This is a genomic window from Pseudomonas sp. G7(2022), from assembly GCF_052660475.1.
This window is the reverse complement of the sequence record NZ_CP109659.1, coordinates 3734646-3844617: the sequence shown is the minus strand read 5'-3', so window position 1 is coordinate 3844617 and position 109972 is coordinate 3734646. Positions and strand designations below refer to the sequence as shown.

The 109972-nt window shown below is 61.1% G+C and carries 116 protein-coding genes (2 of these 116 only partly in view); 57 read left to right on the top strand and 59 right to left on the bottom strand.

The genetic code is table 11. The annotated features are described in order from the left end of the window. Positions 1-882, top strand: partial view of a lysozyme inhibitor LprI family protein gene (locus NE357_RS17410; protein WP_169430916.1) — the 3' portion only. 138 nt of this gene lie to the left of the window's left edge; only the last 882 of its 1020 coding nucleotides appear in the window; its start codon lies beyond the left edge, outside the window; its stop codon occupies positions 880-882. A 4-nt stretch (positions 883-886) separates the two neighbouring features. Here NE357_RS17410 and NE357_RS17405 read toward each other — a convergent pair whose 3' ends face one another. Further along, a complete protein-coding gene (locus NE357_RS17405) occupies positions 887-1528 on the bottom strand; it encodes a TetR/AcrR family transcriptional regulator (protein ID WP_169430915.1) in 642 nt (213 codons plus the stop codon). Between the two features lie 124 nt (positions 1529-1652). Between NE357_RS17405 and NE357_RS17400 the strand changes: the two genes are divergently transcribed. Then, a complete protein-coding gene (locus NE357_RS17400) occupies positions 1653-2111 on the top strand; it encodes a GNAT family N-acetyltransferase (RefSeq protein ID WP_169430914.1) in 459 nt (152 codons plus the stop codon). 5 nt (positions 2112-2116) lie between these two features. Here NE357_RS17400 and NE357_RS17395 read toward each other — a convergent pair whose 3' ends face one another. Continuing rightward, positions 2117-2416: a DUF7693 family protein gene (locus NE357_RS17395; RefSeq protein WP_169430913.1), complete on the bottom strand. Its 300-nt coding sequence runs from the start codon at positions 2414-2416 to the stop codon at positions 2117-2119. 158 nt (positions 2417-2574) lie between these two features. On the opposite strand from NE357_RS17395, the gene NE357_RS17390 reads away from it, so the two are divergent. After that, positions 2575-4020, top strand: coding sequence for a SulP family inorganic anion transporter (locus tag NE357_RS17390; protein ID WP_169430912.1), 1446 nt, complete (start codon positions 2575-2577; stop codon positions 4018-4020). Between the two features lie 19 nt (positions 4021-4039). Here the strand turns inward: NE357_RS17390 and NE357_RS17385 are convergent, their stop codons facing one another. Next, positions 4040-4558, bottom strand: a complete 519-nt coding sequence (locus NE357_RS17385) for a carboxymuconolactone decarboxylase family protein (RefSeq protein WP_169430911.1) — start codon at positions 4556-4558, stop codon at positions 4040-4042. Positions 4559-4693: 135 nt separating this feature from the next. Here NE357_RS17385 and NE357_RS17380 point away from each other — a divergent pair, with 135 nt between their 5' ends. Further along, positions 4694-5515, top strand: coding sequence for a cupin domain-containing protein (locus tag NE357_RS17380; protein WP_169430910.1), 822 nt, complete (start codon positions 4694-4696; stop codon positions 5513-5515). 3 nt (positions 5516-5518) lie between these two features. Here NE357_RS17380 and NE357_RS17375 read toward each other — a convergent pair whose 3' ends face one another. Further along, a complete protein-coding gene (locus tag NE357_RS17375) occupies positions 5519-6412 on the bottom strand; it encodes a DMT family transporter (protein WP_169430909.1) in 894 nt (297 codons plus the stop codon). 91 nt (positions 6413-6503) lie between these two features. Here NE357_RS17375 and NE357_RS17370 point away from each other — a divergent pair, with 91 nt between their 5' ends. The 3 genes from NE357_RS17370 to NE357_RS17360 all read left to right on the top strand — a co-directional run bounded on the left by NE357_RS17370 (position 6504) and on the right by NE357_RS17360 (position 8868). Continuing rightward, complete coding sequence (locus NE357_RS17370; protein WP_169430908.1) at positions 6504-7835, top strand: aminotransferase-like domain-containing protein; 1332 nt, start codon at positions 6504-6506, stop codon at positions 7833-7835. A 55-nt stretch (positions 7836-7890) separates the two neighbouring features. Then, positions 7891-8280, top strand: a complete 390-nt coding sequence (locus NE357_RS17365) for a c-type cytochrome (RefSeq protein WP_169430907.1) — start codon at positions 7891-7893, stop codon at positions 8278-8280. A gap of 252 nt (positions 8281-8532) precedes the next feature. Next, positions 8533-8868, top strand: coding sequence for a hypothetical protein (locus tag NE357_RS17360; RefSeq protein ID WP_169430906.1), 336 nt, complete (start codon positions 8533-8535; stop codon positions 8866-8868). Positions 8869-8940: 72 nt separating this feature from the next. Here NE357_RS17360 and NE357_RS17355 read toward each other — a convergent pair whose 3' ends face one another. Both NE357_RS17355 and NE357_RS17350 read right to left on the bottom strand, forming a co-directional pair. Then, entirely contained in the window at positions 8941-9381 is a 441-nt protein-coding gene (locus tag NE357_RS17355; protein ID WP_169430905.1) for a phage infection protein, read from the bottom strand. Positions 9382-9505: 124 nt separating this feature from the next. Next, positions 9506-10075 (bottom strand): chorismate mutase, encoded by a 570-nt coding sequence (locus tag NE357_RS17350; protein ID WP_169430904.1) that lies wholly within the window; start codon positions 10073-10075, stop codon positions 9506-9508. A gap of 159 nt (positions 10076-10234) precedes the next feature. Here NE357_RS17350 and NE357_RS17345 point away from each other — a divergent pair, with 159 nt between their 5' ends. The 3 genes from NE357_RS17345 (at position 10235) to NE357_RS17335 (ending at position 13167) form a co-directional block, all read left to right on the top strand. After that, on the top strand, positions 10235-11008 hold the full coding sequence (locus tag NE357_RS17345; protein WP_169430903.1) for a hypothetical protein: 774 nt from the start codon (positions 10235-10237) through the stop codon (positions 11006-11008). A 162-nt stretch (positions 11009-11170) separates the two neighbouring features. Further along, complete coding sequence (locus NE357_RS17340; RefSeq protein WP_169432668.1) at positions 11171-12526, top strand: MATE family efflux transporter; 1356 nt, start codon at positions 11171-11173, stop codon at positions 12524-12526. 83 nt (positions 12527-12609) lie between these two features. Then, positions 12610-13167: a YceI family protein gene (locus tag NE357_RS17335; RefSeq protein ID WP_169430902.1), complete on the top strand. Its 558-nt coding sequence runs from the start codon at positions 12610-12612 to the stop codon at positions 13165-13167. Positions 13168-13173: 6 nt separating this feature from the next. Here NE357_RS17335 and NE357_RS17330 read toward each other — a convergent pair whose 3' ends face one another. Then, positions 13174-13386 (bottom strand): YXWGXW repeat-containing protein, encoded by a 213-nt coding sequence (locus tag NE357_RS17330; RefSeq protein WP_169430901.1) that lies wholly within the window; start codon positions 13384-13386, stop codon positions 13174-13176. A 42-nt stretch (positions 13387-13428) separates the two neighbouring features. Continuing rightward, positions 13429-13755 carry a YXWGXW repeat-containing protein gene (locus tag NE357_RS17325; RefSeq protein WP_169430900.1) on the bottom strand — a complete coding sequence of 109 codons (327 nt, stop codon included), beginning with the start codon at positions 13753-13755 and terminating at the stop codon, positions 13429-13431. A 183-nt stretch (positions 13756-13938) separates the two neighbouring features. Here NE357_RS17325 and NE357_RS17320 point away from each other — a divergent pair, with 183 nt between their 5' ends. Then, complete coding sequence (locus NE357_RS17320) at positions 13939-14625, top strand: GNAT family N-acetyltransferase (RefSeq protein ID WP_169430899.1); 687 nt, start codon at positions 13939-13941, stop codon at positions 14623-14625. 65 nt (positions 14626-14690) lie between these two features. On the opposite strand, the gene NE357_RS17315 is transcribed toward NE357_RS17320, so the two are convergent. Then, positions 14691-15131: a hotdog fold domain-containing protein gene (locus NE357_RS17315; protein ID WP_169430898.1), complete on the bottom strand. Its 441-nt coding sequence runs from the start codon at positions 15129-15131 to the stop codon at positions 14691-14693. A 164-nt stretch (positions 15132-15295) separates the two neighbouring features. Between NE357_RS17315 and NE357_RS17310 the strand changes: the two genes are divergently transcribed. Next, positions 15296-15922 (top strand): TetR/AcrR family transcriptional regulator, encoded by a 627-nt coding sequence (locus NE357_RS17310; protein WP_169430897.1) that lies wholly within the window; start codon positions 15296-15298, stop codon positions 15920-15922. Positions 15923-16114: 192 nt separating this feature from the next. Here the strand turns inward: NE357_RS17310 and NE357_RS17305 are convergent, their stop codons facing one another. Next, positions 16115-16747, bottom strand: a complete 633-nt coding sequence (locus NE357_RS17305; protein WP_169430896.1) for a TetR/AcrR family transcriptional regulator — start codon at positions 16745-16747, stop codon at positions 16115-16117. Between the two features lie 115 nt (positions 16748-16862). Here NE357_RS17305 and NE357_RS17300 point away from each other — a divergent pair, with 115 nt between their 5' ends. Continuing rightward, positions 16863-17447 (top strand): NAD(P)H-dependent oxidoreductase, encoded by a 585-nt coding sequence (locus tag NE357_RS17300; RefSeq protein ID WP_169430895.1) that lies wholly within the window; start codon positions 16863-16865, stop codon positions 17445-17447. A gap of 18 nt (positions 17448-17465) precedes the next feature. Here the strand turns inward: NE357_RS17300 and NE357_RS17295 are convergent, their stop codons facing one another. Next, positions 17466-18584 (bottom strand): DmpA family aminopeptidase, encoded by a 1119-nt coding sequence (locus tag NE357_RS17295; RefSeq protein WP_169430894.1) that lies wholly within the window; start codon positions 18582-18584, stop codon positions 17466-17468. Between the two features lie 27 nt (positions 18585-18611). After that, a complete protein-coding gene (locus tag NE357_RS17290; RefSeq protein WP_169430893.1) occupies positions 18612-19715 on the bottom strand; it encodes a polyamine ABC transporter substrate-binding protein in 1104 nt (367 codons plus the stop codon). 112 nt (positions 19716-19827) lie between these two features. Here NE357_RS17290 and NE357_RS17285 point away from each other — a divergent pair, with 112 nt between their 5' ends. Next, the gene (locus NE357_RS17285; RefSeq protein WP_169430892.1) at positions 19828-20601 is read left to right on the top strand and encodes a helix-turn-helix transcriptional regulator; all 774 of its coding nucleotides are present in this window, start codon (positions 19828-19830) and stop codon (positions 20599-20601) included. A gap of 5 nt (positions 20602-20606) precedes the next feature. Here NE357_RS17285 and NE357_RS17280 read toward each other — a convergent pair whose 3' ends face one another. Next, the gene (locus tag NE357_RS17280; RefSeq protein WP_169430891.1) at positions 20607-21548 is read right to left on the bottom strand and encodes a class I SAM-dependent methyltransferase; all 942 of its coding nucleotides are present in this window, start codon (positions 21546-21548) and stop codon (positions 20607-20609) included. A 187-nt stretch (positions 21549-21735) separates the two neighbouring features. Between NE357_RS17280 and NE357_RS17275 the strand changes: the two genes are divergently transcribed. Together NE357_RS17275 and NE357_RS17270 are read left to right on the top strand one after the other, a co-directional pair. After that, on the top strand, positions 21736-22149 hold the full coding sequence (locus tag NE357_RS17275) for a response regulator (protein WP_169430890.1): 414 nt from the start codon (positions 21736-21738) through the stop codon (positions 22147-22149). A gap of 63 nt (positions 22150-22212) precedes the next feature. Then, positions 22213-22881, top strand: a complete 669-nt coding sequence (locus NE357_RS17270; protein ID WP_169430889.1) for an HAD family hydrolase — start codon at positions 22213-22215, stop codon at positions 22879-22881. Here NE357_RS17270 and NE357_RS17265 read toward each other — a convergent pair. Next, positions 22875-23534 carry a methyltransferase family protein gene (locus NE357_RS17265; protein WP_169430888.1) on the bottom strand — a complete coding sequence of 220 codons (660 nt, stop codon included), beginning with the start codon at positions 23532-23534 and terminating at the stop codon, positions 22875-22877. The genes NE357_RS17270 and NE357_RS17265 overlap by 7 nt on opposite strands. 162 nt (positions 23535-23696) lie before the next feature. Here NE357_RS17265 and NE357_RS17260 point away from each other — a divergent pair, with 162 nt between their 5' ends. After that, positions 23697-24614, top strand: a complete 918-nt coding sequence (locus tag NE357_RS17260) for a pyridoxal-phosphate dependent enzyme (RefSeq protein WP_169430887.1) — start codon at positions 23697-23699, stop codon at positions 24612-24614. A gap of 215 nt (positions 24615-24829) precedes the next feature. Here the strand turns inward: NE357_RS17260 and NE357_RS17255 are convergent, their stop codons facing one another. Together NE357_RS17255 and NE357_RS17250 are read right to left on the bottom strand one after the other, a co-directional pair. Beyond that, the gene (locus tag NE357_RS17255) at positions 24830-25201 is read right to left on the bottom strand and encodes an endonuclease domain-containing protein (RefSeq protein ID WP_169430886.1); all 372 of its coding nucleotides are present in this window, start codon (positions 25199-25201) and stop codon (positions 24830-24832) included. A gap of 176 nt (positions 25202-25377) precedes the next feature. Then, a complete protein-coding gene (locus NE357_RS17250; RefSeq protein WP_169430885.1) occupies positions 25378-26277 on the bottom strand; it encodes a LysR substrate-binding domain-containing protein in 900 nt (299 codons plus the stop codon). Positions 26278-26391: 114 nt separating this feature from the next. Between NE357_RS17250 and NE357_RS17245 the strand changes: the two genes are divergently transcribed. Genes NE357_RS17245 through NE357_RS17235 form a run of 3 tightly spaced genes read left to right on the top strand, consistent with a single transcriptional unit; the run spans position 26392 to position 28644 of the window. Further along, positions 26392-27414 carry an aldo/keto reductase gene (locus tag NE357_RS17245; RefSeq protein WP_169430884.1) on the top strand — a complete coding sequence of 341 codons (1023 nt, stop codon included), beginning with the start codon at positions 26392-26394 and terminating at the stop codon, positions 27412-27414. Further along, positions 27411-28208 carry an SDR family NAD(P)-dependent oxidoreductase gene (locus NE357_RS17240; RefSeq protein ID WP_169430883.1) on the top strand — a complete coding sequence of 266 codons (798 nt, stop codon included), beginning with the start codon at positions 27411-27413 and terminating at the stop codon, positions 28206-28208. The genes NE357_RS17245 and NE357_RS17240 overlap by 4 nt, the downstream gene beginning before the upstream one ends. A 25-nt stretch (positions 28209-28233) precedes the next feature. After that, positions 28234-28644 (top strand): SRPBCC family protein, encoded by a 411-nt coding sequence (locus NE357_RS17235; RefSeq protein WP_169430882.1) that lies wholly within the window; start codon positions 28234-28236, stop codon positions 28642-28644. Positions 28645-28690: 46 nt separating this feature from the next. Here the strand turns inward: NE357_RS17235 and NE357_RS17230 are convergent, their stop codons facing one another. Next, positions 28691-30085 carry a sensor histidine kinase gene (locus NE357_RS17230; RefSeq protein ID WP_169430881.1) on the bottom strand — a complete coding sequence of 465 codons (1395 nt, stop codon included), beginning with the start codon at positions 30083-30085 and terminating at the stop codon, positions 28691-28693. Further along, a complete protein-coding gene (locus NE357_RS17225) occupies positions 30063-30746 on the bottom strand; it encodes a response regulator transcription factor (RefSeq protein ID WP_169430880.1) in 684 nt (227 codons plus the stop codon). Before NE357_RS17225 ends, NE357_RS17230 begins: the two co-directional genes overlap by 23 nt. Positions 30747-30950: 204 nt before the next feature. Here NE357_RS17225 and NE357_RS17220 point away from each other — a divergent pair, with 204 nt between their 5' ends. Both NE357_RS17220 and NE357_RS17215 read left to right on the top strand, forming a co-directional pair. Continuing rightward, entirely contained in the window at positions 30951-31244 is a 294-nt protein-coding gene (locus NE357_RS17220) for a YdcA family protein (RefSeq protein WP_169432667.1), read from the top strand. Positions 31245-31436: 192 nt separating this feature from the next. Further along, positions 31437-32375: a hypothetical protein gene (locus NE357_RS17215; protein WP_169430879.1), complete on the top strand. Its 939-nt coding sequence runs from the start codon at positions 31437-31439 to the stop codon at positions 32373-32375. A 21-nt stretch (positions 32376-32396) separates the two neighbouring features. Here the strand turns inward: NE357_RS17215 and NE357_RS17210 are convergent, their stop codons facing one another. Further along, positions 32397-32606, bottom strand: a complete 210-nt coding sequence (locus tag NE357_RS17210; protein WP_169430878.1) for a hypothetical protein — start codon at positions 32604-32606, stop codon at positions 32397-32399. Here NE357_RS17210 and NE357_RS17205 point away from each other — a divergent pair. From NE357_RS17205 to hcnC, 4 genes are all read left to right on the top strand, one after another. Further along, positions 32599-33138: a hypothetical protein gene (locus NE357_RS17205; RefSeq protein WP_085732264.1), complete on the top strand. Its 540-nt coding sequence runs from the start codon at positions 32599-32601 to the stop codon at positions 33136-33138. The two genes, NE357_RS17210 and NE357_RS17205, sit on opposite strands and share 8 nt — an antisense overlap. A 243-nt stretch (positions 33139-33381) precedes the next feature. Next, entirely contained in the window at positions 33382-33696 is a 315-nt protein-coding gene (gene hcnA, locus NE357_RS17200) for a cyanide-forming glycine dehydrogenase subunit HcnA (protein WP_169430877.1), read from the top strand. Beyond that, entirely contained in the window at positions 33693-35102 is a 1410-nt protein-coding gene (hcnB, locus tag NE357_RS17195) for a cyanide-forming glycine dehydrogenase subunit HcnB (RefSeq protein WP_169430876.1), read from the top strand. Before hcnA ends, hcnB begins: the two co-directional genes overlap by 4 nt. Continuing rightward, positions 35095-36354, top strand: coding sequence for a cyanide-forming glycine dehydrogenase subunit HcnC (hcnC, locus tag NE357_RS17190; RefSeq protein ID WP_169430875.1), 1260 nt, complete (start codon positions 35095-35097; stop codon positions 36352-36354). The genes hcnB and hcnC overlap by 8 nt, the downstream gene beginning before the upstream one ends. Positions 36355-36465: 111 nt before the next feature. Here hcnC and NE357_RS17185 read toward each other — a convergent pair whose 3' ends face one another. Continuing rightward, positions 36466-38274 (bottom strand): monovalent cation:proton antiporter-2 (CPA2) family protein, encoded by a 1809-nt coding sequence (locus NE357_RS17185; RefSeq protein WP_169430874.1) that lies wholly within the window; start codon positions 38272-38274, stop codon positions 36466-36468. Between the two features lie 164 nt (positions 38275-38438). Between NE357_RS17185 and NE357_RS17180 the strand changes: the two genes are divergently transcribed. Next, positions 38439-39353 (top strand): LysR family transcriptional regulator, encoded by a 915-nt coding sequence (locus NE357_RS17180; protein WP_169430873.1) that lies wholly within the window; start codon positions 38439-38441, stop codon positions 39351-39353. Here NE357_RS17180 and NE357_RS17175 read toward each other — a convergent pair. Then, positions 39343-40113 (bottom strand): substrate-binding domain-containing protein, encoded by a 771-nt coding sequence (locus NE357_RS17175; protein ID WP_169430872.1) that lies wholly within the window; start codon positions 40111-40113, stop codon positions 39343-39345. The two genes, NE357_RS17180 and NE357_RS17175, sit on opposite strands and share 11 nt — an antisense overlap. A gap of 10 nt (positions 40114-40123) precedes the next feature. After that, a complete protein-coding gene (locus NE357_RS17170; protein WP_169430871.1) occupies positions 40124-41416 on the bottom strand; it encodes an MFS transporter in 1293 nt (430 codons plus the stop codon). 248 nt (positions 41417-41664) lie between these two features. Between NE357_RS17170 and NE357_RS17165 the strand changes: the two genes are divergently transcribed. Together NE357_RS17165 and NE357_RS17160 are read left to right on the top strand one after the other, a co-directional pair. Continuing rightward, positions 41665-41973, top strand: a complete 309-nt coding sequence (locus NE357_RS17165) for an RcnB family protein (RefSeq protein ID WP_169430870.1) — start codon at positions 41665-41667, stop codon at positions 41971-41973. A gap of 100 nt (positions 41974-42073) precedes the next feature. Then, complete coding sequence (locus NE357_RS17160; RefSeq protein WP_169430869.1) at positions 42074-42538, top strand: hypothetical protein; 465 nt, start codon at positions 42074-42076, stop codon at positions 42536-42538. A gap of 3 nt (positions 42539-42541) precedes the next feature. Here the strand turns inward: NE357_RS17160 and NE357_RS17155 are convergent, their stop codons facing one another. After that, positions 42542-43618, bottom strand: coding sequence for a sensor domain-containing diguanylate cyclase (locus NE357_RS17155; protein WP_169430868.1), 1077 nt, complete (start codon positions 43616-43618; stop codon positions 42542-42544). A 141-nt stretch (positions 43619-43759) separates the two neighbouring features. Here NE357_RS17155 and NE357_RS17150 point away from each other — a divergent pair, with 141 nt between their 5' ends. After that, positions 43760-44098 (top strand): FKBP-type peptidyl-prolyl cis-trans isomerase, encoded by a 339-nt coding sequence (locus NE357_RS17150; protein WP_007952931.1) that lies wholly within the window; start codon positions 43760-43762, stop codon positions 44096-44098. Between the two features lie 73 nt (positions 44099-44171). Here the strand turns inward: NE357_RS17150 and NE357_RS17145 are convergent, their stop codons facing one another. The 5 genes from NE357_RS17145 to NE357_RS17125 all read right to left on the bottom strand — a co-directional run bounded on the left by NE357_RS17145 (position 44172) and on the right by NE357_RS17125 (position 46859). Continuing rightward, on the bottom strand, positions 44172-44480 hold the full coding sequence (locus NE357_RS17145) for a hypothetical protein (protein WP_249314308.1): 309 nt from the start codon (positions 44478-44480) through the stop codon (positions 44172-44174). A gap of 27 nt (positions 44481-44507) precedes the next feature. Beyond that, positions 44508-44747, bottom strand: a complete 240-nt coding sequence (locus NE357_RS17140; protein ID WP_169430866.1) for a pyocin S6 family toxin immunity protein — start codon at positions 44745-44747, stop codon at positions 44508-44510. A gap of 15 nt (positions 44748-44762) precedes the next feature. Beyond that, a complete protein-coding gene (locus NE357_RS17135; RefSeq protein ID WP_169430865.1) occupies positions 44763-45986 on the bottom strand; it encodes a colicin E3/pyocin S6 family cytotoxin in 1224 nt (407 codons plus the stop codon). A 209-nt stretch (positions 45987-46195) separates the two neighbouring features. Then, positions 46196-46477: a hypothetical protein gene (locus NE357_RS17130; RefSeq protein WP_169430864.1), complete on the bottom strand. Its 282-nt coding sequence runs from the start codon at positions 46475-46477 to the stop codon at positions 46196-46198. Positions 46478-46487: 10 nt separating this feature from the next. Continuing rightward, positions 46488-46859 carry a DUF6124 family protein gene (locus NE357_RS17125; RefSeq protein ID WP_169430863.1) on the bottom strand — a complete coding sequence of 124 codons (372 nt, stop codon included), beginning with the start codon at positions 46857-46859 and terminating at the stop codon, positions 46488-46490. A gap of 527 nt (positions 46860-47386) precedes the next feature. Here NE357_RS17125 and NE357_RS17120 point away from each other — a divergent pair. The 3 genes from NE357_RS17120 (at position 47387) to dmeF (ending at position 49080) form a co-directional block, all read left to right on the top strand. Then, the gene (locus NE357_RS17120) at positions 47387-47698 is read left to right on the top strand and encodes a helix-turn-helix domain-containing protein (protein WP_169430862.1); all 312 of its coding nucleotides are present in this window, start codon (positions 47387-47389) and stop codon (positions 47696-47698) included. 174 nt (positions 47699-47872) lie between these two features. Beyond that, a complete protein-coding gene (locus NE357_RS17115) occupies positions 47873-48148 on the top strand; it encodes a metal/formaldehyde-sensitive transcriptional repressor (RefSeq protein ID WP_065258432.1) in 276 nt (91 codons plus the stop codon). 11 nt (positions 48149-48159) lie between these two features. After that, on the top strand, positions 48160-49080 hold the full coding sequence (gene dmeF, locus NE357_RS17110; RefSeq protein ID WP_169430861.1) for a CDF family Co(II)/Ni(II) efflux transporter DmeF: 921 nt from the start codon (positions 48160-48162) through the stop codon (positions 49078-49080). On the opposite strand, the gene NE357_RS17105 is transcribed toward dmeF, so the two are convergent. Beyond that, positions 49077-50177: a cytochrome P450 gene (locus tag NE357_RS17105; protein WP_169430860.1), complete on the bottom strand. Its 1101-nt coding sequence runs from the start codon at positions 50175-50177 to the stop codon at positions 49077-49079. The two genes, dmeF and NE357_RS17105, sit on opposite strands and share 4 nt — an antisense overlap. 79 nt (positions 50178-50256) lie before the next feature. Between NE357_RS17105 and NE357_RS17100 the strand changes: the two genes are divergently transcribed. From NE357_RS17100 to NE357_RS17090, 3 genes are all read left to right on the top strand, one after another. After that, a complete protein-coding gene (locus NE357_RS17100; protein WP_169430859.1) occupies positions 50257-51012 on the top strand; it encodes an ArsR/SmtB family transcription factor in 756 nt (251 codons plus the stop codon). 88 nt (positions 51013-51100) lie between these two features. Then, a complete protein-coding gene (locus NE357_RS17095; RefSeq protein ID WP_169430858.1) occupies positions 51101-52321 on the top strand; it encodes a putative DNA modification/repair radical SAM protein in 1221 nt (406 codons plus the stop codon). Then, on the top strand, positions 52318-53157 hold the full coding sequence (locus NE357_RS17090) for a TIGR03915 family putative DNA repair protein (protein ID WP_169430857.1): 840 nt from the start codon (positions 52318-52320) through the stop codon (positions 53155-53157). Before NE357_RS17095 ends, NE357_RS17090 begins: the two co-directional genes overlap by 4 nt. A 52-nt stretch (positions 53158-53209) precedes the next feature. Here NE357_RS17090 and NE357_RS17085 read toward each other — a convergent pair whose 3' ends face one another. The 5 genes from NE357_RS17085 to NE357_RS17065 all read right to left on the bottom strand — a co-directional run bounded on the left by NE357_RS17085 (position 53210) and on the right by NE357_RS17065 (position 59340). Then, on the bottom strand, positions 53210-54229 hold the full coding sequence (locus tag NE357_RS17085; RefSeq protein ID WP_085698139.1) for a branched-chain amino acid aminotransferase: 1020 nt from the start codon (positions 54227-54229) through the stop codon (positions 53210-53212). A 165-nt stretch (positions 54230-54394) separates the two neighbouring features. After that, the gene (gene lpdA, locus NE357_RS17080) at positions 54395-55768 is read right to left on the bottom strand and encodes a dihydrolipoyl dehydrogenase (protein ID WP_169430856.1); all 1374 of its coding nucleotides are present in this window, start codon (positions 55766-55768) and stop codon (positions 54395-54397) included. A 4-nt stretch (positions 55769-55772) separates the two neighbouring features. Beyond that, positions 55773-57044, bottom strand: a complete 1272-nt coding sequence (locus tag NE357_RS17075) for a dihydrolipoamide acetyltransferase family protein (protein WP_169430855.1) — start codon at positions 57042-57044, stop codon at positions 55773-55775. Further along, positions 57045-58103 (bottom strand): alpha-ketoacid dehydrogenase subunit beta, encoded by a 1059-nt coding sequence (locus tag NE357_RS17070; RefSeq protein ID WP_085698142.1) that lies wholly within the window; start codon positions 58101-58103, stop codon positions 57045-57047. Between the two features lies 1 nt (position 58104). Beyond that, positions 58105-59340, bottom strand: a complete 1236-nt coding sequence (locus NE357_RS17065) for a 3-methyl-2-oxobutanoate dehydrogenase (2-methylpropanoyl-transferring) subunit alpha (protein ID WP_169430854.1) — start codon at positions 59338-59340, stop codon at positions 58105-58107. Between the two features lie 185 nt (positions 59341-59525). Between NE357_RS17065 and bkdR the strand changes: the two genes are divergently transcribed. Beyond that, positions 59526-60014: a Bkd operon transcriptional regulator BkdR gene (gene bkdR, locus NE357_RS17060; protein ID WP_007915088.1), complete on the top strand. Its 489-nt coding sequence runs from the start codon at positions 59526-59528 to the stop codon at positions 60012-60014. Positions 60015-60026: 12 nt separating this feature from the next. Here the strand turns inward: bkdR and NE357_RS17055 are convergent, their stop codons facing one another. Continuing rightward, positions 60027-60887 (bottom strand): tyrosinase family protein, encoded by an 861-nt coding sequence (locus NE357_RS17055; protein WP_169430853.1) that lies wholly within the window; start codon positions 60885-60887, stop codon positions 60027-60029. 126 nt (positions 60888-61013) lie between these two features. Further along, entirely contained in the window at positions 61014-61877 is an 864-nt protein-coding gene (locus tag NE357_RS17050; RefSeq protein WP_169430852.1) for an MBL fold metallo-hydrolase, read from the bottom strand. A 99-nt stretch (positions 61878-61976) separates the two neighbouring features. Between NE357_RS17050 and NE357_RS17045 the strand changes: the two genes are divergently transcribed. Genes NE357_RS17045 through NE357_RS17035 form a run of 3 tightly spaced genes read left to right on the top strand, consistent with a single transcriptional unit; the run spans position 61977 to position 64408 of the window. Next, entirely contained in the window at positions 61977-62315 is a 339-nt protein-coding gene (locus NE357_RS17045) for an ArsR/SmtB family transcription factor (RefSeq protein ID WP_007952897.1), read from the top strand. A gap of 38 nt (positions 62316-62353) precedes the next feature. Further along, on the top strand, positions 62354-63598 hold the full coding sequence (locus NE357_RS17040; protein ID WP_169430851.1) for an NAD(P)/FAD-dependent oxidoreductase: 1245 nt from the start codon (positions 62354-62356) through the stop codon (positions 63596-63598). 9 nt (positions 63599-63607) lie between these two features. Next, entirely contained in the window at positions 63608-64408 is an 801-nt protein-coding gene (locus tag NE357_RS17035) for a sulfite exporter TauE/SafE family protein (protein ID WP_169430850.1), read from the top strand. Positions 64409-64450: 42 nt separating this feature from the next. Here the strand turns inward: NE357_RS17035 and NE357_RS17030 are convergent, their stop codons facing one another. After that, positions 64451-65401 (bottom strand): polysaccharide deacetylase family protein, encoded by a 951-nt coding sequence (locus NE357_RS17030; RefSeq protein ID WP_169430849.1) that lies wholly within the window; start codon positions 65399-65401, stop codon positions 64451-64453. A gap of 196 nt (positions 65402-65597) precedes the next feature. Here NE357_RS17030 and NE357_RS17025 point away from each other — a divergent pair, with 196 nt between their 5' ends. Next, entirely contained in the window at positions 65598-67253 is a 1656-nt protein-coding gene (locus NE357_RS17025) for an MFS transporter (RefSeq protein WP_169430848.1), read from the top strand. Then, the gene (locus NE357_RS17020; RefSeq protein ID WP_169430847.1) at positions 67250-68392 is read left to right on the top strand and encodes an HlyD family secretion protein; all 1143 of its coding nucleotides are present in this window, start codon (positions 67250-67252) and stop codon (positions 68390-68392) included. Before NE357_RS17025 ends, NE357_RS17020 begins: the two co-directional genes overlap by 4 nt. Before the next feature lie 2 nt (positions 68393-68394). Here NE357_RS17020 and copD read toward each other — a convergent pair whose 3' ends face one another. Genes copD through NE357_RS17005 form a run of 3 tightly spaced genes read right to left on the bottom strand, consistent with a single transcriptional unit; the run spans position 68395 to position 70100 of the window. Next, a complete protein-coding gene (copD, locus tag NE357_RS17015; protein WP_169430846.1) occupies positions 68395-69252 on the bottom strand; it encodes a copper homeostasis membrane protein CopD in 858 nt (285 codons plus the stop codon). A gap of 3 nt (positions 69253-69255) precedes the next feature. Further along, positions 69256-69618, bottom strand: coding sequence for a copper homeostasis periplasmic binding protein CopC (gene copC / locus NE357_RS17010; protein WP_169430845.1), 363 nt, complete (start codon positions 69616-69618; stop codon positions 69256-69258). Positions 69619-69665: 47 nt separating this feature from the next. Next, positions 69666-70100: a GNAT family N-acetyltransferase gene (locus tag NE357_RS17005; RefSeq protein ID WP_169430844.1), complete on the bottom strand. Its 435-nt coding sequence runs from the start codon at positions 70098-70100 to the stop codon at positions 69666-69668. 147 nt (positions 70101-70247) lie between these two features. On the opposite strand from NE357_RS17005, the gene NE357_RS17000 reads away from it, so the two are divergent. Beyond that, the gene (locus NE357_RS17000) at positions 70248-70868 is read left to right on the top strand and encodes a TetR/AcrR family transcriptional regulator (protein WP_038365564.1); all 621 of its coding nucleotides are present in this window, start codon (positions 70248-70250) and stop codon (positions 70866-70868) included. A gap of 115 nt (positions 70869-70983) precedes the next feature. On the opposite strand, the gene preA is transcribed toward NE357_RS17000, so the two are convergent. The 3 genes from preA to hydA form a co-directional block, all read right to left on the bottom strand. Continuing rightward, entirely contained in the window at positions 70984-72258 is a 1275-nt protein-coding gene (gene preA / locus NE357_RS16995) for an NAD-dependent dihydropyrimidine dehydrogenase subunit PreA (protein ID WP_169430843.1), read from the bottom strand. Continuing rightward, complete coding sequence (locus tag NE357_RS16990) at positions 72259-73626, bottom strand: NAD(P)-dependent oxidoreductase (protein ID WP_169430842.1); 1368 nt, start codon at positions 73624-73626, stop codon at positions 72259-72261. A 157-nt stretch (positions 73627-73783) separates the two neighbouring features. Then, positions 73784-75223 carry a dihydropyrimidinase gene (gene hydA, locus NE357_RS16985; protein ID WP_169430841.1) on the bottom strand — a complete coding sequence of 480 codons (1440 nt, stop codon included), beginning with the start codon at positions 75221-75223 and terminating at the stop codon, positions 73784-73786. Positions 75224-75845: 622 nt separating this feature from the next. Here hydA and NE357_RS16980 point away from each other — a divergent pair. The 3 genes from NE357_RS16980 to NE357_RS16970 all read left to right on the top strand — a co-directional run bounded on the left by NE357_RS16980 (position 75846) and on the right by NE357_RS16970 (position 79617). Further along, a complete protein-coding gene (locus tag NE357_RS16980; RefSeq protein ID WP_169430840.1) occupies positions 75846-77330 on the top strand; it encodes an NCS1 family nucleobase:cation symporter-1 in 1485 nt (494 codons plus the stop codon). A 30-nt stretch (positions 77331-77360) separates the two neighbouring features. Further along, positions 77361-78644, top strand: coding sequence for a Zn-dependent hydrolase (locus NE357_RS16975; RefSeq protein WP_007952875.1), 1284 nt, complete (start codon positions 77361-77363; stop codon positions 78642-78644). A gap of 70 nt (positions 78645-78714) precedes the next feature. Continuing rightward, positions 78715-79617 (top strand): DHH family phosphoesterase, encoded by a 903-nt coding sequence (locus NE357_RS16970; protein ID WP_169432666.1) that lies wholly within the window; start codon positions 78715-78717, stop codon positions 79615-79617. A gap of 160 nt (positions 79618-79777) precedes the next feature. On the opposite strand, the gene NE357_RS16965 is transcribed toward NE357_RS16970, so the two are convergent. Continuing rightward, positions 79778-79975 carry a hypothetical protein gene (locus tag NE357_RS16965; RefSeq protein WP_169430839.1) on the bottom strand — a complete coding sequence of 66 codons (198 nt, stop codon included), beginning with the start codon at positions 79973-79975 and terminating at the stop codon, positions 79778-79780. A gap of 201 nt (positions 79976-80176) precedes the next feature. On the opposite strand from NE357_RS16965, the gene NE357_RS16960 reads away from it, so the two are divergent. From NE357_RS16960 to NE357_RS16950, 3 genes are all read left to right on the top strand, one after another. Beyond that, entirely contained in the window at positions 80177-81667 is a 1491-nt protein-coding gene (locus NE357_RS16960; RefSeq protein WP_169430838.1) for a helix-turn-helix transcriptional regulator, read from the top strand. 190 nt (positions 81668-81857) lie between these two features. After that, on the top strand, positions 81858-82100 hold the full coding sequence (locus tag NE357_RS16955) for a DUF1652 domain-containing protein (RefSeq protein ID WP_169430837.1): 243 nt from the start codon (positions 81858-81860) through the stop codon (positions 82098-82100). A gap of 923 nt (positions 82101-83023) precedes the next feature. Then, positions 83024-83677 (top strand): trimeric intracellular cation channel family protein, encoded by a 654-nt coding sequence (locus NE357_RS16950; protein ID WP_249314306.1) that lies wholly within the window; start codon positions 83024-83026, stop codon positions 83675-83677. A gap of 45 nt (positions 83678-83722) precedes the next feature. Here NE357_RS16950 and NE357_RS16945 read toward each other — a convergent pair whose 3' ends face one another. Both NE357_RS16945 and NE357_RS16940 read right to left on the bottom strand, forming a co-directional pair. Beyond that, on the bottom strand, positions 83723-84490 hold the full coding sequence (locus NE357_RS16945) for an SDR family oxidoreductase (protein ID WP_085687598.1): 768 nt from the start codon (positions 84488-84490) through the stop codon (positions 83723-83725). A 38-nt stretch (positions 84491-84528) separates the two neighbouring features. Then, complete coding sequence (locus tag NE357_RS16940) at positions 84529-85596, bottom strand: phosphotransferase family protein (protein WP_102622091.1); 1068 nt, start codon at positions 85594-85596, stop codon at positions 84529-84531. A 190-nt stretch (positions 85597-85786) separates the two neighbouring features. Between NE357_RS16940 and NE357_RS16935 the strand changes: the two genes are divergently transcribed. Further along, the gene (locus NE357_RS16935) at positions 85787-86182 is read left to right on the top strand and encodes a DUF4280 domain-containing protein (protein ID WP_169430836.1); all 396 of its coding nucleotides are present in this window, start codon (positions 85787-85789) and stop codon (positions 86180-86182) included. Between the two features lie 209 nt (positions 86183-86391). On the opposite strand, the gene NE357_RS16930 is transcribed toward NE357_RS16935, so the two are convergent. The 11 genes from NE357_RS16930 to tssB all read right to left on the bottom strand — a co-directional run bounded on the left by NE357_RS16930 (position 86392) and on the right by tssB (position 98727). Further along, entirely contained in the window at positions 86392-86934 is a 543-nt protein-coding gene (locus NE357_RS16930) for a toxin-antitoxin system YwqK family antitoxin (protein ID WP_169430835.1), read from the bottom strand. 12 nt (positions 86935-86946) lie between these two features. Beyond that, the gene (tssI, locus tag NE357_RS16925; RefSeq protein ID WP_169430834.1) at positions 86947-88956 is read right to left on the bottom strand and encodes a type VI secretion system Vgr family protein; all 2010 of its coding nucleotides are present in this window, start codon (positions 88954-88956) and stop codon (positions 86947-86949) included. Positions 88957-88988: 32 nt separating this feature from the next. Continuing rightward, positions 88989-89570 (bottom strand): hypothetical protein, encoded by a 582-nt coding sequence (locus NE357_RS16920; protein ID WP_169430833.1) that lies wholly within the window; start codon positions 89568-89570, stop codon positions 88989-88991. 82 nt (positions 89571-89652) lie between these two features. After that, on the bottom strand, positions 89653-90291 hold the full coding sequence (locus NE357_RS16915) for a YopT-type cysteine protease domain-containing protein (RefSeq protein ID WP_169430832.1): 639 nt from the start codon (positions 90289-90291) through the stop codon (positions 89653-89655). A gap of 37 nt (positions 90292-90328) precedes the next feature. Continuing rightward, positions 90329-92869: a type VI secretion system ATPase TssH gene (gene tssH / locus NE357_RS16910; protein ID WP_169430831.1), complete on the bottom strand. Its 2541-nt coding sequence runs from the start codon at positions 92867-92869 to the stop codon at positions 90329-90331. A gap of 1 nt (position 92870) precedes the next feature. Then, positions 92871-93896 carry a type VI secretion system baseplate subunit TssG gene (tssG, locus tag NE357_RS16905; RefSeq protein ID WP_169430830.1) on the bottom strand — a complete coding sequence of 342 codons (1026 nt, stop codon included), beginning with the start codon at positions 93894-93896 and terminating at the stop codon, positions 92871-92873. Beyond that, entirely contained in the window at positions 93860-95653 is a 1794-nt protein-coding gene (gene tssF / locus NE357_RS16900; protein ID WP_169430829.1) for a type VI secretion system baseplate subunit TssF, read from the bottom strand. Before tssF ends, tssG begins: the two co-directional genes overlap by 37 nt. Beyond that, on the bottom strand, positions 95637-96080 hold the full coding sequence (gene tssE, locus NE357_RS16895) for a type VI secretion system baseplate subunit TssE (RefSeq protein WP_169430828.1): 444 nt from the start codon (positions 96078-96080) through the stop codon (positions 95637-95639). The genes tssF and tssE overlap by 17 nt, the downstream gene beginning before the upstream one ends. Before the next feature lie 15 nt (positions 96081-96095). After that, complete coding sequence (locus NE357_RS16890) at positions 96096-96593, bottom strand: Hcp family type VI secretion system effector (protein ID WP_169430827.1); 498 nt, start codon at positions 96591-96593, stop codon at positions 96096-96098. Between the two features lie 77 nt (positions 96594-96670). Then, positions 96671-98155: a type VI secretion system contractile sheath large subunit gene (gene tssC, locus NE357_RS16885; protein ID WP_169430826.1), complete on the bottom strand. Its 1485-nt coding sequence runs from the start codon at positions 98153-98155 to the stop codon at positions 96671-96673. A 29-nt stretch (positions 98156-98184) separates the two neighbouring features. After that, entirely contained in the window at positions 98185-98727 is a 543-nt protein-coding gene (gene tssB / locus NE357_RS16880; protein ID WP_169430825.1) for a type VI secretion system contractile sheath small subunit, read from the bottom strand. Between the two features lie 228 nt (positions 98728-98955). Between tssB and NE357_RS16875 the strand changes: the two genes are divergently transcribed. From NE357_RS16875 to tssA, 5 genes are read left to right on the top strand one after another with little or no spacing between them, the layout of a single operon-like run. Continuing rightward, on the top strand, positions 98956-99402 hold the full coding sequence (locus tag NE357_RS16875) for a type VI secretion protein (protein WP_085732262.1): 447 nt from the start codon (positions 98956-98958) through the stop codon (positions 99400-99402). Between the two features lie 46 nt (positions 99403-99448). Next, entirely contained in the window at positions 99449-100780 is a 1332-nt protein-coding gene (gene tssK, locus NE357_RS16870; RefSeq protein WP_169430824.1) for a type VI secretion system baseplate subunit TssK, read from the top strand. 18 nt (positions 100781-100798) lie between these two features. Further along, the gene (locus NE357_RS16865; protein ID WP_169430823.1) at positions 100799-101563 is read left to right on the top strand and encodes a DotU family type IV/VI secretion system protein; all 765 of its coding nucleotides are present in this window, start codon (positions 100799-100801) and stop codon (positions 101561-101563) included. After that, on the top strand, positions 101560-105381 hold the full coding sequence (locus NE357_RS16860) for a type VI secretion system protein (RefSeq protein ID WP_169430822.1): 3822 nt from the start codon (positions 101560-101562) through the stop codon (positions 105379-105381). Before NE357_RS16865 ends, NE357_RS16860 begins: the two co-directional genes overlap by 4 nt. Next, entirely contained in the window at positions 105378-106460 is a 1083-nt protein-coding gene (gene tssA / locus NE357_RS16855; protein WP_169430821.1) for a type VI secretion system protein TssA, read from the top strand. Before NE357_RS16860 ends, tssA begins: the two co-directional genes overlap by 4 nt. On the opposite strand, the gene NE357_RS16850 is transcribed toward tssA, so the two are convergent. Both NE357_RS16850 and NE357_RS16845 read right to left on the bottom strand, forming a co-directional pair. Next, complete coding sequence (locus NE357_RS16850) at positions 106457-107425, bottom strand: 2-hydroxyacid dehydrogenase (protein WP_169430820.1); 969 nt, start codon at positions 107423-107425, stop codon at positions 106457-106459. The two genes, tssA and NE357_RS16850, sit on opposite strands and share 4 nt — an antisense overlap. A gap of 172 nt (positions 107426-107597) precedes the next feature. Further along, positions 107598-107981, bottom strand: coding sequence for a tautomerase family protein (locus NE357_RS16845; RefSeq protein WP_169430819.1), 384 nt, complete (start codon positions 107979-107981; stop codon positions 107598-107600). A 499-nt stretch (positions 107982-108480) separates the two neighbouring features. Between NE357_RS16845 and NE357_RS16840 the strand changes: the two genes are divergently transcribed. Together NE357_RS16840 and NE357_RS16835 are read left to right on the top strand one after the other, a co-directional pair. Then, positions 108481-109761 carry an HAAAP family serine/threonine permease gene (locus NE357_RS16840; RefSeq protein WP_169430818.1) on the top strand — a complete coding sequence of 427 codons (1281 nt, stop codon included), beginning with the start codon at positions 108481-108483 and terminating at the stop codon, positions 109759-109761. A 138-nt stretch (positions 109762-109899) separates the two neighbouring features. Next, positions 109900-109972 carry the 5' portion of a ParB/Srx family N-terminal domain-containing protein gene (locus NE357_RS16835; RefSeq protein WP_249314304.1) on the top strand. It continues 323 nt past the right edge of the window, so only the first 73 of its 396 coding nucleotides appear in the window; it begins with the start codon at positions 109900-109902; the stop codon falls past the right edge of the window.

Genomic DNA, 109972 nt, shown 5'->3' with positions numbered 1-109972 from the left:
AGTCTTGATGAGAAACTTGGGGTGCTTTGGCGGACAACGTTGGCGCAGGTGGCTGACCCGCAAGCGCTCAAGGCCGATCAAAGAGCATGGTTGAAGAACCGCAGCCTTTGTGGCGCTGAACTGGCGTGCTTGAGTCGTGAATATCTGATGCGCCTGACTGAGCTGAAATATGCGACCAGAACGTTCTCATGGGATGCCACATGGCAGTTGATTCCTCACGGGGTGAACTCGGGATCTGAAGTGATCATCAAGCGTCAGGACGCCACACACATCCGCTTTGAGGTTTCAGCACAAGACGGCGCCAATTCTGGTGATCTGGAAGGTATTGCTGTGTTGAACGGTGGTGAAGCCCGTTTCGAGGAGGGTAGTTGCACGCTTGTTTTTCGAGCGATCAATGGTGTACTGGACGTCACACAGAATGGCGATGACGTTGATTGCGGTGCCGGGATGGGTGTCTTTTACTCAGGTCGTTATGTGGCGTCTGATAAACCAGTTTCGATGAATTACAACTTGCTCAGCGTTGGACTTGCTCGTACGCAGCAAGAGGATCAGGCGTTGCATAAACTGCTCAAGGGTGATTATCAGAAGCTGGTGGACCGTACGAGTACCATGACTGTCGGCGACCCGGCGGTTGACGTGCCTGATGCAGAGGTCATCGAGATGTGGGTGCGCGGACTGGGCAATGTGAACGCGGCCATTCTGATGCGTGCGGCCAGTAATCGTTTCTGGGTGCTGATGTTGGTGCCTGATAAAGAGGGCCATACGCGAGCCCGTTACTACACCAATGTACCGGAATGGAAAAAGCGCCTGCCTGCTCAGTTCCAGGCATGGTACGAGCGGATGGAAGGCGACCGCGCGCTACCGCTGGATTTCATGCCCTGAACCTTCAGGTCGCAAACAGCACGCCACGGATTTCCCCCGTTCGTGGCGCCACCACGCCCTCCAGCACCAATCGCGTAATCGTCTCCGCCGCCAGCGCATAGTCCTCATCCTGCGGCACTTCCCGACCGGTGATGCGCCCCATCTGCCATCCAATGTTGGTGTAGGTGCGCGTCGCCGACCAGATAAACAGCATCAAATGCTCGGGATCCACCGGGGCCAGCAAGCCGCGCCCGATCCAGCTGCGCAGGCACTCGACGTTGCGCCGGGCTTCAGCGTGCAGCAGGTCGCGGCATTCGTCCGGCAACTGGCGACCGCCCAGCAGCAGTTCACCACTGAACACCTTGGCAATCGCCGGATGTTCGCGGGCGATGCGGATGCGTGCCGCGACGTAGGCGCGCAGACCGATCAGCGGGTCGTCGCTTTCGCGCAGCACCGCCGAGGCTTCGAGCAGCGGTTCGACAAAACCGAGCAACACTTTACCGTAGAGGTTTTCCTTGCTCTGGAAGTAGTAATAGAGATTGGCCTTGGGCACACCGGCCCGGGCGGCAATGTCGCGGGTCTGGGTCGCGTCGAAGCCGTTGGCGGCAAACTCTTCGCTGGCGGCGGCCAGGATCAGTTGCTGGTTGCGTTCGCGGATGCTGCTCATGGAAGGCGTTGAACGTCTGGCGATTTCGGATTCGAAATATACAAAACTATATAGCGAATAGGCCAGCGAACTCGCTTCTCAACGCTATGCTGGTTTCAATTTCGATAACCTCAGGAATATGACAATGACCCTTCAGGCACTGCGCGCCACGACGATTCACCTCGACGCGGTGGCGAAGCTGTTCGACGCTTATCGCGGTTTTTACGGCCAGCCGTCGAATCTCGAGCAATCGCGGGCCTTCATCGCCGAGCGCATGGCCGGCAATGAATCGGCGATTTTTCTGGTTGAGGATGAAAGCGGGGAGGTGCTGGGATTCGTGCAGCTTTACCCGACGTTCTCTTCGATAGACGCCCACCGGACCTGGCTGCTCAGCGACCTGTTCACCACGCCGGCCGCCCGTGGCCGTGGAGTGGGGCGACTATTGATGAACACCGCCCGCGACTTCGCCGTCGAAACCGGTGCCAAGGGGCTGATGCTGGAAACCGCCACCGACAATTTCACCGCCCAGGGTTTGTACGAGTCGCTCGGTTGGGTTCGTGACACCGGTTATTACACCTACCTGCTGGATCTGCGACAGGGCTGATCCGCTCATTCGGTCCGCGCCAGCAACCGTTCGATCTGCGCCAGTTCCCAGGTGCTGAGCAAGCTGACCGGGTCGGTGCCGAAACGTTGAGTCGTGTCGAGTCGCCACTCACGATCTTCCGGGCACCGGCATTGCAGGCAGTGGTGCAGGCGTTGACCGTCAAAATCGAGCGACAGGTGCCAGCCGTCGATCTCGATCGAGATCTGGCCGGTCTCGGATTCCTGTGCAATACGCCGTAATGCGCAAACGCCCAATGCCGCCTCACGCAAGCGCTGGCAGACTTCGCGGGTGGATAGCGGTGACATGTTCAGACCCGTCGATCAACGAAGTGCGCAAGCATAGAGCGTCGGGCCGCCCCTGTCAGTGATCGCTGGCCCGCTCCCCGGCATTTGCGTAACATCCGCAACCCTCTTTTCCCGTCGATATCAGCAGCCGCGTCCGCCGCCGCTCTGTCAGGTAAGCCATGAAACCTATTCGTCTGCGCGCCGATGTCCTGGCCGGACTCACCACCTCGTTCGCCCTGTTGCCCGAATGCATTGCGTTTGCGCTGGTGGCTCATCTCAATCCGCTGATGGGCCTGTACGGCGCTTTCATTATTTGCACGTTGACCGCGCTGTTCGGCGGCCGGCCGGGCATGGTCTCCGGAGCGGCCGGTTCGATGGCGGTGGTGATCGTCGCGCTGGTAGTCCAGCACGGCGTGCAGTACCTGCTAGCGACGGTGTTGCTCGGCGGTTTGATCATGATGGCGTTCGGGCTGTTGCGCTTGGGCAAGCTGGTGCGCATGGTGCCGCATCCGGTGATGCTCGGGTTCGTCAACGGTCTGGCGATCATCATTGCGCTGGCGCAACTGGAGCATTTCAAGAGCGGCGAGCAGTGGCTCAGCGGCACGCCGTTGTACCTGATGACCGGGCTGGTGCTGCTGACCATGGCCATCGTCTACATTCTGCCGCGTCTGACTCGCGCCGTGCCGCCGGCGCTGGTGGCGATCCTCGGCGTCGGCTTGCTGGTTTATCTGCTCGGTCTGCCAACTCGCACCCTCGGTGACATGGCGCACATCGCCGGTGGTCTTCCGAAGTTCGCGTTGCCGGACATCCCGTGGACGCTGGACACCCTGCGCATCATCGCGCCTTACGCCATCCTGATGGCGCTGGTCGGCCTGCTGGAAACCCTGCTGACCCTCAACCTCACCGATGAAATCACCGAAAGCCGTGGTTATCCGGATCGCGAGTGTGTGGCGCTGGGGGCGGCGAACATGGTCTCCGGTGCGTTGGGCGGCATGGGCGGTTGCGCGATGATCGGCCAGACTGTGATCAACCTCAGTTCCGGCGGGCGCGGACGGTTGTCCGGGGTGGTGGCGGGGGTGTTGATCCTGCTGTTCATTCTGTTTCTGTCGCCGCTGATCGAGCGAATTCCGCTGGCGGCGCTGGTGGGGGTGATGTTTGTGGTGTCGCAGCAGACGTTTGCCTGGGCCTCGTTGCGGGTGCTGAACAAAGTGCCGCTCAACGATGTGCTGGTGATCATCGCGGTGACCATCATCACGGTATTTACCGATCTGGCCACGGCAGTGTTGTGCGGGATCATCATCGCGGCGCTGAATTTTGCCTGGCAGCAGGCACGCGAGCTGTACGCTGATGAGCATCTGGAAGCGGACGGCAGCAAACTCTATCGCCTGCATGGCACGCTGTTTTTTGCCTCGACCACGCCGTTCCTCAATCAGTTCGACCCGGCCAATGACCCGCAACGCGTGACGCTGGACTGTCGGCACCTGAGTTTTGTCGATTACTCGGCCATCGCCGCACTGAAAACCCTGCGCGAACGCTACGCCAAGGCCGGCAAGCAGTTGCAGGTGTTTCACCTGTCCGAACGTTGCAAGAAATTGCTGAAACGTGCCGGGGTCGATCACGACTGAGATCGACCCCGGTCACTGATCAGGCGTCGATGGCCGGGAAATCGATGTCGGTCAGCGCCACGTTGTTGAGGTAGTTGGTCAGGGTTTGCGCGGCGACGATGGCGATCACTTCGATGATCTTCTTGTCGTCGATGCCGGCAGCGCGGGCGGCGCCGATCTGTTCATCATTCAGGTGACCACGGGTTTGCGTCAGTTGATGGGCGAGGGTGGCGAAGGCATTCAGCCGACCATGACGCGCCTCGATGATTTCCTCTGCGGCCAGCCCGGCCTTGCCGGCAAACAAAGTGTGCGCCGCCAGGCAGTAATCGCAGCCGTTGACCTGCGACGTGGCGAGGTACACCGCTTCTTTTTCCTTGGCGCTCAGGGACGTTTTGCCCAGCGTCGCGGAGATTTGCACGTAGGCATCCAGCGCAACCGGCGCGACGGCCAGGGTCTTGAACAGGTTCGGCAGGAAACCGATTTTTTTCTGCACGCCTTCCAGTGTCGGGCGAGTGGCGTCGGTGGCGTTTTCAATGCTGATCGGGGCGATACGGCTCATGGTGATTCTCCGAAGTTCCGGTGCGAAGTGCGCCGGGGATGGAGGTCATGTTATTCAGCGCGACTGGTGCTTTGGATGCAAATCGTCGAGGATATGCGACAGATCGTCCAAACCTGTTGCCCCGGAGTTGCTCTCATGGATCGCTTGTCCACGTTGCTCAGTCACTTCGGCGTGAATGCCGGCACCTTCCACAGCGGTACTTTCTGCGGCATCAGCGCGTACGGCGGCGATCAGATCTGTGGCCATGTGCATCTGTTGCAGGCCGGGCAAGTGCTGCTCAAACCGGGAAATGAACCGGAACTCACCCTCAATGAACCGACGCTGATTTTCTTCCCTCGACCGTTTGCCCACCGATTGTTCGCCGACGAGGCGATGAACACGCAATTGGTGTGCGCCTCGCTGACATTTGACGGCGGCGCGGGCAACGCACTGGCGGCGGCGCTGCCGGATTATCTGGTGCTGAAACTTGCCGACCTTCCGGAAATGGCCAGTACCCTGGAGTGGCTGTTCAAGGAAGCATTCGACGGTCATTGCGGGCGCGAGGCCGTGATGGACCGGCTGTTCGAATTGCTGGTGATTCTGCTGCTGCGCCACCTCATCAGCAGTCACAACCAGCAGCCGGGCATGATGGCTGGGTTGGCGGATTCGAAGATTGCCCGCGCATTGAGCCTGATGCACGACCAACCGGCCAAGGCCTGGAGCGTCGCCGAATTGGCCGCGACCGCACATTTGTCCCGTGCCGGGTTTGCCGAGCATTTTCGGCGAGTGGTGGGGCAGACGCCGATGGATTATCTGGTGAGCTGGCGGATCAGCCTCGCGCAGAAACGCCTTCGCGAGGGGCGGCCGATTGCCTTGATTGCCGAAGAGGTTGGCTATGAAAGTCCTTCGGCGCTGGCCCGGGCGTTTCGGCGCAAGACCGGGCTCAGTCCGCGGGAGTGGAAAGCGGGAGTGAGCTGAAGATTATCTGGCGAATTTTTTCGCCCCGGCCACGCACAGGATCACCCCCAACGTGACCACCAACATGCCGACACTGACCTGCTCATGCAGCAACGTCGCCGCCAGTGCCAGTCCGAAGAATGGCTGCAACAACTGCAACTGTCCGACCGCCGCAATCCCGCCCTGGGCCAGGCCGCGATACCAGAACACAAAACCGATCAGCATGCTGAACAGCGAAACGTAAGCCAGGCACACCCACGCCGAGACGCTGAAACCGCTGAACGAGGCGGGCGCCCGCCATACGCTGAGCACGGCCATCACCGGCAACGACAACACCAGCGCCCAGCAGATCACCTGCCAGCCGCCGAGGGTGCGCGACAGTTTTGCGCCCTCGGCATAGCCGAGTCCGCAGGCAAGAATCGCCGCCAGCATCAACAGATCCCCGGTGGGCGAGGCGGTCAGTCCCTGGGAAACCGCAAAACCGACCACCAGCGAACTGCCCATCACCGAAAAAAACCAAAACACTGGGCGCGGCCGTTCGCCTCCGCGCAGCACGCCAAAAATCGCCGTTGCCAGCGGCAGCAGTCCTACAAACACGATGGAATGCGCCGACGTCACGTATTGCAGCGCGAGGGCGGTCAACAGCGGGAACCCCACGACAACGCCCAGCGCGACAATCAACAGCGACGTCCACTGATTCCGCGCCGGGCGACGTTCGCGAAACAGCCACAACAGGCACAGCGCCAGCACCCCGGCGAGGGTGGCGCGGATGACGGTGAGAAATACCGGGTCGAATTCCAGCACCGCCAGCCGCGTGGCCGGCAGCGAGCCGCTGAAAATCACGACGCCGATGAAACCGTTGATCCAGCCACTGGTTTTTTCCAGGGTTGGCGCGGGCAGATCCGTGGTTCGTTCCATGTTGGGTCATGCTCAAGGGTGGGGTTGCCTGGGGTTCATCCTAGGGTTGAGAATCAGCACAATCAAAGAATTGTCATGGATACATCCCGACATGCCGCGCTCCCGTTACAAGACGCTCGTTGATACCTACGCCGCCGATATTCGCAGCGGTCGCCTTTTACCCGGCACGCGTTTGCCGACCCACCGGCAACTGGCGGCGAGTGAAGGGCTGGCGCTGGTCACGGCCTCGCGGGTGTACGCCGAGCTTGAGGCCATGGGCCTGGTCAGCGGCGAAACCGGGCGGGGCACGTTTGTCCGGGAAACCTCGTTATTGCCGGGGCAGGGGATCGACCAGAAAGACATTGCCGTTGGCATGATCGACCTTAACTTCAACTACCCGTCGCTGCCGGGGCAGGCCGATCTGCTGCGCACTGCTTTGCGGCAATTGGCGTTGTCCGGCGATCTCGAAGCGCTGCTGCGTTATCAACCTCACGCCGGGCGCCAGCATGAAAGGGCCTCGGTTGCCCGGCACTTGCAAGCCCGAGGCCTGAGTGTCGACGCCGAGCAGGTGTTGATCGTCAACGGCGCCCAGCAAGGTCTGGCGGTGACGTTGATGGCACAACTCAATCCCGGCGATGTGATCGCGGCCGATGCGCTGACCTATTCCGGCTTCAAGGTGCTCGCCGAAGCGCTGCACCTTGAAGTGGTCGCGCTCCCCGTGACCGAGCACGGGCCGGATCTGGCGGCGCTCGACAAACTCTGTCGCAGTCGCCCGGTGCGTGCCGTGTACAGCATGCCGACCCTGCACAATCCGCTCGGCTGGGTGATGCCTTTGGCGCAGCGCGAACAATTGGTGGCGATTGCCCGACAGCATGATCTGACGATCATCGAAGACGCTGCCTACGCCTTTCTGGTCGATAACCCGCCACCACCGCTGGCGGATCTGGCGCCGGAGCGCACGGTGTACGTCTCGGGACTTTCGAAAAACATCGCCACGGGCCTGCGCGTCGGCTTCATCGCCGCGCCGCTGAAAATCATCCCGGCACTGGAACGCATCATCCGCGCCACCACCTGGAACACCCCCGGAGTGATGACCGCGATTGCCTGCGGCTGGCTCGACGACGGCACCGTTACCTGGCTGGAGGCGCAAAAGCGCGCTGACGCCCGGGCCCGTCAGGTGCTGGCCGCGGAAGTCCTGCAAGGCTTGCCGAGCATGGGCCATCCGTCTTCGTATTTCCTGTGGCTGCCGCTGCCGGAAGACGCCCGATCCGATCAGGTGGTGATCGAGCTGATGAAGGCGCAGATTTCGGTCACCAACGCCGAGCCGTTCACCGTGTCGGCCCATGTGCCCCACGCGATCCGGCTGGCGCTGGGCTCGGTGGACCTGCTTGTCCTGCGTCAAGCCTTGCTCAAAGTCCGGCAGGTGATCGCGGCTTACCTGTAGCGCAACGCTCCCTGCAGGATTACCCTTGGCGCCGCCGAAGATCTGGATACTCCCGATGAAAAACACCGCGTTACTGCCCCTCGCTCTGATCCTCAGCGCAGGCCTGCTCAGCACAGCCACCTATGCGGCCGGCGACGCCGAGGCCGGCGGCAAAATCTTCCCGCGCCTGTGCGGCGGCTGCCATCAGGTCGGCGAATCCGCCCGCCCGGGATTCGGCCCACAGCTCAACGGCATCATCGGCCGTCCGGCGGGAACGTCGGCGAACTACGTGTATTCCGATGCGATGAAGAACTCTGGCATCACCTGGAACCGCGAAACGCTGACGGCGTATCTGAAGGACCCGAAAGGTGTGGTGCCAGGGACGCGGATGATCTTCTGGGGGCTGAGTGACGAGGAGAAGATCGACAATCTGTTGGCGTATCTTCAGACGTTTCAATCCGAGTAGGACGTGTAGCTCATTCAGCTGCCAGGCTGCCGAAAGAATGGACAAATGGTTCAGAGCTGCCGGCGGCGATTGCCCGTCTGACGACGCGGTTGTGGACCCAACTGAAAACCAATACTTGAAGTGACTCATGAGGCGCTGTGCCGATGGCGCTTCATGAAAAATGTCGTGGTTGATACTAATGTGCCACTATCTCCGGTAAAGTGTGCGCCGCCCGAGAGATGGATCCCGGGCGTTTACCCATGGAGTCTTGCAGTGAAATACCTCAGCAAAGTCGTCGCCGCCGCACTGTTCGGTGTGGTTCTGGCAGGTTGCACCGGCACCCCGATGAACACCAAACAATACGACAGCAGCCAGTACACCGTGATTGGCCACAGCGAAGCCACCGCTACCGGTCTGCTGCTGTTCGGCGTGATCCCGATCCGCCAGAACAGCCGTTTCGTCCGCGCACAGGATGCCGCGATCAAAGCCCGCGGCGGCGATGCGATGATCAACACCCAGGTTCAGGAAAACTGGTTCTGGGCATGGGTTCTGACCGGCTACACCACCAAAATCTCCGGTGACGTGGTCAAGCTGAAAACCGCTCAGTAAGCGACGGTTGGATGTGAAAAAGCCCGGCTGATCAGGCCGGGCTTTTCTTTGTCTTGGGAAAGAGCGTTCAGGTCATGCGACGCGACGTTCGATCAGGCGATCCGAGCCACCTTCGGCAACGCGGCGTTCTTGCAGACGATCCGAGCCACCTTCAGCTACACGACGTTCCAGCAGACGATCAGCGCCACCTTCAGCTACGCGACGTTCCAGCAGACGATCGGCGCCACCTTCGGCAACGCGGCGTTCTTGCAGACGATCCGAGCCACCTTCAGTTACGCGGCGTTCTTGCAGACGATCCGAGCCACCTTCGGCAACGCGACGTTCTTGCAGACGCTCAGCGCCACCTTCGGCAACGCGACGTTCTAGCAGACGATCAGAACCCCCTTCAGCTACGCGGTGTTCAATCAACCGATCCGAACCGCCTTCGGCGATCAGGGTGTGAGCGGGTTTGGCTGCAAAAGCGTTGACTGCAAGAACCGAGAAAGCGATGCCGAGAAGGATTTGGCGTTTCATGATCGTGTGCTCCGGGGTGTTGTTTGTTGGGTATGGAGCCGATCTTACGCCCGGGATTTTTTATGAGAACTTCATTGGCGTGATGGTGACTATCGATGCCGGCGATGGATGCCCAAGCCCCGGTTCACGGGGCGGTTGCCCGGATACATAGCTCGCCGGTGGCGCGAGTCAGGGCCAGTTCGTGCAGTGCATCTTGAGTCAAACCGCTGCGTGCCTTGGCCAGCCATACCGGGCAGTTCGGGTCGTGACGGTAGGGCGTGAAGTCGGCGTATTGCTGCAACAGGCGGGTTTGCAGTTCATCAAGGCGCGGCCGAATCTGCTTGCCCAGATCCGGACGCGGCGTGTCCGGCGCAGCACCGGCCGCTTGCCACTTCGCGAGCAAACCGTATTGCACCAGTTTGTTGGCTTCCATTTGCGCGGCGATCAATTGCGCGACGTCTTCCGGGTCGAGTTTGCGTTCGGTGGCCAGCGTTCGGGCATTGGCAATGACCTGGGCTTCGCGGGGACTGTCCTGGATCGGCTTGCCACTGTCCCATTTGGTCAGGGCGACGAGGTCGCCGATGTTCAGGCGTTCGTTCAGGGTTGCCACCAATGGCTGCAGAGTCTTGGGAGCTGGAGAGGGCGCGGCTGCGCCGGCGATACCGGCACACAGAGACAAAAGAACGACTGCAGATAAACGCAAGGCGCGAGGCATGGGGCATGATCTCAATGGTTATGAACAAGCCTGCGGTTTATCACGGTTATGCAGAAGAGGGCACCTGCAACTTGCATTCAACTCCCTTCGTTGGCGACCGATACAGGCTTGTCTCTATTAATGGCTCGGTGGTGATCTCCGAGAAAAAAAGGAATTTCGATGCTGCGCAATCTGATGTCACTGATGATTTTCTTTGTGTGTTCAACCGCTGTTGCCGAGACGGAGCCGCCCGGTACTGACTCGTTCAATCAATACCTCACGGCATACTGGGACGGACAAGCGTTGTCGAAAGAGCTTCTGTTGATGGCGACCGAAGACTCGCCGGACAAGGCAAAAGCGAAAGTTGTAGGTGAAAAAATTCTTGAGAACAAAAACAAGGCTGAACGCTACCTGGCTCAGTCCATCACCGAAGGTAATGCCGCCGCTGTATTTTACAAAGCGCGGATGACAGAGTTCGGCGACCCGATGAATCCCGATCTGCAACAAAAACGTGAGAAGGCCTGCGCCCTCTATGGCGACTCCGCCAGAAAAGGTCTGCTGGTCGGCGCCATCGTTTATGCAAAGTGCAGTGACACGGTTCCCAAGACGCCTCGTTACGACGAGAGCCGGATGCTTTTGCGCAATGTGTTGAACGCCGAGGATGCCTACCTGGGCTATTACCCGTTTGCCGTTAGCCATGCGTACTGTTTCGAGCGCACGGTTGAACCACCCAAGACGGATGAAGATCCATTCGCACGGATAAGATTGTTGGGGCAACCGACGTTGCTTGAAGCGCAACAGGCACGTGCCGAAGGCTTCTATTATCTGGCCGCCGATTACTCGTCCCCTGTCAGCGCTCAATCGCAACAGGATCTGCAGCACGCACTTGAAGCCGGGTGCCAGACAGACGGTTTACGGCTGAAAAAAAAGAGTCAAAACCCGAAGCAGCCATAGCTGGCGTGAGGGAAAACAATCAGCGATGAGGATGAATCTGTCGAGCCTTGAGGGGCGCAGATGAAAACTTCTGCAATATCCGAGAAGTTCATTGCTCATCGCTCGGAACTCGCCGAAGCTACCCTCAATCTGTTCCCGGCTGTCGAGATGGATCTCCCTTCAATGCAAACCACCGCCCCAACACCGCTCTGGAAAACCTACCTGCTGTTCCTCGCCCCGATGGTGCTGTCGAATTTCCTGCAGTCGATGTCGGGTACGGTCAACAGCATCTACATCGGCCAGATGCTCGGCACTCAGGCGCTGGCGGCGGTGTCGGGGATGTTTCCGATCATCTTTTTCTTCATCGCGCTGGTCATCGGTCTGGGTGCCGGGGCCGGGGTGTTGATCGGGCAGGCGTGGGGCGCGCGCGAGTCGCACATGGTGAAGGCGATCGCCGGGGCGACGCTGTTGCTGGGGGTGTTGATCGGGCTGGTGGCGGCGGTGTTTGGCAGTGTGTTCGCGCGTCAGGCGCTGCAGGGGTTGGGCACGCCGGCGGATGTGCTGGATGACGCGGTGGCCTATGCTCGCGTGATGATGTGGACGTTGCCGTTTGTGCTGGTGTACGTGCTGTTCACTCAGCTGTTGCGCGGGGTGAGCGACACGCTGTCACCGATGCTGGCGCTGCTGCTGTCGACCATTGTCGGTCTGGCGCTGACCCCGGCGTTCATTCGCGGCTGGATTGGCTTGCCGCAACTGGGGATCCAGAGCGCGGCGGTTGCGGGGCTGGCCGGCACGCTGACATCGATGGCGTGGCTGTCATGGAGTCTGATTCGCAAGGGCCATCCGCTGGCGCCGGACCGGGAGTTCTTCGCGGCGCTGCGCCTGGACGGCGAGATTCTCGGCAAGGTGTTGCGCATCGGCCTGCCGACCGGGGTGCAGATGATTGTGCTGTCGCTGTCGGAGCTCGTCATTCTGGCGCTGGTCAACCAGCACGGCTCCCAGGCGACGGCGGCCTATGGCGCGGTGACGCAGATCGTCAACTACGTGCAGTTTCCGGCGCTGTCGATTGCGATCACCGCGTCGATCCTCGGTGCCCAGGCAATCGGTGCCGGGCGGCTGGAGCGGATGGGGCCGATCCTGCGCACCGGGCTGTGGATCAACGTGTGCCTGACCGGTGGCTTGATCGTGCTCGGTTATCTGTTGTCGCACTGGCTGCTGGGGCTGTTCCTGACCGAAGACTCGACCCGGGCGATGGCCGAGCACTTGCTGCACATCATGCTGTGGAGCCTGTTGATCTTCGGCTTCCAGGCGATCGTCGGCGGCATCATGCGCGCCAGCGGCACGGTTCTGGTGCCGGTGGCCATCGCGATCATTTGCGTGGTCGGCGTGCAATTGCCGGCGGCGTACTGGCTGGACGGGCAGTTTGGTTTGCAGGGTGTGTGGATGGCGTTTCCGGTAGCGTACCTCGGGATGCTGGTCTTGCAGACGCTGTACTACAAACGGGTCTGGCAGCATCAGAAGATCGAGCGGCTGGTTTGAATGAATAACCGCTGTGGGCGCTGGCATTAGCGTCGGATGTTTGCTTAAGTCAGTCGAGGTCCACCGAGGCACCGGAGCATCCCATGTCGATTCGATTGTTGTTGGCTGCCGTGTGTTGCCTGATCGTCATGCCGGCGGCGCAGGCCGTGGAGTACACCCGGGTCAACACCACCGCCAGCCAGATCAATTTCACCTACAACCAGATGGGCTCGCGGATGTACGGCACGTTCGGCAAGTTCGACGCGACGCTGGATTTCGACACTGCAAATCTGAGCAACGCCCGCACCACGTTGCACATCGACCTCACCAGCATCGATGCCGGCAGTGAAGACGCCAACACCGAGCTGGTGAAACCCGCATGGTTCGACACGCAAAAATTCCCGGTGGCGGTGTTTGAATCGACCCGTTTCAGCCGGGTCGATGACAACCACTATCTGGTTGCCGGCCAGCTCACGCTCAAAGGCATCACCCATGAAGTACAGGTGCCGGTGCATGTGAAACCGGACAGCAGCATCGGCATCTTCGACGGTGAACTGGTGCTCAAGCGCGATGCCTTCGGCCTCGGTGCCGGGGAGTGGGCCGATACCGTGGTTTCGAACGACATCGCGATCAAGTTCAAGGTGGTTGCACCGGCCCAGTGAGCGGCCTCAATACGCCCGCCAGTGCCCCGGCACCCAGCGCCATTGGTTGCCGGCCCAGCGGTAATGCCCGGCGACCCAGTGATAACCCGGCGCAGGCATCGCCGGAACGACCTCCACCACCGGCGGTGGGCGATGCGGGCGCACCGGTTCGACGACGCAGCCCGACAGTGTGATTGCCACCAGCGAGGCGGCGAGCAAGGTTTTTATGGTTTTCGACATGACGATTTTCCTGGTGTATGACGTTGGCGGGCTGGCGAGCGATCAACGCACCCAATGACCTTCAATCCAGTACCAGTTCGGCCCGCGCGCCTGCCAGTGGCCCGGTTCCCAGCGTGCGCCGTGGTGACGTACCGGTTGCCAGTGACCGGGCATCCAGACATAACCCCGGCCTTCCCAGCGCCAGTGGCCGCGATCCCATGCATAACCAGGCCGTGGGCCGGGCATCGGTTCCATGCGCATCGGTGGCGGTGCTTCGCGGATGATCATTTCGGGTTGGGCAAACACAGGGGAACTGGCCAGCGTGGCCAGCGTCACTGGCACCAGCAGCAGGGCTTTTCGCCATTTGAACAGGGAACGCAGAACGTTCATGACAACTCCTCAGGGCCTGCGTCGGGAATTGAACGCAGCTGAAGAATTGGACGCCAAATCGGCGAAATATCCGTTCTCGGGCAGATGAAATTTTTGTCAGGCTTGCACAGGGTATGATGTCGCGGTTCGCCGGCCGCTCAACCCGCCCGGCAACTTGTGTTTTACCGCCGGAGTTCACCCGTCATGCCCCGCATCACCCACTACAAATCCCCGTGCCCCGAAGGCGTCAACAGCCAGATCCTGCAAATGGTGGTCGATTACCTGACCGACATCAGCGCCATCGGTCTGGGCCCGAGCAACCTGCTGTACAACGTTTATCAATACGCGGTCGGCTACGAAGTGCATTTGTATCTGGAGGCGCTGAACGGCGAGAAGGGCACCGAAGTGGAACTGCTGGTGGCCACTGATGAGGATGACCCGGAGCAGGTGATCGGCTTCCTGTTGTACTTGCCGGTGCAGGGCGATTGGGAGGCATGCAACGTGGCGTATCTGGCGGTCCGGCAGCCGTACCGACGTCAGGGTGTGGCCCGGGCTTTGATCGCCGACATGGTGACGCGTTACCCCCATGCCGAGTTGACGTGCAGCGTGGGTAAAGTCCCGTATTTCGAGGCGCTGGGCTTTGAAGTGCTGGGCCAGCTGGAGACTCAGGTGCTGATGAGCACCCGGCATTACCGCAGCAACGGCTTGCGCGGCTTTATCGACACCACGCCGATCTACCGCTCGCTGGAAGTGCAGCAGATTCACACCTACCTCCTGCACAAACATGGCAAGCGGGCGATGGTCGATGCCGAAAAACAGCGCGACCGGCACCTGGATCAAGTCACGCGCCATACCGAGGAATTTGTCCGCCAGCGCCTGACCGTGCACTGATCCGGCCAACGGCAAAAAGCCCTTGTTGCGATGACGGCAACAAGGGCTTTTTTGTGCCCGTGATTTCAGGACAGCTTCACGTTCATGGTGATCCGCGCCGTGAACACTTTCTTGCCCTCGGCATCGTGAATGTCGACCGGCACGATCTTGTCGCCTTCGGTCTGCCAGTCCAGTCCTTCGCCATTGGCCACGGCGGTCACGTCGGATTTGGCTTTGGCCAGGTACTCGACCGTCATGCCCTTTGGAATCCAGCGTGCGCCGGCGGGAATCGACACGTCGGTCATCATCCCGGCGGCCAGCTCGGCGGCGTTGCACATGGCGATGGCGTGGACGGTGCCAAGGTGGTTGGTGATCTCGCGGCGAAACGGCACTTGTACAGTCGCCGAGCCTGCCCGCAGCTCGCTGACCAACGGATTGATGCTGCTGAAATACGGCGCGACCTGACAGGCCATCTGGCTGAACGCTTGTGGGCCGGCGCTGGTGAACATGGCGAGAAACTGACTCATGGGAAATCCTCGTGATTGGATGAATTTACAGAATGATATTCCGTTACAGAATATTGTTCTGTAACGGAACGGTATTCTGTCAGCGGGAAATCTGTCAACCTAGGCGCGTTTCGATTACCGGCACGGGTGTGCCTTTCCACAGGATTTACCAGGCCTTCAACCCCATGGACACCGCAGATCTACTCGAGCGCAGCTACCCCGGACGACGGGCCGAACTCAAGCGCGACATCTTTCGCAAAGCCTTGCGCCTGTTCAATGAACAAGGTATCGAGGCCACGACCATCGAAATGATCAGGGCCGAGTGCGACACCAGTGTCGGCGCGATCTACCACCACTTCGGCAACAAGGAAGGGCTGGTGGCCGCGTTGTTTTTCACCGCACTGGAAGATCAGGCGCGTTTGCGCGATGCGTATCTGGCCGACGCGACGACCACCGAAGAGGGCGTGCAGGCCCTGGTTTTCAGTTATGTGGACTGGGTCGAGAACCAGCCTGAATGGGCGCGATTCCAGTACCACGCGCGTTATGCCGTGACCCGGGGGCCGCACAAGGACGAACTCGCCGCTCGCAACAAGACCCGCAATCTGGGGCTGCGCACCTGGCTGGCCGAATCCGGGCGCGCCGCCGAACTCAACGATTGCCCGGCCGAATTGCTGCCATCGCTGATCGTCGGTCAGGCCGACAGCTATTGCCGGGCGTGGTTGTCCGGGCGAGTGCAGGGCAGTCCGAAGGCTTATCGCGAGCTGCTGGCGCAAGCCGCGTGGCGTTCGATCCGTCGCGAACCGGAGCGCTGATTTTCGGAGACAAAAAAAGAGCCTCAAGACTCTTTGATGGGGAGGAAGTAGAGCCCGTGAGGCTCAAGATGCGCATGAACAAGGTGCGGGCTTGATTGGGGTTCAGGACACCCGCACCTACGCAGCGGTTTGGCAAACCAAGCGACTGCGTATCTCCATCCTAGGAAGGTGCACGGACGGTCTCAAGTACCGTCAGTCACTTGCTTTTGCGGCACTGACGGCGGCCCTTTCGACCATCGCTGCGATGCTCGCAGACAGCTCCTCACGGGCCTCGGCCGGGCTGATTTCGCCGGTGGCCGCGGCTTGGGACAACGCCTCGGCGGCGCCGAGCATGGCACGCAATCCCGCCTGGGTAATGTCACCACCGTCAGCGAACGGCGACAGCACACTGCGGCATTTCTCCAGGAAAACCGCCTCGTATTCGCGTTTGATCTTCTCCAGTTCCGGCGTGCTGGCCAGGGCGGCGATCACCCCCGGAATCTCGTTGCCCTGGGTCAGCACGCAATCGACATACGCCGTGGCAATCACCGTCGCGGTGCCACTCAGGGTCGCCTCGGCATCGGCCAGCGCCGCATCCATCAACGCCGTCTGGCGCCTGTCGAAATCCTGATACAGCGCAGCCAGCAAACCGGCGCGGGTGATGAAGTGGTCATACACCACCGGTTTGGTCACGCCGGCCTTTTCCGCCAGATAACCCAGCGTCAGGGCATCGGTGCCTTCTTCGCGAATCAATTGCCAGGCCATGTCGAGCAACTGGCGCTGACGGTCTTCCCGGGACAGGCGTCGGCGCGGTTGAGCGGGTTCGGGGATTTCAGTGGTTGCCATTGCTTATATACCAAACGTAACTTACTGAAGGTAACTTACTAACTGTAGCTTACCAAGTGTAACTTATCGAAAGGATAAGCCCTTGGTCAGCAATCACCAACCGGAGATTTCCCCCATGCATGCATTGATTGTTGTAGACCATGATGATCCCCGCTCGCTGACCCATGGGCTGGCGCATCAGATTGCCAAAGGCCTGTCGGAGAGTGATTCGTCCAACACCTTCGAAATCGCTGACCTGCACGCCGAGGCATTCGATCCGCGTTTCGGTGTGGCCGACTGGGCCGTGCACCACCGCGAGTCCGCACCGCCGGCAGACGTTCTGGCCGAGCAGGTGCGAATCGATCGCGCCGATGCGCTGGTGCTGGTCTATCCGGTTTTCTGGTGGTCGATGCCGGCGCTGCTCAAAGGCTGGATCGACCGGGTGTTCAGCAATGGCTGGGCGTTTGATTTCGACGGCGATTCGACCCTGAAAAAACTCGGACGACTGCGTGTGCAGTTGGTCGCACTCGGCGGGGCGGATGCACGTACTTACGAACGCCACGGCTACGGCGCGGCGATGAAGGCGCAGATCGATCACGGCATCTTCGATTACTGCGGTGCAACGGTGACGGGCTCGGCGTTGTTGCTGGAGTCCGAGTCGGGCGATCCTGCGATCCAGCTGCAGGCAGCGCGCGAACTCGGACAAGGGCTGTTTCGCTGAAGCTCTTTGCGAACGGTTTCAGCGAGTGCCCGGCCAGCCGGCTTTTTCGAGAGTGGCGAGCAGGGTGGCGGCATCCAGCCCCGGCACCGAATGCCCGTTACCTTCGGTGCTGTCGCTGGCCAGCAAGGCGTTGATGATCGCCTCTTCAACGGCCTCGGTCGCCGCCAGAAACAGCTCGCTGATGTGGTCGTTGTTGACCATCCGCAAGCCGTCGCAGGTTGGCGCGCCTTTGCCCTCGTAGGCGGCGGGCGGGATGTGGCCGTTGCCAGTGGCGAAGGCGAGGAAGATGTCACCGCTGTGGTCTTCGTTGCCACCGCCGGTACGCGCCAGACCGAGACTGGCCCGTTGTGCCAGCCGCGTGCATTGATGCGGCAGCAACGGTGCATCGGTGGCCAGGCACACCACGATCGAACCCATGCCCGGGTGCGGCAGCGAAGCGCGCAGGAACGGCGAATCCACCTGTTCCATGTAACGCCCGACCGGGTAGCCATCGACCCGCAGTTCGCTGCGAATCCCATGGTTGGCCTGGACGATGGCGCCCACCGTCCAGCCGCCCTGAGCCTTGCTCAAGCGGCGCGACGCGGTGCCGATCCCACCCTTGAATTCATGGCAGATCATGCCGCTGCCACCGCCCACTGCGCCTTCCTGCACCGGGCCGTCAACGGCATTGCTCATCGCCTCGGCCACGTGCCCGGGCTTCACGTGAAAGCCGTTGATGTCGTTGAGCAATCCATCGAAGGTCTCCAGCACCACGGGCATGTTCCAGTAGAGACGACCGTCGTCCGGTTGCTGCGCTCGATCCAATTCGATCAAGGCGTCGCGTACTACGCCGAGGCTATGGGTGTTGGTGAAGGCGATCGGACTGGTCAGCAGGCCGGCTTCGCGAATCCATTCCAGCCCCGTCGCATCACCGTTGCCGTTGAGTACGTGAACGCCGGCAAAACACGGTTGCGCATTGGTCGATCCGGCGCGAGGTTCGATCAGGGTGACGCCGCTGCAGACATCACGACCGCTGGCGCTGCGGCCGCGCACATTGCTGTGGCCGACCCGCACGCCGGGTACGTCGGTGATGGCGTTGAGCGGGCCGGGCTGCAGTTGGCCGATGCGGATGTGGAGATCGCGGGCTCTTGGTTTCATGGTGTTTTCTTCTCTGTTCAATGTTGATTATTGGCCGTTCTTGACCTTGCTCCAGACCCGCGTGCGTACCCGCTCGGTGGCTTTGGGCAGGGGCTCGAGGGTGAACAGCGTGGTCATCGCCGTGGCCGACGGATACACCGCCGGGTTGTCGCGGGTGGCTTCGCCGACCAGCGCGGTGGCGGCCCGATTGCCGTTGGGGTAAGACAGGTGATCGCTGACCGGCGCAATCACCTCGGGCCGCAGCAGGTAGTCGATGAACGCCAGGCCCTGGGTCGGATGCGGTGCGTCCTTGAGCAGCACCAGCGTGTCGAACCACACCGGCGCGCCTTCCTTCGGCAGGCTGTACTGGATCTTCACGCCGTTGCCGGCCTGCTCGGCGTTGGTCTTGGCTTCGAGCATCGCACCGGACCAGCCGACTGCCACGCAGATGTTGCCGTTGGACAGATCACTGATGAATTTGGAGGAATTGAAGTAGGCGATGTGCGGGCGCAGTTTCAGCAGCAGCGCTTCGGCTTTCTGATAGTCCTCGGCGTTGGTGCTGTTGGGCGGCAGGCCGAGATAGTGCAACGCAACCGGGAGCATTTCCGATGGCGAGTCAAGCATCGCCACGCCGCACTCGCCGAGCTTGGCGAGGTTCTCTTCCTTGAACACCAGATCCCAGGAGTCCACCGGGGCCTTGTCGCCCAGCGCGGCGCGCACCTTGTCGACGTTGTAGCCGATGCCGTTGGTGCCCCACAGATACGGCACGGCGTACTGGTTGCCGGGGTCGTTGTTGGCCAGTTTGCGCAGCAGATCGTTGTCGAGGTTCTTCCAGCCCGGCAGTTGATCGCGGGGCAGCGGAGCGAGGGCGCCGGCCTTGATCAGGGTCGGCAGGCTGAAGTTGCTCGCCACCACCACGTCGTAGCCGCTGCGGCTGGTCATCAGTTTGCCTTCCAGCACTTCGGCGCTGTCGAAGGTGTCGTAGACCGGTTCGATACCGCTGTCACGCTTGAAGTCATGCAGGGTGTTCGGGCCGATGTAGTCGTACCAGTTGTAGACATGCACGCTCGGCGCATCGGCCGCCTGCGCGCTCAGTGCTGCGGACAAAACGCCCATCAGACCCAGGTTGATATACCCACGATGACTATGCATGATGCGGCACTCCTGGCCTGTTGGCAGGCCGGTGATGAACAGGAGTGGTCAGCCTATCGGGCGGGCTGCGCCACACCCATTCCCATCATGGGTTACTCGAAAGGGGTAGTGCGTGGACGCGTTGCTGCAGGAATTGCCGGTGCATCAGAGTCTGTCGCGAGTGTTCGCCACGGTGGGGCAGGACGGTTTCTGGCGGGCGCTGGTCGATACGCTGCGATTGCTGGTGCCGCTGGACAATGCGCTGGTGGCGGTGATGCAGGCGGGGCGGCCGCCGCAGTTGCTGATCGACTTCGACAGTCAGGGCCGTGCCGACGAGCAGGAAGAACTGGCCGGTTACTGTGCTGGCATGTACCTGCTTGATCCCTTCTACCAGGCCGCTGTCTCCGGGATCGCCGACGGTTTGCACAGCCTCGCGTCCGTGGCGCCGGACCAGTTTCTGCACAGCGAGTACTACCTGAGCTACTTCCGTTCTGTGGTCGGCGCGGATGAACTGCAATTTCTGGTCAACACCGATGACGGTGTGCTCGGCTTGTCGATGGGCCGGGCGACGGCGTTCGGTTTGCAGGAGCAGGGGCGTCTGCTCTGCGTGCGGGACTGGGTGCTGTCAGCAATGCGTCGGCATGTGCAGTTGATGCCGCCGCAAGGCGCAGTCGTTGAGGCGCCGGTCGGAGATCTGGCCGCATTGCTGGATCGTTTCGACGCCCGCCTGACCGTGCGCGAAATCGATACGGCGCGCCTGATTCTTCAGGGCTTTTCCAGCAAGGCCATCGCCCAGCGCATGAACATATCGCCGGAGACCGTGAAGGTGCATCGGCGCAATCTCTATCACAAGCTCAATGTCACCGGGCATGGCGAATTGTTTGCGCTGGTGTTGCGGCCGCGCTGAGCAGGTCAGCCGATCTGCTTGAACAGCAGCGCCTTCAGGCCGCTTTCAGGATCGACGTCGGGAAACTCCGGCGGATTTTCCAGCCGCTGCTCGAAACGCAGGCTCGGCGCCTCCTGGGTCACGCCGTCGATCAGGAAATCCGAACCGAACGAAGGATCGTTCATGCACGCCAGCACCGTGCCCTGTGCCGTCAGCAGTTCCGGCAGGCGGCGCAGTACGCGCTGGTAATCCTTGGTCAGCAGAAAACTGCCTTTCTGGAACGACGGCGGGTCGATGATCACCAGATCGTACGGGCCGCTGTTGATCACCTTGCCCCAGGATTTGAACAGGTCGTGGCCGAGGAAACTGACCTTGCTCAGGTCATGCCCGTTCAGGCGGTGATTGTCGCGGCCCCGGCTCAGCGCGGCGCGGGACATGTCGAGGTTGACCACATGGCTGGCGCCGCCCTCGATAGCCGCCACCGAAAAACCGCAGGTGTAGGCGAACAGGTTCAGCACCCGTTTGCCCGCCGCTTGTTCGCGCACCCAGTTGCGCCCGTAGCGCATGTCGAGGAACAGCCCGGCGTTCTGCTTGCGGCCCAGATCCACGCGGTATTTCAGCCCGCCCTCGACGATGGTCATCTCATCGATCTCTTCCCCCAGCAGCCATTCGGCAGTGCTTTGCGGCAGGTATCGGTGCTGAATCAGCAGGGTGTGGGCGCCGGACTGCTGCCATGGCGCCGAGCCGGTGATTTCCAGCAGCAGGCGCTTGAGGTCTTCCAGCTGCGAAGCCTCGGGTTCCTTGAACAGCGACACCAGCACCACGCCTTGCAGCCAGTCCACGGTGACCTGTTCCAGCCCCGGCCAGCAACGCCCGCGCCCGTGGAACAGACGCCGGGTTTCGGCCGGTGCCGAAGTCAGTGCGGTGAGCAGGTGGGCGTGGAGAACGGCGAGGGCTTGAGGGTTCATCAATCGGAATCGGCCAGCAAAAGGGCGGGCATTTTAACCACAAATGCGCCATGGCGATGGTCCGCCGACCGACGTTATCGAAAAGACCTGTATCAAAAATGAATTTATGTACGAGGCGCCGCTCATACCAGATAAGCAGCGGGATCATGCCGCTAAATCGTTCATGCAATTCGGGGAGTGCCAGTTCATGTGTCCAATTCCGACGTCGAGCGCGCACCTTCCTGGCGGGTTGATTCTGGTAGTGGAAGACGATCCGTTGATTCTGGAGTTTCTGTGCGAAATTCTTCAGGAGGAAGGTTTCAAGGTCGAGCCGCAGACCAGTGCCGATGCGGCGTCGCTATACCTGGAAAAGCACGCGCCGGAAGTCGCGCTGCTGCTCACCGACATCACCATGCCCGGCACCCTCAATGGGGCGGACCTGGCCAATCTGGTGGGCGAACGCTGGCCGGAAAAACCGGTGATGGTCATGTCCGGTTATGAAACGCCGGAGACCTCCGGCGTCCGCCATCCGGTGGCGTTCATCAAGAAGCCCTGGGCCATCGGCCAGTTGCTCGATTGTGTGGACGACGCGTTCAAATCCAAGGCACCGCGTTTGCACTGAGGCCAGCGGCAAATGCTACATTGCCGGGCACATTTGCCCGGCTCTGCCTAAGGATGCGATCCCTTGTCCGCTCAAGATGCTGTTTTCAATCGCGCGTTCGGCGCGTTCCTGTTCGACATGGACGGCACCGTCCTCAACTCCATCGCCGCCGCCGAGCGGATCTGGGCTGCCTGGGCCGAGCGTCATGGCGTGGATGTCGAAACGTTCCTGCCGACCATCCATGGCGTGCGCGCCATCGATACCATCACGCGTCTGAACTTGCCGGGCGTGGACGCCGAGGCGCAAGCGGCGTTCATCACCGAAGCGGAAATCGAAGACGTTGAAGGCATTGTCGAGATTCCTGGTGCGGCGGCGTTTCTCAAGTCGTTGCCGGCAAATCAGTGGGCCATGGTGACTTCGGCGCCACGGGATCTGGCGTTGCGGCGGATGGCGGCGGCGGGGATTCCCGAGCCTGCGGTGATGATCACGGCCGAAGACGTGAGCGCCGGCAAACCTGATCCGGCCGGTTACCGCCTGGCTGCCAGGCGTCTGGGGCTGGACCCGGTCGATTGCCTGATATTCGAAGATGCGACCGTCGGTATTCAGGCGGCTGAAGCGGCGGGTGCGCCGTTGATGATCATTACCGCCACTCACCAGCATCCGGTCGAGACGCGGCACGCGACCATCGCCAGTTACTGCGACGTTACGCTGAGCATCGACAGCGACGGCCAGTTGCGTCTGCAACCTCAGTAAACCCCCGGCAACAACCGCCAGCTGCGTGCGCAATAGGCATCGTATTCGGCGCCGAACCGGGCGCGCAGCAGGGCCTCTTCTGAGTGGATACGGGCAATCAGCGGGATCAGGGTCAGCGCTGCCAGCAGGATCCCGACCACCGACCGAAACGCCAACGCCCAGCCTAAAGCATTGACGACCAGCCCCAGATAGCTGGGATTGCGCAGGTGCGTGTAGATGCCATCGGTGACCAGACGATGCCCCGGCTGAATCGCCACCAGGCCGCTGAACCGATGCCCCAGCACAAACACCGGCCACAACCGCAACGCACCGCCGGCAATGAACAGCAACGCTCCCAGCCAGCGGGTGCCTTCGCGACCAATGGTCCAGAAACCGATGCGGTCGCAGTAAGCCGGCAGAAACGCACTGACCAGACCGATCACGCCGAACGCCGGGATCACCCAGCGATTGGCCCGGTCTTCACGTTCACCGGAGCTCAGGTTCACTTCGCTGAACAACGACACCACCACCATCACCAACGTCGCCAGGGTCACGACCACCAAGGCCCCGTGGGAAAAGAACACCGCCACGCCACCGATGCCCCACATCGCCAGACCCAGATAGGCAAGGGTGGCAAGCACCGCGACGACGGTCATTTGCGCTGACATTTTCATAGGCACCTCACGGCTGATCCGTTCAGTGTAGATCCCGGCACGATCCCCGGCGTTCAACGTTGGGGGCGGGGTGAACTACGCTTCAGGCAGGGACGTTCACCTTGCATTCGTCCACGCTCCGGCGCAGCGGTCGTCCGGACGTGACCTCAACAGGAGCCCGCCATGTTGCACATCCGCACGCCGTTGATCCTCCATCCGACCCTGTCGACCACTTCCCGGCGTATCTGGCTGAAACTGGAAAACCTGCAACCCAGCGGCTCCTTCAAGCTGCGGGGCATGGGGTTGTTGTGCAGTCAGGCGGCGGCGCAGGGCAAGCGCAAAGTCGTCTGTCCGTCCGGCGGCAATGCCGGCCTCGCCACGGCGGTGGCGGCGGCCAGCCTGGGTCTGCAAGCCTGCATCGTGGTGCCGCACACCACCCCGGAAGCGACCCGCGCGCGCATCCGTCGCACCGGCGCCGAAGTCATTGTGCATGGCAAGGTCTGGGACGAGGCCAACCAGCGCGCCCGTGAATTGGCCGGTGCGACGGACACCGAATATGTTCCGGCCTTCGACCACCCGGTGTTGTGGCAAGGGCACAGCACGATGATCGATGAAATCCTCGAAGACTGCCCGCAGGTCGACACGGTGGTCACTTCTGTGGGCGGCGGGGGATTGCTGGCAGGGATCCTTACCGGACTGCTGCGCCATGACCGGCGTGACTGCCGGATCATCGCCTGCGAAACCCGCGGCGCCGCCTCGTTTGCCGCCGCCGTCGAGGCCGGCCACCCGGTGCGCCTGAGCAAGATCGACACCGTCGCCACCTCCCTGGGGGCCGCTCAGGTAGCGGATTGGCCGGTGCAGCACATCGGCGAGTTCGATCACGAATGCCTGGTGCTGTCCGATGACGACGCGATCATGGGCGTGGTGCGTTACGCCAGTGATTTGCGGCAACTGGTGGAGCCGGCGTGCGGGGTGTCGCTGGCGGTGGCCTACCTCGATCACCCGGCGTTGGCGGAGGCTCGTGATGTGGTGATTGTGGTGTGTGGCGGGGTGAGTATCAGTGCGCAGTTGGTGGCGGGGTGGGCGCGTTTCGGGATTTGAATGCTCGGATTTCTGCGTCGACCGCTTTCCCTCACCCCAGCCCTCTCCCGGAGGGAGAGGGGGCCGACCGAGGTGTATTGAGGGATACATCGACCTGAAAAACCGAGTCGATTATGGATTCACTGCAGATCTTTCAGGTCGATGTATTACGGCAATATCCCCCAATCAGTTCCCTCTCCCTCTGGGAGAGGGCTAGGGTGAGGGCGCTTTCCGGATCAGGACCGCGATCTCAAATCCTCTGCGATCCTGACAATCTGCTCCAACACATCCCCCATCTGCCGAATCACCTCCAGATTACTGAACCGCACCACCTCAATCCCAAGCCGCTGAAGATAGAGCGTACGCCGCCGATCATGAACCTCTCCCGCTTCCTCATAGTGCTGCCCCCCATCCAGCTCCACCGCCAACCTCAACTCTACGCAATAAAAATCCAGCACAAACGGTGGGATCGGCACCTGCCGCCGAAACTTCAGTCCCGCCACCTGCCGCGCACGCAGCCGTTGCCGGAGCATCTGCTCGCAATCGGTCTGGCTGGCGCGTAAACGGCGGGCGAACCGGCGTTGGTCGAGGGTAGGGCGATTTTGCATGCTTCACGTCCTTGTGAAGTGGGATGGAAAATTCACTGTAGACCGGACAAACCGTCAGTGCCGGATCAACCTGATTATGGATTCACACTAGATTTTTCAGGTCGCTGCATCACGTCAATATCCCCCGATCAGTTCCCTCTCCCTCGGGGAGAGGGTTAGGGTGAGGGGCCAGCAGATTATCTGGCGCCCGAGATGTCCGGCCCCGTCAGCATCGTCCTGAATGTCTCCACCAACGGCCGCAAATTGACCCGGTGCCACGCCGCCCACAACGGCGTGGTAAACGCCAGCCACGGCACTTCCCGCAACACCACACCTGGCGGCGCGTTGTGGCTCAGGCCTTTCTGGATCATGGCAATCCCCAGCCCCGAAGCGACCAGCCCCAGCGCGGTGAACGGCTCGGTCGCCTGCATCCGCACATCCGGGGTGAAGCCAGCGCGCAGGCAGGCGCTCAGGAAGTCGTCGCGCGCCTCCTGGCGCGGTTGCACGCCGATCCACTCCTGAGTGGCCAGATCCTGCGGGGTCAGCGATGCCTGTGCGGCCAGTGGATGCTGCTCCGGCAGCGCCAGCAGCATCGGGTCGTCCAGCACCTGAAAGCCCAGCAAGTCAGGATCGTCGGTCGTCGGCGGTTCGCTGACCAGGGCGATATCGAGGCTACGCTGACGCAGCCCTTCGAGCTGTTCGGCGGAGTTGAGGTTGTACAGCGCGACATGCACATTCGGTCGATCCACCCGCAGCACGCGCAAGGCGTTGGGCAGGACGCCCGCGTGCATGGCGTTCTCGATGTAGCCGATGCACAGGCCACCTTCCTCGCCACGGCCCAGGCGTTTGCCGAGGGATTCGAGGCGATTGGCGTGGGTCAGCAGGGCGCGGGTTTCGGCGAGAAACGTCTGGCCGTCACGGGTCAGGCGGATACGTTGCTGGCTACGTTCGAACAGGGTCAGGCCCAGGCGTTCTTCAAGCTGGGCGATCTGCCGGCTCAGGGGCGACTGGGAAATGTGCAGGCGCTCGGCGGCGCGGCCGACGTGTTCTTCCTCGGCGACGGCGACGAAGTAACGCAATTGGCGGATGTCGATCATGTCAGACCTTAAAGGACTCAAGTGCTGCGGATTATGTCTTGGACGGTCTGAGTGGCGCAATCTAGGATCTGCTCAACGGTCAACCACGACCCAGACACTACGAGGAAATCCCCAATGAGTTTGAATGACAAACTGCCCGGCCAACTGGGCTTCGGCACCGCGCCACTGGGCAACATGTTCCGTGCCATCCCCGAGGAAGAAGCCCAGGCCACCGTGCATGCGGCGTGGGATGCCGGCGTGCGTTATTTCGATACCGCGCCGTTCTACGGCTCGGGCCTGTCGGAAATACGCCTCGGCGAAGCACTGTCCCGCTACAAGCGCGACGACTATGTGCTCAGCACCAAGGTCGGCCGGGTGATTCTCGACGAAGTCGAAGACGCCGCCGCCCGTGATCTGGGCGAAAAGAGCGGGGTGTTCGAACACGGCCGCCCGAACAAGATCGTCAACGACTACAGCGCCGATGCCACCTTGCGCTCGATCGAAGACAGCCTAGAACGCCTGAAAACCGATCGCCTGGACATCGTCTGGGTCCACGACATCGCTCAGGATTTCTACGGTGACCAATGGCTGGAGTATTTCAATCAGGCCCGTACCGGCGCCTTCAAAGTCCTCACCCGCCTGCGTGAAGAAGGCGTGATCAAGGGCTGGGGGCTGGGCGTGAACAAGGTCGAACCCTGCGAATTGACCCTTGATCTGACCGAGGCGCAGCCCGACGGCTTTCTACTGGCCGGCCGCTACACTCTTCTCGACCACGAGCGGGCCCTGCAACGCCTGATGGATTCGGCGCGGGCGCAGAACGTTGAAATCGTCGTCGGCGGCCCTTATAGCTCGGGGATTCTGGCCGGTGGCGCGCACTTCGAATACCAGAAGGCCAGCCCTGAGATCGTTGCCAGGGTCGAGCAGATCAAACGTATCGCGGCGGCCCATGGTGTGGATGTAAAAGCGGCGGCGCTGCAATTCTCCCTGGCCAATCCGGCGGTGGCAGCGGTGATTCCCGGCGCGAGCAAACCCGGGCGGATCGCCGAGGACGTGGCGGCGCTGTCAGCGGTAATTCCTGCCGGTTTCTGGCAGGCCATGCGAGAAGCGAAACTGGTGTCCGAACGTGCACCATTACCTATTGATGAGGTGAAAGCATGAAGATCGATCTGAGCGGAAAACTGGCGATTGTCAGCGGCAGTACGGCGGGCATCGGTTTGGGCATCAGCCAGTCGCTGGCCGAGGCGGGCGCCACGGTGGTGGTGATCGGTCGCGACGCGGCCAAGGTCGAACAGGCGCTGGCAAGCATTCGAGACAAGGTGCCGGGCGCGCAACTGCGCGGTCTGACGGCGGATCTGGGCACGGCCGACGGCGCGCAGAAACTGTTCGCCGCCGAACCGAAAGCCGACATCCTGGTGAACAACCTCGGCATCTACAACGCCGTGGATTTCTTCGACGCGCCGGACGATGAGTGGACGCGCTTCTATGAAATCAACGTGATCTCCGGCGTGCGTCTGTCGCGGCATTACGTACCGGCGATGGTCGAGCAGGGCTGGGGCCGGGTGATCTTCCTGTCCTCGGAATCCGGCGTGGCCACCCCGGCGGACATGATCAACTACGGCGTGACCAAAAGCGCCAACCTGGCGGTATCCCATGGTCTGGCCAAACGGCTGGCCGGCACTGGCGTCACGGTCAATGCAATCCTGCCGGGGCCGACCTTCACCGACGGCGTCGAAGAGATGCTCAAGGATGCCGCCGCCGAGTCCGGCCGCAGCCTGCGGGACGAAGCCGACGCCTTTGTGCGCCGGGCCCGTCCGAGCTCGATCATCCAGCGCGTGGCGGATGTCGAAGAGGTCGCGCACCTGGTCACCTACATCGCATCACCGCTGTCCTCTGCCACCACCGGCGCCGCGTTGCGGGTCGACGGCGGCGTGGTCGACAGCCTGACTATCTGAATTTATCGAGAGAGACTTTTTATTTATGGCAACAGCATCAGCAACGATCGACATCCCGGCTTCGGCCGATCAGGTCTGGCAATTGATTGGCGGCTTCAACACCCTGCCGGACTGGCTGCCGTTCATTCCCAACAGCGAACTGAGCGAAGGCGGGCGTGTGCGCACCCTGCAAACCGCTGACGGCGCGGTGGTGGTCGAGCGCCTGGAGACGTTCGATAACGCGGGCAAAACCTACAGTTATTCGATTCTGCAGGCACCGTTTCCGGCCACCGATTATCTGGCGACGATTCGCGTCGAAGCTCAGGGGCAGGGCGCGAAGGTGACGTGGTCGGGACGCTTCACCGCCCAGGGCGTAAGCGATGAGGAAGTGGTGGCGCTGTTCAGCGGCATCTATCAGGGTGGACTCGAGGCGCTACGCGCGAATTACCCAGCCTGAGTTAGATCGCTGATCGTTCCCATGCAGAGCGTGGGAACGATCGCTTTCACGACTGTGAAATCAGCCTCTGCCGGCAATCCAGCACCAGTTTCGCCCCGCCCAGATCGCTGTGACCCACCTCAAGACTGAACCCGTGCAGGCTGACAATCGCCGCGACGATCGACAGCCCCAGCCCGAAACCGCTTTGCGGTTGCCCACCCTCTGCTCGATAGAAGCGCTGGAACACCGCTTCGCGTTCCGACTCGGGAATACCGGGGCCGGAGTCGTGCACTTCGATCCGTGTATGCCCCGCATCATTCACCCCACGCAAAATTACCGTGCCTCCTGGCGGGGTGAACTTGATCGAGTTGCTCAACAGGTTGGCCAAGGCTTCAAACAACAGCGCCCGGTCACCGTTCAGCTGCGGCAGGGTTTCCGGCATGTTCAGTTTGAAATGCAGTTCGTCTTCCTCGGCCAGCGGCAGATAAAACTCATGCAGTTCCTGCAACAGCCGCACCGGATCGAGCTCGACGAATCCCGAACGCCGCTGGCGATCTTCCAGTTCGGAAATCCTCAGCAAACCCCGAAAGCGCGCCATCAGCGTATCCGCTTCGGCCAGCACCAGATCCAGTTGCGCGGCCTCCGGCGAGCCTTCGCCGGCCTGCTGCTGCATGCGATACAACTGCGCCCGCAGGCGGGTCAGCGGGGTGCGCAGGTCGTGGGCGATGTTGTCGCACACACCTTTGACTTCATTCATCAAGCGCTCGATGCGATCGAGCATGGCGTTGACGATGGCGGCGAGCATGTCCAGTTCGTCACGGCGATTGGACACGGGCAAGCGGTGAGTCAGGTCGCCGGCGACGATCGATTGGGCACTGGCCTGAATCGCGCGGATGCGTCGCAACGGCCGACGACGCAGCAAATGCCAGCCGATGACCCCCGGCACGATCGTCAGCGAAACACCCCAGAGCAGTGCGCGCAGAATGATCCGGGTCACGGCGAACAGCGAGCCGTTGTCGCGCACCAGTACCAGCCAGCGACCGTCGCGGGTCGGGGTGGCGACCGCATCGCAGCTGTCGGCGGGCAGGGTCGGGTCGTCGGATTCGGAGCAGTCGCGCAATTCGTGGATCTTGCCGTCCAGCGGCAGGCCGGCAGGCATCTGCTGCAAGGCCCCGCCGAGGTAGGTGTGGTCGGCGGCGAACAGGCCGTAGGCATCGATGCCGCGAATATCGAACGTCATGCTGGCGGCGAGTGCGTCTTCCAGCTGGTCGCCACGAAAGTGCGAGAACAGATGCTGACGCTGCATCAGCGAATGCTTGGCCAGGTTGTCGAGGTAACCGGAGACCTCGAAATACATGACCCCCATGAGGATCCCGCTCCAGGCCACGAACAACGAACTGTAAAGCGCCAGCAACCGGCTGCTGGAGGAGCGCCAGCCGTCAGACGGGTTCGGCAATGACATAACCCGAGCCTCGCACCGTGCGGATCAGCGGGACGTTGCCCGGCGGGTCGATCTTTTTGCGCAGACGGCCGATGTGCACGTCGATCAGGTTGGTGCCGGGATCGAAGTGATAACCCCAGACCTCCTCGAAAATCATCATCCGCGACAGGATCTGGCCGCTGTTGCGCATCAGAAATTCCAGCAGTTTGTACTCGGTCGGCAGCAGCGTCAGCACCTGCTCGGCGCGGCTCGCTTCGTGGCTGATCAGGTCCAGTTCCAGGTCCGCCACACGCAGGGTGGTGGGCTGGGCGCCACCGTTGTTCTGCCGGCGCAGCAATACTTCGACCCGGGCGGCCATCTCGTCGGTGGCGAAGGGTTTGGTCAGGTAATCGTCACCGCCGGCGCGCAGCCCGCGCACGCGTTCGTCGACATCGGACAGGGCACTGATCATCAGGATCGGCGTGGACACACCCATGGTGCGCAGGGTCGTGACGATGGCGAGGCCATCGAGTTCGGGCAGCATGCGGTCGAGGGTGATCAGGTCGTAATTGCCGCTGACGGCGCGGTCAAGGCCTTCGCGGCCATTGTCGACCCAATCCACGTCAAGGCCGTGGCTGCTCAGTTCGGCGACGATTTCCCGGGCGGTCACGGCGTCGTCTTCAATGGTCAAGATGCGAGTCATGGGAGGCCTGCTGATCGGTTCAAACGGAATGGCACCATTTTGCCAAGATTTTGCAGTAACGCTTTAAATTAACTTTCATGTTTTAACCGCCATTGGCAGCGGCTGCCGAATTATTTTCCGAAACGTTGATATCATCTGGCCATATTTCAACGGAGTGATGACGTGAGCAAGTTGATTCGCGGTGGCTGGAGGCCGGTGGCTGGCATGTTGCTGATGTTGTTGAGTACGTTGACATGGGCGGCCAACACGCCCTGTTCCGGCAAGAAGGGCGGGATCGATCGCTGCGACGGTGATTTGTTTCTGTGCAATGACGGCTCCATCAGCGGCTCGAAAAAGAGTTGCGCCGCGATGTTCGGGATTCGTGAACAGGCGCAGCCGCAGCGGTTCCTGCAAAGCGATGATGGCTGTGATTGCGGCACCGGTTCGTTCTGCACCGGCCCTCGCGGTGGCGTGTATTGCCTGACGCCTGGTGGCAAGAAGAGCTACAAGCGCAAATGACCGGTTTTTGTGCCAATGCATAAAACCCGCTGTTATCGGGTATTTGTTGCAATTTGCATGGTCATGGGAAGTTCAGTCTTTTTAACCTGTTGAAATTGTTGAGTTTATTAAATTCTGGCGACTGGCACGGTCACTGCAATTCATCTGATGACGAGTTGTAACACCTTTTTTCATGCCGGGAGCAGAACAACAATGAATAGATCTTCAGATGGGTTTTATCCTGCCTTTGAAGGCGAGTCGGACAACGTCTCAGGGGTGTCCTGGGGCGCGATCTTCGCTGGGGCCGCGGCGGCTGCGGCGCTGTCGCTGATTCTCGTGCTGCTCGGCTTCGGTCTGGGTTTTTCCGCTGTTTCACCGTGGGCCGGGGAGGGCGTCAGCGCCAAGGGCCTGGGCATTTCAACGATCGTCTGGCTGGCCGCCACGCAAATCATTGCTTCAGGACTCGGTGGCTACATCGCCGGTCGCCTGCGGGTGAAGTGGGCGAACATGCACGGCGACGAGGTGTACTTTCGCGACACTGCCCACGGCTTTCTCGCCTGGTGCGTGGCCACACTGGTCACCGCAACCCTGGTGGTCGGTTCGGTCAGCAGCATTGTCAGCGGTGGCGTGCAGGCCGGTGCGAGTGTTGCCGGTGGAGCGGCCAGCGCCATGACCCAGGCCGCCGGCACTGCCGCAGCCAACACCAACAGCGACCAGTACGGTTACTTCGTCGACAGTCTGTTCCGTGATGACCGTCCTGCCGCCGTCAGTGACGAAGCCGCTCGCGGCACCGTGACCCGGATCTTCGCCCAGAGCCTGGCCAACGGTCAGCTCAGCCCCGAGGATCGCACCTACCTTGCGCAACTGGTCGCTCAGCGAACCAACCTGACTCAGGCCGACGCCGAACGTCGCGTGGACGAAATCTACGCCCGTACGCAAAAAGCCATCGCCGACGCCAAGGTCAAAGCACAGCAAGCGGCTGACACCGCCGCCAAAGTCGCTGCCTGGACTTCGCTGTGGATGTTCATCGCGCTGCTGGCCGGTGCGTTCTTTGCCAGTCTGTCGGCCACCTTCGGCGGTCGCCGCCGGGATGCGGTGGAGTACGTCGAAGTCGAAACCTACACCACGACCACTGTTCCCCCAGTCCGTTAATCAAGGAGCATCATCATGCGCTCACTTCTGCTGTTTTTCCTCGGCGTGCCAATCCCGATCATCATCCTGATCGCCCTGTTCGTGCACTGATCCCTCTGGGGCTTTTGCCTCGGCCGCTTCCACCTTCGGGTTGAAGCGGCTTTTTGCTTTCCAGAGAGCCAGCAGCCAGAATCGACGCCGGAAGCGGATCGGCCGCTTCAATTTCTGTTTAAGGATGAAGACGTTGGACAAGAAGGAAACCAAGCGGCAACTGGATGAAATGCTGGATGCCGGTCGTTCGAAGACCGAAACCTTCAAGGCGTTGTCGGGTGGGGCGGTCAAGGATCGAGTGTTGGCTTACTGGATCGGTTCGCGCATTGACCCGGCACTGCGACGGCAGCATGCGCGCAAGGTCACGATTCTGATTGTGTTATTCGGCATTCAGGCGTTGATCGGTGCCCTGATCGGATTTGCCCTGGGCTGGAACTCCAGTCTCGGGTTGGCTCTGGTGCTTACGCTGATCGGGGGCGCTATCCCTCTGCTGTTTGCGTGGGGTTTTTACAAGTACTCCGCGCAGACCTACACCGTTTTCGTGATCCTCTCGCTCAGCCAGTTTTCACGTCTGTTCAAGGACTACGCCGAAGATCCGGTGGCCACGCTGGTCAGCGCAGGCCTCACCCTGGCCCTGGTGTTTTATGTCGCGTGGCTGAAAACCAAGCTGTTCCCCGACCTCGGTTTCATCGGCTCGAAAAAGATCAAAGGGCAGTTTGTGTTTTCCAACTGATCGGCGGCAGAACCGTACAGTCATTTCCATGGCCTGGATCAATATTCCTCGGTGCGATATCCCCTACCGTGAAATTTCCAGGCCCTTGCCGCTGGATCGACTACATTGCTTGCGCGCACGTTGCTGCGCGAGCGGGATAAACCTGCCGGCCCGATAGAGAGATAACCCCCACGAGCCGGCGAGGTGTAGTGCAGCAAGGAGCTGTTTCAACCTCACCTGAACTTTTCACGGATGATCATTGCAATGCACTGCCTAGAAAGAACCTTCGATATCCAGCCTTTGACGCAGGCGGATATGACTGTCCACATCAACGGCCAGCCGGTCACTGCCGCCATCGGCGAAACCGTGCTCAGCGTCATTCAGTCCCTCGGCGTGCGCCAGGTCGCGCGCAACGATCACAACCAGGTCAGCGGTGCCTATTGCGGCATGGGCGTGTGCCAGTGCTGCCTGGTGAAAATCAACGGCCGGCACAAGCGTCGCGCCTGTCAGACCGTGGTGCGTGACGGCATGCACGTCGAAACCCAGGCCAACCGCATTCACGGACAGGAGGCGCCATGAGTCAGCATCCGGTCATCGTCGGCGGTGGGCCGGCGGCCATGGCGGCGGCCATTGAGCTGGCGCGCCATGGCGTGCGCAGCACCTTGCTGGAGGAGGCGTCGCGCCTTGGCGGCGTGGTTTATCGCGGGCCGCTGCGTGACGGTGTGCAGCTGGACTATCTGGGGCCGCGTTATTCGGAAGCATTGAGCAAACTGCACGGCGACTTTCAGGAACAGGCCGGGCTGATCGATGTGCGCCTGCATCACCGGGTGGTCGGCGCCGAAGGCACGCGTTCACTGGTGGTGCTTGATGGCGATGAGCGCCTCCACGAAATCAGCTACCCGCAGCTGGTGCTGGCCGCCGGTTGCCATGAACGCAGCGTGCCGTTTCCTGGCTGGACATTGCCCGGCGTAATCATGCTCGGCGGCCTGCAATTACAGATCAAAAGTGGCGTGGTCAAACCCCAGGGTCCGGTGGTAATCGCCGGAACCGGGCCGTTGTTGCCGCTGGTGGCGACCCAGTTGCACGCGTCGGGCGTGAGCGTGGTCGGTGTCTACGAGGCCTGCGCGTTCGGCAAGATTGCCAAGGAAAGTCTGGCGCTGTTGAACAAGCCGCAACTGTTTCTCGACGGCTTGAGCATGCTGGCCTACCTGAAACTGCACGGCATCCCGATGAACTACGGCTGGGGCGTGGTCGAGGCACACGGCGAAGGCGAACTGAAAAGCGTCAGCGTGGCGCCGTACTCGGCGACGTGGGAGCCGGACATGAGCCGCGTCGAACGCTTCGAAGCGAAGACCCTGGCGGTCGGCTACGGCTTTATTCCGCGCACGCAACTGAGTCAGCAGATGGGCCTGGATCACGGCTTCAGCGATGACGGTTACCTGCGCGCCAACGCCAACATCTGGCAGCAGAGCAGCGAACCCCACGTGCATCTGGCCGGTGACATGGGCGGGATTCGCGGCGGTGAAGCAGCGATGCTGGCCGGCAAGATTGCCGCCACCTCGATCCTGCTGCAACGCGGTGTGCTCGAAGAGGAACTGGCGCGTGTCCGTCGCGACCGTTACCTGGGCAAACTCAAAGCCATCGTGCGTTTCCGCGCGGCGGTGGATCGCTACACCGAACGCGGCGTCGGGCAGATCGCATTGCCGGCGGCCGACACGGTGATCTGCCGCTGTGAACACACCACTCGCGCCGACATCGACCGGGCGCTGGAGCAGGGCGTGCAAGACATCGCCAGCCTGAAAATGCGCACCCGCGTGAGCATGGGCGACTGTCAGGGGCGGATGTGCGTCGGCTATTGCAGCGACCGTTTGCGTCAAGCCACCGGACGCAAGGATGTCGGCTGGCTGCGGCCGCGTTTCCCGGTCGATCCGATTCCATTTTCCGCGTTCCAGTCCCTCGGCACGGAGGCCGTTTCCCATGAGTAAGTTCTATGACGTGGTCATCGCCGGCGGCGGTGTGATCGGCGCGTCCATCGCCTATCAGTTGTCCAAGCGCAAAAACCTCAAGGTCGCGATGATCGATGCCAAGCGCCCGGGCAACGCGACCCGTGCCTCGGCCGGCGGCTTGTGGGCGATTGGCGAGTCGGTGGGGCTGGGCTGCGGGGTGATTTTCTTTCGCATGATGTCGGCCAATCGCAAGCGCGAAACCCAGGGCGCGGCGGTGGCAGTGGATTCAAGCACGCCGCACATCCTGCCTCCGTCGTTCTTCGATTTTGCCTTGCAGTCCAACGCGCTGTACCCGGCACTGCACCGCGAGCTGCGCGACAACCACGGGATGGATTTCAAGTTCGAAAAGACCGGGCTCAAATTCGTCATTTATGACGACGAGGACCGGTTATACGCCGAGCACATCGTCGGCTGCATCCCGCATCTGGCCGATCAGGTGCGCTGGCTCGATCAGGCTGCATTGCGCGAGTCCGAGCCGAGCGTCAGCCATGAAGCACGCGGGGCACTGGAGTTTCTCTGCGACCATCAGGTCAGCCCATTCCGCCTCGCCGACGCCTACGCCGAAGGCGCCCGGCAGAATGGCGTGGACATGTACGTCAACACCAACATCACCGGCGTGCTGCATCACGGTACGCGGGTGACCGGCGTGCAGACGACCGAAGCCGGGGTGTTTCACTGCAAGACCCTGATCAACGCCGCCGGCGCCTGGGCAGCGGACTTGAGCGAGTGGGCCACGGGTATCCGGATTCCGGTGAAACCGGTGAAAGGCCAGATCCTGCTCACCGAACGCCTGCCGAAAATCCTCAACGGTTGCCTGACCACCAGCGATTGCTACATGGCGCAGAAGGACAACGGCGAGATCCTGATCGGCAGCACCACCGAGGACAAAGGCTTTGACGTCACCACCACCTGGCCGGAAATCGCCGGGCTGGTGCAGGGCGCGGTGCGTTGTCTGCCGGAACTGGCGGACATCAACCTCAAGCGCACCTGGGCCGGGCTGCGGCCGGGCTCGCCGGACGAGTTGCCGATTCTCGGGCCGATGGCCGGGGTGGAGGGTTATCTCAACGCCTGCGGGCATTTCCGCACTGGGGTACTGACGTCGGCGATCACCGGGGTGTTGCTGGACAAGCTGATCAACGATGAACCGTTGCCGCTGGACATCACGCCGTTTCTGGCGGACCGGTTTGCAGTGGCGCCGGCCAAAGAAGAGAGGGAGCTGGAGATAGCCTGAACTTGTGGGAGCCAGCCTGCTGGCGATGAGGCCGGTTCAGTCACCCTTGATGGTGGCCGAGCTGTCGCAATCGCCAGCAGGCTGGCTCCCACATTTGGAACTCTGCAAGCTTCAGGACTTGCCCGATTGTTCTTCCAGTTGATCCGACTCGAACAACCGGGCCAGTTCCGCCCGCGCTTCCTGGGCGGTCTGCAGCACTTTGGCCGCGTCGTCGTACACCGCGTGCTGAGCCTCGAGCACCTGTTCGTCATGGTGCTTGAAGCGCTTGATCCGCGCGTCGGCCTGGGCTTGGGTCAAGCCGAGGCCAACCAGCGTGCGACGGCTCATTTCCAGGCTGGAGTAGTAAGTCTCCCGGATCGGATCGGCGCCCACATCCACCAACCGATGAACATGCTGCCGGTTACGCGCCCGGGCGATGATCTTCATGTGCGGGTAGAGCTTGCGCACGATCTCGGCGGTCTTGATGTTGGTCTCCGGATCGTCCGTGGCAATCACGAAATACTCCGCTTCCCCGGCCTTGGCCGCACTGAGGATTTCCGGACGCATCGGGTCACCGTAGAACACCGGCACACCGCCGAAGCTGCGCGACAGTTCGATGGTTTCCACCGAGGTGTCCAGCGCCACGAACTTGATGTTCTGCGCTCGCAGGATCCGCGCCACGATCTGGCCCATCCGGCCCATGCCGGCGATCACCACCCGTGGGGTTTCGGTGTCGATCTGGCGGAACTTCTCCGGCACTTCCACCGGTTGCACCTTCGGGCTGACCAGCCGTGCGCAGATCAACAGCAACAGCGGCGTCACCGCCATCGACAGGGTGATGGTCAGCACCAGCAAGTCGTACAGACGCGGTTCGAACAGGCCCTGATCGCGGCCGATCTTGAACACCACGAAAGCAAATTCACCGCCCGCCGCCAGCACGATGCCGAGGCGAATCGCACTGACTTTGCTCAAGCCGCCGGCCAGACGTCCGACCACAAACAGCAGCGGCAACTTCAGGGCGATCAGCAGCAGCGTCAGCCCCAGCACCGTGATCGGTGCGCTGAGCAGCAGACTGAGGTTGGCGCCCATGCCGACGCTGATGAAAAACAGCCCCAGCAGCAGGCCCTTGAACGGTTCGATCTGCGCTTCCAGCTCATGGCGATATTCCGAATCCGCCAGCAGCAGGCCGGCGAGAAATGCCCCCAGCGCCATCGACACACCGACCATGTCCATCAGCCACGCGGTGCCGATCACCACCAGCAACGCGGTGGCGGTGGAGACTTCCGGCAGGCCGGTTTTCGCCACGATGCGAAACACCGGACGCAACAGATAACGTCCGCCGATCACCACCACGGCGATGCCGCCGAGCACCTGCAAACTGTGACGCACGTCGTCGGCGGTGCTGGTGTGGTGATCGACCCCCGCGAGCATCGGCACAAGGGCGATCAGCGGGATCGCGGCGATGTCCTGGAACAGCAGAATCGCAAAGGCCAGACGGCCGTGGGGGCTGGTCAGCTCTTTGCGTTCAGCCAGACTTTGCAAGCCGAACGCGGTAGACGACAGCGCCAGACCCAGGCCCAGCACAATCGCGCTGTTCAGCGGCTGGCCGAACATCGACAACGCCAGCACGCCAATCACCGAACCGGTCAGCAGCACCTGCGCCAGACCCACGCCGAACACCGATTTGCGCATCACCCACAAGCGTCGCGGGGACAGCTCAAGACCGATGATGAACAACAGCAGCACCACGCCCAGTTCCGAGATATGGCTGACACTTTGCGGATTGCCGATCAGGCCCAGCACCGACGGGCCGATGATCACCCCGGCAAACAGGTAACCGAGCACCGCGCCCAGTTGCAGGCGCTTGGCCAGGGGAACGGTGAGCACGGCGGCCAAGAGAAACACGACAGCGGCTTGCAACAGATTGCCTTCATGGGGCATGAGCGGAACTCCAGTAACGCGGTACGGCGGGGGGCGACAAGGATAAAGGCTGAAACGATTACAGATCTACCGCAGACCCTGATTGAGCACATGTGCTCCTGTAATAATTTGCATCAATTGGTTACATTCATAGCCTCAGCGAATCAATTCCTCCCGAGTTTCCCATGGCTATCAACTTCGACCTCAACGACCTGCAAGCCTTTCGCGCCGTGGTCGAGCAGGGCAGTTTCCGCAAGGCCGCCGACACCGTGCGTATCTCGCAACCGGCCCTGAGCCGGCGCATCGAAAAACTCGAGGACGCCCTCGGCGTGAAGCTGTTCGAACGCACCACACGCAAGGTCAGCCTGACCCAGGCCGGGCGCGGCTTCATGCCCAGCGTCGAGCGTTTGCTGGATGACCTGGACGTGGCGTTGCTCGGCATCAGCGAAGTCGCTTCGAACCGGCAGGGTCACGTCACCGTCGCTTGCGTGCCGTCGGCGGCGTATTACTTCATGCCGCGAGTGGTTGCCCGCTATCACCAGCAGTTCCCGCGAATCAAAGTCAAAGTCCTCGATTCCAGCGCTCACGATGTACTGACGGCGGTGGTCAACGGCGAGGCGGATTTCGGTTTGAGTTTCATGGGCACTCAGGAGGCGGGTGTGGATTTCGATCCGCTGGTACAGGAGAGCTACGTGGTTGCCTGTCGCCGCGACCATCCGCTGGCCGGGCGCAGCAGCGTGACCTGGGACGAGTTTTACCGGCAGGATTACATCTCGCTGGACAAGACCTCGGGCAACCGTTTTCTGCTGGATCAGGCCTTGGCCAAAGTGGTTCCGCAACGCCCGAGTATTTGCGAGACGCGGCATGTGACGACCATGATCGGTCTGGTGGAAGCAGGGTTGGGTGTGGCGGCGGTGCCGCTGATGGCGATGCCGGCGGCGGATCATCCGATCCTGACGCGGGTGCCGCTGATCGATCCGCAAGTGATGCGCAGCGTCGGCATCATCAAACGCCGGGGTCGTACGCTGACCCCGGCGGCACTGGAACTGGAGCGGCTGGTGGTGGAAATGAAAGTCCAGCCGCCGACGGTCAGCGCTTGACCGAATCCAGACCGGTGGCTTGTACGTCAGGCTGGGCGGCGGGTGCGGCCAGATAAGCGAGCAACGCCTTGGCTTCCTGCGGATGCTGCGCACCCACCGGAATCCCTGCCGCAAAGCGCGTCACCGACTGCACCGATTCCGGGATCTTGGCCACAAAACTCACCCCCGGCACCGGCAGCAATTCGCTGACCTGCTGGAAGCCCAGTTGATAGTCGCCAGTCGCGACCACAGAACCGACCGGGATTTTCGGGATCATCTTAGCCTTCGGTTTCAGCTGATCTTCGATACCCAGTTTCTTGAACAGTTGCTGCTCGATGTACACGCCGCTGGCGCTGTCGGAGTAGGCCACCGATTTTGCATCAAGCAGGGTTTTCTTCAGGGCATCGACGGTGCTGATGTCAGGTTTCGATGCACCTTCGCGCACCACCAGGCCGATTCGCGAGTCCGCCAGTTCTACACGGGAGGCCGGGTCGACCTTGCCTTGCTTGATCAAGTCGTCGAGGGCGTAGCCGACCATGATCACCACGTCGGCCGGTTCGCCACGCGCCAGGCGATTGGGGATCGCCTCCGGCGCCTTGCCCATCGACGGGCCGAGTTGGGTGTCCAGCGTGTTGCCGGTGGCGGCAGCGAATTTCGGCCCCAGGATCTTGTAGGCGGCGGTGAAGCCGCCGGAAGTCATGACCCGCAGTTCTTCGGCCTGGGCGGCAACGTTGAACGCCAGGCCGGCGAGCAGGGCTGTAACGGTAAACAGTTTCTTCATGGTGATGTTCTCAGGCAGTAACAGGTTGCAGGCGACCGCCGGCCCGGCGATACAGATAAAGCGTCGCGCACAATGCACACAGTGCGCCGATGCTCATCCAGTAACCCGGTGCGGCTTTGTCGCCGGTGTACTCAATCAGGAAGGTCGACATTGCTGGAGTGAAACCGCCGAACACGGCAGTGGCGAGGCTATAGGCCAGGGAGAAACCGGCCACCCGCACCTCCACCGGCATGATCTCGGTCAGCGCCGGAATCATTGCGCCGTTGTACAGACCGTAGATAAACGACAGCCACAACAGCGACAGCAGCATGTGGCTGAAGCTCGGCGCCTGCACCAGATACGACAGCGCCGGATACGTCGTGGCCAGGGCCAGCAACGACATGGCGATCAGCACCGGACGGCGGCCGACGCGATCAGACAATGCGCCGCCAATCGGCAGCCAGAAGAAGTTGGAAACGCCCACCAGCAGAGTCACCAGCAACGCATCCGATGTGCTCAGGTGCAGCACGGTTTTGCCGAAGGTCGGCGCGTACACGGTAATCAGATAGAACGCGGTGGTGGTCAGGGCAACCATCAACATCCCGCCCAGCACCACGCCCCAGTTCTGGCCGAGGGTGCGGAACACTTCCTTCATGCTCGGACGATGTTTGCGGGCGGCGAACTCTTCGGTTTCCGCCAGATTACGGCGCAGAAAGAAGATGAACGGCACGATCATGCAGCCGACGAAAAACGGAATCCGCCAGCCCCAATCGGCGACGGCTTGCGGCGCCATCCATTGGTTCAGGCCATAACCGAGCGCAGCAGCGACGACGATTGCCACCTGCTGACTGGCCGACTGCCAGGCCGTGAAAAAACCTTTGCGACCGGGTGTAGCGATCTCCGAGAGATACACCGAAACCCCGCCCAATTCCGCGCCGGCGGAGAAGCCTTGCAACAGCCTTCCGATCAACACCAGCGCCGGGGCAAACAGACCGATGGTTTCGTATCCCGGCACCAGCACAATCAATATCGTGCCGCTGGCCATGATCGACAGCGTCACGATCAAACCTTTGCGCCGACCGACGTCATCAATGTACGCGCCGAGCACGATAGCCCCCAGCGGACGCATCAAAAAGCCTGCGCCGAACACTGCAAAGGTCATCATCAGGGAAGCGAACTCACTGCTCGCCGGAAAGAACACCGCCGCGATCTGCGTGGCGTAGAAACCAAACAGAAAGAAGTCGAACTGTTCGAGGAAGTTACCCGAGGTCACCCGGAAAATGGCGCCGGCCCGCGAGCCGCCGTGTGGGATTGAGGCTGTCATCAAAAAATACTCCACCGCTTTTATGACGTGCGCGACGGGGAGGCGGCGCACGGTTCTTATTGGGGCGGATAGTGGCGCGCAGGGATCGATTTGTTAATTGCATTGTTGGCATGGATTGATGTGCAAGACGGATCAATACGCGCAGTGGGCAGCTATACTTTCGACTCCGCCATCATCAAAAAACAAGGAATGATTCCCGAACCCCGCAGTCGGAGTTCTGGTATCACACATCTGAAGGAGGTTCACCGATGAACAACAAGACCCTGATCGCCAGCCTGGCCCTCGTCGCCGGCATCGCCGGGATCAACCCACTCGTTCAAGCGGCGCAACCCTCGAACGACACTGTCGAACACTCACCGACCGGCAACCGCGAACTGAACGTCAACGACCGCGCCCCGGACATCTATCAGCGCAGCGAAAAAGCCATCAAAAACTGGAAACAGAAAGGGCTCAAACAGCCTGAGCCACAGGCGCAGTGGGTGCAGATCAACGATAAATACGTGATGGTGATGATCACCAACGGGACGATTGTGGCGATTCAGCCGGTGGAGCGCTGACCTCAAGCAACAATTGGCCATGGACGGTTGATTGCATTCGAGCGCCGTTCCGGTAAAACGCGAGGGGCGTTTCGAGTGGCTGGATGTCAGGAGCAATTCGTTGGAAAAGAAACCCCTCTACCGCAAAGAAAACACCACGGCCCACAACGTCTGGCGCAACAACCCGGGCGGGCATTATCGGCATCAGCGAAACACCAAGGCTGAAATCCACAGCGAGGCTACACGCGGCTCGATGCATGGCATCAAGCATCATGGCTACGATTACACGCCGTTGTTTCGGTTTTTGCTGTCGCGTGTCGGTGGTGATTGGGACGAGATTTTCAGTGAGGCTGTGTCGCGGCTGGATCGGCAGGAGCCGGTTTTCTGGATGGTCGCTGTGCTTGAAAGTGACCGGGAAGAAATAGTGCGACTCGGTGAGTCGAGTTTCTTCAATGGTCTGTATGTCGATGAACAGAAGCGCCTGCAAATCGTCAATCCCAACCTCAAGGCAGAGGATATGACGCCCAACTGTCAGTGCTGCACTCATACATTCAATGGCGTCGTGTTCGGTACACCCGGGCGCTGAGATTCAGTCAACCCGGCTATGGCTCAGCGCCTGTCCGCCACCCAAACGATACTGATTGTTCCCGCTGCGCTTGGCCTCATACATCGCCAGATCCGCAATGTGCAGTAGCCGGTCCATGGTCGGCGCATGGTCGGGGAAGACGGCGACGCCGAGACTGGTGCCGATGTGGCGTTGTTCGTTGCCGATGGTGATGGGTGGGGACAGTTCGATGAAGATTTTCTGGCAGATGCTGCGGGCTTCGTCCTGCAGATTCAGGCCGGGGGCGAGGCCTTGCAGGATGACCACGAATTCGTCACCGCCGATGCGCGCGACGGTGTCGCTGACCCGCAGGATGCGTTTCAGACGCGTGGCGGTGGTGATCAGCACGCGGTCGCCGGCGGCATGACCGTAACGGTCGTTGATGCTTTTGAAACCGTTGAGATCGACAAACACCAGCGCCACCCGGGTCTCGGTAGCGCGGGCATGTTCCAGCGCTTCCGACAGGCGTTCTTCCAGCACCAGTCGATTGGGCAAACCGGTCAGCGGATCGAAGTGGGCCAGGTGCTGGAGGTAACTGGCCGAGGCCTTCTCTTCGGTGATATCGCGCACTACGCCCATCATCTTGATCATCGCGTCATGATCGTTCTTCACCACGTTGCCGGTTTCCCTCAGCCAGCGAATCGTGCCGTCGGGCCAGACCACGCGGTATTCCTCGTCGTGGTTTTCACCGGTTTCCAGACAACGCAATTCCCCGGCACGGACCTTGGCGCGGTCGTCCGGGTGGACGCAGGAGCAGAACAGGGCGTAGGAAGGCGTCACTTCGCCGATCTTGAACCCGAACATGCCGAAGATCGCGTCGGACCAATAGAGTCGATCCGTGTCGACTTCCCAGTCCCAGGTGCCGATCCGCGCAAAATACTGACTGCGCTTGAAGCGTTCGGCATCGCCATCCTGGTGGATGTTCTGGCCTTCGGCGGCGCGGGTGAGCAGTTCACGGTATTCGTCGAGCTGCCGACGCAGGGCACGCTCCCGGCGGATCAGCACGGCGATCACGACCATCAACACAACGACAATGGCGAGGCTGATCCAGAGTTGAGTCATTCGAGCGGTGCTGACATGGCGTATCGATCAGGATTGGTAGCGGGTGGCCATCATCCGTCACGGCCAGCGTGGGGTCAAACGGTTGCCAAGGGCCGGCATTTCTGGGAAAACGGCGGCCAGCGGAACAATAGAGTGAATGTTATGAATGATGAACTGCAGATAATCGATCTTCAGCCCGGCGACGGAAAAGCCGCCGTCAAAGGCGCATTGATCACCACCCAATACACCGGTTGGCTGGAAGATGGCACTGAGTTCGACTCCTCCTGGAGCCGGGGCAAACCGTTCCAGTGCGTGATCGGCACGGGCCGGGTCATCAAGGGTTGGGACCAAGGGATCATGGGCATGCAGGTGGGTGGCAAGCGCAAACTGCTGGTGCCGGCGCATCTGGGTTATGGCGAGCGGACGATGGGCAAGATTCCGCCGAATTCGAATCTGGTGTTTGAGATTGAGTTGCTGGAGGTTTTGACGCGGGAGGATTGAATCTCGCGGGACGAGTGCGTTGTGATGAGGGAAACCCCTGATCACAACGTTCGGCATGCAAGGACTCGATGAGTCAGGTGAATGCCTCAATATCGTCAAGCGTGTCTGCGATCACGCCTTCCAGCGAGGGGAATCTTGTCTTTACTTCTTCCAGTGCTGAGAGGGCGGCATCTTTGTCCAGCTCGCCGTGCCTGCGAGCGATGTGGCCGAGAGCGGTAATGGCGGAGGTGACAATTGACTCATTGTTGCTGGCGAAATACTTCAGGCAGGTTTGCTGAGCCCAGACTTTGTCTGATTCGTTCAAACCAATAGAAATCAATCCAGCGACAACATTCCTTTTCACGCCGCTTTCAAGAAGCCTCACTGCTTCATCGTGGCTCACTGTTGGTTCTTGATAGGAAAGACTCAACTATTCCCGAACTCCGATAAAAAGATCTAGTTCAGTTGGTAGGTGTTCATTAAGAATTGAAGCAATTTTCCGGGCCTGACCTTCATTCAAGAACCATTCTCCGGCCTCGCTTTCTTCCAAGCTTTCCCAACCCAGCAAAGCCAGAACCGCAGCTTCAGCCTCAGGCCTTACTGTCAGTTCAAACTTCAAAGAATCGTCCTCTTCATCACCTTTCAAAAAGCCACTTATCCATAAAAACATTAAAAGCCTCCTGTATTACTTCGGGGTAGATCTCTCGGGATCTGCGGGATCTATTTGTTCACCGGTTTCGTGGTTGAATTCACCAAGGTGTTTGCCTTGTTTGTTGTAAAGCTCAATAGCGCCAGTCTTGCTATCCCATTCATATATTCGCCCCTTCCGGTCCTTCCAGCGGCTTCGCTTGCCTCCTCCACCCTGAACGCTGCTCTTTGATTTGACTGGCTGGGCATCCGGGAATGCGGGCAGTGTCCGTGGGGGCCTGTGGTATTTGATATCACCGCCCAGTGCTGGCCTGGAAAGCACAACATACAGAGGCTGCACCCCGGAGTCAGCCGGAAACACAAGGATGAAATCCTCGTACTCTGACGGATAGATCGGGTTGACGATGATTTTGTCTGCTTGCTCAGTCGGCGGATAAATCCAGATAGTCGGTGTTTGTGGGGCACCTTCCAGCGGTGGGATACCCGAGGTGCTGGATGAATCGACGGCAGGCGTCCAGGTCAACGTGGCACCATTGCCAAAGTCAGCCACTTGGCGAGAGCCTTGGGCGGTGAACTGCACAACCGGAATCATTTCCCAGTCAGGACGCTTTTGAGTGTTGTACCCGTACCCTTTGAGACTGCCATCGGGCTGTTGCTCTACCTGTAGTCGAATACGTGTTCGGCCTTCCTTCAGCGATCTGAGCTGTTCTTCGGTATAGAGTGAACTGTCACCAAGATTGGATGGCCACAAAAGTGCAACCATGCCCGCCAAAGCACCTGCGGCAACACCGCCCGTGATTGCGCCCACACTGGATATGGCGCTTGTGCTGGTGCCAATAGAAGCCGAGCCTCCCAAGAGAAGCGTGCCTATAGCAGACGGTAACTTGGCACCACCTATTCTTTTAAGGGGGATATTTCCCGCCGCATCTAATTCGCGGCCACCGAGCAAGGTGAATGCTCCAAAGTCAGCCAGTCGTTCGACCGGGATAAACCCTGCGGGGCTTTCATGATTGATGACGCCGTCGGGGAGGTTGCAGCTCTTGGTAAATACACACCCTAGGGCGCTGTGTTGATTCGGTTGTTGAGACTGCCGAAGAAAGCGATCTTCGTAGGCTTGTTGCCTGGCCTGCATCTCGTCGTACTTTTTTTGTCTGGTGTCCTGCTCTGCCAGTTCGGTAGCAGTCATATAGCGGGTAGTGATGTGGTGCCCGTCGCCTGAGGGGGGATTTTGTATTCGGGGAATATCTGATTTTCGAGCCATGAGCGTCCTTGTTCCAACTTTTAAAGCGTTGGGAACGCTATCTGAATGAGCATTTGAAAGATGTAGGACGGTTCTGAAGCTCAAGCGGTTGTTACAAAATAACGCTCTCGGCAAGATCCGTGGAGCGATTTCTTATGAGTTGTAAACACAAAACCCGCTGCCTCCTTCAACGAAGGCAGCGGGTTTTTTCTTGCCTTGCGCCCCGGGTATTACGCAGCCATCGCCATCTCATCCAGCGTCGCGGCAACCGTGCTGGTCAGGCTCGGAAATCTGCGTTTGACGCTGTGAAGTGCCGGCATTACGCGGTCCCGGTCCAGTTTGCCGTGATCGCGGGCGAGCTGGACGAGGGCCTCGAGGGCGGCGGTGACGATGGATTTTCTCTCGCTTTCGAGCAGGAGCAGACAGGCCTTTACGGCCCATTGGCTGTCTTTCTCGTTGAGGCCGATGGAGATCAGGGCGGCGACGACGTGTGCATCGGATTTGCTTTCCATGGGGTGTTCCTCAGGTCGTGGCATCGAGAGTGTCCAGCGCCCGGTTCACGGCGAGTTCGCCACACATCACCACTTGGGCGATGCCCAGGACGGTACTGCGGTAGGGCGGGTCCAACAGCGCGGCGAAGTCGCTGAGCATCACGCTGGCCGAGGCCATCGATTCGCAGGCGTGGGCCAGCAAGGCATGTTGATCGATGTGGGGGGCGATGAGGAACATGCGGCCGGGGCAGTGCTGTTTCGGGGCGGTGGGTTTCAGGTAGTGGTCGAGAGCGCGCTCGGCGGCTTCGTGGAGTTTCTTTGAGTCGGTGGACGAGTAGGGCGAAGTCGGGTCGGACTCGTTGGGAGCGTCTTTTTCGGGTGGATCGGGTACGTATTTGAACATTCGGGAAAGCCTCAAAGTGATGCCGACACCACCTCGCGACTAAACGAATAGGTGGCAGCTGTACGCAGGTTAGTCGACCGGCGACTTCCCAAAACCGGCGCACCCGAGGGTGCCCTGCACACAGCCGCCATAGAGTGCAGATGAAGGTCACCTGACTTGTCTGGAGCACATGTAAAGTTTTGAGAAATCATCGAGCGACTAAACCCGTTCACTGACCATTCAGTGATGCGAATCAAGTTACCGACGCCCTCAAAACCGCACAAGCCGGCGGATTCTGGCGTAGTTGTAGGCAAAGGCGCAAGGCAATGTAGCCTCCCGGATGGAGGCAAAATGATGCGTCATTTTTCAGTCCGCCATCGCGAGCAAGCTCGCTCCCAAAGGGGGGGCTGTGTCGGCTTATCAAGTGTGCCGACTCGCGAATTTCTGCTTTGTGATACCAAATGTCAGATAAGCCAATTCAAACTTGATTTATATCGATTTCGATATAGCCTGCATGGCACATCCAGCACAAGGAAACAGGTTGAACCATGACGGATCATCAAAACTCTTCCCAGCGTTTCGCAAGCGTCTGGGATGCACTGGAAGACACGCCGCAGGAAGCGGCCAACATGCGCCTACGGGCCAAACTGATGCGCACGCTGTGCGAAACGATTCGAGCCTGGGAGCTTCCGCAGAAAGAGGCGGCCAAACGTCTCGGCATCACGCAGCCGCGCCTCAACGACGTACTCAACGGCAAAGTCGACAAGTTCTCTCTCGATGCGCTGGTCAACCTGTCGGCCGCAGCCCAACTGGACGTAGACCTCTGCTTCTCGTCGTCCCCGCCACTGCAATGGGCCTGACAGTCGAGGGTTCTCAACGCCTCTGACAAACCTTCCAGAAGCGGCGCCGTGTGACGCGCCGCCTCATTCTTCCACATCAAAATTTCAAGCCGCGACAGACGGTCGAAAGCAGGCCTTGCCCCTTTCGATCCGAACAGCGACTATGCTCGCCATATAGGGGTAGGGGGTATAGGTATGTCGCACACGCACGAACACAAAGGCGAGTTGCTCAATCGGGTCCGGCGTATTGCCGGGCAGGTTCAGGCGGTTGAACGGGCGCTGGAGTCCGAGGCCGATTGTGCCAAGACGTTGCACCTGATGGCGGCGATTCGCGGCGCGGTCAATGGTTTGATGGAGCAGTTCATCGAGGCCCACGCCCGCGAGCATGTCGCCCATCCCGACCTTAGCGACGAAGCCCGCGCCCAGGGCGTGGAAGAGTTGTTGCAAGCCATCCGCCGTTATTCCAAGTGAGTACCAAAATCATGACTCTCAAGGCTGATGATTTTTCCCATGACCACCAGTTTCTTGGCGCCTCCCACGATGAAAACGCCCGTCGCACCCTGTGGGTGGTGGTCCTGACCTTTGTGATGATGATCGGCGAGATTGCCGCCGGTTACCTCACCGGTTCCATGGCGCTGCTGGCCGACGGTTTCCACATGGCGACCCACGCCGGCGCCCTTGGCATCGCGGCGGCGGCCTATGGTTTTGCCCGTCGTAACGCCAACAACCGCCGTTACAGTTTTGGCACCGGCAAGGTCGGCGATCTGGCGGGTTTTGCCTCGGCCATGGTGCTGGGGCTGGTGTCGCTGGGCATTGCCGGGGAGTCGATTTTCCGCCTGTTCGAGCCCACCAGTGTGGCGTTCGGCGAAGCAACCTTGATCGCCGTGGTCGGTCTGGGCGTCAACCTGCTCAGCGCTTTTCTGCTGGCCGGCCATCACGGTCATCATGACCACGGCCATCGCCACGATCATGGTCATCACCATCATCACGACAACAACCTGCGTTCAGCCTACGTGCATGTACTGGCGGACGCGTTGACGTCGGTGCTGGCGATTGCCGCGCTGCTTGCCGGCCGTTATCTGGGCTGGGTCTGGATGGACCCGGTGATGGGCATCGTCGGTTCCATCGTCATCGCCAAATGGGCCTGGAACCTGATGCGTGACAGCGCCGCCGTACTGCTCGACACCACCGATGAACCGGTGGCCGAAGAGATCCGTGAACTGCTGGAAACCTCCGACGACGTGCGCATCAGCGACCTGCACGTCTGGCAGGTCGGCCCGCAGGCGCGGGCAGCGATTGTCAGTGTGGTGGCGGCTGCGGGCGTAACGGCCGAGGCGATTCGCGAGCGACTGGCGCCTGTGCATGAGTTGTCGCACCTGACGATCGAATTGCGAAACGCTTAACTCGTTGCCTCGCAAAACAATGGAATCCGCCCATTGAGGGAAGGGCGGTAGTGCCAGACGAACCGCTTCAGGTCGATGTCATGGGCGAGGATTTCACCTACGGTGGCGCTGGCAATCGTCAGCGCCAACCTTTGCCCCGGGCATTGGTGACGGCCGCTGCCGAACGTGAAGCTGCGGCGGTTGGGGCGATCCGGCAGAAACTGATCAGGGTTTTTATTCAGTGCCCGGTCGCGGTTGGCTGAGGCGAGCAACACCAGAATCACGTCGCCCGCTTCAAGTCGCACGCCGTCGACTTCGCAGGTGTTCGCGACAAACCGCCGGGTATTCTGCACCGATGGGTCGAAGCGCTGGACTTCGGCCAACAGCGAGTCTACCGATGCGTCGCGTAATTCCGGCTGTCGCTGCAACGCCACCAGCGCATTGCCGATCAGTCCGGCGGTGGCTTCAAAGGTTTGCGAGCAGAGACCGATGAGGTTGGCGATCAGTGCGTCTTCTTCGCCTGAAAAGCGCTGCTGAATGTCGGCGAGAAACGGGTTCGGATCTGCCAGTAATTCAATGAAGTCACCGTGCAATTGCTCCGCCGCTCGATGGGCTGCCGCCAGTTGCAAGTCATTGCTCAGCGGTGACAGGCACGCTGCAAAATCCGCGGTCAGCTCACTGATCGTTCGCGCTTGCGCCGGGGAGAATCCGAGCAGCGCCGCAACCACGCACACCGGCCCGCGAAACATTGCCTTATATAAGCCGTCGGCATCGTGGGTGATCAACCTTGCGGCGACCAGCGCCCTGACAGCTTCGTCCTTGATAAGCCCGAGTGGCGGCTCAATGGCCGAACGGGGGCAGCGCTGACTCTCGCCTTCATTCATGCGCATCAACTGGCCGAACACCTTGCCCGCCATGCCATCGGCAATCGCCTTGGGCACCGGCTCCTGCACCGGACGTACCCGGCAATCCGGATTCGCCAGGACGGCGCAAACCGCCCGGGCACTGCTGGCCACCCACAGTTTCACTTCGTGATGAAAGGTCAGACCTCCCGCCGCGCGCAGTTCGGCGTAGTAGGGATAGGGATCGGCGTGAGTCGCAGCGATGATCGGGTCCATGGATCGCAACCTTGTCGGTGGGGAAAGTGTTGCTACTATCTGCAGTCCTTGAGGGCGATGATTCGTCCGGGAGCGAAATATGCACGCAGAACATCCAGACATCGGCGTCTCGCAAGTGGCCGCCGCCATCGCGGAACCGGCGCGAACGAAAATGCTGTGCTCGCTGATGGACGGCCACGCCCGCACCGCCACGGAGCTGGCGACTCTTGCCGACGTCAGCGCCTCGACCGCCAGTGCGCACCTGGCCAAACTCAAGGAACTGGCGCTGGTGCGCCTGCACGTGCAGGGCCGCCATCGTTATTACAGTCTCGCCGACAAGCGCGTGGCCCAGGCACTGGAAGCGCTGATGGTGATTGGTCAGAGCCCTGCGCCGACCTTCAAACCGCATACACCGGACCGTCTGCAGTTTGCCCGCACCTGTTACGACCACATGGCCGGGACGCTGGCGGTGTTGCTGCATGACCGATTGCTGGAGGGTGGTTGGCTGATGGAAACCGATGAGCAGGCCTACCGCTTGAGCGCGAGCGGAGAGGTGCTGTTCGAAGGGCTGGGAGTCGAGGTCAGGGATTTGTCGACCCTGCGTCGACGCTTTGCCTGCCCATGCCTGGACTGGAGCATGCGTCGGCCACATCTGGGTGGATCACTTGGAGCGGCTTTGCTGCAGACAGCGTTGAAGCGCAAATGGGTGACGCAGGATCTGGACAGTCGGGCGCTGACGTTGACGGCGGTGGGGCGTAAGGAAATGGCGGCGCGGTTCGGGGTGCAATTGCCCGAAGCGATGCAGCCTGTCCCGATGCCCAAATCCTCGACCATCGCAGCTGACACTCGACTGTAAAACGTCTGACTGACAAAGGGTCGTTTTACGGCTTGTGGCCCGTGGACGGACTCTATACTGTATATGCGAACAGTATCGAGTCCGTACCATGCAAATCATCGACAAGCTCAGCATCCTCGCCGACGCCGCCAAGTACGACGCCTCCTGCGCCAGCAGCGGCGCGCCCAAGCGCAGCTCCGAGGGCAGGAGCGGGCTGGGCTCCACCGACGGCATGGGCATCTGCCACAGCTACACGCCGGACGGGCGTTGCGTGTCGCTGCTCAAGGTCCTGTTGACCAATTTCTGCCTCTACGACTGCCAATACTGCGTCAACCGCCGCTCCAGCGACGTGCCGCGGGCGCGTTTCACGCCAGAGGAAGTGGTGACGCTGACCCTGGACTTCTACCGGCGCAATTGCGTCAGCGGGTTGTTTCTCAGCTCGGGGATCATTCGTTCGGCGGACTACACCATGGAGCAACTGGTGCGTGTCGCGAAGCTGTTGCGCGAAGAACATGAGTTCCGTGGCTACATCCATCTCAAGACCATTCCTGACGCCGATCCCGCTCTGATCGAAGAGGCCGGGCGTTACGCCGATCGCCTGAGCGTCAACATCGAATTGCCCACCGATGCCAGCCTGCAAACCCTGGCGCCGGAGAAGCAGATCGGCTCGATCAAGCAGGCGATGAACACGATCTACACCGGCGTACAGACCGTGCTCAACGAACCCCGCGCCCCGAAGTTCGCCCCGGCCGGACAGAGCACGCAGATGATCGTCGGCGCCGATGACACCGACGACAGCACCATCCTCCACAGCGCCCAGGCCTTGTACGGCAACTTCCGTTTGCGCCGGGTCTATTACTCGGCATTCAGCCCGATTCCAGACAGCCCGAAAAGTGTACCGCTGGCGGCGCCGCCGCTGATGCGCGAGCACCGCTTGTATCAAGCGGATTTTCTGTTGCGCAGTTACGGCTACAGCGCCGGTGAGTTGCTTCAGGGGCCGGGCAATCTGGCGCTGGACATTGACCCGAAGCTGGCCTGGGCGCTGCAGAACCGCGAGGTGTTTCCGCTGGACCTCAATCGCGCCGAACCGGCGTTGATCTCACGCATTCCCGGCATCGGCCTACGGACCACCGAACGTCTGGTGGAGCTGCGTCGGCAGCGGCGCATTCGCTACGAAGACGTAGCCCGCATGCGCTGTGTGCTGGCCAAGGCCAAGCCATTCATCATCACCAGCGACTATCACCCGCAGCAAGCGGAGGTCACCAGTCAGATGCTCTATCAGCAGTTGCGCGACCGGCCGATGCCGCAGCAGATGGGGCTGTGGGGATGATCAATCTCGACTGCGACGACCTGTTCGACACTTGGCGCCGACAGGCCCGCTGGCTGCTCAGCCATGAAATCGATCCGAGTCTGGTGAGCTGGGCTTCGGAAGGGGTGAGTGATCTGTTTGCCAGTGACGTGTCGGTACCCGAAGGGCAGGGACCGTTTCAGGCGCGTATTCCACGCGCGTTGCTCGACACCCTCGAACAAGCATCACGCTACCGTGGGGATCAGCGTTGGAGTCTGCTTTATGAAGTGCTGTGGCGGGTCAGCCATGGCGATCGCACGGCAATGATGGCCGGCGACAAGCTGGGCAGCGAGTTGCAACGGCGGATCAAGCAGGTGCAACGCGAAGCCCATCATCTGCATGCGTTTGTGCGTTTCATCGAGCGCCCGCCAGAGCTGCCGGGCCCGCAATACGTGGCGTGGCACGAAGCGGCTCACGACATTCTGCGCAGTGCCAGCGAACACTTCATCGGGCGCATGGGGCGTCATCGCTGGCTGATCGCCACGCCGCGTGATGGGGTTTATTACGATGGCGAACAACTGATCCATCAACGCCAATGCCCAGTGGAATGGCAGCAACTGGCGCAGAACGTCGATGATCCCCACGGTGACTTATGGCTGACGTACTACAGCCACATCTTCAACCCGGCGCGGTTGAACGAGAAAGTCATGCAGGGGCATTTGCCAATGCGGTTCTGGAAGAACCTGCCGGAGGGGGAGCTGATTCCCGGATTGATTACCCAGGCACGAATGGGCAAGCAGCAGAACGGACAGGCGAGCGGAATTGCCGGTCGTGCGGGCAAACGGATTGCCATGAAGGCCAGCGAGCGAGGCGAATAAAAAAGCCCCCATCGATCACTCGATGGGGGCTTTTGTGCATATGGCTGTCAGATCAGACCTTGACGATCCAGCCTGCTGGCGCTTCGATGTCGCCGGTCTGCACGCCGGTCAGCTCTTTGTAGAGCTTCTGGGTCACTGGGCCAACTTCGGTTTCGCTGTGGAACACGTGCAGGTGGTCGTTGTAGCTGATGCCGCCGATCGGGGTGATCACCGCAGCAGTACCGCAGGCACCGGCTTCCTTGAAGTCCGACAGCTTGTCGATGAACACGTCGCCTTCGACCACTTCCAGGCCCAGACGGGACTTGGCCAGTTCGATCAGCGACAGACGGGTGATACCCGGCAGTACCGACGGCGAGTTCGGGGTCACGAACTTGTTGTCGTGGGTGATCCCGAAGAAGTTGGCCGAACCGACTTCTTCGATCTTCTTGTGGGTCAGCGGATCCAGGTAGATGGCGTCAGCGAAGTGCGCTTTCTTGGCCTGGGAGCCCGGCATCAGGCTGGCGGCGTAGTTGCCACCGACCTTGGCGGCACCGGTGCCTTGTGGCGCGGCGCGGTCGAAGGTGGAGATCTGGAAGTTGTGCGGGGTCAGGCCGCCCTTGAAGTAGGCGCCGACCGGGATCGCGAACACCGAGAAGATGAACTCAGGTGCGGTACGCACGCCGATGTTGTCACCCACGCCGATCACGAACGGACGCAGGTACAGCGCGCCGCCGGTGCCGTAAGGCGGGATGAAGCGCTCGTTGGCGCGAACCACTTGCTTGCACGCTTCGATGAACTGCTCGGTGGACACATGCGGCATCAGCAGGCGGGCGCAGCTGCGTTGCATGCGCGCGGCGTTCTGGTCCGGACGGAACAGGTTGATCGAGCCGTCCTTGCAACGATAGGCCTTCAGGCCTTCGAAGCATTGCTGGCCATAGTGAAGGGCAGTGGAGCCTTCGCTGATGTGCAGCACGTTGTCTTCGGTCAGGGTGCCTTTGTCCCACTCGCCATTGCGAAAGTACGACAGATAGCGTTTGTCGGTCTTGATGTAGTCAAAACCCAGCTTGTCCCAGTTGATGCTTTCGTTACCCATGACACCCTCTATCACTGAACAACCGCCGAAGCGGTTCAAGGCTTCTGACGTTTTTTTGGATGGGCACAACAATACTTCATTCTTGAGCGGTTTCGCAGCCCGGGCGATGGGGGGAGCCGCAGATTTATTAGCCTGCTTATGAAAAAACTCCCCCGCAGCGGTTTTTTACAGGTGCAACGCATGCCCAAGCGCACGCAACGCCGCCTCCTGCACCGCTTCACCCAGGGTCGGGTGCGCATGGATGGTGCCGCCGATGTCTTCCAGTCGCGCACCCATTTCCAGGCTTTGGGCGAACGCGGTCGACAATTCCGAGACCCCGACACCCACCGCCTGCCAGCCGACAATCACATGATTGTCCCGACGGGCGACCACTCGCACGAAACCGGTTTTCGATTCCAGGGTCATCGCCCGGCCATTGGCCGCGAACGGGAAGTTCGACACGATGCAGTCCAGTCCCGCCGCCTTGGCTTCATCCGGCGTCTTGCCGACCACGACCAGTTCCGGGTCGGTGAAGCACACGGCAGCGATGGCGGTCGGGTTGAATTCGCGGCGTTTGCCGCTGATCAGCTCGGCGACCATCTCGCCCTGGGCCATGGCGCGGTGGGCCAGCATCGGCTCGCCGCTCAGGTCGCCGATGGCGTAGACGTTGCGCATGCTGGTCTGGCAGCGGCTGTCGATCTTGATTGCCGAACCATTCATGTCCAGGTTCAGCGCTTCGAGGTTCCAGCCCTGGGTATTGGGTTTGCGACCGACGGCCACCAGCACCTGATCGGTTTCCAGGTTCAGGGTGTCGCCGTTCGGATCGCGCACCTGCAACGTACCGTCAAAGCCCAGCACGCTGTGCTTGAGGTACAGCTTCACGCCCAGTTGCTTCAGCGCGTCGTGCACCGGTTGGGTCAGTTCGGCGTCGTAGGCCGGCAGAATCCGATCCTGCGCCTCGACCACACTGACCTCGGCGCCGAGCTTGCGATAGGCAATGCCCAGCTCCAGGCCGATGTAACCACCGCCGACCACGATCAAACGTTTCGGTACCGACTTCGGTGCCAGCGCTTCGGTGGACGAGATGATTGGCCCGCCAATCGGCAGGATCGGCAGGTTGACGCTTTTCGAGCCGGTGGCCAGCACCAGATGCTCGCACTGGATGCGGGTATCGCCGACTTCCACGGTCTTGCCGTCGATGACTTTGGCCCAGCCGTTGATGACCTGAACCTTGTGCTTCTTCAGCAACGCGGCGACGCCGGTGGTCAGGCGATCGACGATGCCGTCCTTCCATTCGACGCTTTTGGTGATGTCGAGGGTCGGCGCCGAAACGCTGATGCCCAGTGCCGAATGCTGGTTGTGGTGTTGAGTCTGGTGAAACTGTTCGGCCACATGAATCAGCGCTTTCGACGGAATGCAGCCGATATTCAGGCAGGTGCCGCCCAGCGATTCGCCCTCGACCAGAATGGTCGAAATGCCCAGTTGCCCGGCCCGAATGGCCGTCACGTAACCGCCAGGACCGCCGCCGATGATCAGCAGCGTGGTGTTCAGAGTTTGCATGCCATCACTCCACAAACAGGGTCGCGGGTTGTTCGAGCAGGCCACGAATGGCCTGGATGAAGAGCGCCGCGTCCATGCCGTCGACCACGCGGTGATCGAAGGAGCTGGAGAGGTTCATCATCTTGCGGATCACCACCTGGCCTTTGACGACCATCGGCCGTTCGACGATTTTGTTGACGCCGACGATGGCCACTTCCGGCAGATTCAGCACCGGGGTGCTGACGATGCCGCCAAGGGCGCCGAGGCTGGTCAGGGTGATGGTCGAACCGGACAGCTCATCGCGGCTGGCCTTGCCATTGCGGGCTGCAGTGGCCAGACGGGCGATTTCCGCCGCGCTGTCCCACAGGCTGCGCGCTTCGGCATGACGCACCACCGGCACCATCAGGCCGACATCGCTTTGGGTGGCGACGCCGACATGCACCGCGCCGAGGCGGGTGATGACCTGGGCTTCGTCGTCGTAACGGGCGTTCATTTGCGGGAAGTCACGCAGGGCGACAACCAGCGCGCGCACCAGGAACGGCAGCAGGGTCAACTTGCCACGGCTGGCGCCGTGTTTTTCGTTCAGATGGGCGCGCAGTTCTTCAATCGCGGTGACATCGATTTCTTCGACATAACTGAAGTGTGCAGCGCGCTGAGTCGCGTCCTGCATGCGCTGAGCAATCTTGCGGCGCATGCCGATAACCTGAATCTGTTCTTCATCGTTACGCTGGGCGTACGCGGCGGCGACCGGCGCCGAAGCGTTCGACTGACCTTGGGCCAGATAAGCCTCGAGGTCTTCGTGCAATACACGACCGGCTGGACCGGAACCGCGCACCAGACGCAATTGAATGCCCAGATCCAGCGCATGTTTGCGCACGGCGGGCGAGGCCAGCGGGCGTTCATTGGCTTCACGGGCAACCATCGGGCCCTGGCAAACCGCAGCCGTACGTGGCGCGGCGGGTTTGCTTTCAACGACAGCTTCAACTTTCGGTGCGACAGGTGTTTCCTTCGCCGCAACGGGAGCTGGCTTGTCGGACTCCTTCAGATTGCCCGCACCTTCAACCTCGATGCTGATCAGCACACTGCCGACTGCCATCACTTCACCCGGCTGACCGCCCAGCGCGATCACCTTGCCGTGTACTGGCGACGGGATATCTACCATCGCCTTGTCGGTCATCACGTCGGCCAGCACCTGATCTTCAACCACCAGATCGCCGACCTTGACGTGCCATTGCGACAGTTCAACTTCTGCGATGCCTTCGCCGATGTCCGGCATCTTGATAACGTGCGTGCCCATTCAGACCTCCATGACCCGTTTCAGCGCCGCGCCCACTCGGGACGGCCCAGGGAAATACGCCCACTCCTGCGCGTGCGGGTAGGGGGTGTCCCAACCGGTGACGCGTTCGATCGGCGCTTCCAGGTGGTGGAAGCAATGCTCTTGCACCAGCGACACCAGCTCGGCGCCGAAACCGCAGGTGCGGGTGGCTTCATGTACCACGACGCAACGGCCGGTTTTCTTAACGGATTTGACGATGGTTTCCAGGTCCAGCGGCCACAGGCTGCGCAGGTCGATGACTTCGGCATCCACGCCGGATTCTTCGGCGGCGACTTGCGACACGTACACGGTGGTGCCGTAGGTCAGGACGGTCACGTCCTTGCCCGGACGGGTAATGGCAGCGACGTCCAGCGGCACGGTGTAGTAACCGTCCGGCACTTGCGCGGCCGGGTGTTTCGACCACGGGGTTACCGGGCGGTCGTGGTGGCCGTCGAACGGACCGTTATACAGGCGTTTCGGCTCGAGGAAGATCACCGGGTCATCGTTTTCGATGGAGGCGATCAGCAGGCCTTTGGCGTCATACGGGTTGGACGGCATGACGGTGCGCAGACCGCAGACCTGAGTGAACATCGCCTCGATGCTCTGGCTGTGGGTCTGGCCGCCGTAGATGCCGCCGCCGCAGGGCATGCGCAGGGTCATCGGCGCAGTGAACTCGCCGGCCGAGCGATAACGCAGGCGGGCGGCTTCGGAAATGATCTGGTCGGACGCCGGGTAGACGTAGTCGGCGAACTGGATTTCAGCGACAGGTCGCAAGCCATAAGCGCCCATGCCCACGGCGACACCGACGATGCCGCTCTCGGAGATCGGCGCGTCGAACACCCGCGAGGTGCCGTACTTGGCCTGCAGGCCTTCGGTGCAACGGAACACGCCGCCGAAGTAGCCGACGTCCTGGCCGAACACCACCACGTTGTCGTCACGCTCAAGCATCACATCCATGGCCGAGCGCAGGGCCTGGATCATGGTCATGGTGGTCGTGGTCATGGCGGTTTCCAACTGAATATTGTTGTTGTGATCGTTCATGTCAGATCCCCAACTGCTGACGCTGGCGCTTCAAGTGCTCCGGCATCTCTTTGTAGACGTCTTCGAACATGGTCGCGGCGCTTGGAATCTGGCCGCCGGCGAGGGTGCCGTACTGTTCGGCCTCTTTCTGTGCAGCGATCACTTCGGCTTCGAGCTCGGCGCTGACGGCGGCGTGCTCTTCTTCCGACCAGTGGCCGACCTTGATCAGGTGCTGTTTCAGGCGGGCAATCGGGTCGCCCAGCGGGAAGTGGCTCCAGTCGTCGGCAGGGCGGTATTTGGACGGATCGTCGGAGGTCGAGTGCGGGCCGGCGCGGTAGGTGACCCATTCGATCATGGTCGGGCCGAGGTTGCGGCGGGCGCGTTCGGCGGCCCAGGCGGAAGCGGCGTAGACCGCGTAGAAGTCGTTGCCGTCAACCCGTAGAGAGGCGATGCCGCAACCGACGCCGCGTCCGGCGAAGGTGGTGGCTTCACCACCGGCGATGGCCTGGAAGGTCGAGATTGCCCACTGGTTATTGACCACGTTGAGGATCACCGGCGCACGGTAAACGTGGGCGAAGGTGAGGGCGGTGTGGAAGTCCGATTCGGCGGTGGCGCCGTCGCCGATCCAGGCCGAGGCGATTTTGGTGTCGCCCTTGATCGCCGAAGCCATGCCCCAGCCCACGCCTTGAATGAATTGAGTGGCGAGGTTGCCGGAAATGGTGAAGAAACCGGCGTCCTTGACCGAGTACATGATCGGCAGCTGACGACCCTTGAGCGGGTCGCGCTCGTTGGACAGCAGTTGGCAGATCAGGTCGACCAATGGCACGTCGCGAGCCATCAGAATGCTTTGCTGGCGGTAGGTCGGGAAGCACATGTCGTCGATGTTCAAGGCCAGGGCCTGGGCGCTGCCGATGGCTTCTTCCCCGAGGCTCTGCATGTAGAACGACATTTTTTTCTGACGCTGGGCGACCACCATGCGGTTGTCGTAGATCCGGGTCTTGAGCATGGCGCGCATGCCTTTGCGCAGGATCTCGACCGGCACGTTTTCGGCCCATGGGCCGAGGGCGTTGCCCTGGTCGTCGAGCACGCGGATCAGGCCACGAGCCAGGTCGGCGGTGTCGGCCGGTTCAACGTCGATGGAAGGTTTGCGCACCGTGCCGGCATCGGTCAGATGCAGGTAGGAGAAGTCGGTTTTGCAGCCTGGGCGGCCCGAGGGTTCAGGGACGTGCAGACGCAGCGGTTCATACGCTTGGGTCATGGCTTCTACGCTCGATCTTGTGAATTTCTTGTAGTGAGCTGGCAGTCATTCTTCGATAAAAGAAATCTTGTCCTACAACAATCATAGGCCCGGGCAAGAAGAATATTTCTCTCTGTTTCGTTGCGCTGGAGATCATTTGCAGATAGAAATTCTGCATAAACATAAAAAACAGGTGGTTTTGTCTCATGCGCAAACTGGACCGTACCGACATCGGCATTCTCAACAGCCTTCAGGAGAATGCGCGCATCACCAACGCCGATCTGGCCCGTTCGGTCAATCTGTCGCCGACGCCGTGCTTCAACCGGGTCAAGGCGATGGAAGAACTGGGGCTGATCCGTGAGCAGGTGACCCTGCTCGATGCCGACCTGCTCGGGCTGCACGTGAACGTGTTCATTCACGTCAGCCTGGAGAAGCAGGTGGAGGAAGCTTTGCAGCATTTCGAAGAGGCGATATCCGACCGCCCGGAAGTTATGGAGTGCTACCTGATGGCCGGCGACCCGGATTATCTGATTCGGGTACTGGTGCCGACCATTCAGTCGCTCGAGCGCTTCATGATGGACTTTCTGACCAAGGTACCGGGCGTGGCGAACATACGGTCAAGCTTTGCACTCAAGCAGGTGCGCTACAAGACCGCTTTGCCGTTGCCGGCGAACGGTTTGACCCTCGGCAACTGATCGCTGAGAGGATTACAGGTAGTCATATCGATAATTCAGCTCCGTCGTATGGATCGTCTGCCCAACCGTGAATGTTTGTGCCCAGGGGGCGGGTTCATTCTCCGGGTGGAAAACCAGTGCTGTTTCATTCATGGCATCGGGATCGCCTTCCCTGGACGTGAATGCCGGGAGGCGCGGATGTTGATGCTTCCAGCGTTCCCACAACAGATCCATGTAGCAGTGATGCAGGAAGAAGACCGGGTCGTTCGGGGACGCCGCGTGTAGCATGTTGCCACCGACCCATGCATGAACCGGATTGTGCAGCTCTCTTTCTGCAACGTTTTCCCAACCGTCGGGCTCCAGCCAGTAGGGCGTCCTGTTAAGGGCAGAAATGACGGCCTCTGCCGAAGGCAGTGCGCCTTCTGCGCCCAGGTTTCGAAGCAGGCCCGTGTTTCCCGGTGCCTCGTCCCATACCGCCACTTCAAATTGAGAGTGCTCCCGGGAAAACGGGCCGGCGGTGACGCGCTGCCCCAGCGTGTTGTCGCCATTTCCCCCCATGAAATCGGAGGTGAAGGGGTTGTCGGCCCCCCCGAGTTGCCAGTTCCAGTAGGGCAGGGTGATGCCCGGATCATTGGCAGCGGCTTGCAGGGCCAGCTCGAACTGGCGAATCAGAATCCGGTGCCAGGGAAAGAACAGGGGATTGCCATGCGGATTGGGGTCCAGCGGGTTGCCCCGTCCCATCGAGTTCTTGTGGATCTGGACGAAGTCATCGTAACGACTCTGCTGACCGGGGCGCAGTACGCTGTCGACGTTGTTTTTCAGCTTGAGGATCGCTTCGATGAAGGCGGATTTTTCATCCCGGGACAGATCCCGATGGTTGCGGCGAATATCCATATTTCAAAAACTCCATTGGTTGATTGCCCAATGAAGTCTGCCTGCTGGCCGGAATTAAACCAGTTCATCGCTATCGACGCGTTATGTGGGAAAAGCTTCCTCCATCACGCCCTGTGCAGCTTTTTCCTATAACGCATTGATCGGAATCTTGAGGTACGTCACGCCATTGCCTTCCGCCGGCGGCAGATTACCCGCCCGCACATTGACCTGGATCGCCGGCAGCAACAGGGTCGGCATTCCCAACCCCGCGTCACGTCTGGTACGCATATCGACGAACGCGGCTTCGTCGACGCCATCATGCACATGGATATTGCTTTTGCGCTGTTCGCCGACGGTGGTCTGGCACTGCGAGGCGCGACCTTGCGGCGGATAGTCGTGGCAGACGTAGAGCTTCACGCTGGCGGGGAAGGCCAGCAGTTTGTGGATCGAATGGAACAGTTGATGGGCATTGCCGCCGGGGAAGTCGCAGCGGGCGGTACCGACGTCGGGCATGAACAACGTGTCACCGACCAGGATCTGCTCGCCGTCGATCAGGTAGGCCATGTCTGCCGGGGTGTGGCCGGGAACGTGCAGGGCGGTCGCCTTGAGGTTGCCGATCCTGAACGACTCGTTCGGTGCGAACAGGTGATCGAACTGTGAGCCGTCGACGCAAAACTCCGGCTCAAGGTTGAACAGAGCCTTGAACACGTTCTGCACTTTGCTGATCGATTCACCAATCGCGATCTTGCCGCCCAATTCACGACGCAGATAGGGCGCGGCGGAGAGGTGATCGGCGTGGGCGTGGGTTTCCAGCAACCACTGCACCTGCAGATTGTGGGCTCGTACGAAGGCAATGATTTTGTCTGCCTGAGCCGTACAGGTACGGCCCGCGGCACCATCGTAATCAAGCACGGAATCGACGATTGCGCACTGTCCGCCAGCGGCCTCGTAGACCACGTAGCTGTAGGTCGAGGAGGCGGGGTCGAGGAACGCTTCAATCATCGCGGGCATGGACAGGGTCCTGTGCAAATAGGTGGAAAGTCAGGGTTGCAACACTTTATGTAAACACATAATGTCCGCAGCTTAAGTGACGTTGAAGGCATCCTGCAAATGCAATCCAGTCTGACCGAATGTGAAGTCGCCCAACTGCGGGCCTCGGCCTCCAAGGCCTGTTCGCTGCTCAAGGCCCTGGCCAATGAGGATCGGCTGCTGATCCTGTGCCAGTTGACCCAGGGCGAACGCAATGTCGGCGAACTGGAAAAAATGACCGGTGTGCGCCAGCCGACCCTGTCCCAGCAATTGGGCATCCTGCGCGATGAAGGGCTGGTCGCGACCCGTCGTGAAGGCAAGTACATTTTCTACGGTCTGGCCAGTCACGAAGTGATCCAGGTAATGAAAACACTGTCCGGACTCTACTGTGGAGCCGTGCTCAAAAGCTGGGCGCAATAGACCCGGCTATCCTTGCGTGCAGCAATAAGGAACAAGCAATGAACGATCAACACTGGGGCCCATCCATCAGTGCGGACATCGTGGTCATCGGCGGCGGCACTGCCGGCATCGGTTTTGTCGCGAGCCTGCTCAAGCGCGATCCCGGCCTGAACATCACGGTGATCGAGCCGAGTGCCCAGCATTACTACCAGCCGGCGTGGACGCTGGTCGGCGGTGGGGCCTACGATGTCAGGGACACCTCCAGACCGATGAACAGGGTGATACCGCGTCAGGCTACCTGGATTCAGGCAGCCGTGACCGGCATCGATCCCGACACACGCCAACTCACCCTCAACGATCAACGTACCGTCAGCTACCAGAACCTGATCGTCTGTCCTGGTCTGCGCCTGGCGTGGGAGAAGATCGAAGGCCTGCAGGAAAGCCTCGGCCAGCACGGCGTCACCTCCAACTACAGTTATCAGCACGCGCAATACACTTGGGATCAGGTGCAGAAACTGCGCGGCGGCAAAGCGCTGTTCACCCAGCCGGCGATGCCGATCAAATGCGCCGGCGCTCCGCAGAAGGCGCTGTACCTGTCCTGCGATCACTGGCTCAAAACAGGCGTATTGAACAAGGTCGAGGTTGAATTCAACCTGGCCGGCGCGGCGTTGTTCGGCGTGGCGACGTTCGTGCCCCCGCTGATGAAATACATCGAAAAATACAACGCCCGTCTCGCGTTCAACGCCAATCTTGTCAAGGTCGACGGGCCGGCAAAAACCGCGTGGTTCGAAGTCAAGGATGCCGATGGCAACGTCACTCAGGTAGCCAAGACCTTCGATCTGCTGCACGTCGTACCGCCACAGGTCTCCCCTGACTTCATCGCACAAAGTCCGCTGGCCGACGCCGCCGGCTGGTGTGAGGTCAACCCGCACAGCCTGCAACATCCGCGTTACCCGCAGGTGTTCGCACTCGGCGATATCTGCAACACCACCAACGCGAAGACCGCTGCCGCCGTGCGCAAGCAGGTCGTGGTGGTCGCCGAGAACCTGCTGGCCCAGCGCAAGTCTCTGGCGTTGCCGCTGAAGTATGACGGCTACGGTTCCTGCCCGCTGACGGTGGAGAAGGGCAAGGTGATCCTCGCCGAGTTCGGCTACGGCGGTAAATTGCTGCCGACCTTCCCCCTCGACCCGACCGTGCCACGACGTTCCGCGTGGTGGCTGAAGGCGTCCCTGCTGCCGTGGTTCTACTGGAACGGCATGCTCAAGGGCCGCGAGTGGCTGACCGGTGTGTCCAAAGTCGACTGAGTACTCCCTATGTTGCTGGCAAGTCTGTTTGGCGTGGTGATGGGATTGATCCTCGGACTGACCGGGGCGGGTGGCGGGATTCTCGCGGTACCGGCGCTGGTGCTCGGTCTGGGCTGGACGATGACGCAGGCAGCACCGGTGGCGCTGTTCGCCGTGGGCAGTGCGGCGGCAGTCGGGGCCATCGATGGTCTGCGCCATGGGCTGGTGCGCTACCGCGCGGCGCTGTTGATCGCTGCGCTAGGCGCCGTGTTTTCGCCACTGGGCATCTACCTCGCGCACCAGTTGCCGGAGAAGGTCCTGATGATCCTCTTCAGCCTGCTGATGGTCATGGTGGCCTGGCGCATGCTGCGTCGCGAACGCCAGCAAGAGGGTCCGAGTGATCATGGCCACGCCAGTTGGGGGCAGAAGAACTGCATGCTCAATGAACAGACCGGCCGTTTCGACTGGACCGCCAAATGCACCGCAACCCTCGCAGCGCTGGGGGCGGTGACCGGTGTGGTGTCCGGACTGCTCGGCGTCGGTGGCGGGTTCCTGATCGTGCCGGCGTTCAAGCAACTGACCGATGTGCAGATGCGCGGCATCGTCGCCACGTCGTTGATGGTCATCAGCCTGATTTCCGCCATCGGCGTGATCGGTGCATTTCATGCCGGGGTGCGGATCGATCACCTGGGCATGGCGTTCATCGTGGCCAGCATCATCGGCATGATCGTTGGCCGAAAACTCTGTGCGCGGGTGCCGGCGCGGACGTTGCAGGTGGGATTTGCCAGTGTGTGCCTGGTCGTCGCCGTGTACATGTTGCTGCGGGCCTGAGTCGTTAAAGAGAAAATCGCAGCCTTGGCTGCGATTTTTTTATCACTGGTTGTACGCTGCCTCGGTGTTGTCGATCAGCGGGTTTTTCTCGGTCAGCACCACCTGCGCGATCTGATCCTTGCGCATGAACGTCACCTTCGGATGTGATTGCGCATAGCGGATGAAGCGCTCCATGGCCTCGACCATTGCCGGCGTGCCGCCGATGCGGTCGTGCAGACTCACCGACATCATCCGCCGCTTGCTTGCGCCTTCTGCATAGAGTCGATCGAACTCCAGCACCAGCTGCTGATAGAACTGCTCGGCGGAGAAATGCCGGCCTTCGATCAGCACGATGTCGTTATTGCGCAGGGTGTAGGGCACCACGGCGAATTTGCGCCCGCGAACCATGGTCACGAAGGGTTCGTCGCGGCTGACGTCATCGATGTGGTAGGTGAAATTCAGGTCCTGCAGCACCTTCAGCGTGTTGGGGCTGCGGCGCAGCCAGTTGGCGTTGTAGCCCACCGAGCGTTGGCCGGTGATTTTCTCTACCGCGGCGACGCCGTCACCGATGAACTGTTTTTCCTGGGCGTAGTTCATGTTGTACGAGTCGGCCCAGCGCATGCCGTGGGCCGCCAGCTCATGGCCGCGTTCGGCAATTGCCTTGGCCAGTTCCGGGTGCTTGAGCGCCGCTTCGCCGACCACGTGGGAGGTGACCTTGATGCCGGTGCGATCCCACAGATCGAGCATGCGCCACAGACCTTCCTTGTAACCGTAATCGAACCAGGTCTGCGCCGGCAGATCCGGGTAGCCTTTGGGCAGCGGTGTGCCGGAGAACGGACTTTCTGCGCCCTCGGGCTGGCCGCCGGTTTCGAATTGCATCGACACCGAAATCACCAGTTGCGCGCCATCCGGCCACGGGCGTTCCTGGGCGAAGGCGAGGGTGGGCAGCAACAGGGCGGCTGCCAGTAGATTTTTCAGCAGACGCGGGGAGCGTTGCCAGCGGGGCGTGGTCATAACGGGCACCTTGCAGGTTGAGAAGTGCAGCAAGGTTGGCATCCGCTACGCTTGGGAAAAATCCGCTGCGGGCGAGATGACTTTTAAACAAAATTTACGAATCCACCCCAAACCCGTGTGAGCAAGCACCCACAGGGATATGTGTTTGGCTGCCGTTTTGCGGCAAACTCAAGCCATCACCGTACAAGGCCATTCAATGAACCAATACACCCCGCGCAACTGGCAGCCTCACGAGAAGCCCAGTCTGCCCGGATCCCCCTCGACGCCGCTGCACTCCAACCCCAAGCGTCTGGCCTATGCGCTGGTGGGGTTGCTGGTGGCGTTGACCGGCGGGTTGGGCAATTCGCTGGTGGTCGCCAACCTGCCTTACCTGCAAGGCGCGCTCGGGGCGACCACGGCGGAGATGGCCTGGTTGCCGGCGGCGTACGTGATGACCAACGTTTCGATGAATCTGCTGCTGGTGAAGTTTCGCCAGCAGTTCGGGCTGCGGGCGTTCACCGAGGTGTTTCTGGTGCTGTATGCGCTGGTGACGTTCGGCCATTTGTTTGTCAATGACCTGAACTCGGCGATCGCCGTGCGTGCCGCTCACGGCATGGTCGGCGCGGCGTTGAGCTCGCTGGGCCTGTATTACATGGTGCAGGCGTTCCCGGCCAAGTGGCGGATGAAGGCGCTGGTGCTGGGCCTCGGTACATCGCAACTGGCCTTGCCACTGGCGCGACTGTTTTCCGAAGACTTGCTGCAGATCGCCGAATGGCGCGGCTTGTATCTGTTCGAATTGGGCATGGCGTTGCTGTCGCTGGGCTGTGTATTGATGCTCAAACTGCCGCCGGGTGACCGGTTCAAGACTTTCGAACCCCTCGACTTCCTCACCTTCGCGATTCTGGCCAGTGGCGTGGCTTTGCTGTGCGCCGTGTTGTCCCTGGGCCGGATCGACTGGTGGCTGGAGGCCGACTGGATCGGCATCGCCCTGGCCGCGTCGATTGCCCTGATTCTCGCGGGACTGGCCATCGAACATAACCGCAGCAACCCGATGCTGATGACCCGCTGGCTCGGCAGCGCAGTGATGATCCGCCTGGCACTGGCGGTGATCCTGATTCGCATGGTCACCTCGGAGCAATCCACCGGTGCCGTGGGCTTTATGCAATACCTGAACATGAGCAGCCAACAGCTTCATAGCCTGTATGTGGTGATGCTGATCGGCAGCGTCGCCGGCCTGCTGACCAGTGCGCTGACCATTGACCCGAAACACCTGCTGATGCCGCTGATCATCTCGCTGGCGTTGATGGCCACCGGTTCGATCATCGACAGTTCCTCGAACAACCTGACCCGCCCCGAGAACCTGTATTTCAGCCAGTTTCTGTTGGCGTTCGGCAGCACTTTTTTCCTCGGCCCGACCATGGTCCTCGGCACCCGCAACGTGCTGACCAATCCGCGCAATCTGGTGAGCTTTTCGGTGCTGTTCGGGATCTGCAACAACCTCGGCGGCCTGATCGGTGCGGCGTTACTGGGGACGTTCCAGATCGTTCGCGAGAAATTTCATTCCAGCCACATCGTCGAGCAACTGGTGCTTTCCGATCCCCGCGTCGCCGCTCGTGTGCAGAGCGGCGGTTCGGCGGTCGGCTCACTGATCGGCGACCCGAGCCTGCGCAACCTGCAAGGCATTCGCAGCCTGGCCAACGCCGCCACCCGCGAGGCCAACGTACTGGCCTATAACGATGTGTTCATGCTGATCGCGGTGATCGCGATCCTGACCATGATCTGGATTTCCATCCGCGCGCTGTGGCTGATCAGCACCACAAGAGCCGTCGCCCCGACACCTTCCGTACCTTCCAGCGGTGCCACTTCTTCATGACCGAACCGACTACCACGACCACCAATGCCATTGCCGCCACCCCTGAAGGCGTGGCGCCGCCGTCATCACCGAATACCGAGCCGCGGTCGTTGCGGGTGCGGATCATCTCGTCGCTGGGCTTTGCCGGGGTCGCCATCGTCGGTGTGCTGATCGTGCTCTATGCCTGGCAGTTGCCGCCGTTCAGCAGCGCGGTGGAGACCACTGAAAACGCCCTGGTGCGCGGGCAGGTGACGATCATCGGCCCGCAGCTCAGTGGCTATGTGTTTGAAGTGCCGGTGCAGGATTTCCAGTTTGTGAAGCAAGGGGATTTGCTGGTGCGTCTCGATGACCGCATCTATCAGCAACGTCTCGATCAGTCGCTGGCGCAACTGGCGGTGCAGAAGGCTGCGCTGGCCAATGTGGTGCAGCAGCGCAACAGCGCCGAGGCGACCATCAAGTTGCGTCAGGCGGTGGTGGCCGACAGCGAGGCGCAGTTGCGCAAAAGCGAGGCGGACCTGCGCCGCAACACGGCGCTGGTCAATGACGGCTCGGTGTCCAAACGCGAGATGGACGTGGCGCTGGCCGCCAACGCGCAAAGCATTGCATCGGTGGCCCAGGCCAAGGCCAATCTGGAAATCGCCCGGCAGGATCTGCAAACCGTGATCGTCAATCGTGGCTCGCTGGAGGCCGCAGTGGCCAGTGCCGAGGCCGCCGTGCAACTGGCGCGAATCGACCTGTCCAACACCCGCATCATTGCCCCGCGTGACGGTCAGCTCGGGCAGATCGGCGTGCGTCTGGGTGCCTACGTCAATTCCGGGGCGCAACTGATGGCGCTGGTGCCGGACCAGAAGTGGGTGATTGCCAACATGAAAGAAACCCAGATGGATAACGTGCGGGTCGGGCAACCGGTGAGCTTCACCGTCGATGCGCTGAACCATCGCAGATTCACCGGACACGTTCAGCACATCTCGCCCGGCACTGGTTCGGAGTTCGCGTTATTGCAGGCCGACAATGCCACCGGCAACTTCGTGAAGATCGCCCAGCGTGTGCCGGTGCGAGTGACCATCGATCCGGACCAACAGGAAATCGAGCGCTTGCGGCCGGGGATGTCGGTGGTGGTCAGCATCGATACGGCGAAGGGTGATACTCAGAAACACTGACCTCAGACCGCAATCATTGGCGGCAGGGTGCCGAGCACGGAAACCGCCGCCACGGCACCGATCCCCAGCAGCCACTCCAGCATCACGCTGCGCTTGAGGGTATCGACGCGCTGTTCGCAATCACGGATGCGCAAGCGATTGAACAGCGCCAGCCCCAGCATCCCGAGCACCAGCCAGGCCTTGATCAACAGGATCAGGGCGAATCCCGAGAACAACGGCGTCGGCCACCACTGGCCGGTGAGAACACGCACGTTGATCAATCCGGTGATCAGCAGGCCGGCAACCAACACATAGCCGATCCCGCTGAACCGCTGCAAGACGTAGCGCACCGTTTCGCCGGACTGGCGCAGAATCGCCACCAGCATCAACAACCCACCGAGCCAGGCGCCGACGCAGGTCAGGTGAATGACCTGATTGAGGATCAACATCTGGCCGCTGAAACCGTCGAGCATCGCCCCGTGGCCGACCGGCGCGAGGGTCATCAGCAGCAACGCGCTCAGGCCCAGCCGCAATGGCTGGCTCGAACGCCAGGGCGTAAACAGTAGCGCCAGCAACAGTGCATTGATCAGCAGGTGCCAGCGCCACACCTGGCCAAAAAACGTATGGCCCAACACCCGCTCGACAGTGTCCGGATCGAACGCCGCAGCGGCTGAACCGGCCATGCTCGCAGTGATCAGCAACGCCCAGGCAACGCCGCTGGCCAGGGCGATCGCCGCCAACCAACGAGCCAGCCGCGCCAGGTGTCGATCCAGCGCCAGCGCTTCACCCTTGAGCAGCAGGGGCCGGAACAGCCAGGCCCCGAACAGCATCAACACCACGATGAAATGCAGGAACCGGCACAGCACCAGCGCGTCATTCATGAATTACTGGCCAACCTTGAACTGATAGGCGCCTTCGCTCTTGTGCGTGTCGACCGACACCGCGTGCCATTCAACCTTGTATTCGCCAGCGGTCAACGGTGCTTCGGGGGTGACGATCAGGGTTTTCCTGTCGCCTTCGGTGGTCAGCGGCTTGATCTTCACCGGCGCGCCGTCGTGGGTCAGGATGACTTTGGTGAAGCCGGCTTCGACGCCTTCGGAAAACACCAGGCGCAAATCCGCAGGCGCGGCGACGGTGCTGTCGGCGGCCGGGGTTTCGCCTTTCAGGTGAGCATGGGCGAACGCCTGGGAAGTGACGACCAGCGAGGCCAGCAGGGCGCTGGCAGTGAGCAGTTGCTTCATCGACATGGGCAGGTTCCTTTCAGTGAAATGGCGGGCTGAGTATAGAGAGAGGATCACAGGGCTTTCAGGCGCATGTGAATGACCGGAAAAGGCCGGCCTTCGCCGTCGAGTGCTGAGCGGCCGATGTCTTCGAATCCGTAGTGCCGGTAGAAGCCGTGGGCCTGCGGATTCTGTTCATTGACGTCGACCTTCAGCAGAGGGCGGCGGACATGATTGAGCAAGCGGCGGCCGATACCTTGGCCACGCCGGGCCGGGTCGATGAACAGCATCTGCACGGTGTCGTCATCGGTGGCGATGAAACCTGCCGGGGAACGGTCGGGGTTCTCGAAGACCCAGACATCCAGCGCGGGCAGGTAGGCGTCACGCACCAGCGGGAACAACCGGTGAATGTCATCTTCCGGAAGAAAATCATGGGTGGCGCGGACCGAGCGTTCCCACAGGTCGGCAAGTTGCGGGTCGTCAGCGGCGATGCGCTTGCGAATGTTCATCGACAGGATCCTTCAGCGTCTGACAGGGTGAAGGGGGGCGATCCTAAACCAGAAAAAAGCCCAAGTGTGTGAAGAATCGTTCTCGCCTGTCGCCCCTTGCCCAGAGCGGATGCTAGTCTTCAACAACGTTGTCTTCAGGGAGCCCTCATGGGCAATCACAAGATCGAAATCCGCCGCAGCAATGTCGAGAAAATCCTTCTGGCGGCGGAAAAAGTGTTCGCCGAAAAAGGCTTCGGCGGCACCGCCATGGCTGACATCGCCGCCGAAGTGCAGCTGCCGCGCTCCAACCTGCATTACTACTTTTCAACCAAGAGCGAGCTGTACAGCGCCGTGCTGTTCGACCTGCTGGAAGTGTGGAAGCAGGACGCGCTGTGCTTCGAGATGTTCGATGATCCCCGTGTGGTGCTCAGCAGCTACATCCGCGCCAAGATGAACCACTCGCGCAGCCGGCCCTACGGCTCGAAAGTCTGGGCCAACGAAATTATCCACGGCGCGCCGACGCTGGGTGAAGCGCTGGATGTGAGCCTCTATGACTGGGCGAAGATGAAGGAAGCGAAGATCCGTCAGTGGGTGGAAGACAAGCGGATTTTGCCGGTGGAACCGTCGAGCCTGCTGTATATGATCTGGGCGTCGACCCAGCACTATGCCGACTTTGATCATCAGGTGAATATTTTGAATGAGCACCAGCCGTTGTCGGACATGCAGTTCGAGCGGGCGGTGCAGACGGTGACGAGTGTGATTTTGCGGGGGATAGGTTTGGAGCCCTGAGTCTTGTGGTGGCCGGGCTGGCCTCTTCGCGAGCAGGCTCGCTCCCACAGGGAAATGCATTCCAAAGGTGGGAGCGAGCCTGCTCGCGAAAGCGTCGGCTCAGACGCCGCTGTCCTCAAGGGCTGACATGGTAGGGATTCCTCGGATCATGATTCCAGTCCAGGAACGGCTTCCCTGTCTCCATCGGCACCATCTCGATGCAATCCGCCACCGGGCAAGTGATCTGGCACAGATTGCACCCCACGCACTCATCATCGATCACTTCATATTTGTGCGTGCCATCGGCCTGTTTCAGGCTGCTGATCGCCTGGTGTGAGGTGTCCTCGCAAGCAATGTGGCAACGCCCGCATCCGATACACGCTTGCTGATCGATCTTCGCGATCACCTGATAGTTGATGTCCAGGTACTTCCAGTCCGTGGTGTTGCCCACCGCACGCCCGGAGAACTCGGCGATGCTGGCGTAACCCTGACTGTCCATCCAGCGGGACAAACCATCCTTCATCTCATCGACAATCCGGAAACCATGCAGCATCGCCGCCGTGCACACCTGCACCGCGCCGCTGCCCAACGCGATGAACTCCGCCGCATCGCGCCAACTGCCGATGCCGCCAATGCCGCAGATCGGCAGGCCTTGAGTCTGCGGGTCACGGGCGATTTCCGCGACCATGTTCAGTGCAATCGGCTTGACCGCCGAGCCGCAATAACCGCCGTGGGTGCTTTTGCTGCCGACGGTGGGCAGGGCGACCATGTGTTCGAGGTCGACACTGGTGATCGAGTTGATGGTGTTGATCAGCGACACCGCATCGGCGCCGCCCCGATGTGCGGCGCGGGCGGCGACGCGGATGTCGGTGATGTTCGGGGTGAGTTTGACAATCACCGGCAGCGAGCAGTAAGTCTTGCACCAGCGCGTGACCTGCTCGACGTACTCCGGCACCTGACCGACCGCCGCGCCCATGCCGCGCTCCGGCATGCCGTGGGGGCAGCCGAAATTCAGCTCGATGCCGTCGGCACCGGTGGCTTCCACCAGCGGCAGGATGTGTTTCCACGACTCTTCGACGCACGGCACCATCAACGACACGATCAGCGCGCGGTCAGGCCAGTCCTTCTTCACCTGAGTGATTTCCCGCAGGTTGATTTCCAGCGAGCGGTCGGTGATCAGTTCGATGTTGTTGATGCCCAGCACTTCGCGGTTGGCGCCGTAATGCGCCGAATAACGCGACGACACGTTGACCGCCGCCGGATCCTCACCCAGGGTTTTCCAGACCACACCGCCCCATCCGGCCTCGAAGGCGCGCACCACGTTGTAGGCCTTGTCGGTCGGCGGCGCGGAGGCCAGCCAGAACGGGTTGGGGGCTTTGATACCGGCGAAGACAATCGAGAGATCGGCCATTTACGCAGCCTCCACGTTGAGCATCAGTTGAGCGTTGATCGCCTCGGCGGCGCGCTTGCCGTGTTGCACCGCTTGCACGGTCAGGTCCTGATCGAGGCTGGTGCAGTCGCCGCCGGCATACACGCCGGGGATGCTGGTGCGCAGGTTTTCATCGACCTGGATGCGTTCGCCCTGACGCTTGAGTTCGCGGGCCAGCGGGTCGGCGAGGGCGCTGCCGTCGAAGGCCTGGCCGATGGCCTTGAAGATCGCATTGGCGGCCAGTTCGAAGGTCTCACCCGTGGTTTGCAGACGACCTTCCACCAGATGGGTACGGGCGAAGCGCATGCCGCGCACCTTGCCCTGAGCGTCGAGCAGGACTTCGTCCGGTTGCGCCCAGGTCAGCAACCGCACCTGATTGGCCTTGGCGATGTCCTGTTCATGGCCGGTGGCGCCCATGTCCGCCGCGCCACGGCGATAGACCAGGTTGACGTCGCGGGCGCCGAGGCGGGCCATTTGCACGGCCATGTCGATGGCGGTGTTGCCAGCGCCGAGGACGATGCAGTGTTCGGCCAGCGGCAGTTGCGACAGGTCATCGGCCTGGCGCAGTTCGCGGATGTAGTCGGTGGCGGCGAGCAGGCCGGGGGCGTCTTCGTGAGCCAGACCCAGTTGTTTGCTCGCATTGAGGCCGAGACCGAGGAACACCGCGTCGAACTGTTGATGCAATTCGCTGAGGGTCAGATTCTCACCGAGTTTCTGTCCGTGACGGATTTCGATGCCGCCGATTTGCAGGAGGAAATCCAGTTCCTTCTGCGCGTAGTCGTCCACCAGTTTGTATTTGGCGATCCCGTATTCGTTGAGCCCGCCAGCCTTCTCCCTCGCTTCGAAAATCACCACGTCATGCCCGTGCATGGCGCTGCGATGGGCACAGGACAGACCCGCCGGGCCGGCACCGACCACGGCGATGCGTTTGCCGGTGGCGGCGGCACGCTGGAACGGATGTTCAGTGAAGTTCGCGTTGTCCACGGCGTAGCGTTGCAGCAGGCCGATCAGCACCGGTGCGCATTCATTGGCGTTGTTGCGCACGCAGGCTTGCTGGCAGAGGATCTCGGTCGGACAGACCCGGGCGCAACTGCCGCCGAGGATGTTCGCCGAGAGGATTTTCTGCGCTGCACCGGGGACGTTGTCCTGATGGATATTGCAGATGAAGGACGGAATGTCGATCTCGCTTGGGCACGCATTCACGCAAGGTGCGTCGTAGCAATACAGGCAGCGCGAGGCTTCCAGGTGCGCCTGACGGTCGTTGAGCGGCGGCGCCAGATCGGTGAAATGGCCGGCGAGGGCGGCCGCACTTTCGTGCGGGTGCGGGAGATGGTTCAGGGTCTCGATCACGGTTTTTTGCCTCACGGTTATTTGAGGTTTTCTGCCTCTGTCGGGCAGTGGTTTTGTGTTGCCTGAACGGGCCTCATCGCCAGCAGGCTGGCTCCCACATTTGGAATGCGTACACCTGTGGGAGCTAGCCTGCTAGCGAAGGCCGAAGGCCTGGGTTTCAGCGTTTAACCGCAACCGGCCTGTGCAACTCAGCCCGCTTGCTCAGCAAATCAAACACCGCCGGATACGCCGGCCGTTCGATATAGCGGCCCGCCCCACGCTCGGCGCGCAGGTCGCCGTCGGCCCAGACCACTCGGCCCTGGCTGACGGTATGGCTCGGTACGCCGGTCACGGTCTTGCCTTCGAAGATGTTGAAGTCCACCTGCTGATGGTGGGTCTTGGCGGAGATGGTGCGGGTTCCTTGCGGGTCCCACAGCACCAGGTCGGCATCGGCGCCGATGCGGATCGCACCCTTGCGCGGGTAGAGATTGAAGATTTTTGCGGTGTGGGTGGAGGTGAGGGCGACGAAGTCCTGCATCGACAACCGTCCGGTGTTCACACCTTCATCCCACAACACCGCCATGCGGTCTTCGATGCCGGCGGTGCCGTTGGGGATCTTGCTGAAATCGTCTCGCCCGGCCGCTTTCTGCTCGGCGCAGAAGCAGCAGTGGTCGGTGGCGGTGGTGTGCAGATTGCCGCTCTGCAAGCCATGCCACAGCGCCTCCTGATGCCCGCGCGGACGGAACGGCGGGCTCATCACGTAACCGGCAGCGGTTTGCCAGTCCGGGTGCTGGTAGACGCTGTCGTCCAGCAGCAGATGCCCGGCCAGCACTTCGCCGTAGACCGGTTGGCCCTTGCTGCGGGCGTAAGTGATTTCGTCGAGGGCTTCCCTGGTCGATACGTGTACCAGGTACAGCGGCGTGCCGATGGTTTCAGCGATACGGATCGCCCGGCTCGCGGCTTCGCCTTCGACCTGCGAGGGCCGCGACAGCGGATGCGCTTCCGGACCGGTGATGCCCTGGGCCATCAACTTGCGTTGCAGGTGATAGACCAGCTCGCCGTTTTCCGCGTGCACGGTCGGCACCGCGCCAAGTTCCAGGCAGCGTTCGAAACTCGCCACCAGCGTGTCGTCGGCAGCCATGATGGCGTTCTTGTAGGCCATGAAATGCTTGAAGCTGTTGATCCCGTGATGACTGACCAGCTCGGCCATTTCCTCACGCACCTGCTCGCTCCACCAAGTGATCGCGACGTGGAAGCCGTAGTCGGAAGCGGATTTTTCCGCCCAGCCACGCCACTGGTGAAAGGCTTCAAGCAGCGATTGCTGCGGATTGGGAATCACGAAATCGATGATCGAGGTGGTGCCGCCGGCCAGACCTGCGGCGGTACCACTGTAGAAGTCTTCGCTGGCCACGGTGCCCATGAAGGGCAGTTGCATGTGGGTGTGCGGATCGATGCCGCCGGGCATCAAGTACTGGCCGCTGCCGTCGAGCACTTCGGCGCCGGCGGGAATATCGAGGTTTTCACCAATGGCTTTGATCACGCCGTCAGCGCAATAGACATCGGCGCGGTAACTTTCATCATGGGTAACAACGGTGGCGCCACGGATCAACAGAGACATTCCGAGTTCCTCGCAGGCATGACCGACTTGTGCCGGTTCTAGTGTTTTATTTGTTTGCAGCGCCGAATGCGTAATCTTGTCAGTGCTGTCAGGAATAGACGCTAGTCGCAGTTCTGCAATTGATCAAGATTATTTTTTATAAGCTTATGAATGTTTTAAATCATTGAAAAATAACGATAAAAATACAAAATCACCAAAATGGTGAGGCGCTTCACCATTTTGACGCACTTGACAGGTTGGAAATATGAGCAAGATTTCCTATGTGAAATCAGCCGCTTGAAGTTGAGCTGAGGCTGATCGCCCACGATGAAAAAAAGTGCAGTGCACCAGATTGAGTCCTGACAGTTCGGACAACTTGCCTGGCAGTTAGCCTGAGTGTTCAGTCAAGTATCCGCGGGCTTGAAAGGTGAATAATTAAAACTGATAGACATCAGTCAGTTACAAGAAGCCAAACGCACGGCCCGATGCGAAAGCGGAGCACCCGGCACGTTTATTGATGCCGCCGCTGACACCTTGGCCGGTGCATGAAAGTTGTCAGTTCCTCCGGCCATCGTCCGGCTCGCACCTGCGTGTGCAGCCGCCTGATGAGCAAAAAAATAATCAGAAGAACAGTGGAGCGGCCATGCAACAGAACAGATCGCAAGTGACCGAGCGCGACGGCTTGTTCGAACTCGAAGCCGGCAGCGACGTCCTCGACAGTCCCCGTTACAACCACGACATGGCACCGACCAAGGTGCGCGAACGAACCTGGAACAAGTGGCACATCACCGCGCTGTGGGTCGGCATGTCGATCTGCGTGCCGACTTACACCCTGGGCGGCGTGCTCACCGCGTATTTCGGTTTGACCGTCGGTGAGGCGCTGCTGGCGATTCTGTTTGCCAACGTCATCGTCCTGATTCCTCTCACGCTCAACGCGTTTCCCGGCACCAAGTACGGGATTCCGTTTCCGGTACTGCTGCGCTCGTCGTTCGGGATTCTCGGCTCCAACGTGCCGTGCCTGATCCGCGCGCTGGTGGCGTGCGGCTGGTTCGGCATCCAGACCATGTTCGGCGGGCTGGCGATTCACCTGTTTCTCGGCTCGGTGTTCGAGGGCTGGAAATCTCTTGGCGGGACGGGGGAGGTGATCGGTTTCATGATCTTCTGGGCGCTGAACCTGTGGGTGGTGATCCGCGGCGCCGAGTCGATCAAATGGCTGGAAACCCTGTCGGCGCCGTTGCTGGTGGCGGTCGGCATCGGGCTGCTGGTGTGGGCCATGCCTAATGTGTCGATGACTGAATTGCTGGCGATTCCGCCGAAGCGTCCCGAAGGCGCGAGCGTGGTCAGTTACTTCGCCGCCGGGCTGACGGCGATGGTCGGTTTCTGGGCCACTCTGTCGCTGAACATTCCCGATTTCAGCCGTTATGCCCGCAGCCAGAAGGATCAGATCCTCGGGCAGATTTTCGGCCTGCCGCTGACCATGTTCCTGTTTGCCGCGCTGGGCGTGGTGATGACCGCCGCGTCGGTGAAACTGGTGGGTGTCAGCGTTTCCGATCCGGTGACTTTGATCGGCCATATCCAGAGCCCGGTTTGGGTCGCGGTGGCCATGGCGCTGATCATCATCGCCACGCTGTCGACCAACACCGCCGCCAACATCGTCTCGCCAACCAACGACTTCCAGAACATCGCGCCCAAGGTCATCAACCGCACCAAAGCGGTGATCCTCACGGGGTTCGTCGGGCTGGCGCTGATGGGCCATGAACTGCTGAAAAAACTCGGCTGGATCGTCTCCGACCTCAGTCTGGAAACCGTGTATTCGAACTGGCTGCTGGGCTATTCCAGCCTGCTCGGGCCGATCGCCGGGATCATGGTGGTGGACTATTTCCTGATCAAGAAACAGCAACTGGACCTGGCCGGCCTGTACCGCGACGACGTCTACCCGGCGTGGAACCGGGCCGGATTCATCGCGTTCGGCGTGCCGGTGGTGCTGACCCTGCTGTCGCTGGGCAGCAGCGCGTTCAGCTGGTTCTACAGCTACGGCTGGTTCACCGGTTCGGCGCTGGGCGGGTTGATCTATTACGGGTTGTGCGCGATGCGTGCGACGCCGGTGGCCGTCAAATCGCCGTTGTAATTCCCATAAGAACTGCCTGAGGAGATCCCCATGAACGCAGCCGTAGACGTTCTGCAATCGACCCATCAGCACATCAACCGCGACCGCTTGTGGGCGTCGCTCATGGAGCTGGCCAAGCTCGGCGCCACCGTCAAGGGCGGGGTCTGTCGCCTGGCCCTGACCGACCTCGACCGCCAGGCCCGCGACCTGTTCGTGCAGTGGTGCAAGGACGCCGGTTGCAGCGTCACGGTCGATGAAGTCGGCAACATTTTCGCCCGTCGCCCCGGCCGTAACCCGAACCTGCCACCGGTGATGACCGGCAGCCACATCGACACCCAGCCCACCGGCGGCAAGTTCGACGGCTGCTTCGGCGTGCTCGCCGGCGTTGAAGTGCTGCGCACCCTCAACGACCTTGGCGTGGAAACCGAGGCGCCGCTGGAAGTGGTGGTCTGGACCAACGAAGAAGGCTCGCGCTTCGCCCCGTGCATGATGGGTTCCGGCGTGTTCGCGGAAAAATTCACCCTCGAAGAAACCCTGGCCAAGGTCGATGCCGACGGCGTAACGGTCGGCGAAGCACTGAACGCCATCGGCTACGCCGGGCCGCGCAAGGTCAGCGGGCACAAGGTCGGCGCCTATTTCGAAGCGCACATCGAACAAGGCCCGATTCTGGAAGACGAGCAGAAGACCATTGGTGTGGTACTCGGCGCACTGGGGCAGAAGTGGTTCGACCTGAAACTGCGCGGCGTCGAAGCCCACGCCGGGCCGACCCCGATGCACCTGCGCAAGGACGCCCTGGTCGGCGCCTCGGTGATTGTCGGTGCAGTCAATCGTGCAGCGCTCGGTCATCAACCCCACGCCTGCGGCACGGTCGGTTGCCTGCAAGCCTATCCCGGTTCGCGCAACGTCATTCCTGGCGAAGTGCGCATGACCCTCGACTTCCGGCACCTGGAACCGGCGCGCCTCGACTCGATGATCGCCGAGGTCAAGCAAGTCATCGAAGCGACCTGCGAAGAACACGGCCTGACCTACGAGTTGACCCCGACCGCCGACTTCCCGCCGCTTTACTTCGAAAAGGGCTGCGTCGAAGCCGTGCGCGGCGCCGCCAAGGGGCTGGGCCTGTCGCACATGGACATCGTCAGCGGCGCCGGCCACGACGCGATTTTCCTCGCCGAACTGGGCCCGGCCGGGATGATCTTCGTGCCGTGCGAAGGCGGCATCAGCCACAACGAAATCGAAAACGCCGCGCCGGACGATCTGGCGGCCGGGTGTGCGGTGTTGCTTCGCGCGATGCTGGCAGCTTCGGCGGCGGTGGCGGGAGGACAGCGGGCCGCCTGACTTCAAACTGTCATCTGTTCGTGCGACGTTGCCGCCCTGAAAAGGAAGTCAGGGACGCGCAATGTCGCCCATCAAAGTCATCACCTCAGGCTCGGCGTATCTGGACATCGATGCCTACGCCTGCTGCATCGCCTACGCCGAATTGCTCAACCTGCAAGGCGTTCCCGCCCGCGCCGTCAGCAGTGCGAAACCCAACGCCAGCGTTTCGAAAACCGTGCTCGGCTGGGGCGCTGTTCTAGACGATTACCGCCCGACATCCAGCGATGAATTCGTGCTGGTCGATGTCTCCGATTACCACCACTTCGATCCGTTGGTCGCACTCGAACGAGTGGTAGAAGTCATCGACCATCATCCGGGCTTCGAAGGATACTGGGCGCGGATACTCGGAGCTGCCGCCGACATTCGCCCGATCGGCGCGGCGGCGACGCAGGTTTTCCAGTGCTGGAAAGCCGCAGGATCGCTGTCGAGTATCAGCAAACAAAGCGCCGCGCTGCTGGCCACGGCGATTCTGGACAACACACTGAATTTCACCGGGCAGATGACCACGGTGGCGGATATCGATGCCTACGCCGAGCTCGTGCCCCACGGGAAACTCACAGCGGACTGGCCCGAGCAATATTTCCTTGAATGCCAGACCGCTATCGAATCAGACATCTGCGCCGCATTGGCCGCAGACTTGAAACGGATGAAACCCGACAGCCTCCTGCCGCAGGTCTTCGCTCAAATGACGGTATGGGATGCCAACGCTTTGCTCGAAAGGCATCGTTCGACGATCAACGAATGGATGGCCGGGCAGGGCGATGACTGGCTGTTGAACCTCATCAGCATCCGCGACCGAAAAAGCTGTCTGCTGGCCAAAACCCTGGTCTCCCAAAAGAAGCTGAGCCATTTGTTGTCACTCGACTGGCACGCTGAAATAGCCGTTCTAGAGCCTTCAATGCTGCGCAAGGAACTGCTGAAGCTTTCTTTATAGTCAGCGCGGGAGGGTTATAAAGCGGGGGCAGGTGAACCGGATCTTCATCATGCGTAACCCTGACAAGCTGGCAGGGTTGCAGGCTTCGGCCAATATCCTGTAGCCGGGCAGCTGCGGGAGCGAGCCGCTCCCACAGTTTTTTGTACCGGCCGGGGAGGTGTTATTCCTTGATCGCCGAACCCTTGCGACGGTTACTGCCGTTCGGGTTGCCAACGTCCAGCAATCGTCTTTCCACCAGCACATTCTCGAGCGCCTGACGTTCGGCCGGCGCCATCTCGTGCTCGCGCTTTTTCAGCTCCAGCAGGATGGGGCTGGACCAGGTGCGATAGGTCTGTTCGATGAGGCGGCGGGATGTCATCAGTCTCTCCTTGATCAAGAGCCCGGTGTGGCTGGCAGGGGCTCAATCCGATGAGGTAATAACGTTAGTCGAGAAACCGTCGGCGCGCGAATGCCCGCGCACCCTTACGGATCACAGAGATTGCGGCGTGTCCGAGATTGTCGGCACGATCACAACGGCCTGCGGTCGTAAACTTCACATGCGCGAACTTGTGGAGAACCAATGAGCCGGGACGTCCTGACCACCGAAACCAACCGCCGTCAGTTGCAGCAAATCATTGCCGGCCTGTCCGACGGGGTGATTCTGCTGGAACTCGACCAGACGATTCTCTGGGCCAACGAAGCCGCGCTGGCGATGCATGGCGTCAGCCGGATCGGCGAGCTGGGCAACAACGCCGGGGAATACGTCGAGCGCTTCAACCTGCGGTATCGCAACAACCACACGCTGACACCGGAGCAGTACCCGATCAGCCGCGTGGCGACCGGTGAAACGTTCTGCGATGTGCTGGTGGAAGTTTCTCCGCGCAGCGATGAAGAACGCACCTGGATGCACAGCGTGCGCAGCATGGTCTTGACCGATCGCGATGGCGATATCGAGTCGCTGGTGCTGATCATGAGCGACGTCACCGATTGGGCCAATGCCGAACAGCGCTTCGAAAAAACCTTCAACGCCAACCCCGCACCGGCGGTGATCTGCCGCCTCAGCGACCTGCGTTACATCAAGGTCAATCCGGGGTTTCTGGAGATGACTGGTTACACCCGCGATCAGGTGATCGGCGCCTCGACCTATGAGCTGGATATTCTCGAACAGGCCGAGCGCAAGGACCTGGCGATCCAGCGCCTGCGCGATGTCGCGACCATTCCGCAGATGCAGGCTGAATTGCGTCTGCCGGACGGCGGCAGCAAGCAGGTGATCGTCGCGGGGCAGCCGCTGGTGCTTAACGACGAGGATTGCATGCTGTTTTCGTTTGTCGACATGGAGCTGCGTCATAAGGCCGAAGTCGCCTTGCGTCAGAGTGAGGAACGGTTTGCCAAGGCCTTTCGCCTGACGCCGGTGCCGATCCTGATTTGCAGCGCCGACGAGCAGCGGCTGATCGACGTCAATCAGGCCTTTCTCGATACCCTGGCTTACGAAAGCGACGAGGTTCTTGGCAAGACAGTCGCGCAACTGGATTTCATCGATGAACCGGCGGAACGCGCCCGGCTGCTGGCGGCGCTGGAGAAGACCGGCCGGGTCGATCGCGTCGATATGCGGATCCGCAGGAAAGACGCCGAGCTGCTGGAGTGCGCGGTGTCCGCCGACACCGTCAGCATTCAGGACACGGTGTGCTATCTGCTGGTGCTGATGGACATCACCGAACGCAAGCGCACCGAGCTTGAGCTGGTGGCGGCGATTGAAGAGGTGATGAAGGATGCGTCGTGGTTCAGCCGGACGCTGATCGAAAAACTGGCCAATGTGAAGAAGATCAACTCGCCGCAACTGCCTAGCGTTTCGTTCACTGATCTCACGGCCCGCGAACGCGATGTGCTGGGGCTGATCTGTGAGGGGCTGGCGGACAAGGAGATTGCTGCGCGGTTGAAGCTGGCGCCGAACACGGTGCGCAACCATGTGGCGACGGTGTATTCGAAGCTGGATGTGCACAGTCGCAGCGAGGCGATTGTCTGGGCTCGCGAGCGCGGGTTGTTCTCAAGCAGTAGCAGGGGACAGCGATAAGGTGCAAATGCACTAGTTCATGGGGTGCAAATTCGGGTGTCTGACGGGGCGGGCTGTTCTTAGTCTGTTGGGGTGCGATGCGGGTTTTGTTCGTGATCGTGTTCCTTCCGTCGTTGTTAATGGATCTGACCATGAATGTGTTGTTTGTTATTGAACCTGGCGTGATGCGTCGATTGTCGGAGCTGGCGCGATGATTTATCTGGCGCGGTTGCGGGCTCGGCTTGAGTGTAGTTTTTCGCCGTTGGCTTGTGAGTGTGTGGTGGATGGGGATCATTCGCTGACGGTGAAGCTGTATCACCCGGCTTCCGGGGAGGTTGATCTGGTGATTAGCGGGTTGAGTCTGGGGGCCTTGCGTACCGATGAGGCGGTGGATGCCTTGATTGATGAATTGCGGTATGAGCTTGAGAGCAATTCTTTGCGCTCGCCCAGTTGAGCTTGGCGGCCTTTGGGCCGACCATGCTGTTTTTGGGTTTGGGTGTGTATCCGTTTCTTCGGGTGTTGCGGCTGGCGGTTCCGCTCTTACAGCGGGTCACTTTTGACAAACGCCCGGAATGCCGGCCCAGCCAAAAGTAACCAAAAAGTCTTTACCCTGACGTACGGCCCTCGCTGTGGCTCGGGTTCCTTCGCTCCGGGATTGATCCGGGGGCATCGCCTACGGTTTGCTTCGCTGCACCTCCTCTCGATGTGTTTGGCTTCGCCAAACGGTCGCTGCGCTCCCACCCCCGGATCAATCCCTCCACTCAGCCTGCCGACGGGCCCTGCGATCAAAAGCGGTACTCGAGCTAACGCTCATCGTGTTGAGTGGTGGAAGCAAAGGCAAAGGCAGGTGCGGGATGTTTGCTTTTTAAGACCCGGGTTCACCTCGGTATGTCACGTCGGTGTACCTTTCCCAAACAACACGGTCAGTCCCCTCTCCCTCCGGGAGAGGGTTAGGGTGAGGGCTGGTTATAAAGGTTGTCCAAAATCTTTCGGCCTCCACGATCCACTCAGCAAACCCACCCCAAAATCGACAGCCAATTCCCCCCAATCCCACCATTTCACTGGCACTCACCCCCCACTGGTCTATAAGGAATGAGTGGTTCGGTTTCCATAACCGGGCGTTGTCCTGCTCGGCGACGGGAGTTTTCTTCCATTCATCGCGGGTCATCCTATGAACAATCCTGGGAAACGCGTGTGTTTTTCGTTGTTGTCGGCGTTCGGTCTGGTGCTGCTCAGTGGTTGCGCCAGTCCACCACCCCCTCCGCCGGCCGCGCCGCCTCCGCCACCTGAGCGGACTTGTCAGGTCATGGAAAATACCGAGGTCGCCGGTGATGCCTATGCCGACGGGCAAGTGACTCGACACATCACCAAGACCCGTTGCGTCACTCAATAACCCGGGCGCCGTTGCAGGCGCGGGTCGAGTGGATTGTGCTGGTGGCCGACCTGGTCGGTACGGCGGTGTTTGCGGTTGAAGGCGCGATTACGGCGATGCGCAGTCAGCTCGATCTGCTCGGGGTGATGGTGATTGCCTTCATCGTCGCACTCGGTGGCGGGGTGACCCGCGATCTGTTGATCGGTGCTACGCCGCCCAAGGCTGTAGCGGACTGGCGTTACCCGGCGCTGGCGTTTGCCATGGGCGGGGTGGCGTTTGTTTTTCATGAGCAGGTGCTGGGCTGGTCCGGTTCGACCCTGATCGTGCTGGACGCGGCTGGGTTGGCGCTGTTTGCCGTGGCCGGGGTGCAGAAGGCGTTGAATTTCGGGATCTCGCCGTTTGTGTCCATGCTGATGGGCACGATTACCGGTGTCGGTGGCGGGGTGCTGCGGGACATGGTGCTGGCGCGGGTGCCGGTGGTGTTGCAGGCGGATCTGTATGCCAGCTCGGCGTTTGTCGGCGCGGCGGTATTGATCGTCGGGCGCAGGCTGGGTGTGTCGCCGGTGGCGGCTGCGTTGCTGGCGGGGGCGGCGTGTCTGTTGTTGCGGTTGTTGTCGGTGCATTTCGGCTGGCAGTTGCCGAAGGTTCTGGAGGCATGAAAAAGGCAGCCCTTGGGCTGCCTTTTCTTTTGCATCAGCGGCGGATCAGGACAGGAAACCGCCGTCCACGTTCAACGATACGCCGGTGGTGTAGCTCGAGGCGTCGCTCGCCAGGTACAGCACGGCGCCGGCCATTTCGCTCGGGTCGGCTACGCGTTTGAGCGGGATCTGCGTCAGGGCCTGTTTCAGGATCGCATCGTTCTTCACCAGCGCCGAGGCGAATTTGGTGTCGGTCAGGCCCGGCAGCAGGGCGTTGCAGCGGATGCCGAATTGCGCGCATTCCTTGGCGAAGACTTTGGTCATATTGATCACGGCGGCCTTGGTCACCGAGTAGATGCCCTGGAAGATCCCCGGGGAAATGCCGTTGATCGACGCCACGTTGATGATGCTGCCGCCGCCGTTTTCGCGCATCAGCTTGCCGGCTTCCACCGACATGAAGAAGTAGCCACGGATGTTCACGTCGACGGTTTTCTGGAAGGCGCCGAGGTCGGTGTCCAGCACGTTGCAGAACTGCGGGTTGGTCGCGGCGTTGTTGACCAGGATGTCCAGGCGCCCGAACTGTTCCTTGATCCCGGCGAAGACCTGGCTGATCTGTTCCATTTCGCCGATGTGGCAGGCGACCGCTGTGGCTTTGCCGCCAGCGGCGATGATGGCATCGGCTACGTGCTGGCAGCCTTCGAGTTTGCGGCTCGAAACGATGACGTGGGCGCCTTGCTGGGCCAGCAGTTTGGCGATGGCTTCACCGATGCCGCGGCTGGCGCCGGAGACGAAAGCGATCTTGCCGTCGAGGTCGAACAACTGAGTCTTGGACATGGGATTCCCTTGTAGTGAGCCTTGTTATAACGCCGTCATCAGAGGCTGGATTTGGCAATGACCTGCAGGCTCATGTGCTCCAGCAGTTTGTTCATGTGAATGAACTGCGCGAAGCGTTTGTCCTGGGTCTGGCCATGAAAGAAGCGGTAGTAGATCTGCTGCACGATGCCGGCCAGACGGAACAGGCCGTAGGTGTAGTAGAAGTCGAAATTGTCGATCTGGATGCCCGAACGCTCGGCGTAATAGTCGACGAATTCGCGGCGGGTCAGCATGCCCGGGGCGTGGCTCGGCTGGCGGCGCATCAGTTGCACCGGTGCCGGGTCGTCGGCCTGGATCCAGTAGGCGAGGGTGTTGCCCAGGTCCATCAGCGGATCGCCGAGGGTGGTCAATTCCCAGTCGAGCACGCCGATGATCTGCATCGGGTTGTTCGGGTCGAGGATGACGTTGTCGAAGCGGTAGTCGTTGTGGACGATGCTGGAGGTCGGGTGGTCGGCCGGCATCTTGTCGTTGAGCCAGGCCTTGACCTTTTCCCAGTGCGGAGCGTCCGGGGTCAGGGCTTTCTCGTAGCGTTCGCTCCAGCCTTTGATCTGGCGCGCGACGTAGCCTTCAGGCTTGCCCAGATCACCGAGGCCGCAGGCGTTGTAATCGACCCGGTGCAGCTCGACGAAACGGTCGATGAAGCTCTTGCACAGCGCCTCGGTTTTCGCCGAGTCCAGGCCCAGTTCCGGCGGCAGGTCAGAGCGCAGGATGATGCCCTTGACCCGTTCCATCACGTAGAACTCGGCGCCGATCACCGATTCGTCGGTGCAGTGCACGTAGGCTTTCGGGCAATACGGGAAACCGTCGCGCAACTGGTTGAGGATGCGGAATTCGCGGCCCATGTCGTGGGCGGACTTGGCCTTGTGGCCGAACGGCGGCCGGCGCAGGACGAATTCCTGGTCCGGGTATTCCAGCAGGTAGGTCAGGTTCGACGCGCCGCCGGGAAACTGGCTGATCTGCGGCGTGCCGGTCAGGCCCGGAATGTGCGCCTTGAGGTACGGATCGATCAGACTGGCATCGAGTTCTTCGCCAGAGCGGATACGGGTGGACTGGTCAGTAAGCGCCATGCTTATCCCTTCTGCTTATTTTGGAGGCCAGACATCATTGGCTAATCTAATGGCGCGCTCGGGTGGTCACAAGCGCGGCTCGGTCTTATAGGTTAGCGTGTTGGACGATAATCACCTTTGGGAATGTGCGCGGCGGGCCGCAGGCGACTAAGGTTTAGCGCGTATGCCTTGTTCACACAGGAGCTTTGAAATGGGCTGCCCGCAAGTCTGTGCCAGCGCTACCCTGCAATGCAGTTTCGGCGCCGCGCCGGCGGTGCTCAACGTGCTGCCGGTCAACCGCACGCTGACCGGCGGGATGCCGGCGGCGAACATCATGGATCACATTCCGCTGGTCAATGTCACCCCGTTCGGCATGTGCATGAGCATGGCCAATCCGATGGTCGCCGCTGCCACGGCTGCGGCGCTGGGCGTACTGACACCGATGCCGTGCATTCCCGCCACCGCCACGCCGTGGATCCCCGGCGGCGCACCGACCCTGCTGCTGGGCGGGATGCCGGCGATCGATGCCAACAGTACGTTGATGTGCAACTGGGCGGGGGTGATCAAAATCGTGATGCCTGGGCAGATGCAGATGTTGATTCCCTGAGCTTCTTTGCTTGTCGTTAAATCCATGGCCCTCACCCCAGCCCTCTCCCGGAGGGAGAGGGAGCTGACCGAGGTGTCATTCGCCCTACATCGACCTGAACGACCGAGTCGATTATGGATTCAGCGCAAATCTTTCACGTCGGTGTAATTCGCCAATATCCCCCAATCGGTTCCCTCTCCCTTTGGGAGAGGGCTAGGGTGAGGGGCTTTTCAGGCCTGCTGCGGATCCGTCCATTTGCGAAACCACCAGCGCACCCGGGAAATCGGCTTGCCATCGGCATCCAGCGGCCGCCCGTCCTCGGCGAACCCTTGCTCCGGCTCCATCAATTGCCCATTCAAATATCGCGCGTCCACCGCCGGTTTGCCGTTGGGATGAAAGCGCTGATAACGCCCCTCGCGCACGCCATCGCGATAGACCTCGGCCTCCGCCACTTGCCCGTCGGGAAAGTAATTGAACGCCTCGCCATGCAATAACCCGCGCCGATAGGTCGCCTTGCGCTGCAGCCAGCCTTCGGGCGCATAGAAACTGGCGATGCCTTGCAGTTTGTCGCGCACGAACGGCATCTGTGCCGAGACCTTGCCGTTGGGGTGGTAGAGCAGGCACGTACCCTGCAATTGACCCTGACTGTATTTCAGATCCGCCTGCTGGCGCCCGTCATCCTTGATACTCAACGGGCCATCGAGCTGACCGTCCTGCAGACGCCCCTTGAGGTGTTTGTCATCCTGCTGCAGATCCAGCGGTGTGATCGCCATGGCTTCTCCTTGTCAGTTGACCTGCACCAGCCCGCCCTTGATGGTCAGCATGCCGCCGCCGTCCACGGTCTGTGAGGCGGCGCCCTTGTTGGTCAGGCTGATGCCGGCGTCGTTGGTCAGCGTCGTCCCGGCCTTGTTGTCCAGCGAGGTACCGGCCTGATTGGTCATGGCGGTGCCGGCCTTCTGGGTGATCGAGGTGCTGGCGGAGGTCGCCAGATCCGCGCCGCTCTTGATCGTGAAACTGCCGCCGCTTTGCAGCGTAAGAGTGCCGCTGACCTTGATCGTCAGGTTGCCGTCCACCGTCAGGCTGTAGTCGCCGGTGACCTTGTCGGTGTAATTGCCGCCGGTACTGTGGTTCTGATCGGCGCCGACCTTCACCGTGCGGCTGTCCTTCACATCAAGGCTGTCGCTGCCGGTCTGGATCGTCACGCTGCGTTTGCCTTTCTCCAGCGTGACCGTTTCGTCGCCGTCCTTGACGGTGCGGGTGCGGGCGTTCTGCACCGTGAGGGTTTCGTCGTGGCCGACGGTGGCGGTGGTGTCGTTGAGTACGTTGATCTTCAGGTCTTTCTGCGCTTGCAGGAACACCTCTTCGGCATCCTTCTTGTCCTCGAAACGCAGCTCGTTGAAACCGCCGCCGCCCTTGGACGACTGGGTCTTGATTCCCGACTGGGTTTGGTTCGCCGGCAAGGCATAGGGCAGGGCGTTGTCGCCGTTGTACACACAACCGGTGACCAGCGGCCGGTCCGGGTCGCCGTCGATAAAGGTCACGATCACCTCCTGACCGATGCGCGGCACAAACTGCATGCCGAACCCCTTGCCGCTCCAGGGCAGCACCACACGCACCCAGCAGGAACTGGTTTCATCGTTCTTGCCGTCGCGATCCCAAGGGAACTGCAACTTGATCCGGCCGTATTCATCGGTCCAGATTTCCTCGCCGGACTTGCCGACGACGATGGCGGTTTGCGGATGCATGCGCGGTTTGGGTGTGAGGCGTTGCGGGCGAAAGGGCGTGGCCTTGGGGATCGCCTCGAAGCGGTTGCGATAGTTTTCATGACTGGCGTCGTGGGTGACCCGCGTGATGACCCAATCGATGTTCAGGCTTGCGTCTTCGTGGCCGTCGAGGGTGAACCAGTGACCCGGAATCAGCCAGCGGCAGTCGCTTTCGCCGACAAAACGTTTCTCCTCGCTGCGCAGCCCGTCGACCCGCTGCTTGGTCAACGCATCGCCCCGGGCCTTGGCGTTGTAACCGCCGGGATGCTCATAGATCGAACGCGGCCCGGCCACGGCTTCGGCCTGACCGTAGAGCGAGGTGGTCGGCGTGGTGAACTCGTAATCCGTCGCCTTGTACACGCCGGCCACCGCTTGCAGACACACCTGGCCCGAACGGATGCCGTGCAGCTCGCGCTCGCCCATTTGCTGGCCTAGATATTTGACCTTCGGCCCGTTGGGGATCTGTACGAAAGCATCATTGCTGTCACCCAGCACCAGCGTGTGCTTGCCGTCCTCGTGGGTGAAGAACCAGAAGATGCCTTCCTCTTCCAGTAGCCGTGAGACGAAAGCGAAATCGCTCTCGCCATACTGCACGCAGTATTCCCTGGGTGCGTAGCTTCCGGTCAGCGAGAGTTTGAAATCGGTGAAACCGTGGGCCTTGAAGATTGTGGTGACAATGTCGGAGGTGGCGAGGTTCTGGAATACGCGGTTGTTGCTGGCCAGGGTCAGCCACCAGAGCCATGGCCTTAGAACCAGTTGATAGCGCTCGGCGGTGGCATCGGCGGGGAGCTGGCGGATCTCGGCGACCAGAGCGTCGAACGGGCGCAACTGCGCATCGTTGTGCAGGGTGGTGGTGACGTGGGTGGCGATGGCGCTGGTCAGGGTCAGAGAAGTGCCGTCGTTGAGCCCGTTGAGGGTTTGCGAGCCCAGAACGTTGAGCGCCTCGTCGCCGGACAGCGAATCAGGGTAAAGCGCCGACAGCGCGGTGGCGGTGAGGGACAGGGTGGTGTTGCTGTCGGTAGACCGGGGCATGAGCTGACCTCAGCTGTTGGTAGAGAAAAAGCTCACCACCTGAACGTACCGCCTTTCCCATGGATTGCAGCCTGGTTGTCACTGACCCACCCATCCATCTCTCTCTCGTTTCCATAAACGTAGCTGTACATCACCACCGAGTTTCTAATGTAAGGCTCGAGTTGCGGCCCACAAAGCGGGCAGGGGCTGAGTTCGATATAGATACGTGTAACGAAGTTGCTGTAATCACCGTCAGGGAGCGCAACACTGTTGATCGCCTGAACCAACGCACTGATTTCAGCGTGCCCGCGAAGGGTTGTGACGACTTTTTTGGTTGTTGTTGTGTAGTTTCCGAGAAGGTCCAGTTTCAGCGCACTGTCGCCGAATTTGTACATCAGTACGCCGCGTGAGGCATCAAAGTGTTCGACGACGGCAAAACAGGTTCCATGGGAGGCGCCCGAGCCGGCCAAGGCTCGGCGAGTTGAAGAGGATTCATGGCAGATGGTGGCCAAGTCAGGAATCGTCCCTCCGTTGGTGGCGTGATTGGCCGCCAGCCAGTTGGCGTATAGCGGGTTTGTTCCTGTCATTGCGACATTGCCTCCTGAGTAACGACCGACTTTATGTATCTCTGCCATGGCAATCTCCGCTGGGATTCTTTCTGTTCGCGTCGTCAACAGGCGGCAACAAAAATTAGTCTGTCCCCTTATAAAGTGCTTTTCAGCTGAAACCCCAAAGTCGATAACCCGTCGACAGACCCTGTTTGTAAGCCGTTGCGACCGCATCCATGCAAAGGGCTACGCCTTGGGCACCCTCCAGCTTGAATTCGCCAAAATTGGGATCGAAAAATACGCAGCTGCTGCTTTTGCCAAACAGTACCCAAGGTCGGTAAAAGGCCACGGAATGCCCGCCGAGCATGCCTTTGATCGACAGAATGAAGTAGCGACAAGACGAGGTGAGCACGAACTCGCCGATGGCTTTACCGGCAGTGGCGAAGCTCTGGTAGGTTTCCGCTTTTGTCTGGCCCAGCGATCCCACCCCGCCGGTTCTCAATGCCCCCAGGGTCGCGGCTGACGGGGATCCGGGCGTATCGCCGCTGATGTCCACATACTCTGACTGGAAGTCCGAGGCCTGGCGCGCCGTCTTCTGTTCGTGCAGCAGTCCGGTTTTCATCGTTGGCTTGACGATGTCCTTGAGGTAGTCGTTGCCTTTTTTCTTGGCGATGAGCCATGCGGTGCTGACACCCCGGCAGATGCCGTCCCGGTTGTCGGCGACGAGCAAAAGAAAGCTGGACTGACCGAAGTTGTAGATGCCTTCGCCATGTCCGTCGATTTTGTCGCATATGGCCTTGTAGCTCATGTTGCCTCCCTGTTTCCGGCGATGCGCTCGCGCACAGCTACTCCAACACCCACTCCGCCAACTTCCCCGTCACCTGCGTCATCAACACGTTCTCGACATCCCGCGCACCCGCCGCACTGCACTTGGCGAGCACTGCTTTAACGATTCCCGAATCGAACTCGAACTGTTTGCCGGTCGCTGCCTTGTAGCGGCCCCGCAGTTTTTCCAGCTTCGCCAGCACAATCCCTTCCAGCGTTGTTTCATCCAGCGGTCGATAGGCGACCACCGTCATGCGTGCCAGAAACGCCGGGCGGAAGGCTTGCAAAAGGACTTTGTGCAGCGCCTCGGTGAAGGCTTCAGAGCCGATGTGTGACGCGGGAGTGTCGAGCAACAGTTCAGCCCCGACGTTACTGGTGGCGAGCATTACGGTGTTCTTGAAGTCGACAACCAGCCCCGTCCCGTCTTCCATCAAACCTTTGTCGAACACGTTGTAAAACGCTTCCAGAACATCCGGGTGCGCCTTCTCGATTTCATCCAGCAACACCACCGAATACGGTTTGCGCCGTACCGCTTCCGTCAGTACGCCGCCACTGCCGTAACCGACGTAACCTGGAGGGGCGCCCTTGAGTTGGCTGACGGTATGGGCTTCCTGATATTCGGAAAGGTTGATGCTGATCAGGTTGCGTTCGCCGCCATACAAGGCATCCGCCAGTGCATACGCGGTTTCGGTTTTACCAACGCCCGTAGGTCCAACCAGCAGGAACACGCCAACCGGTTTCTGCGGGTCGGTCAGTCCGGCGCGGTAGGCCTGTAGGCGCTGCGCGATGGTCGAGAGCGCCGTGGTCTGGCCCATCACACGCAAGCCCATGCGCTGTCCGAGGGTGCGCACGGCATGAGCTTCGTCGGCAAGCATTTTGCCGACGGGGATACCGGTCCAGCCTGCAATAACAGCCGCGACGGTCTTGCTGTCCACCTGTTCGGGCACCAGCGGGTCGTCCTGACGAATCGCATCGAGCCCGGCCTCCAGGCGCAGCAGTTCGGCGGCCAGATGATCGATGCGGCTGTCGGTGGCTTCGTCGGGCTTGTCGCTGTCGGCGCGTTCGCTGAGGTCGAGCAGTTCGCGGCGGGTGTCGAGCAGTTCGCGCACGGCCACGCGTTCTTCGCTCCAGCGGGTTTCCAGTTCGCGGATGGCCTGGACGTTGGTCTTCGATTCGCTTTCCAGCAAGGTGATGCGCTCGCGATGATCCAGCCCGGTGGCCTGTTCGCGGCGCAGGCGTTCGACTTCTTCTTTCAGGCTTTGCTGGCGATGGCGCAGGCTCTCCAGCGGTGGCGGCACGTCGTGCTGACCGAGGGCGACCCGGGCGCAGGCGGTGTCGAGGACGCTGATGGCCTTGTCCGGCAGCTGGCGACCGGAGATGTAGCGATGGGAGAGTTTCACCGCTTCGTGGATCGCCGCGTCCAGCACTTGCACCCCGTGGTGCTGTTCCAGTTTTGCTGCCACGCCACGGAGCATTTCCACGGCGGTGATTTCGTCCGGCTCTTCCACTTGCACCAACTGAAAGCGGCGGGCGAGGGCCGGGTCTTTTTCGAAATACTTTTTATATTCCATCCAGGTCGTGGCGGCCAACGTGCGCAATTCACCTCGGGCCAGCGCGGGTTTGAGCAAGTTGGCCGCGTCGCTGCCGCCTTCGGCACCGCCAGCGCCGATCAGCGTGTGGGCCTCGTCGATGAACAGAATGATCGGCTTGTCGGCGCTGCGAACCGCGTCGATCACACCTTTGAGCCGCTGTTCAAATTCGCCTTTGACCCCGGCCCCGGCCTGCAACAGACCGAGATCGAGCACCCGCAAACTGACTTCCTGTAACGACGGCGGCACGTCCCCGGCGGCGATGCGCAGCGCCAGGCCTTCGACCACAGCGGTTTTGCCAACGCCCGGCGCACCGACCAGAATCGGGTTGTTCTGCCGGCGTCTCAGAAGAATGTCGATGCACTGACGAATCTCGCCGTCGCGACCGACAATCGGGTCAATGCGCCCGGCGTGAGCATCGGCGGTCAGATCCTGGGTGTATTGATCGAGCACCGAGTCTTGCCGTGGTGTTGGACTCCCCGAAGATACAGAGCGCGGGCCAACGTGCTCCCGGGAGTTTTCCGTCCATTCCAGCAGGTTTGCGCGCAACGCTTCTTTCGGAATTCTCAGCAGCGACGAAGCACTGTTGAGCAATAAGCTGCGGCGCTCGTCACGGTCGATCAGCGCCAGCAACAACAGCCCGGAACGAATACTCTCGACGCCCAACACACTGGCCTGTACCACGGCGTCTTCCAGCAATCCCAGGGTGTGCGAAGACAACGCCGGCGTGCGCGTGCTGCCAGCCTTGAACAGGTCCAGCGCCTTGTTGATCTCCGCCGTCAGCGCATCACGCTCCAATCCAAAACGCGGCAGCAGAAAGGCAAAATCGCCGCCCTCGATATCCAGCAACTCCAGCAACAGATGCTCGATCTCGACAAAGTGATGTCCGCGCTGCAAGCACCGTTGCGCGGCACGTTCGAGGGCGCGGCGGTTGTCCGGGTTGAGGCGTCCGATCAGGCTGGCCAGTTCCATTTCAGGTGATCTCCAGCTGACGCAGGCGGGTTTCGATCCGTTGCACGGCCAGGCTGGTCTGGCGTTGCAGGCCACCGTTCCAGCTCAACAGGGCCGGAGTTTGTCGGCCGAGTTGCAGCGGCCCGGCACCGCGCACCAACAGCACCAGTTTCACGTCCAGATCCGGGCCGAAATACAGTGCAGCGAGGCTCGCCAGCGCCGGATGCGTTTCGCCGTCCGGCAGAAAGCGTCCGGCCTGCGCCGAAGACAATGGCCCGAGCGTCAGGCGAATCCCGGCGTGTTCATCCCACACCCGAGTACCGGCGACAGCGCTGCGGCCGAGTTGCAGATTGCGTCCCCCCGCCTTCATGACGCTGCGGCTGGCACGTGGAATCTCACGCCACGCCCCTTCATAGGCGCTCAGTTCCACCGCCACGGCAAATTGCTCGCGGACAATCGCCGCGAATCCGGCCAACGACCGACGGCCATCGGCGTACAACGCCGTGCAGGCCAGAACGGCGCAGTCGGGAATTGCCTGGCGCTCTTGCAGGGATTTGGGCAACAACCCGGTCAGCGCCCGAAGTTGCGCCTGCACCGGCGAGGCGCCGGGCGTGGTGAAACCGAGGGCGATCCGGTGTTTGCGCATCACCTTGTACAGCAGGCTCAGCAACCGATGCTGGAACAGGTCGAGGAACTCGGCGGGCGCATGATCCTTGGCTCGCGCCCGTTGTTGCAGCCATTCCTGATAGGCGTAAGGCAGCGGGCCGTCGGGGCCGCCGAGGCCGAACATCGGCGAGTTCAGGGTCAGCGGTTCACCGGGGATTTCCTCCAGGCTTTCGATCTGGCTGGCGGCGAACAAGGGGGTCAACGGCCCGCGCAATTTCAGCGCTTCGGCCTGTGGCGATGTACCCGAACCGAGGGAGTCGGCCTGCGGCTGTTCGCGCTCCAGCAACAGCAACGCCTGCAACCATTCGAACGCCTGCGGATCACGGCGCAGGCGCTGGCTGAGGGTCAGAGCGACAGAGGCATGCCGGCTTGGGGTTGCCATGCCTTGACCTCCTTGTCTGCCTGCATGAGCACCGTGCGCACAAAGCGATTGGCGGTGGCGTACACCGAAAAGAACTGCGCGAGCACCGCTGAGAACAGCACTGCGCTGCTGCCGACGAAATGCTGTGGATCGAGCTGCAGTTGCACTTCAAGTCCGTTGCGCCAGCCGCGCCAGGCGTCGGCGCCGACATGGCCGATCACCCGCTCGCAACCGAGGCTCACCAGACCTTCAATCTGGCGCAGGGCGCTGGCCTCATCGCGCAGGTTGTGCAGGGTGAGGATTTCCTTCAGTGCATCCAGCGCCTGCGGCCCTTCGACCAGCGACAGATGATTGAGGGTCAGTTGCGACACCAGCCGCCAGCGCGAATCGCCGTTCAGTCGCGGCAGACTCTGCGGGCTCGGCGGATTGCGCAGGCGTGCCCACGCCACCGGGCCCGGCCGCTCGAACCCCAGCGGCGTACCGGCGGGCAGGCTCTGGGCCAGATGCCGATTGGTGCACAGCAGTTCGGCGGTCAGGCTGTAATCGGGCAGGTCGGTCTGCGGTTCGAAACGGGTGTCGACGACGCTGACCAGAAGATCGCTGCCGAGCCGGTTCGGCGTCTGCCCGTTGACCCGTCGCGCATGCCAGTAACGTTGCCGGTCAGCGCTGCTGTGCTGGCTGCCGAAATACGCCGGCAGCCGTTGCACACCGCTGGCGGAGCTGGCGCGGATGCCACGAATGCTGTGAATTTCGACGCTGTTTTCCCGGTGGCTGTCGGCGACCAGTCGATACTCGCTGCGGGTGCCGTCCGGGCGCAGCGGCTCCGAGGTGCGCGGAAACAGGTTGATCACCGGCGCGCAGCCGAGGGTGATGTCGCTGGCCTGCAAGTGCAGGCGACCGGCCGGGGCTCGGTCAAAAACGATGTAGAGGTACAGCGTCTGGCTGTCACTCGAAACGCCGGACAGTGGCAGATCAAAGAAGTGGAATTTGTCCGGGAACGCGAAGTACTCGGCCAGCAGGCGCATGCCCGGATGCACGCCGTCTTCGTCCGGCAGCAGCGCTTCGTCGTCTGCAAAACCGACGATCCTCGGCAGGCCTTTCACGCTGGCGGGAATGCTCCCCGGCGAGCCGGCCAGTACCTGCACCGCGTGGGCGCCGAGCAGGTCATAGAGACTGGCGTTGACCACCGGAGACGCGGCCAGGTGAATGCGCAAGTGTTCGATACCCAGCTCCGACCACTGGCTGTCGCCCAGACAGCGCAGACTCAGACGCAGCGCTGAACGGCACTGCGCCACACCGGTCAGGGCCTGCGCTTCATCGCTTCCCAGCAACAAGGCTTCGCTGACTTCGACCGGCCACAGACGCACGGCGGCATTGGTGCGAAAGTGAAGGCTTTCGCCCTTGCTGGTGGTGACGAACAGCGGCGTGTCCCGGGGCAGGGGATAGCCGCCGTCGAGGTTGCCTTTGCTCGGGTCCGGTTCGAACTGGACGATGGCGCAGGACGGCAACGGGCGCATGGCCAAGGGATAAAGCTGTTCGAGCAATGCGTCGCTGAACTCGGCGTAGTCGTCATCCAGCCGCCGCTGCAGGCGTGCGGCGAGCAGGGCGAAACCCTCGAGCAATCGCTCGACGTGCGGATCCGGGCATTCACCGGGAGACAGCTCCAGCCGCCTCGCGACTTTCGGATAGCGTTCGGCAAACTGGCTGCCGGCATGGCGCAACCAGGTCAGTTCACGTTGGTAATAGTCGAGCAGTTGCGGGTCAATCGAGTCGCTCATGGCGCACCTCCAGCCCTTCGTTGCCGGGCTCGATGACAAAGGCCACCGGCCAGTGCTGCGAGCCGCTGCGCAATTCGCCAAGCAGGCGAATGCTCAATCGCTGTGGCTGCTCGGGGAGGGGATTGACCTGAACCTCGCCCAGCAGCAGGCGCGGTTCGAAATGGGTGATGGCCTCGCGAATGTCCCGCGTCAGCCGACGACGGTCATCGCTGCGCTGCTGTTGCAGAGCGCTCCAGTCGGCGATGCCGTAATCGATCACGCTGGGGGGCACCGTCAATGTGCGCGGGCCACGGCGGGTGTTGAACAGGCGCGCCAGTTCGGCGTGCACCGAGTCGAGCAGGCTCTGACGATCGAACGCCTGCACGCCGTCCGCCTCGCTGGACGCGAGGCGTTCGAACAGCGGCGGGAGAATTCCCGAGCTTGTCATGGCCGTTGCGTCCGGTTACTTGCCGGCCTTGTTCGCGGCCAGGTCCCAGACCGTGCCGGCGGTGCCTTCCTTGGTGCCGTCGTCTTTTTGCGCGGTGAGTTCCCATTTGATCTTGGTGAAGTTCAAAGAAAGCGTCTCCACCGGTTTGCCACCGGTGCCGCCACTGACGCTGACGTTGGAGATCACCACGTTGGTCAAGGTGTAGATGATGAACGGCATGATCTGCCCGCTGCCCTCGGCGGCGTTGCGGCCGATGGTGATCTTGGCTTCCGGGATCGGCTTGCCGGCGCAGCAATATTCGTTGAGCGAAGGGGTCGAGCTGTCGATGAACTTGGTCAGGGTAAATTCACCGATGTGCGGCCGGCCGGAGGTGCGCTCCGAGTTGCTGACGTCATTGGTCACCTGCATCGCCACGTTGTGGCTGTAGGACATGACTTCGATCTTGTCCTTGTAGCCCTCGAGCAGGCTGTCGCCTTTGATGTCGCCGCCGAGGTCGAGAATGATTGCATCCATCGCTTGTAACTCCTGAAGGGTGTCGCGCTAGACAAACAGGGGAGCGCCCGCAGGAATATCCTGCGGGCGCAGGCGGGTCAGGCGGCTACCGGAGGCGGCAGCGTGGCGACCAGGCGGATCGATGCCGTCAGTTCTTCCAGCTGGAAGTGCGGCCGCAGGAACACGGTTGCGCGATAGGCACCGGGTTTGCCGGCGACTTCGGTGACGTCCACCCGCGCTTCACGCAGCGGGTATTGCGCCTTGATTTCCTGCGGTGCGTTGTCGTTGATCAGCACGTAGTCGGCGATCCAGTTGTTGAGGTAGGTCTGCACGTTGTCGCGGGTCATGAAGCTGCCGACCTTGTCGCGCATGATCACCTTCAGATAATGAGCGAAACGCGATGCCGCGAGCACGTAAGGCAACATCGCCGAGATGCGTGCGTTGGCATTGGCCTCGTTGGTGTTGTAGACCTTGGCTTTGTTGGTGGTCTGGCCGCCGAAGAACACCGCGATGTCGCTGTTCTTCTTGTGACACAGGGCGATGAAGCCGAGGTCGTTGAGTTCCTTCTCGCGGCGGTCGGTGATCGCCACTTCAGTCGGGCATTTGAGCGACAGGTCGCCGGAACTGGTGCGGAAGGTGTGTGCCGGCAAGCCTTCGACCGCGCCGCCACCTTCAGCACCACGGATTGCCGCGCACCAGCCGTACTTGGCAAAGGCTTCGGTGATGCGTTGCGACAGCGCCCATGCGGCATTGCCCCACAGGTATTTGCTGTGATCGGTGCCATTGGTGTCTTCGACGTAGTTGATGCCTTCCACCGGCGAAGTGTCCGGGCCGTAAGGCAGACGCAGCAGGAAGTGCGGCAGCACCAGCGAGACGTAGCGCGAGTCTTCGCTTTCACGGAACGAGCGCCACTTGATCAGTTCCTGACTCTCGAAGACCTTCGACAGGTCCCGCGGCACGGCCAGTTCGGTGAAGCTGTTCATGTCGAACAGGCGCGGGCTGGCGGCGGCAATGAACGGCGCGTGGGCAGCGGCGGCGACGTTCGACAGTTTCTCCAGCAGGCCGATGTCCTGCGGGTGACGGCCAAAGGTGTAGTCACCCACCAGCAAGCTGAACGGGTGACCGCCGAAGGTGCCGTATTCCTCTTCGTAGATCTTCTTGAACAGGGCGCTCTGGTCGAATTCGACGGCTTTTTCCAGGTCGTTCTGCAGCTCTTTCTGCGTCACGTTGAGCAGTCGCAGTTTCAGCCGGGTGCTGGTTTCGGTGTTCTGCACCAGCATGTGCAGGCCACGCCAGGACGCTTCGAGTTTTTGCAGGTCCGGGTGATGCAGCACTTCGTTGAGCTGGGCGCTGATCAGCTCGTCGATCTGGCTGATGCGGTCGTTGATCATCGCCACGGTGTCCTTGTCGATGGCCATGCCTTCGTCGAGTACCTGGGTGGCGAATTCCGCGAGCATGTCGCGGGCGTAGTCCTGCTGGCTGTCGTCATGGGCCATGCGGCCCTCGGCGATGATCCGGTCAAGCAGGGATAAAGTCTCGGCGGCAGCATTTTCGCTGGCTTGATTCTGGGCGGCGGCGGGCATGGCGAATTCTTCCTCGGTCAGGTGGACGATCAGGCTTGCGGTTCGGCCGGGGCCTCGGCATCAGCGGCCGGGACAGCGGTGTCCGGGCGAGCCGATTTGATCTCTTGCAAGCCTTCGGTGTTGGCGATGACATCGCGCAACAGCTTGTCGAGATCGTCGTTGCCGTCGAGTTTGGTCAGCAGGTCGCGCAGGCGCTGACGGGCCTCGAACAGGCGGCGCAGCGGGGTGACTTGCTCCACCACCTTGACCGGGTCGAAATCGTCGATGTGTTTGAAGTTGAGCTCGATGTTCAGCTTGCTGTCGTCGCCGCTGAGGGTGTTGTTGACTTGCAGCGTGGCGCGAGGGCCGATGGAGGCGAGCACTTCGTTGAAGTTGTCGCGGTCGATTTCGGTGAAACGGCGTTCGGTCAGTTTTGCCAATGGTTCGAGCGGCTTGCCCGAGAGGTCGGCCAGGATCCCGACGACCAGCGGCAATTCCTTTTTCTCGATGGCGTTGCCGATTTCGACGTCATAGGTGATTTGCACTCGAGGCGGGCGAACCCGGTCGAGCTTGTGCTGGGTACTTTCTGCCATGTCGGCGGACTCCGATGCGATGAGCGGGCGCAATGCATCGGGGAGGCCCGTTCATCGCTTTCCCTTGCTGGACCACAGGTTAGAAAGGGAGGCAGATGACCTGTCGTTCCTTTGACAAACCTTCCACATTCGGCTGTAGGAACCGAACTACCCAAGACGCTAGAACAGGTCTATAAAAATGCAAGCGAAAAACTTTTTTGGACTGGATCACGAAAAGGAAAATTCATTTTGTCTTCACGACTTTTTCTAACAATCGGCTTTGCGCTGCTTGCCGGTTGCTCGTTCTTCGGGCCGAAAGTGGACCTCGACAGCCTGACCCTCGACGTCGCGCCCAAGGCCAATGACGACACGCCGATCGCCGTGGATTTCATCGCGGTCAATGACCCTGATCTGCTCAAGCAACTGTCGGGCATCAGCGCCCAGCAGTGGTTTGCCGGGCGCGAGCAGTATCAGCGCGACTATCGTCAGCTGATGAGCGTGTGGGGACTGGAGCTGGTGCCGGGGCAATTCATCGATCGCCAGCCGTTCCCTTTGGGGGGCAAGCGGGCGGCTGGACTTTTAGTCTTCGCCAGCTATAACACACCCGGAGCGCACCGCTTGCGGCTGGATGATCAGAGCGATGCATGGCTCAAGTTCGACAGCCGCGAGATGACGCTGGTCAGCAAGGAAAACTGAAATACACCGTCCGCCGCCGGTTCGCGGTGCAGTCGAAGGGAGTCGTATGAGTCTGCTACCTGACGCGGTCTGCTGGCATGAAGGCATGCAATTGCTGCCACAGCACTTTCAGTTGCAGGGCCTGCGGGCCGAGGCGCTCGGTGCGCATCTGGCCCAGGCCTGCAATCCGTGGTTCTTTGGTGTCAGTCAGATGGCGTTCGACCCTTCGGCGATGAGTGCGGGGGTGGTGCGGGTGCTGTCGTTGCAGGGGACGATGCCCGACGGTTTACCGGTCAATCTGCAGGCGGGTGTCGGGCCTGCACTGGAGCTGGATGTCGGCCCGTCGATCGGTGAAACCGATGACGCTACCGTCACGGTGTACCTGGCCATCAGCCCTTTGTGGCGTGCCGGTCAACTGCTGCCGCTCAAGGGACGTTTGCAGTCGGTGGTCGGCGAAGCGTTGCCCGATCTCACCAGCGGTGAATTTCCCGAATCGATTACGGTATGGCGACCCAATCCGCGTCTGTGCACGCAACTGAACAAAGCCGATTCGATCTGCCTGCCGCTGCTGAAAGTCCGCAAGGAGGGCGGCGGTTTTTTGCCGTTGCCCTATACGCCACCGACGCCGGTCCTGTTGCCGGAGTCGCCGCTGGGTCGGCGGATCGCCGGGCTCTGCGCGCGAGCCCGGGAGAAATGCCTGTTCCTGGGCGGGCGCCTGCGTCAGGCACAACAGTCCGGCAATCAGGACGATGCGCTGGAGATTCGCCGTCAACTGACCGCGTTGTGGTCGCGTCTACCGGAAGTCGAAGGCTCGCTGAACAGCCGCATTGCTCATCCGCAGGCATTGTATGTGCAGTTGCTGGGCCTGGCCGGGGCGTGGTCGGCGCTGGACCCGCTGGCAGGCGTACCGTCGTTTGCGCCGCTGGATTTTTTCGAGTTGCACCTCGGTTACGAGCCGTTGCTGGAGTGGCTGGAAACCACCCTGGAGCTGATCCGTGCGGGTTACCGCAGCATCGCATTCGAACGCAGCGAACACAGTTTTTCCATTCAGTTGCCGGACGAGCAGCCGAGCCAGCGGCTGGTCATTGGCCTGCGCATGCCCAACGGCGCCAGCGAGCAGGCGGCCGGCGAATGGCTGCGCGGCGCGATCATCGCCTCGGCGCCGCACATCGCCTTGCTCAGCCGCCAGCGCATGAGTGGCTTGACGCACCAGGCCATGAGCCGCAACGAGCAAGTGGCCTACAGCGTGGGTGACGACACCCGGCTGTTTGTGGTGACGGCCGAAGGCAACTGGTTCGACGCGCAATTGCCGCTGGTGATCGCCGCGCCCGCCACCCGGTTGACCAGCAGTCCGTGGCAAGTGGTGCTGTTTGTTGCCCAGAACAGTGAACGTGCCTGATCACACAAGGAACGCCGTATGTCGCAAGGAAGTGTCGCAAACCTTGGGTTGCAGGACGCACCGCTGAGCAGCGCGTTCCGTCAGGCGTGGCAGCAATGGCAACTGGACTGGAGTCAGTTGCCCAAGGACAGCGATGACGAAGCGGTGCTCGTGGAGACCGTCGTCGAACTGTCGACCCAGGCGTCCCAACGGTTGTGGCGTACGGCGTATTCGCGGGTCGGCGATTCGGCCACCGAGCAGGTCAAGGCGCTGGTGTATGCCTTTGTGGCGCTGGTTGATGAAACATTGCTGTTCAGCCCGTGGCCGGGCCAAGTGGCGTGGCAGGACAAACCCCTGGAGTCACGCTTGTACTCGAGTCGTCAGGCCGGTGAACAGTTGCCGGCTGCAATTCAAACCCTGCTCGATGAACAACAGCCCACCAGTCGCGACCTGGCCAACGTCTATCTGCAATGTTTGATTCTCGGTTTTCATGGCCGCCTGCGTGGTGAGCACAGTCAGGCGCAGCTGGAGAAATGGCGTCTGGCGTTGTTCAGTTTTGCCTGGCAGGACGACGCCAGTTACGAAGGCGTGAGCCAGCGGCTGGTGCAGCCTTCGTGGATCCCGCCGTTGCAGTTACCGGTACGTACCGCGCTGCCGGACGGTTTTCGACTGGCGTTGGGCATGCTGGCGATGGTGCTGCTCTTGACCGGGATCGGTCAGTTTCTCTGGCGTGACATTCGTTCCGAGCTGGAACCGGTGTTGCAGATGATCGACTCGGTGACGGTGTCGGAGCAGGATTCATGAGCACACTGACGATCGTCGCCTGGGTCGTCGCCGTGCTGTTGTTGCTGGTGATCATCGCCGTGGCGGTGTGGTGGCTGCGCACACGGAGTGGCGCGGCGATTCGCAGCTTCTACGGTGCCGTGCGCCATATGGAGCAGGAACAGGGCAGTCGCGATCGCTATCAGATGCCGTGGCTGCTGTTGCTGGGCGATGAGACCCAGGGCACCCAGCTGGTGACTGAATGGCGCTTGCAACCCACGGACAAACCCGCGTGGTTCGGCCGTTGGTGGTCGGACCCCGAGGGGGCGGTGCTGGTGGTGCCACAGGCGCTTTTTCTGCCGGACGAAGGCATGCATTTGCAGCGCGGCGGCTGGTGGCGCCTGCTCGGGCTGATCTTGCGCCTGCGCAGCAAACGCCCGCTGGACGGGGTGATCTGGACGGTTCCGGCCAGCCGCCTGAGCAATCTGGAACAGGCCACGCAGCTCGGTCTGGCCGCGCGACGGCGCTTCATCGATCTGCTGCAGCGCTTCGGATTGAGTGTGCCGGTCTATGTGATCGTCACCGGGCTGGAAGAACTGCCCGGGTTTCAGGAACTGATCAGCGCGTTGCCCGAGCAAGCCCGCGAGCGCACCCTGGGCTGGTCGTCACCCTATGCGCGCGACGCGGTGTGGCAGGGGCAGTGGAGCGATCAGGCGCTGGATCGCCTGCATCGTGCCGTCGCCGAAGCGGTCATCGAAATCGGCACGTTGTCCGGGTACCTGAGCGCCGATCTGTATGCCTTGCCAGAGCGCCTGGAAACATTGCGTCGTGGTTTGCAGAACGTGCTCGAGCCGGTGTTCCAGGGCAATGCGCAGGGTGAGGCGCCGTGTTTTCGCGGGGTGTATTTGAGTGCCAGTCAGCCATCGGAAGATGCGCTGGACGGATTCTCTGTTGACGACAGCGGCCTGCAGCGCAGCGCGTTCATGCGTCCCTTGTGGCGCCAGCGGCTGGTAGGCGAGCGCGGCCTGGCTCTGGGCGTACCGCGCCTGTTGCGCTTGCGCCAGCGCTGGCAGCGGGTGACTGCCGGCATTGCGCTGGTGGTCGGGGTGATCTGGGCGGTGGCGATGGTCTGGGTCTGGCGCGATTCGGTCAGGGATGCTCACGAACTGGCGCGACTGATGCAGAGTGCGCAGAAAAGCTACGTCGCGGTCACCGACGATGAGCACCGTGTCGAGCCAACCCGGCGCAACGTGCAGGGTTTCTGGCGGGTGCTGGAGCGAGCGCCGCACTGGCATTACGTTTCGCTGGCGTTTCCGGCTTCGTGGTTTTCCTCGGTGGACGTAAAGATCGAACGGGCACTGTTCAAGTCTGCGCAACGCCAGATGGTGCAGCCGTTGCACGATCTGCTGTTGGCGGAGCTGGCGAAGATCAAGGCGATCCGCGCCACCGATCGGCGCGCCAGCATTGAAAGCGAAGACCCGGCGCAGTGGCAGAACTACCAGAAGGCCACGGATCTGGTCGACCGGGCGTTGCGTCTGGAACAGCAGAACCAGTTGTTTGCCGAGGTGCAGAACAATCAGCGCGCTCCGCTGGAGGATCTGGTGCAGTTGAGCAACAGCGCGCTGTCGTTGAACCTCAACGCTGCCACGGTTCCCCATTCCGCGTATTACAACCGTCTGCTGGCGGCGGGTGATGGCGGTGACTTGCAGGCGCTGGACCTGAGTGTCGAGCGGCCGCTGATCGTCAGTAACTTCAACGGACTTATGGAGCGCTGGCTCGATCAGTATTTCCTCGCCGACAACTTCGTGAGCAAGGCCGGCTACCTCAAGTTGCATCTCGAAAAACTGGAGGCCGGGAGCGGTAACAACCTCAATGAGCTGGAGGATCTCACCGCGCTCATCGACGACCTGCAAGCTGCGGTGGCCCTGACCAATTCGGCCTGGGGCCGGGGCAAGGGACAGGAGCTGGTACCGGGCTATCGCGAGTTTCTCGACAAGGTGCGCAAGAGCGCGCTGCTGGGGCCGCCGGTCCAGCAACAACTGGACATGCAGGCGAACAAGCTGCAACAGAGTTTTCGTGACCAGTGGATCGCCCAGGTCGGCTCGCGCGGCAACCTGCTGGTGCAGCAAGGGAGCGGTCAACTGGCGTTGCAGGATCACGTCGTCAAACTGGACAACGCGGTGCATGCGCTGTTCAAGCGAGACTTCGTTTCGGTGGCGATGCGCGCCGATCAGGACAACGTCAACCTGCAAGGCCAGAGCGTGGACGGCGATGACCTCGATACGTCGTTGAACTATTACGCGAGTTACAAGAGTTATCTCGCCGAAGAGCTGCCCCGCATTCCTCCGGCCTATCGCGGTGCGCTGCTGCAAGCAGCCCAAAGTGCTGCGGCCCAGGCCATGTGGCTGAGCCTCAAGGATCACAACGACCAGACTCATGCTTATGCAGTGTTCAACGTCAAGGCCGAGCAAGCCATGGCTCTGCAAAAGGCGTTTGTCGAAGTCCATCGCAGTGACCTGGCGGCTCGGCTGCAAGGTGCGCTCAACCGCCGGGCCATGGCGCAGATCGTCAGCGGGCTGGATGAAATCACCGCACAACCGCTGTTCGGTGGCCGGACTGAAATCAGCCAGTGGGACGGCTCGAAAAACCTCGGCCTGCAACTGTACGGCGCCAGCGATGTGCAGGATTTGAAGCTGAGCCTCAAGCAGCAATTCAACACCATGCTCGGCATCACCGAGCGGCGTACATCGGCATTGCAGTGGCTGATGACCCAGCAGGGCAATCTGTCGGCGCTGGACTATGAACGGGTGACCCAGTTCAGCGCACTGAACGACGAACTGCTCAAATACAAGGATTCGAATCCGGCCAGTTCACCGGCGCAAATTGAGCAACTGGTCAGCCGCGATTTCATCGACATGGACACCGGTTCCTGCGTGCAGGTGCTACAGACCGCCAATCTGGCAGGCGGGCGCGGCACGCTGGCAATGCGTGCAGTGGAGTTGCAACAGTCGGCCATGCAACGTTGTCAGTACCTGCAACAGCAGCAGGCCGCGGCGGCATGGAATGAACTGGCCAACTATTTCAATCAGTACCTGGCCGATCGCTTTCCCTTTGCCAGCGGCGTGCAGGCCCAGGATGCCGACCCGGCGCGGGTCCAGCACTTTCTGGAAATCATCGAGAAGCGCTTGCCGGTGGCCCAGGCCGGACTGGTTCTGAGCCAGACCCCGGAGCGGCTGGCGGCGGAAGATTTTCTCAACCGCCTGAAGCAGGCGAGCCTGTGGCTGACGCCGCTGTTCGTGCGTGACAAGAGCGGCATTCTCGGTGTCGAGATGGACGTTCGCTGGCGCACTGATCGTGATGATGAGCGCGGCGCCGATCAAGTGATCGCCGGGGGCTTGCTGGCCGGCAGTCAGCAAATCAGCTATCCCGCCGCCGAGCAGCCGAACCTGCGCTGGATGGTCGGCCAGCCGATCCGCCTGACCCTGCGCTGGGCGCGTAACGGTCGCGAGCGCCCGGTCAACGATCCACTGCAACCGAACCTGGTGGTGCGGGACCTGGAGGCAGGGTGGGAATATGGCGGGCCATGGTCGTTATTGCGGCTGATGCGCGCGCACTTTTCGGTCCTGCGCCAACCGAGCACGGATTACACGGATTTCCCGCTGACGCTGCGCTTGCCCGTGACTGCGCTCAACGACAGCGTGACCACCGAATTCACCCGCATGTTCGTGCGCCTGTCGTTGATGAGTCAGGGCTCGAAGCAGCCGTTGTCGATTCCGCCGTTACCGACCCGGGCGCCGCGTTCGCCGTTCCAGGTGACCGCAACCACTGCGTCCATTGAATCTCGAAAGGAGGGCCTGTGAGTCTGCCATCTGCCACGTTGCCGAACCTGATGGATCAATTGCTCGAACCGATCAGCGAAGACGCGCCTTGTGGTGCGGATCTGCGTTACGAACATGAGTTCGATCTGATTCGCGAGCTGCGTCGTGAAGACGACGCCAGCCTGCCGACCGGGGTCTGGCAATCAACGCTGAAACAGGCGAACTGGCCGCAAGTGCAAAGGCTCACCACGACGTTGCTGATCGAACGCAGCAAGGACCTGATGCTCAGTGCCTGGCTCGGCGAAGCCTGGTTGCATCTGCAGGGGCTGGACGGACTGCCTGGCAGCCTGGCGCTGATTGTCGGATTGTGCGAGCGCTATCCGGAACAGTTGCATCCACAGGCCGAGGAGGGCGACCAGTCGTGGCGCGTGATTCCGCTGGAGTGGCTGGTGCGCCGGTACAGTGAAGTGCTGCTGACCCGGGTGCCGCTGTTCGGTTCGCACAACAGCGATTTCGAGGCGTACAACCTGGAAAGCTGGCGCCGTCTGCAGGTGCAGCAGGTGCTGGTCAATGACAGCAAAAATGCCAAGGCTCTCGCTGAATCGGCACGCAATGAACAGAAGAAGCTCAGCGATCAGGTGCGTGCCACGCCGCTGGCGTTCTGGCTGCGGCAACAGGGCAACCTGCTGCTGAGCCAGCAACATCTGCAACGTCTGAGCGCCTGGAGTGATACGTATCTGGGCGATCAGGGGCCGGGATTACGGCCCCTGCAGGACATCCTTCAAGCGCTGCTGACTCTGGTCCAGGAGTTCATCGCCATGCATCCACAAAAACCGGTGCCGGTCGCACCTGTCGAAGCCCTTGCGGTGGAAGCGCAACCGGTCGATGAAGCGCCTGTCGCGGCGCAGGTCTTTCGTGAACCGGCGAGCCGTGAAGAGGCCTATCGGCAATTGCTGCTGATCGCCGAATACCTGGCCCGCACCGAACCCCACAGCCCCGTGCCTTATCTGATCCGGCGCGGGGTCGAGTGGGGCAACAAGCCGTTGAGCGAGTTGCTCGGCGAGTTGATCTCGGCCGACGCCGAGTCGCGGCGCTTGTGGACGTTGCTTGGCGTGCTTTAGTGCACGCGCTGGTTGTTCTGTTTTGGTGGCAGTGTCAGCGGTGTCAGTACCGGTTCTCCGGAAAAAAACGCCACCAGGTTTTTTCCTGCCAGTTCCACCGTACCCTGTGTGGCTTCCGGTGACAGGCCGGCCACATGCGGCGTGAGAATCACGTTGCTCAAGGTTTTCAGTGCATCCGGCACCTGCGGTTCGTGATCGAATACATCCAGTGCAGCGCCGGCGATCCGCCGTTGTTCGAGGGCGGTGATCAGGTCCGCGGTGTTTATGACACTGGCTCGAGCGATATTGACGATGAAGCCTTTCGGTCCCAGGGCATCGAGCACCGGGCGGGTCACCAGATGCTGGCTGCCAATACCGCCGGGCGTTGCGACCACGAGGAAGTCCGAGGCCCGGGCCAGTTCGGTCGGAGTCGAGCAAAACGCGTAAGGCACGTCACTGCGCACCTGACGGTTGTGGTAGCTGATTTCCATGTCGAAACCCAGGTTCGCCCGTTTGGCGATGGCCATGCCCACTGCGCCGAGCCCGAGAATCCCCAGCCGCTTGCCCGCCAGGGACGGGCGCATGATCTTCGGCCATTCACCCCGACGCACGGCGGCATCGCAGCGCGGAATGTCGCGTACCAGCGCCAGCAGCAATGCCATGGCATGGTCGGCCACCGACGAGGCGTTTACCCCGGCGCCGTTGGTTACGGTCAGGCCCCGATTGCTGGCGGCTTGCAGATCCACCTGCTCATAGCCGGCACCGATCACGCAGATGATTTTCAGTGCGGGCAGCGCGGCGATTTCTTCAGCGTACAAACCCAGCGGGCCTCGGGTCAGTACCGCGTCGATGCGGGTGCCATGGGTGGCAATGGCCTGGGCGCGTTCGGCGGGAGTCGGGGCGAGGATCAGGTGAAAGCCCTGTCGTTCAAGAATGGGCAGGTAGTCATTGATGGTTTCAACCAGTACCAGAACGGTGGCGGGCATTGCTCGGCTCCTTTGATCGTCGGTCTTCGGGCGCAAAAGTCGGTTCAGAGTGCTGATTCCAGAGCGGTTTGGCAATGGCTGGCGCGGCCCCGCATCAGGCAGTGTAGGAGCTGATGCGAGGAGCGCGCGGGTGCTTCGTCAGAAGGTGATGTCGGCGCGGGTGGTCGCAGGATCAGGTCACGTACTGGGCGATGCCGTTGCCGAACGACCAGTTCTCTTTTTTCACTTCCACCAGATTGATGAACACGTCTTCCTGGCGCACGGCCAGTTGCTGGTTCAGGTTGCGCGCGATGGACTGGAACAGCCGTTGTTTCATCTCCACGGTACGGCCTTCGCTGATGGTCAGCTGGATGAACACGATGCCGTCGCTGCGCTGGATCCCAAGGTACTGCGGGTCATAGACGAAGTGCTGGTCGTCGTGCTCGGCCAGCACCTGGAAATTGTCGTGTTCCGGCACATTGATCTCGCTGCGCAGTGCGGCGTAGATCACTTCGCCAATGCGTTTGGCGAAAGTCGGGTCCGGGTTTTTCTTGATGTCGACGCGGACGAGGGGCATGGGATGGCTCCACAGGCGAGGGGACTGGACGGGGATGTCAGCCAATTCGCCATTGGGTATAGCCGAAAAATGCCAGTCAGTGAGGTTGTTTAAAAGCGATAGGAAATGGACGCACCGTCCTGCGGGATTTACGGATGTTGCCTACGAATACTGGTGGATTCATCGAAATGCTTCCGATGTTGGGGTTACCGGGTTTCGGCATCTTTTGTATGTCTCTTGGCTTCATGTTGGCCCGATCGATCTGAACAGGCCCTCATGAGCAGGTTCGGCGCCGGCACATGCCATAAAACGACATTTTACGTATCTGTTGCCGACAGTCTTTTTCCCAAAAACGACAACGCTCCCATCTGCTCCGCACAACCATTCCTCAGCTAAGTCTTTGCTTCCGCTCATTTATCGCGGAGAATCGCGCCCCTGTTTCGGCCGGAGCATGTCTGTCGGTTTTTTCCGACGCGTCCTGACCGAGTGGCAAGTGACCGGAATGCGGAGATCCGACCGGATGAATGATCAGGCCAATAGCGTCGAACAACGCTTTGAAGCGGCAGCACCAGCCGAACTGTCGAGCTGGAATCGCCATGACACTACCTGGATGTTGGGACTGTTCGGGACGGCCATCGGCGCCGGTACCCTGTTTTTGCCGATCAACGCAGGTCTGGGTGGCTTCTGGCCGCTGGTGATCCTGGCGCTGCTGGCATTCCCCATGACCTTCTTCGCACACCGCGGCCTGACCCGCTTCGTGCTCTCCGGTCGTGAAGGCGCCGACATCACTGAGGTGGTGGAGCAGCATTTTGGCATCAAGGCCGGTGCGCTGATCACCCTGCTGTACTTTTTCGCGATCTTCCCGATCCTGCTGATCTATAGCGTCGGCCTGACCAACACCGTCGCCAGTTTCCTCGAACACCAACTGCACATCACGCCGCCACCGCGCGCGCTGCTGTCGTTCGTGCTGATCCTCGGCCTGCTGGCTGTTGTTCGTTGCGGCGAGCAGGTGATCGTCAAGGCCATGAGCCTGATGGTGTATCCGTTCATCGTCGCGCTGTTGTTCCTGGCGGTGTACCTGGTTCCGCACTGGAACGGCGGCATCCTGAGCACCGCTTCGCAGGTGCCGGCTCCGTCGGCGCTGTTGCACACGCTGTGGCTGGCGATTCCGGTGATGGTGTTCTCGTTCAACCACTCGCCGATCATCTCGGCGTTTGCGGTGGACCAGAAGCGTCGCTACGGCGTTCACGCCGACGAGCGCAGTTCGCAGATCCTGTCGCGCGCCCACCTGCTGATGGTGGTGATGGTGCTGTTCTTCGTCTTCAGTTGCGTGCTGACCCTGTCGCCGGAACAACTGGCTGAAGCCAAGGCGCAGAACCTGTCGATCCTGTCGTACCTGGCCAACCACTTCAGCAACCCGACCATCGCGTTCGCAGCGCCGTTGATTGCGTTCGTGGCCATCTCCAAGTCGTTCCTCGGTCACTACATCGGTGCCAGCGAAGGCCTGAAAGGTTTGATCGTCAAGAGCGGCAAGCGTCCGGGCGCCAAGGCCCTGGATCGCATCGTCGCGGCGTTCATGCTGGTGGTGTGCTGGATCGTGGCGACCCTGAACCCGAGCATCCTCGGCATGATCGAAACCATCGGTGGCCCGGTCATCGCGGCAATCCTGTTCCTGATGCCGATGTACGCGATCCGCAAGGTGCCGGCGATGGCGCGCTATCGTGGTCAGGCGTCGAACGTGTTTGTCACCGCCGTAGGCCTGGTGGCGATTTCGGCGTTGATCTACTCGCTGGCGGCCTGATTCCAGTCCGGCAGCACCAGACGGGGGCGATCCATGCGCTCCCGTTTTCTGCAAATCCTCCCCGATGCCTGATCCAGGGCACACTTCCCAAGGCATAAACGGCTACGCTTGAAAGGCACTTTTTCCCGGAGATGCCTCATGCCCCGAGCCCGACCGCAACTGATCAGCGCCAAACTGGAAAAACTCCATCCCACGCAGCTTGCGGTGGGCC

Bases quoted from the DNA above. Each gene is read 5' to 3' on its own strand.
- NE357_RS17405 (WP_169430915.1), bottom strand. From the start codon at position 1,528: ATGAGCAGCATCCGCGAACGCAACCAGCAACTGATCCTGGCCGCCGCC.
- NE357_RS17400 (WP_169430914.1), top strand. From the start codon at position 1,653: ATGACCCTTCAGGCACTGCGCGCCACGACGATTCACCTCGACGCGGTG.
- NE357_RS17395 (WP_169430913.1), bottom strand. From the start codon at position 2,416: ATGTCACCGCTATCCACCCGCGAAGTCTGCCAGCGCTTGCGTGAGGCG.
- NE357_RS17390 (WP_169430912.1), top strand. From the start codon at position 2,575: ATGAAACCTATTCGTCTGCGCGCCGATGTCCTGGCCGGACTCACCACC.
- NE357_RS17385 (WP_169430911.1), bottom strand. From the start codon at position 4,558: ATGAGCCGTATCGCCCCGATCAGCATTGAAAACGCCACCGACGCCACT.
- NE357_RS17380 (WP_169430910.1), top strand. From the start codon at position 4,694: ATGGATCGCTTGTCCACGTTGCTCAGTCACTTCGGCGTGAATGCCGGC.
- NE357_RS17375 (WP_169430909.1), bottom strand. From the start codon at position 6,412: ATGGAACGAACCACGGATCTGCCCGCGCCAACCCTGGAAAAAACCAGT.
- NE357_RS17370 (WP_169430908.1), top strand. From the start codon at position 6,504: ATGCCGCGCTCCCGTTACAAGACGCTCGTTGATACCTACGCCGCCGAT.
- NE357_RS17365 (WP_169430907.1), top strand. From the start codon at position 7,891: ATGAAAAACACCGCGTTACTGCCCCTCGCTCTGATCCTCAGCGCAGGC.
- NE357_RS17355 (WP_169430905.1), bottom strand. From the start codon at position 9,381: ATGAAACGCCAAATCCTTCTCGGCATCGCTTTCTCGGTTCTTGCAGTC.
- NE357_RS17350 (WP_169430904.1), bottom strand. From the start codon at position 10,075: ATGCCTCGCGCCTTGCGTTTATCTGCAGTCGTTCTTTTGTCTCTGTGT.
- NE357_RS17345 (WP_169430903.1), top strand. From the start codon at position 10,235: ATGCTGCGCAATCTGATGTCACTGATGATTTTCTTTGTGTGTTCAACC.
- NE357_RS17340 (WP_169432668.1), top strand. From the start codon at position 11,171: ATGCAAACCACCGCCCCAACACCGCTCTGGAAAACCTACCTGCTGTTC.
- NE357_RS17335 (WP_169430902.1), top strand. From the start codon at position 12,610: ATGTCGATTCGATTGTTGTTGGCTGCCGTGTGTTGCCTGATCGTCATG.
- NE357_RS17330 (WP_169430901.1), bottom strand. From the start codon at position 13,386: ATGTCGAAAACCATAAAAACCTTGCTCGCCGCCTCGCTGGTGGCAATC.
- NE357_RS17325 (WP_169430900.1), bottom strand. From the start codon at position 13,755: ATGAACGTTCTGCGTTCCCTGTTCAAATGGCGAAAAGCCCTGCTGCTG.
- NE357_RS17320 (WP_169430899.1), top strand. From the start codon at position 13,939: ATGCCCCGCATCACCCACTACAAATCCCCGTGCCCCGAAGGCGTCAAC.
- NE357_RS17315 (WP_169430898.1), bottom strand. From the start codon at position 15,131: ATGAGTCAGTTTCTCGCCATGTTCACCAGCGCCGGCCCACAAGCGTTC.
- NE357_RS17310 (WP_169430897.1), top strand. From the start codon at position 15,296: ATGGACACCGCAGATCTACTCGAGCGCAGCTACCCCGGACGACGGGCC.
- NE357_RS17305 (WP_169430896.1), bottom strand. From the start codon at position 16,747: ATGGCAACCACTGAAATCCCCGAACCCGCTCAACCGCGCCGACGCCTG.
- NE357_RS17300 (WP_169430895.1), top strand. From the start codon at position 16,863: ATGCATGCATTGATTGTTGTAGACCATGATGATCCCCGCTCGCTGACC.
- NE357_RS17295 (WP_169430894.1), bottom strand. From the start codon at position 18,584: ATGAAACCAAGAGCCCGCGATCTCCACATCCGCATCGGCCAACTGCAG.
- NE357_RS17290 (WP_169430893.1), bottom strand. From the start codon at position 19,715: ATGCATAGTCATCGTGGGTATATCAACCTGGGTCTGATGGGCGTTTTG.
- NE357_RS17280 (WP_169430891.1), bottom strand. From the start codon at position 21,548: ATGAACCCTCAAGCCCTCGCCGTTCTCCACGCCCACCTGCTCACCGCA.
- NE357_RS17275 (WP_169430890.1), top strand. From the start codon at position 21,736: ATGTGTCCAATTCCGACGTCGAGCGCGCACCTTCCTGGCGGGTTGATT.
- NE357_RS17265 (WP_169430888.1), bottom strand. From the start codon at position 23,534: ATGAAAATGTCAGCGCAAATGACCGTCGTCGCGGTGCTTGCCACCCTT.
- NE357_RS17260 (WP_169430887.1), top strand. From the start codon at position 23,697: ATGTTGCACATCCGCACGCCGTTGATCCTCCATCCGACCCTGTCGACC.
- NE357_RS17255 (WP_169430886.1), bottom strand. From the start codon at position 25,201: ATGCAAAATCGCCCTACCCTCGACCAACGCCGGTTCGCCCGCCGTTTA.
- NE357_RS17250 (WP_169430885.1), bottom strand. From the start codon at position 26,277: ATGATCGACATCCGCCAATTGCGTTACTTCGTCGCCGTCGCCGAGGAA.
- NE357_RS17245 (WP_169430884.1), top strand. From the start codon at position 26,392: ATGAGTTTGAATGACAAACTGCCCGGCCAACTGGGCTTCGGCACCGCG.
- NE357_RS17240 (WP_169430883.1), top strand. From the start codon at position 27,411: ATGAAGATCGATCTGAGCGGAAAACTGGCGATTGTCAGCGGCAGTACG.
- NE357_RS17235 (WP_169430882.1), top strand. From the start codon at position 28,234: ATGGCAACAGCATCAGCAACGATCGACATCCCGGCTTCGGCCGATCAG.
- NE357_RS17230 (WP_169430881.1), bottom strand. From the start codon at position 30,085: ATGTCATTGCCGAACCCGTCTGACGGCTGGCGCTCCTCCAGCAGCCGG.
- NE357_RS17225 (WP_169430880.1), bottom strand. From the start codon at position 30,746: ATGACTCGCATCTTGACCATTGAAGACGACGCCGTGACCGCCCGGGAA.
- NE357_RS17220 (WP_169432667.1), top strand. From the start codon at position 30,951: ATGTTGCTGATGTTGTTGAGTACGTTGACATGGGCGGCCAACACGCCC.
- NE357_RS17215 (WP_169430879.1), top strand. From the start codon at position 31,437: ATGAATAGATCTTCAGATGGGTTTTATCCTGCCTTTGAAGGCGAGTCG.
- hcnA (WP_169430877.1), top strand. From the start codon at position 33,382: ATGCACTGCCTAGAAAGAACCTTCGATATCCAGCCTTTGACGCAGGCG.
- hcnB (WP_169430876.1), top strand. From the start codon at position 33,693: ATGAGTCAGCATCCGGTCATCGTCGGCGGTGGGCCGGCGGCCATGGCG.
- hcnC (WP_169430875.1), top strand. From the start codon at position 35,095: ATGAGTAAGTTCTATGACGTGGTCATCGCCGGCGGCGGTGTGATCGGC.
- NE357_RS17185 (WP_169430874.1), bottom strand. From the start codon at position 38,274: ATGCCCCATGAAGGCAATCTGTTGCAAGCCGCTGTCGTGTTTCTCTTG.
- NE357_RS17180 (WP_169430873.1), top strand. From the start codon at position 38,439: ATGGCTATCAACTTCGACCTCAACGACCTGCAAGCCTTTCGCGCCGTG.
- NE357_RS17175 (WP_169430872.1), bottom strand. From the start codon at position 40,113: ATGAAGAAACTGTTTACCGTTACAGCCCTGCTCGCCGGCCTGGCGTTC.
- NE357_RS17170 (WP_169430871.1), bottom strand. From the start codon at position 41,416: ATGACAGCCTCAATCCCACACGGCGGCTCGCGGGCCGGCGCCATTTTC.
- NE357_RS17165 (WP_169430870.1), top strand. From the start codon at position 41,665: ATGAACAACAAGACCCTGATCGCCAGCCTGGCCCTCGTCGCCGGCATC.
- NE357_RS17155 (WP_169430868.1), bottom strand. From the start codon at position 43,618: ATGACTCAACTCTGGATCAGCCTCGCCATTGTCGTTGTGTTGATGGTC.
- NE357_RS17150 (WP_007952931.1), top strand. From the start codon at position 43,760: ATGAATGATGAACTGCAGATAATCGATCTTCAGCCCGGCGACGGAAAA.
- NE357_RS17140 (WP_169430866.1), bottom strand. From the start codon at position 44,747: ATGTTTTTATGGATAAGTGGCTTTTTGAAAGGTGATGAAGAGGACGAT.
- NE357_RS17135 (WP_169430865.1), bottom strand. From the start codon at position 45,986: ATGGCTCGAAAATCAGATATTCCCCGAATACAAAATCCCCCCTCAGGC.
- NE357_RS17130 (WP_169430864.1), bottom strand. From the start codon at position 46,477: ATGGAAAGCAAATCCGATGCACACGTCGTCGCCGCCCTGATCTCCATC.
- NE357_RS17125 (WP_169430863.1), bottom strand. From the start codon at position 46,859: ATGTTCAAATACGTACCCGATCCACCCGAAAAAGACGCTCCCAACGAG.
- NE357_RS17120 (WP_169430862.1), top strand. From the start codon at position 47,387: ATGACGGATCATCAAAACTCTTCCCAGCGTTTCGCAAGCGTCTGGGAT.
- NE357_RS17115 (WP_065258432.1), top strand. From the start codon at position 47,873: ATGTCGCACACGCACGAACACAAAGGCGAGTTGCTCAATCGGGTCCGG.
- dmeF (WP_169430861.1), top strand. From the start codon at position 48,160: ATGACTCTCAAGGCTGATGATTTTTCCCATGACCACCAGTTTCTTGGC.
- NE357_RS17105 (WP_169430860.1), bottom strand. From the start codon at position 50,177: ATGGACCCGATCATCGCTGCGACTCACGCCGATCCCTATCCCTACTAC.
- NE357_RS17100 (WP_169430859.1), top strand. From the start codon at position 50,257: ATGCACGCAGAACATCCAGACATCGGCGTCTCGCAAGTGGCCGCCGCC.
- NE357_RS17095 (WP_169430858.1), top strand. From the start codon at position 51,101: ATGCAAATCATCGACAAGCTCAGCATCCTCGCCGACGCCGCCAAGTAC.
- NE357_RS17090 (WP_169430857.1), top strand. From the start codon at position 52,318: ATGATCAATCTCGACTGCGACGACCTGTTCGACACTTGGCGCCGACAG.
- NE357_RS17085 (WP_085698139.1), bottom strand. From the start codon at position 54,229: ATGGGTAACGAAAGCATCAACTGGGACAAGCTGGGTTTTGACTACATC.
- lpdA (WP_169430856.1), bottom strand. From the start codon at position 55,768: ATGCAAACTCTGAACACCACGCTGCTGATCATCGGCGGCGGTCCTGGC.
- NE357_RS17075 (WP_169430855.1), bottom strand. From the start codon at position 57,044: ATGGGCACGCACGTTATCAAGATGCCGGACATCGGCGAAGGCATCGCA.
- NE357_RS17070 (WP_085698142.1), bottom strand. From the start codon at position 58,103: ATGAACGATCACAACAACAATATTCAGTTGGAAACCGCCATGACCACG.
- NE357_RS17065 (WP_169430854.1), bottom strand. From the start codon at position 59,340: ATGACCCAAGCGTATGAACCGCTGCGTCTGCACGTCCCTGAACCCTCG.
- bkdR (WP_007915088.1), top strand. From the start codon at position 59,526: ATGCGCAAACTGGACCGTACCGACATCGGCATTCTCAACAGCCTTCAG.
- NE357_RS17055 (WP_169430853.1), bottom strand. From the start codon at position 60,887: ATGGATATTCGCCGCAACCATCGGGATCTGTCCCGGGATGAAAAATCC.
- NE357_RS17050 (WP_169430852.1), bottom strand. From the start codon at position 61,877: ATGCCCGCGATGATTGAAGCGTTCCTCGACCCCGCCTCCTCGACCTAC.
- NE357_RS17045 (WP_007952897.1), top strand. From the start codon at position 61,977: ATGCAATCCAGTCTGACCGAATGTGAAGTCGCCCAACTGCGGGCCTCG.
- NE357_RS17040 (WP_169430851.1), top strand. From the start codon at position 62,354: ATGAACGATCAACACTGGGGCCCATCCATCAGTGCGGACATCGTGGTC.
- NE357_RS17035 (WP_169430850.1), top strand. From the start codon at position 63,608: ATGTTGCTGGCAAGTCTGTTTGGCGTGGTGATGGGATTGATCCTCGGA.
- NE357_RS17030 (WP_169430849.1), bottom strand. From the start codon at position 65,401: ATGACCACGCCCCGCTGGCAACGCTCCCCGCGTCTGCTGAAAAATCTA.
- NE357_RS17025 (WP_169430848.1), top strand. From the start codon at position 65,598: ATGAACCAATACACCCCGCGCAACTGGCAGCCTCACGAGAAGCCCAGT.
- NE357_RS17020 (WP_169430847.1), top strand. From the start codon at position 67,250: ATGACCGAACCGACTACCACGACCACCAATGCCATTGCCGCCACCCCT.
- copD (WP_169430846.1), bottom strand. From the start codon at position 69,252: ATGAATGACGCGCTGGTGCTGTGCCGGTTCCTGCATTTCATCGTGGTG.
- copC (WP_169430845.1), bottom strand. From the start codon at position 69,618: ATGTCGATGAAGCAACTGCTCACTGCCAGCGCCCTGCTGGCCTCGCTG.
- NE357_RS17005 (WP_169430844.1), bottom strand. From the start codon at position 70,100: ATGAACATTCGCAAGCGCATCGCCGCTGACGACCCGCAACTTGCCGAC.
- NE357_RS17000 (WP_038365564.1), top strand. From the start codon at position 70,248: ATGGGCAATCACAAGATCGAAATCCGCCGCAGCAATGTCGAGAAAATC.
- preA (WP_169430843.1), bottom strand. From the start codon at position 72,258: ATGGCCGATCTCTCGATTGTCTTCGCCGGTATCAAAGCCCCCAACCCG.
- hydA (WP_169430841.1), bottom strand. From the start codon at position 75,223: ATGTCTCTGTTGATCCGTGGCGCCACCGTTGTTACCCATGATGAAAGT.
- NE357_RS16980 (WP_169430840.1), top strand. From the start codon at position 75,846: ATGCAACAGAACAGATCGCAAGTGACCGAGCGCGACGGCTTGTTCGAA.
- NE357_RS16975 (WP_007952875.1), top strand. From the start codon at position 77,361: ATGAACGCAGCCGTAGACGTTCTGCAATCGACCCATCAGCACATCAAC.
- NE357_RS16965 (WP_169430839.1), bottom strand. From the start codon at position 79,975: ATGACATCCCGCCGCCTCATCGAACAGACCTATCGCACCTGGTCCAGC.
- NE357_RS16960 (WP_169430838.1), top strand. From the start codon at position 80,177: ATGAGCCGGGACGTCCTGACCACCGAAACCAACCGCCGTCAGTTGCAG.
- NE357_RS16955 (WP_169430837.1), top strand. From the start codon at position 81,858: ATGATTTATCTGGCGCGGTTGCGGGCTCGGCTTGAGTGTAGTTTTTCG.
- NE357_RS16945 (WP_085687598.1), bottom strand. From the start codon at position 84,490: ATGTCCAAGACTCAGTTGTTCGACCTCGACGGCAAGATCGCTTTCGTC.
- NE357_RS16940 (WP_102622091.1), bottom strand. From the start codon at position 85,596: ATGGCGCTTACTGACCAGTCCACCCGTATCCGCTCTGGCGAAGAACTC.
- NE357_RS16935 (WP_169430836.1), top strand. From the start codon at position 85,787: ATGGGCTGCCCGCAAGTCTGTGCCAGCGCTACCCTGCAATGCAGTTTC.
- NE357_RS16930 (WP_169430835.1), bottom strand. From the start codon at position 86,934: ATGGCGATCACACCGCTGGATCTGCAGCAGGATGACAAACACCTCAAG.
- tssI (WP_169430834.1), bottom strand. From the start codon at position 88,956: ATGCCCCGGTCTACCGACAGCAACACCACCCTGTCCCTCACCGCCACC.
- NE357_RS16920 (WP_169430833.1), bottom strand. From the start codon at position 89,570: ATGGCAGAGATACATAAAGTCGGTCGTTACTCAGGAGGCAATGTCGCA.
- NE357_RS16915 (WP_169430832.1), bottom strand. From the start codon at position 90,291: ATGAGCTACAAGGCCATATGCGACAAAATCGACGGACATGGCGAAGGC.
- tssH (WP_169430831.1), bottom strand. From the start codon at position 92,869: ATGGAACTGGCCAGCCTGATCGGACGCCTCAACCCGGACAACCGCCGC.
- tssG (WP_169430830.1), bottom strand. From the start codon at position 93,896: ATGGCAACCCCAAGCCGGCATGCCTCTGTCGCTCTGACCCTCAGCCAG.
- tssF (WP_169430829.1), bottom strand. From the start codon at position 95,653: ATGAGCGACTCGATTGACCCGCAACTGCTCGACTATTACCAACGTGAA.
- tssE (WP_169430828.1), bottom strand. From the start codon at position 96,080: ATGACAAGCTCGGGAATTCTCCCGCCGCTGTTCGAACGCCTCGCGTCC.
- NE357_RS16890 (WP_169430827.1), bottom strand. From the start codon at position 96,593: ATGGATGCAATCATTCTCGACCTCGGCGGCGACATCAAAGGCGACAGC.
- tssC (WP_169430826.1), bottom strand. From the start codon at position 98,155: ATGCCCGCCGCCGCCCAGAATCAAGCCAGCGAAAATGCTGCCGCCGAG.
- tssB (WP_169430825.1), bottom strand. From the start codon at position 98,727: ATGGCAGAAAGTACCCAGCACAAGCTCGACCGGGTTCGCCCGCCTCGA.
- tssK (WP_169430824.1), top strand. From the start codon at position 99,449: ATGAGTCTGCTACCTGACGCGGTCTGCTGGCATGAAGGCATGCAATTG.
- NE357_RS16865 (WP_169430823.1), top strand. From the start codon at position 100,799: ATGTCGCAAGGAAGTGTCGCAAACCTTGGGTTGCAGGACGCACCGCTG.
- NE357_RS16860 (WP_169430822.1), top strand. From the start codon at position 101,560: ATGAGCACACTGACGATCGTCGCCTGGGTCGTCGCCGTGCTGTTGTTG.
- NE357_RS16850 (WP_169430820.1), bottom strand. From the start codon at position 107,425: ATGCCCGCCACCGTTCTGGTACTGGTTGAAACCATCAATGACTACCTG.
- NE357_RS16845 (WP_169430819.1), bottom strand. From the start codon at position 107,981: ATGCCCCTCGTCCGCGTCGACATCAAGAAAAACCCGGACCCGACTTTC.
- NE357_RS16840 (WP_169430818.1), top strand. From the start codon at position 108,481: ATGAATGATCAGGCCAATAGCGTCGAACAACGCTTTGAAGCGGCAGCA.